The organism is Psychromonas ossibalaenae ATCC BAA-1528 (genome assembly GCF_000381745.1).
GTDB classification, from domain to species: domain Bacteria; phylum Pseudomonadota; class Gammaproteobacteria; order Enterobacterales; family Psychromonadaceae; genus Psychromonas; species Psychromonas ossibalaenae.
The window spans coordinates 1-94156 of record NZ_KB906984.1 but is presented as its reverse complement, the minus strand read 5'-3'; the positions used below and the strand labels follow the sequence as shown (position 1 = coordinate 94156).

Here is a 94156-nt window from a genome sequence, read left to right as displayed (position 1 = left end):
GAAGGATAATATCAAGTTGATTAACCAGTTGGCGCATTGAGTACTTGCGAAATAATGCCATGCCAATAACAGCCCAAACCATTTGTTCCATAGGGAGCTTACGTTTTCTTATCGTAGCCACGCCAGTTTGAGATAGTGCATCAGTAACTAACTCAGGTGCTAATAGCTCGTTAAGGCCAGTAAATTCAGTGAAGTGATTAAGTGATACCTGGGAAAGTGCTGTTGATAGTTGCATAAAAAAATCCGATGTTTTGTGAACATCGGATTTTGATCTTATTCAGTTAAAAATCAATAGATTTTTCTTAACTGATCGGCATTAGGTATTAACCGAGGTTTATTTTTTTAAGCGCCTGTTTTTACTCTATAATAATAACCCGGTTCATTTTCTTTGATGACTTCTTGGAGCGGGTGCCCCCCCAGTTTTCTAGCAAGAACCAAGCTTGCATCGTTAGCTTTTGCAATAAAAACTAGAACTTTATTAAAATCAATTTCTTTTTCGAGATCCTCGATGGCCAGTTTACATGTCTCAGTTGCTAAACCTTGCCCCCAAAAAGACTTTCTAAAAAAATAACCAAAGTCCAAAACGCCGTCAATGTGCTTAATACCGCAGAAGCCAATAAATTCATTTGTGGCTTTTAATGCGACAGGAAATCTAGATGGTTTTTCATATTCATTTTGAAACCATTCAAGTGCTTCAGTTTTGTTTAAAGCACGCCTAGGACCAATAAACTGCATCACTTCAGAATCCTGCAGCATCTCCAGTACTTTTGAACGGTCATTCTGACCTAATTTTCTAAAAATAATCCGATTCATTACTCACCTAAGCATGTAACCGCTTTACATAGGCCACACTGACGCAATTGGCCTGTTGTATATTTACAATATCACACTAATCAAAATCAATTAATTATGGATGCTTGCAATGAAATTGTGAATGAACAAGTGTGTCATCAGAAAAATATACATTTTTTTTAAAATAGTAAGGTCTAAAACCCCTTACTTTGTCGGTAGTATAGTTAAATAATGAACGATTCTTTTTAGCTTATTTCTAAGCCTGAACAGAAGTTATTTTTTGAATATTACAGGCGTAATGACTGCTCTCTATAATTGATTTATATCACGGTCAAAACAATTGAAATTTACCAACAAACAAGTCGATTTAGACGGTACGCTGATCGACAGCGCACTGGATTTAGCATTAGCCGTGAACCATATGTTAACTACGTTGGAGCGTTCGATATTCAGTGACGATATTTAGAGCCTATTTTTTAATATTGCTCTTGTCTATTTTACCTGCTTTCCAAAAGTTAAAAATGTTTGTTCTAAAATGAACGGCTCATGTCCCTGCCTAGTGTGAACAGCCACTCCGGGAAAGGTTTGGCTGTCCTAATTTTTTTCACTATTGTTTAATGGGCGGGTAGGCAAAAAAACCTACCGCACGCGAGGTGTCTCTAAAAATATCTAAATAATCCTTATCACTCATTGTTTTGTTAGGAGCATAGGTTGCGTAGGGGTTGCTGTCGTTATCTAAAGAAGCCAGTGTTAATACCTCTACGTCAAAGTCATTTACTAGTGCATGCATTTTAAAAACAGAGGCTGCTCTTGGAAGGTGAAACGGGCTTGAAATTAGTACCACAGCATCAGGCTTGTGCTCTGAAAGTAGGGGGAGGCCAAAGGTAACATTCTGTACAGTATCTGTTGATCTGTCTTCAATGATTACTCGGCTTGCATCTATACCGGCTGCAGCTAAGGTTTCACGCATAACACGAGCTTCAGTGTTGCCTTGTTTCGGAACACCTCCTGTCACCATAATTTTAGAATGAGGGTGTTTTTTAGCGAGTGCGATAACCATGTCTAATCTTGCATTCAGGATACTGTTTGCTGTTCCATCAGCGTCTAAAGCATGTCCAAATATCCAAATAACGGGTTGTTTATAACTTTTCAAATTTATTTGCTCATAGTCATCAATCACTTTTTGACTACTTATTTGATCAACGGTATTGATTAATGTTGTGACCAAATCAGCGCTGTCAACATTTACGGCTTGAAGCTTGGTTATATTGTCTGAGCTTATTTTATTCTTTTTAACGGCATGAGCGTATAAAGCCTTAAGACTGAGTGCGTCTGTATTATCACTGTCAATAGCTAGAATGGTATCGTAAGTTTCAATAGCATCCTCTGCCTTGTTGTTTACTACTTGAGCAAAAGCTAATGAAAATTTATGATTTAAATTATTAGGTTCTAATTCTGCAGCCTGTTTATATAGTTGTTCAGCAACTTGGTTTTTCAATGCTCCTGCCGAGCCATATTCGCTACTCTTAAGTTCAAGAGAATTGACCAGATCTATTCCTGAATTTGTTATAAGCAGATGATTTGGTGTGAGCTCATAGTATGAAGCTAATTGGATTAAGTTACTCGCTTCAATATGATTATCTATATTCAACTTATTACCAGAGGTTACCGCCTCTTCAGTAGTTTTACAGCCAATAAGTGAGATAGTAAGTAATAATGGGATTAATTTTTTGTTCATAAAAAAGCGTTCTCCAAATTTAAGATATAAAAATATATTTAATCAAAAATAACGCTGTAAACACACACATTTACAAGAGAAGTTTAAAAGTTGAGAGTTCACACAAATTGCTTTAGGTAAAGGATATATGTCAGTTTTATTAATTTTATTTATCAGTGTGAAAGAGAGGATAATTAAGTTTTACGTCTGATAAAAAATAATGACGGGGTTGCGTCTTGTCTTTTTTTGAATGGTAAAATCCAAGTTCAGACTCCTGTGATTGTAAATGCTGAAGAGCTTTATTTTTTACTGAACGATTAAAAGCACAATAAATATAAACGTTCTCCCAGCTATTTTAACAACCGTGATCAAAAGTTACTTTTTTGAATATTACTGGCATAATGACTGCTCTCTATAATTGATTTATATCAAGGTCAAAAAAATTGAAATTTACCAATAAACAAGTCATTTTATTCGATTTAGATGGTACGCTGATCGACAGTGCTCCAGACTTAGCATTAGCTGTAAACCATATGTTAACCACACTGGAGCGTCCGACGTTTAGTGAAGATATTATCCGCTCCTGGGTGGGTAACGGCGCACTTACTTTAGTGCAGCGCGGTTTATCCGGTCAGTCAGTGGTAGCGGAAGACCTTGAGCCGGCTTTACTTGAAAAATCCCTGCAGATTTTCTTAGATTTCTATAAAAACAATCTCTGCATTAAAACGGCTGCTTACCCGCAGGTGCGTTCAACTTTAAAGATATTAAAAGCTCATGGTTATCGTTTAGTGATTGTGACCAATAAACCTTTTGATTTTATTGAACCGATTCTTGAAGGGCTGCAGTTGACCGGGTTATTTGAAATATTATTAGGCGGCGACTGTTTAGCAAAGCGTAAACCGGATCCGCTGCCGTTATTACATGTCTGTGAAAAGCTGAATGTTACTCCAGAGCAGTGTGTAATGGTCGGTGATTCAAAAAATGATATTCTAGCTGCTAATGCAGCGTCGATGCAGAGTGTTGGTTTAACTTACGGCTATAACTACGGCGAAGATATCGGCCTGCATAACCCGGATATTGTGTTTGATAATTTTGCCGATTTGATTGCTGTATTAGGCAATACAAATGAGTATGCACTGGCAGACTAACTGCGCGTTTAATTTTATTGTCGGTCATTAGATAAAGGTCAGTATGTCAGACGTTACACAAATTAACTCAACAGCAGCAAAAATAGCCATTATCGGCGGCGGTATTGCCGGTGCTTCCGTGGCGTTATATCTAAGTGAGCTGGGCCTGGATATTACCCTGCTTGAAAAAGGGCCTAGTTTAGTAAACGGCCCGCCAATCTGTCATCTGCATGCCGGCGGTAATTTATACCGGGAAATCTCTGAACAGCAGTGTGTAACGCTGCTTGCACAGTCCATTGATCTGCTGCGTTTATACCCCTATGCTGCTGATTATCGGCCGACGGTGGTGGCAGTGCCTAAACATGATAAAGGTACGCCGCAGCAGTTATTACCGCGCTTATATAAACTGCAGAGCGAATATGAACGTTTGATTCAGCTTGATCCTTTAAATAAAGTGCTCGGTGAAAGTCAGGACTATTTTCAGCTGTTCGAGCGTGAAGAGCTTGAGTCTTTAGCATTACAAACGCCGCTTGATAAACCGCAGACCTTAGCGCAATGGATGATTCCAGTGGCTAAAAATGTAGATCTGGACAAACTGCAGTATCCGCTGGTGATGGTGCATGAATTTGGTTTAAACATGTTCCGTTTAGGTGCTTCTGCCGCACTTTCTCTTGAGGCTAATACAGCTTGTCAGGTGCTGACTAACAGCGCGGTGACTAAGATAAGTCCGACTGTATCCGGGGGCTGGTTGATTGATTATCAGCAGGCAGGTTTAAACAAGCAGGAGGAATTTGATTATTTAATCAATGCTGCTGGTTTCAGAAGTGGTTTAATTGATGATCTGTTAGGTTTCAAACGGCCGCGTCTGGTTGAATTTAAGGCTGCTTATGTCAGTAAATGGACTGATTGCGATGCTGTCTGGCCGGAAGTGGTTTTTCATGGCGAGCGGGGCACGCCACAGGGCATGGCACAGTTCACACCTTATCCGGGCGGCTATTTTCAGCTCCACGGCATGACCGAAGATATTACTTTGTTTAAGCAGGGGTTAGTGGCAAGTACCGAGCAGAGTGCGCAGCCGAAATTAGCGGAAGTCTTTTTAAATAAAATAGATAAGAACTGGACTGAGTCGGAGATCATTGAACGTACCAGCCGTGCGATTGCGCATATCAGTGCTTATATCCCTAGCTTCAGTAATGCACAAGTCGGTGCAAAACCATTGTTTGGTGCGCAGCAGATACCCGGCGGCGATCCGACATTACGTGCTGCTAATGTTTCCTTTGCCGGTGATAATTATGCGCGTTGTGAAACGGTTAAAGCTTCTTCGGTATTAACCGCGGCTGATGTTATTCTGCAGCAGCTGACAAAAACTGGGCTGGTGGATAAAGAAATAAAAGCGATACGTTCTTTTCCTAGCAGCGAACGGATCAGTGAGCAGGCTATAACATTACGCGCCGAAGCCTTAACTAAAGAGCGTGATTTTCCGCTGTCTTTTGCTCATATCAACAGCGCCAAACCTTAAGCTGTTATTTTTGCAGCGCAAATAAAAAAGGCGCCTGCTTAAAAGCAGGCGCCTTTTTAGTAAGCTTTACGGCTTAAACTGCCAGTTCTTTTTCCAGCATGCTGATAATGCCCGCTTCATCTTTGCTGTGACGCAGCTGCTCTCGGAAGCTCTCGTGAATCAGTTTACGTGCCAGACTAGAGAAGATACGCATATGCTGATCGCCTTGTTCTTTATTTAAGGTCAGCATAATAACCACATCTACATCACCAGAGTCAGACTGCCAGTCAATGGGTTTATTAAGGTGGGCAATACTGATGCTCGAGTCGCGAATATGCTCAGATTTAGTATGCGGAATTGCAAACCCGTATCCTAATGCAGTAGAGAAAACCGCTTCTCTAGCCCAGATATCTTCCTCCAGCTTATAAGTATTATCGGTGCGCCCGTGCAGTCCTAAATTGCCGACCATTGACTGAATAACTTCTTCTTTACAGGAGAAATCAGCATTTTTTAATACACACTCTGTTGATAACAGCGGTTTGCTTTCCTGACTAGCAGAAGCATTATCCAGCAGTGCCTGTACATCGTTTATGGTCGGGCACTGACAAGCCTGGTCGAAAAGAGCCTTGCAGTCACTGCTGTTAAGTTTGCTGAGCACGGCTTTAGCCGGCGCTATTTTAGGCGCACTCATACTGATTTCATCTAAACCGGCACCGATCAACAGCGGCAGTACTTTAGCATCTGCGCCAAGTTCACCGCATAAACCAACCCAGCGCCCGTACTGATGTGCTGTGCTGACTACCTGATCCAGCATACGCAGAAAAGAGGGCGCCAGACTGTTGTAAAGGTGCGCAACACTGTCATTGTCGCGGTCCACTGCCAGCAGGTACTGAGTCATATCATTTGAGCCGATACTGAAAAACTCAACTTCCTGACAGAACTGATCAATGATAAATGCCGTGGCTGGAATCTCTACCATAATGCCCAGCGGTACATCGTTATCAAATTCAAGTTCCTGTGCTGTTAGTCGGTTTTTTACTATTTCTATCTGCTCTTTAACCCAGCGGATCTCTTCAATGCTCTGGATCATCGGGATCATTATTTTCGCATTACCGTGCAGAGCTGCTCGTAGAATAGCGCTAAGCTGATCATGGAACAGGTTGATAAAGGCCGGGTAAATACGCACGGCACGGTAACCTAAGAAGGGATTTCCTTCTTGAGGAAGATTCAGATAATCAATGGGTTTATCACCACCGATATCCATGGTGCGGATGATTACTGGTTTATCATCGGCAGCTTGTAAAACCTGGCGGTACTGTTCGTACTGCTCCTCTTCTTTTGGGGCTTCGCTGCGGTCCATGAACAGCATTTCTGTGCGGAATAAACCAATACCCTGTGCACCTTTTTCAAATGCCGCCTGTGCTTCAACGGAGCAGGCAATATTAGCTGCGATTTCGATACCTTTGCCGTCACTGGTTTGCGCGGAGAGGGCTGCGTAAGCACCTTGTTTGTCGCTCAGCTGCTGGTTCAAAGTGATAGCGCGGTCAAAGTAGCAGCGTACCCCTTGATTGGCCTGTACGGCCAGTACACCGAGATTAGCATCTAGATATACTTCACTGTTTAGAGCGTCTGCACACTGAGCCGCTTCAATGCCCGATAAAGTCGGGATATTAAAGGCACGAGCCAAAATCACAGTATGTGACGTACTGCCTGCGTGAGTAAGTACTAATCCCTGCAGCAGTTCTTTATCCAGACCAAGAAACTGACTTGGTGTCAGGTCATTGGCAATAACAATCGACGGCCCAGTTAAGGTTAACTTAGTAGTGATGTTGATTTCCGGGTAAGCCGCACAGAGCAGCTGCGTGGCAACATCGCGAATATCAACAATACGCTCGCGCAGGTAAGCACTGGATGACTGCTTGAGCTGCTCACTGACTATTTCAAGGCTGGCTAGTACTGCATTTGCTGTTGACTGACTGATCAGGTGTTTTTGAATATCATCAACAAAAGTGATGTCATTAAGAATAGCCAGGTGTGCATTGATAATCTCTTTTTCAGCGCCGTCTGCATCTTGTACAGCCTGCTCAAGGCTATTACTAACCTGCTGGCGGGCATTATCAAAGCGGGCCGTTTCATCATATTGGATGTCTGTACGGAACAGATTGAGGTTGATATCTTCATTGCCGATTAAGCGGCCTTTGCCGATACCTAGTGCTAGACATTTTCCCTGAAGCAGAGTCGGCTGATGACGCAGCAGCGACTGTGGCAGTACGATAGCTTCACTGGCGCCGGGTTTATCTAAAGCCTGATCGCAGTGAGCAAATTCATTATGAATATACTGTGTAAGTTTGTTTAACGCTTGTTCGCTGTCTTGACCGTTAAAAGTCAGAATACACGGGTCATTAAGCAGGGTATCGGTGCTGACTAAGGCTAATACACTTTTAGCATTGCCTGTATTGCCGCTGCGCAGGTTAGTCAGGGTAATATCACAGTCAAACTGCTTACACACTTTTTCCAGGTGGCTGGCCGGGCGTGCGTGAATACCGTTTACAAGACTACAGTTAAATTTGAATTCATTTTTCATAGGGGTTGCCTTATTCATTTCATCAATTTCTGACACTGGGAAAAAATACTCTGGGGTTTCTTAAGTGCGTCCTGAATACTGACATTGACGCATAATTTACTTTCAAAACGTTCGCCGTATTCGACTCTGATGTCAGCCGCCATTACAACAATATCTGCCCTGTGTATGTCCTGCTCGGTAAGACGGTTTTCGATCCCCATTGCTCCCTGGGTTTCAACCTTAATAGTTATACCGAGTTTTTTAGCGGTATCACTGAGTTTATCAGCAGCCATATAAGTATGAGCGATACCTGTCGGGCAGGCGGTAATTGCGACAATTTTCATCATTATCTCCTTAAGAGAGGATTATTTTTGATGATGCCAATATAGAAGCTTGGCGGCATGTTTGGTAGAAGATAAAACAACCCTTTGCTGGACATTTGTAACACCTGAAAACAAGCGTGACCGGGATCGCATTTATAATGGCCGCTAAGCGACAGCCCATTAGGCTGTCCGGAATAGGGGGAAGTAGAGGGCAAAGGTTAGTGCGCTTTGTCACGCACCATCAACTCTCACATATTATTGGTAATGGTATACTGCGGGATGCCGTTTTCATTAAGGCTGTCAGTATTTATTCTCCAGGTGAAGATGCCGCGGGCGCCGTGTTCTCTGGCAATATTAATAAAGAGCTGTGGTTAATCCGCAGGATTATGGTCAATTTCACGGGCTGAACTGACTAGCATTTTTGATGCATCAACACCGCTGTGTGCAAACAGAATGATAAAATGGAAAGTGCCTCTGAGCTAGGGACTTTGCAATAAATGACTGCATGTTTAACAACGTATTGTACAGTTTCCCTAGATTTACCGATTCACTGCAAGGTAAGTGCCGGCTAATATCATGATGCTGCCTGCGCCTCTGTTCAGCCTCTTATGGGCGAGTGGTGTTTTAAGTATGCCGGCCATTTTGGCGGCGCCGAAGGCTATCAACATCAGGCCTGCCATTAATGCAATGGAGGTCAGTACAGCAGCCAGCACAATATCTTGAGATTGAAGCACAGTCAGGTCGATAAAAGTTGGTAAAAAGGCGATATAAAACAGGATCACCTTTGGGTTCGAGGCGGAGATTAAAAAGCCTTGAGTAAAGCCGGCTAATAAAGCGTGTTTGTTTTTGGCGGTGTTTCTACCCATGTCCTCTTTGATCTGAGGCAGCGCTTTAAACATTTTGTATCCGAGGTAAATAAGATAAGCCGCGCCTGCATATCGAATGACTAGAAATACTTCTGACCAGTTCTCTGCAATTGTTGCCAGGCCGAAACAAGCAAGAATGAGAAATGCCAGATCGCTTACGACCATTCCCAAAGCCAGCATAATGCAGCTTTTTACACCGTCAACCAGCGCGCGTGACAAAATGGTAAATACACCGGGTCCTGGTGTAATGCTGAATATGAAAATGGCAATAAAAAATGTAACAGCGCTTTCTAATGACATTTAGCTTCCCTTATTATAAAAAATCTACCTGAAGCAATATAAACGAGTTTATATTCAGCTGCTAGATTTATACTTATTTTCATTATTATGTAAACGCCACTAGACGACTGGTCTAATTTGTTTTATTGTACCTGTTATGAAAATACAAACGAACGAAACACGCCAGCATATTTTAGACATGGGTTACGAATTAATCGTAGCCAAAGGGTTTACTAGTGTTGGTTTGTCACAGCTGTTAAAGCATGCACAAGTACCTAAAGGTTCTTTCTATCATTATTTTAAATCGAAGGAGCAGTTTGGCGAGGCGCTTATTGCTGATTATTTTGACAAGTACATAGAACGGCTGAACGGCCTGTTTACAGATAAGCATTTATCTGCAAATGAGCGCCTGTTAACTTATTTCAGATACTGGATTGAATTTAATGACGGTGTATGTGGTGCTGAAAAGTGTCTGGTAGTAAAGCTGAGTGCTGAAGTATCGGATCTTTCTGAGTCGATGCGTTTAGTCTTAAATGCAGGTGCGGCTAATGTAGTTTCAGCTATTGCTCAATGCATTAACAGCGGCAGACTCGACGGCTCTATTAAGGTTAACAATGCACAGGAAACTGCTGAAATGTTATATCAGATCTGGTTAGGTGCCAGTATTTTATATAAATTAAGTAAAGATGTGTCTGGTTTGCAGATGACGCTGCAGAAAACGGAACAGATTTTACAAGGCAAGTTAGAATTTTAAGAAGATAACCATAAACCCGTACTTATTGACGTACGGGTTTTTTATTAATTACACACTAGACGACTGGTCTATTTTTCGCGTGAAAATTGAACATTCACAGAAAATTCAGTTAAATATTAATAATACTCAAAGAGGAATAATCATGACTGCTCAAACTAATCAGAATCAACGTATTGTACTGGCTTCTCGTCCTGTCGGCGCACCGCTAGATAATAATTTTCGTCTTGAAAATACAGATAAACCGGTTCCTGCAAAGGGCGAAGTCCTTCTCCGTACTATCTATCTGTCTCTTGACCCTTATATGAGAGGGCGCATGAGTGATGCCAAATCCTATGCTGATCCGGTTGCTATAGATGAAGTTATGGTCGGCGGTACGGTTTGTCAGGTTGAAGTCTCAAATAACGATGATTTCCAAGTCGGTGAATGGGTGCTGGCTTACACCGGCTGGCAGAAATACGCGCTGTCCGATGGTGAAGGGCTGCTTAAACTTGGTACAGATCCGGCCGCGCCGTCTTATGCGCTTGGCATTATGGGCATGCCTGGGTTCACAGCTTATATGGGGCTGCTGGATATTGGCGAGCCTAAACCTGGAGATACGATTGTAGTTGCCGCTGCAACGGGACCTGTCGGCGCAACCGTTGGTCAGATTGGTAAGCTTAAAGGATGCCGTGTTGTGGGGATTGCAGGCGGTGAAGAGAAGTGCCGTTATGCGAAAGAAGAGCTGGGATTTGATGAGTGTATTGACCATAAAGCAGAGGACTTTCTGCAGCAGCTGAATAATGCATGTGATAAAGGTATTGATGTTTATTATGAAAATGTAGGAGGCAAGGTATTTGATGCTGTGCTGCCCCTGCTTAATACCGGGGCCAGAGTACCTCTGTGTGGTTTGATCTCACAATACAACGCCACTTCATTGCCAGAAGGGCCGGACCGCTTGTCTATGCTGATGGGCACGCTACTGGTTAAACGTATTAAAATGCAGGGCTTTATCATTTTTGATGATTATGCAGACCGTTATAACGAGTTTGCTGCTGATATGACGGTATGGCTGCAGGAAGGCAAAGTGAAGTATAAAGAACAAATAGTAGAAGGGTTAGATAATACTGTTGAAGCGTTTAAGGGACTGCTTGAAGGTAAGAACTTCGGCAAGCTGGTTGTTAAAGTAAATCAGCCTTTATAAAAGTTGTAATAACAATAAAAACGGAAATATGATGATTAAACTACACCATTTAAATAAGTCTCGTTCCAAACGAATTATCTGGCTGCTGGAAGAGCTTAATGTAAAGTACGAAGTGGCTGCGTATCAGCGTGATCCTGCGACATTCCTTGCGCCTCCTGAGCTTAAATCAGTGCACCCGCTGGGAAAGTCGCCAATTCTTGAAGATGACGGGATGATAATAGCGGAATCGGGGGCAATAACGGAATATCTGATTGATAAATATGCTGACGGGCTGTTCGCGCCACAGCGCGGCACGAAAGAGTATGTTGAGTATTCTCAATGGATGCATTTTGCTGAAAGCTCCGCGATCCTGCCTTTATTGTTAAAAATATTTGTCGAAAAAGACGGGGCAGAAACTAACTTTTTAGCGGGTTATGCCGATATGGAAACCGCTAAAGTACTCCGATTTTTTGATGACTCCTTAGAAGGCAGGCGTTATTTAGTTGCAGATCAGCTTAGTGGCGCGGATATTATGATGTCGTTTATTGTAGAGCTGGTGAAAAATAATGGTGAATTTGACAAGTATAAAAATATTGCCGTTTATGCGCAGCAGTTAGCTTCTCATCCTGCATTTATTCAGGCAGACAGTATCGAGCTGCAGGCAGAAGCATAATCTTTTTCAACAAAACAGAGCCGTCCGTGTTCGGACGGCTGATAACAGTGCCGTTTTACTGCCGCTAAGGCAGTGAAATGGTTAACTCAGCGCCTTTTGCTCTAGACACGCAGGGGATCATGCACTGCTTTTTTTCTGACTTGGTGAGAATGCTGTCTTTATGCTCTACCTCGCCTTGGTAATCAACGCGGCATGCTCCGCAGCGGCCGGTTTCACAGCCCGAGTTAATATCAATACCGTTATCCCGCAGGGCATTAAGCATACTTTGATCCGCGGGGACGTTTATCTGCAGTCCGCTCCCTTGAATGTTTACTATAAACTCGCTCGCATCTGCCGCTAATTCTGCCGTAAAGTTTTCATAATGAACATTGTCGAGACTCCAGTGCTGAGCGGCTTCTTTGACTAAACGGGTAAAACCGGGACTGCCGCAGGTATATACATGCGTGCCTCTCTGGTGGTTATCCAGCAGAGCATTAATATCCAAAGGCTGGTCCAGGCTGTAGGTAAAAACGTTGTCCTGATATTGGGCCAGCTGAGATTGAAACGGGTAGTTTTTGGTATCATCAACACAATAATGCAGCTCAAACTGTTCATTATTAGCGGCGGCTTCTTCAATCATGACCAGAAACGGCGTGATGCCGATACCAGCGGCCGCAAAAACCTGTTTTTTAGCCCGTGTCATGGTAAATAAGTTGGCAGGCTCAGAAATTTGCAGTACATCCCGCAGCTTCAGTTGTTCGTGAATATACTTTGAACCGCCGCGGCTGTCTGGTGCTAAGCCGACAGCTACTTCATAACAGTCATTGTTAAGTGATGCACACAGAGAGTAAGCACGTGTCAGGCCGTTGCCCAGGTGCAGGCTGATATGTGCCCCGGCGGTGAAAGCAGGTAAGGGGCTTAAATCGGTGCGGCTTAGAAGCAGTCGTTTGACTTTATCGGATTCATCAATAATTTTAACGACTCGGACTTCAAGCAGGGCCGCCTCTCCATCGTTCCAGTCTTCAGCACTGTTGCTGGCAAGTCTATGTTTAAAAACATCTTTGACCTCGTCAGCTAAAGGCTCAAGTTCGGCGAGTTTTTTAGTCAGCAGTTTATTATCTGTCTCAACATAAAGGTAGTGCTGGACTTTAGCAATGGTCCATTCCGGGTTGGGACGTTCAAGCAGTTCGATGTTATCACCCTGGTTAATGATGCCTTCGCTTAATGCACGGTAAAACCAGCCTGTCTGGGCATTGTCCTGTACATGTCGTGAAATGGACGGCTGCTCAAACCGATGATTAAGCTTAAAGCAGGGCTGCCTCGGCAGACATAGCTCAAGCTTAACTTCACCTATCTGCAGGATATCACCGATACACATATTATGTTCGTTCATTCCCTCGGCAGTCAGGTTCTCACCAAAACCGCCGTTAACAAACAGGTGGCTGGAGTCGGGAAAGCGCGCTTTTAAACTGCTGTAATGTTCGGGAGCACACTGAAGGATCACTCTGTCTTCATCGATACACTCTTCATAGACATGCTCATCGCCGCTGATGCCTGAAAGGGTAACGTTAATTTGCGTGACTTGATGCTTATCAATCGCAGTATTGATTTTTTGGGGAAACATTATCTTGGCTTTGCCTGTCCTGAGTTCGCAGACACTAGATATAATCGACATAATAGTAGAACCTTGAAGTTGGAATTGTCTGCAAAGTGTAACTCGATTGAGATCAGAGGGGCTGCTTTACCGCGACATCAAATATCAAAATACAGACAAAATGTACCTCAGTTAGACGAGCATCAAAATACAGACAAAATGTATCTCAGTTAGACGAGCTGCGCTTATATTGCCGCGGCGGATAACCAAAATAGCCGTTAAAGGCATGGGTAAAAGCACTGTCAGAGCAGTAGCCGATGGCTAGAGCAATATCTGTATTGGAAAGGTTTTTATCTAATAAGCTGACGGCGTGCATCATCCTGACATGCAGACGCCAATGGTGAAAGCTGATACCGAGATCAGATTTAAACAAACGGGAAAGGGTTTTATCACTGGCGCCTGCTATCTGCCCCCACTCTTTCAATGAATACTTGATATCCGGCTGCTGCATTAACTGCCCGCAAACGATGGCAAGCCGTCTGTCTGAAGGGATCGGCACTTGCACCGGGACTTCTGCCGCAGCGGTGATTTCATGAACCAGCACTTGTGCTTTCAGAGCGTAGATGCTGGATTCATCCCAGGGTTCCCGCCAGTGCTCAACATCCAGAATCATCTGCCTTAACAGCGGTGAAACCTGTTTAATACAGAAGTACTTAGGTAAATCTGGATGAACTTGAATATCGAAATACAGACTTTGATAGTGGTGAGCTTTATTCATTACCGTAGCATGCTCTAAATCGGGCGGGATCCAGGCGGCTCTGCTTGGACTGATAACCGCCTGCTGATCAGGAAGACTTAAGTGAGTGATGCCTTCAGACAGATACAGCAGCTGTCCTACCTGATGACGATGAAAGCCGCTGCTGCCGTAGTTAGATTTTAGCGAAATGCTGTAAACAGAGTGTTTATTATCTGTCTGATGAAATCCATGCTGGCTGTGTTTATCGGTCATTTTATTGTCCTGCTGACAAGTCTCATGATAATTGATATCAGCTTATTCGTTCTCGTCACTAAAAACCAGCCGCCTTATATAAAGTGCGTTTCATATGTCTTTATTTTGATAGGAAATGTCTTGTATTCGTCTGTTTTTTGATGTTTAAGAGAGGCTTATCAATATATACCCATGTTACCTCAGCGTACGCCCCGTAGGGCAAGGCAAGCAGAACCAATCTGCGTTGTTATAAAGTCTCTATATAGAATAACTATACTTCAATTTTATGCCTAGCATCTTGGCACAGCCTGCCTTGCTGACTGTGCATCTTTAAGTATCATGGGTATAGAGGTCTGGCGGTATGATTTGTAGAAGATCGCCTGTTTTTGCTGGATATTTGTTATACCCGAAAAAGTAAGCGGACAGCTTAATACAGCTGCCCTAAGTACGGTTAAGCAGAGGTTAAGGTTTATTGTGCTTCGCCGCGTCCCATCAACTCCCACATCTTATTGGTAATGGTATACTGCGGGATGCCGTTTTCATCAAGACTGTCGGTATCTACTCTCCAGGCGAAAATGCCGCGGGCGCCGCGTTCTCTGGCGATATCAATAAAGGGCTGCGGTGAATCAGCAGGGTTTCGGTCAATTTCACTGGCTAAACCGATCAGCATTTTTGATACATCAACGCCGCTGTCTTCAAACAGGTCAATAAAATGAAAACGCTCGCCCCAGTAAGTCTGCAGGTTTACGTAATCAAAATTATCATTAACGACTTTGCCGTCCCATACTGCCAGTGAGGTATGATCCGGTGTGATGGTTAACAGGTACGGATTATCGCCTCGCTGATCTTCAATGCTTGCTTCATCCAGGCGTTTTCTTAAGGCCTCGACTAAGGCGATAAACTGCGGCAGAGTGACCGGATCTGTGGCAATTTCATAATCCATATCGAAACCGTCAAGCTGGTGGGCGCGCATCATGGTCACTACGCTGTCGGCAAATATTTCCGGATTCTGTGCGCTTTTCCAGTAATCCTGCATGCTCCAGCCTTCAGAGATCAGCAGTTTGATTTCAGGATTTTTTTCACGGGCTAATTTAACAACCTGATCGATACGCTCCTGATCGGTGAAAGGCGCTTCTTTATGCGCATTTTCATAACCTAACTCGTAAATTCCGTCACCATTTTCATCATAGGGGTGAGCAAAAGCGATATAAACAAAGTCCATTTTGTCAAAGGGCGTATCATCGCGCAGGCGATTTTCCCAGTCATCACCAAAAATACCAAAAAAGTTACCTATCAGCTGGGTATTTTCTGCTTTTTCCTGGCTAGTGAGACTGCTGCTGCAGCCGCTTAATACTGTCAGGGCAAGAACGACGGTTAATAATGTGATTGTGAACATATATTTTTTTGCTGTCTTGAACATGGAGTGCTCCTAAGTTAGTTGGCAGTTATGAGGGGGGAAATGTATGGTTCCTTATAGGGACTAGTGAAAAGCCGCCGCATATTACTGCGGCGGCGGTTTGGGGTTAAGACTGAGGAGGTGTTGCACTCATAACAAAGTGCAGCGTACCGCCGGCTTTAAATTCGCTGTGATCAAAGAACAGACCTTCGTTTAGCGGCTGACCGTTAATGCTGACCGATTTAACATATAAATTGTCCGGGCCGTTGTTTTCCGCGGTAATGGTAAACTCACCGTCTTTTACCGGTATGGCAGCTTTATCAAACAGCGGGCGGCCTATGGTGTAGGTCGTGTTGCCCGGTGTTATCTGGTAGAAACCGAGTGAACTTAATACGTACCAGGCTGACATCTGCCCGACATCTTCATTGCCGACAATGCCTTCCGGCGTGGCTAAATAAAACTCTTCAAGGATCTGATCAACATACTCCTGGGTTTTCCACGGCGTATCGGTGTAGTTATATAGATACGGCACATGCTGATCCGGTTCATTACCATGTACGTACTGGCCGATTAAGCCGGTCATATCTGCAGTACCTTCCTGCTCTTCTGCATTAAATAATCCGTCCAGGTTTTTCCTGAAGTCTTCTTCACCGCCCATCAGTGTTTTTAAACCGTCGATATCATGGGGGGCAAACCAGGTCCACTGCCAGCCGTTGCCTTCGGTATAATCACCGGTTTCATGTACCGCATTGTAAGGGTCAAAAGGTGTACGCCAGCTGCCGTCTAATAATACCGGACGCATAAAGCCGCTGACATTATGCTCGCTGTAGTCGCTCGGGTTATAGTCAAAATAACGCTCAAAACCTTTAGATCGCTGCATATAAGTATCATAAACCTGCTGATTTCCGGCGAGCTGCGCAATCTGCGCAATACACCAGTCATAGTAAGCATTTTCTAATCCGTAGGAGACGGATTCTGCGGTTTCATCTGCCGGCGCAAATCCTTCTTCGCCGATGTATTTAATATGCAGGGTCATGACTTTACCCAGCAGCTCTTGATCCCAGTGCTGGAAGTCTTCCGGGTGCCAGGTAGAGCTGGCAATACCAGCGAGCATCGCATCTTCAAAGTCCTGCTGAGTGAATTCCTGCGGATATTTAACCATTGCATCGGCCATCACAGAGACTGCCGGGTAGCCGACCATAGTGCCGGTATAATTACCGTGCAGCTCCCATTTCGGCAGCAGGCCGCCTTCTTTTTGTTTCTGAATCAGGTTCATAGCGTAATCAACGGCCCGCTGCGGTTCGGTGATGGTTTTCAGCGGATGCAGCGCACGGAAGGTATCCCACATAGAGTAAACCGTGTAGTTGGTTTTACCGTCAAAGTTCTGGTAGATATTTTTATCCATGCCCGGGTACTGACCGTCAACATCCTGATGGATCATCGGCGCTAGTTTAGTGTGGTAAAGCGCGCTGTAGAAAATAGTCTTTTCTGTTTCTGTGCCGCCTTCAATCTGGAAGCCCTCTAAGCTGTCTTTCCACTTATTTTCCGCCTGAGCACGGGCCTGATCAAAGCTTAAGGCCGCAGCTTCTGCATTAAGATTGTCTTCAGCACCTTCTGTGCTGACCGGTGACAGCGCGACTTTTATTTCGACAGGCTTATCTGAAGGTTCAAACTCAATAAAGCTGACAACATCTTTACCGTTAGCTGTGCTGCCGTCGATCTGTTCACCTTCATTGGTGATAGTGTAGGACTTGATAGGTGATGAAAATTTAGCGATAAAGAAGACCTGCTGACCATCTGCCCAGCCGCCGCTGATACGTTTACCGATAATGGTATTTTCATCCACAAAGGTAATTTCATTCTCAATACTCACCCCGCCCCAGTCTTCATTCAGGGTATGACCGAGGTCCACTTTTAGTTTCTGAGACTGTTGATCTGCATATGTGTAGCGGTGCAGACCAACACGCTGCGTTGCAGTCAGCTCAGCATCAATGCCGGAGTCATCCAGTTTAACCTGATAATAACCGGCACCGGCTGTCTCATTACTTTTCTGGAATTTTGAGGATTCATGCTCTTGATCATCGCTGTAGGGCATAAACAGAATATCGCCGAGATCACCGATACCGGTGCCGCTTAAATGAGTATGGCTGAAGCCGTATACCGTGTCGTCATCATAATGATAGCCGCTGGAAGAGTGCCAGCCGGTTAAATGGGTATCCGGGCTGAGCTGCACAAAACCTTCCGGTACAACAGCACCCGGGAAAGTATGACCATTGAATCCGGTACCGATAAAGGGATCAACATACTGCAGTACATTGAGCGGTTCGGACGGATCAGTCTCCTCAGTAGTTTCCGAGTTACAGCCTGCTAATGACGTAATAGCTGCGGTGAGTGCAATGACCAGTGTGCGTTTTTTGAACATAAGAAACCTCTAGTTTTAGTGAATCCAAACGATGTAATTTATCTGTTTAACAATGCTTCCCGGCATACCTGGCTGCGCCCCTGCAGCTTTCTTTGAGCTGTTATTATGCTTTGATACTTAATAAGAGATAGGTGAAAAATGTGCCTTTTATAGCACTTCTGTAACCAGGAAAATGTTTTGTGACTGCACTCTCAATAGCGTTGCAAATGAGACGCTTATCTCATTTTGTATGGGCGGGTAATTTAGTCCAGTAATTGCGTCAATAGTCCCATTTAAAGCATTGTGCCGCGCAGGTTAGTATTTAAGCGCAAAAAATGAACAGTATCGCAATTTCCCGTTACAGAGTGATTATCTGTATTCGGGGCGATCAGATTTTAATTTAAGGAGTGGTTATGTTTAAACGTTCTATTGTGACGCTGGCAGTGGCAGCCGTGATCGGCCTCAGCGGCTGTAATTCCGAAGACACTAATTCAGGAGAGGGCGGCGAACAGCCTGAATATTATAAAGTGCTTGATTATGTTAATCCCTTTGTCGGCACCGGCCCCGACGGACATACTTTTCCCGGCGCGGTATATCCTTCCGGTCTGGTGCAGTTAAGTCCGGATACAACCATGGAGGGCTGGGGATCGGCTTCTGGTTACTTTGATGACGGCACCACCCATGATATTCCGGTTTACGGTTTCAGTCATACTCACTTAAGCGGCACCGGCATTACCGATCTCGGTGATATATTAATTCTGCCCTATGCAGAGGAGAAAAATGCCGTTTATAACACCTTTGATAAAGACTCTGAGATCGCGTCTCCTGGTTATTATTCGATGCTGTTAAAGCGCGACAATATAAAAGCGGAACTGACCACCAGTCCGCGTGTAGGTTATCATAAATACAGTTTTGCCGATGACCAGGCTCAGTTTATTAAACTTGATTTAGCACATACACTTAATGCCAGCTGGGGTAATGATCCGGAGCCGACATTTAATGAAATTGAAATCATTGATCAATATACTGTTCGCGGCCATCGTAAGAGTAACTTATGGGCAAAAAATCAGAGTGTTTATTTCTATGTAAAATTCTCTTCTCCGATTATCGGTAGTAAAATTATTGCTGATGATATTGAGATTGAACCGTCAGAGCCGACAACTAATATAGAAGCGGCTGAAATAATTTCTCATTTTGAGTTCGCTCCTTCCGAGAAACCGCTGGAAATCCGTCTGGCTATATCACCAACCAGTGTTGAGGGCGCGCAGTTAAACCTTGAAGCTGAAGTACCTGAGTGGGGATTTGACAGCGTACAGGATAATGCAGAGAAAGCCTGGGCGGATGAGCTGAGCACAGTTGAAATTGAGGGGGGAACAGCAACCGATAAGACTAACTTCTATACTGCGCTCTATCATACTCAGATTGCACCGATGATTTTCCAGGATGTTGACGGCCAGTACCGTTCAATGGATCCGGCGCAGTCTATTAAACAGGCTGGTGAAACACCGAATTATACTATTTATTCGATGTGGGATACCTTCCGCGCTTTCCACCCGCTGCAGACGATTATTAATCCAGATAAAGCACAGGATTATATTAACGATCTTATTCGTAAGCAGCAGGACGGCGGCTTACTTCCTAAATGGGAGCTGCATGGTCATTATACCGGTACTATGGTTGGTTATCCGGCAGTATCGATTATAACCGATGCGATCACTAAAGGTTTTGATGTCGATATTAATGATGCGCTGCATGCCCTGAAAGAAACCACGGTTTATGATCTGTCGCGTTTTCCTGACTGGGATCAGGGTACATTAGGCGGGGTGCAGAATATTCAGATGCAGTCGCATATTAATGACGGTATTGTCCCCCACACCTATTGGAACTCTGCATCATACGGTATTGAGTATTCCTATTATGACTGGGCGGTGTCTGAAGTTGCTAAGATTGCAGGTGATCAGGTCACGGAACAAGAATACCTGCTGCGCTCAGAATATTATCTGAATTATTGGGATCCGCAGGAGCGTTTCTTCCGTGCGGTGAATGCCGACGGAACATTCAATCTGCCGGAAGGTGAAACTGAATTTGACCCGTACCATGTTGATGAATTTGCCTTTACCGAAGGTAATGCATGGCAGTGGAAATGGCAGATTTTCCATGACTTTGACAATTTAGAGAATCTGCTCGGCGGCCCGGATGCGTTTAAACAGGATCTGAAGGCACTCTTTGATGCGGATGAGTCGACCAGCGGTGAAGATCTGCCGGATATGACCGGGTTTATTGGTCAGTATATGCACGGCAATGAACCTTCACATCATATTGTTTATTTGTGGAATAGAACCGATGAAGCGTGGCGTACCCAGCAGTATCTGGATCAGGTGATGCGCGAGTTTTACACGCCGACACCGGACGGGCTGATAGGCAACGAAGATGTCGGACAGATGTCTGCCTGGTATGTACTGAGTGCCATGGGCTTTTATCAGGTAACACCGGGTATTCCAGAATATACCATAGGCCGCCCGCTGTTCAGCAAGGTAGAGATCAAACTGCCTGACGGGGTGTTTACCATTACTGCAAATAATAATAGTCCGGCGAATAAGTATGTTAAACAGGTAACTATTAACGGTCAGCCGTTAGGTGAAAACTGGACATTTAAACACAGTGATATTATTGCTGGCGGTGAGCTGCGTTTTGAAATGAGCGGTACAAAACCGACGCAGTAAATAGTCTTCAATGTAGAATATCGATCTTACCTAAGCGCCTGTTATCTAATGTGATAACAGGCGCTTCTTGGATCCTGTAATATAGTTTTTCGAACTACATGAGAGGCAAATCACATCATTTTTCGCTGGTTACAAATGTGCAGCTAATGCGTAATAAATTCTATATCCGCGCCTTTTTATTTCTCCCATAATCTATCCCATATTAATTACTGTCGCTGCATATACATTCGCTGCCGGCAGTAAAAATTTAAGTTTTTTAGCTGATAAAAAATAGTTATCTAAGGGGATATTATGTTTAAGAAAAGGTTTGTTCCACTGGCCATCGCAATGGCTCTGGGAATATCTGGTTGTAACTCTGATTCAAGTAGCGAAGAGGGCGGCGGCGGCGTGGTTGATACTAATGTGCTGGATTATGTTGACCCGTTTATTGGAACAGCGGCTTCCGGTCATACCTTTCCCGGTGCAGTTGTTCCTCAGGGCATGGTGCAGCTGAGCCCGGATACCACCTTAGACGGCTGGGATTCGGCCAGTGGTTATCATGACGGTAGTGATTATGAAAAAGGCACTATTATCGATAAAGATATTACTGTTTACGGCTTCAGCCATACTCATCTTAGCGGTACCGGCGTTACTGATTTAGGTGACATATTAATTCTGCCTTACACAAGTGAAGATAATGCCGAGCAGAATACCTTTGATAAAGACTCTGAGCAGGCATCTGCGGGTTATTATAAAGTTGTGTTGAATGATTCACAGATTGAAGCGCAGCTGAGTGCATCAACACGTGTTGGTTATCATAAATACAGCTTTCCGGAAGGCAGCGAAAGGAAAATAAAACTGGATATCGGCCATACTCTGAAAGCTAACGGCGGCGAGAGCATTGTTAATGATATTGAAGTGGTGGATGCTTATACGGTGCGCGGTTTCAGGGAAAGCGGCTCCTGGGTTAAGAACCATAAGATATTTTTCTATGCAAAATTCTCAGCGCCGATTGCCGAGGCTTTTACGCGTAATCAGGACGGCGAGCAGCGTCCGTTAGTGAATGGTGAAGTACAGAGCGATACTGATATTGCCGCCTATTTAGACTTCGGCTCAGAGAGCAGTGAAGCGGTTGAAATCCGTGTGGGTCTATCGCCGGTAGACTGGCAGGGAGCAGAGGCTAATCTGGCGGCAGAAGTACCTGATTTTGACCTTGCTAAGGTGAAGTCAGATGCAGAGGCCGCCTGGACAAAAGAACTGTCGGTGATTGAAGTTAAAGGCGGCAGTGATGTTGAGAAAACTAATTTCTACACCGGTCTGTATCACAGCCAGATTGCACCGATTGTGTTTGAAGATGTGGACGGCCGCTACCGTGATTTATTAGGCAATATTCACGAAGGTAACGGTTTAACCAACTACTCGATTTATTCGATGTGGGATACCTTCCGCGCCGTACATCCACTGCAGACTATTATTTATCCGCAGCGTGCGCAGGATTTTGCTAATGATCTGATCCGCAAGCAGCAGGACACAGGTATTCTGCCGAAGTGGGAAGCGCACTCAAGCTATACGGGCACCATGATAGGTTACCCGTCGGTAGCGATTATTGCCGATGCTATTGTTAAAGGCATGGATGTAGATCCGAATACGGCCCTGCTGGCTGCCGCAGAAAGCTCTACCTATCACCCTGAAGATTTCCCGCATATTCCTGACTCTACGCTGGAGTCGGTTATGCCCGGACAATACAGCCATTATGAAGAACATGAGTATATCCCTTCAACCAGCTGGAACTCAGTATCTTATGCGCTGGAGATGTCTTATTACGACTGGACTATTGCGCAGATAGCGATAGCTGCTGGTAATACAGCTGCTTATGAAAAATATATCGACCGCAGCACCTGGTCGGAAAATCACTGGGATCCCGTTGAAAAATACTTTGTACCGGTTGATGAGTCGGGAACTAAACTTGCTGAGTTTGACCCGCATACGGTAGATCATTTCTGGTATACGGAAGGTAATGCATGGCAGTGGCAGTGGACACTGATGCAGGATCTGGATCGTTTAACTGAACTAATGGGTGGAACTGAAGGTTTAAATCAGAAATTAAACGACTTGTTTGTGGCGGAGCCTAATGAAGGTGAACTGCAGGATATGACCGGTTATATCGGTCAGTATGTCCACGGTAATGAGCCGTCTCACCATGTTATTTACTTATACAACCGCACCAATGAAGCTTGGAAAGCACAGGAATTTCTGGATCAGGTTTATAAAGATTTTTACCACAACGGCCCAGACGGTCTGATTGGTAATGAAGATGTTGGTCAGATGTCTGCCTGGTACATTATGAGCGCAATGGGCTTCTATCAGATCAGTCCGGGAGACCCTACTTACACCATCGGCCGCCCAATATTTGATGAAGTCATTATTAACCTGCCTGACGGTGAGTTCAAAGTGACTGCTGAAAATAATGGTCCGAATAACCTTTACGTGAAAGAAGTAACCATTAACGGTAAAACGCTGGATAAGTTTAATACCTTTAAACACAGTGAAATTTATGCTGGTGGCGAACTGCACTTTGTGATGACTGCTGAAAGACCCAAAATATAAGTCTGCCAAAACAGGGGAGTGGTTCTCCTCTGTCTGTTTTTAAACACAGTTTCCCGCGGTATATCGGCTGCTTTATTTAGTGGTTTTATAAAGCAGCGCTGCACCGCAGGAAACTGTATCCGAACATTAAGTTACTTAAGGTTTATGGAGATAATATGTTTAAACGCTCATTAATTATCAGTTCTGCTGTTTTGTCACTCGGCCTGCTAGGTTGTAATGACGAAGCGCAAGATAGCCCGTCTGATGAAACATCGCCGTTACTGCAGTATGTAGACCCGTTTATCGGTACTGACGGTCTGGGTAATGTTATGCCTGGGCCCGTTGTGCCGGAGGGCATGATCCAGCCGAGTCCAGATGGGGTAATAGAAGATGGTACGCCGGGGCAGTATCAGTATTCCAACGATAAAGTTAGCGCATTCTCTAATACGCATATTTCCGGTGCGGGCAAAGGGGATCTTAATGATTTTGCTTTCATGCCTTACACCGGTTTTAACTCGGGTGTGGCCAGCATAGATAAAAGCTCAGAAGTTTCTGTACCCGGTTATTATTCCGCATTTTTAAAAGAAAATCAGATCACAACCGAACTGACCGCAACCAAGCGTGTGGCTTTGCATCGCTATACTTTCCCTGAAGATCAGGATAAAAAAATAAAACTGGATCTCACTCACGAGCTGGTGGGGACATGGGGTAATCATACCCTGGGTCTTACCTTCAAGATTATTGGTGACAATGCCATTGCCGGCATGCGGGTGAGTAACGAGTGGGCATATAAGCACACCGTTTATTTTTATGCTGAATTCTCCAAACCCTTCGAGTCTTACTTGATTAAAAATGAAGGGGTGCAAACCACGGAGACTGAAATCAATGACAGCCGTGATGTAGTCGCTCATCTTAATTTTGCCGCCGATGAGTCTGATTTACAGATGAAAATCTCGATTTCACCGCTCAGTATTGAAGGTGCGCAAAACAATATGGCAGCCGAAACCAATGGTTTTGAGTTTGATCTGGTGCGTGAAAAAGCCTCTCAAGCCTGGGGGGATGTTCTGGAAAAATTCCAGTTAAAAGGCGGTACTGATGCTGAGAAAACTATGTTTTATACGGCGCTTTATCACACCTACTTTGCACCTTTTGTATATCAGGACAGTGACGGTCAGTATCGCGGTATGGACGGTAAGGCTTATCAGGCTGAAGAAGGCTTCACTAATTATTCGGTTTATTCGATGTGGGATACCTTCCGGGCAGCCCATCCGCTGAAAACCATTCTTGATAAACAGCGTTCCATTGAATATGTGCATGATCTGCTTAATAAATATAAGACCGGCGGCGTACTGCCTAAGTGGGAGCTGCATTCCGATTATACCGGTGAAATGGTGGGTTACCCTGCTGTTTCGGTGATTGCCGATACCATGATTAAATACCCGAATGCCTTTACCCAGCAGGACTTTGAATTAGCGATGCAGGCTGCCGAGGTTAGTGCCAACTTTGACTTGAGTGTAACTGCTGACTGGGATCCGCTTGAGAGCACATCTACTGGTGATAGACGCTGGATAGTAATGACCCGTCACGGTGAATATCAGGAAAACCTGGGTTATGTACCCGCGGATATTAAAGATAATCCGGCGGATGTTTATGACACTGTGGTGAGTGAATCGGTTTCTTACGGTTTAGAAAATGCCTATTACGACTGGTGTATTGCTCAGATAGCCCGTCTGGCAGGTGACAGTGAACAGGAAGCGCGTTATCTGGAACGTTCAAAAGCTTATAAAAACTACTTTGACTACAATCCGGCTGAATATGCAAAATACCGTTCAACTGGTTTCATGCGTCCGAAAAACCTGGACGGCTCCTGGGTTAATAATATGTCTTCCTGTGAGGGGGATGACTGTGAAGGTGAGCCTAACGATTACTTCTGGCCTTATAAAGCGGAACACCGCGGCGAGAACTTTACTGAAGGTAATACCTGGCAGTGGAGCTGGTTTGCACCGCACGATATAGATGGCCTTAAAGAGGTCATGGGCGGTGAGCGCAGCTTCTTGAATAACCTTAATGCACTGTTTACTGCAGATGAAGATGCCGACACTAGTAATCCGCAGGATATGACCGGTTATATCGGCCAGTATGTTCATGGTAATGAACCGGATCATCATGTTATCTACCTGTATAACTACACCAGCCAGCCCTGGAAAACGCAGGAGTATATCGATCAGGTGATGGATAACTTCTACCTGCCGATACCGAACGGCTTAATCGGCAATGAAGATGTCGGGCAGATGTCTGCCTGGTACATTATGAGTGCCATGGGCTTCTATCAGGTTTCACCTGCAGATCCGGTATATACCATAGGTCGTCCGTTGTTTGATGCAATGCAGGTCGCCATTGACGGCGGGACTTTTACCATTACGGCTGAGAACAACAGCCCGGATAATATTTATGTGGAATCGGTAACTATCAACGGTAAAAAGCTTGATGCCAATAATACCTTTAACCATGACGAGATTTACCCCGGCGGGCAGCTGCATTTTATAATGAGCAGCAGTAAACCGGCACTTTAACAACACTGCGGCACTCTGATGCTGTCAGGCTGCCGCTTAACACAAAAATAGGAGTAGATATGTTTTTTAAACGTTCACTAACTGCCGCCGCGGTTGCTGTTGCTTTATCTTTTGCACTGGCCGGCTGTAATGACGATTCGACGAATATTGTCGAGCCTGAACCGAGCCTGGACCTGGTGCAGTATGTTGACCCGTTGATCGGCACCGGCGGACTGGCTAATACTTATCCCGGGGCAACAGTTCCTCACGGCATGGTGCAGTTGAGTCCGAATAACGGTACCGGCGGCTGGGATTATATCAGCGGCTACAGTTATCACGATGACCGCTTAGTCGGTTTTAGTCATACCCAGTTGTCCGGTACAGGCGCGGGGGATCTTAATGATATCCTGATCATGCCGTTTAACAGCCGTTCGGATCAAAAACGCGGTGAGCAGGAAGCTTCCTATTATAGTCATGATAAAGAACAGGCAGAAGCCGGTTTCTACAGTGTCGTACTTGATGATTACGGCATTGAAGCTGAGCTGACCACCACTAATCGTGTCGGTTTTCACCGTTACAGTTTTCCGCAGGACGGGGACTCAAAAGTGGTGCTGAATCTGGGCTACTCGCAGAACTGGGATTCACCAACGGATACGGTGATCCGAGTTGTAGATGAAACGACGCTGGAAGGTTACCGCTATTCAACGGGCTGGGCTGCTGATCAGCGCGAACATTTTGTCATTAAATTCTCCAAACCGATGACTGGGTTTGAACTCAGAGATGATCTTAATAACCAGATAGAGGGGGGCTCAGAAGTACAGAGCTCGCATACGCGCGGCTATTTCAGTTTCGATACCAGTGAGCAGGAAACAGAGGTTCTGGTGAAAGTAGCACTGTCGTCGGCAGATATTGAAGGGGCCTATAAAAACCTTGAACATGAGCTGCCCGGCTGGGATTTTGATCAGACTAGAACGGCCGCCAGTCAGGCATGGCAGGATGAGCTGCAGAAAGTACGTGTGACCAGTGATGATGAAGCTAAGAAACGAATTTTCTATACGGCGATCTACCATTCCTATTTAGGTCCGACACTGCACTCCGATGTTGACGGGCGTTATAAAGGGGCGGACCATCAGATACAGCAGGCACAGGGATTTGACCGTTACGATACCTTCTCATTATGGGATACTTATCGTGCCGTTCACCCGTTCCAGACACTGGTGGAGCCTGAGCGGGTTAATGATATGGTGAACTCCATGCTGGCGCATTATCAGGAAACCGGGCTGCTTCCTGTGTGGTCGATGAAAGGTAATGAAACCAATATGATGCTCGGTTATCACTCGGTACCGGTTATTACCGATGCCTGGTTAAAAGGCATTGACGGATTTGATCCGCAGCTGGCACTGCAGGCGATGAAGGATTCTGCTGACTCGCCGCGTGAGGAAATAGTGCTTTATCGGGAAAAGGGTTATGTACCTTATTCTGAGGAAGAGGGCGGAGACAGCTGGGCCGCTTCAAGAGCGATGGAATACTCCTATGACGACTGGGGTATTGCACAGATGGCAAAATCGCTGGGTGATCAAGCGGGTTATGAGCACTTTATCAAGCAGGCTAAAAACTGGGAAAACCAGTATGACGCAAGCCGTGCCTGGTTTGTGCCGAGACTGGAAAACGGTGAATTTATTGCCGACTTTGATCCGGAACGTTATGAAGCCGGTTTTGCGGAAAGTAACGGCTGGCAGTATTTCTGGCATGTCCAGCATGATACGGCCGGGGTGATTGATAAACTGGGGCAGGAAGCTTATATCCAGCGTTTAGATGATCTTTTTGAAACGACGCCGGATCCTGCTCAGGAGCTGCCAATATTCAGTACAGGTATGGTCGGACAGTATGTACAGGGCAATGAGCCGGATCATCATGCGCCTTATTTGTATAACTATGTCGGCCAGCCGTGGAAAACTCAGAAATGGCTGAAGGAAATTGTTGATGTCTGTTATACAGATCAGCCGGAAGGTATCTGCGGCAACGATGATTACGGGCAGATGTCGAGCTGGTATGTGTTTACCGCAATGGGTTTCTATCCGGTAAATCCTGCGGATCAGCGTTATATTATCGGCAGTCCGATTTTCCCGAAAGTAGAGCTGAATCAGCCTAACGGTAATACTTTTACCATCACTGCTGAAAACGTTTCTGAGCAGAATATTTATATTCAGTCAGTTTCTCTCAATGATATCAGCCTGGACCGTTCATGGATCAGCCATGACGAAATAACCCAGGGCGGCACACTGTCATTTGTCATGGGCGATACACCAAACCAAAGCTGGGCTTCAACGCCGGAAAACTTCCCGCCGTCATGGACAGCAGAAGGATTAGTGAAGTAATAAAAGAAGTTTTATCTAGTACCTTGACTCAAACTCTCTGAGTTAAGGTACTAGTTCCCATGCTCTGTGTGGGAACGCATAACTTGATGGTTGTTGTGCAGTTTGCCGTCTGCAAGGGGCCGTCCATAGCAGTTGCCGGACTTGTTACAAGGGGGAAACAAGCCCAGCAGTCCATGAAAATGTTAAAAACGGGTACGATAGCTTATCCAGGCGTTATTATCGGTATCCCCCGTAAAGACAATGACGTTATCTTGATCCACTTTATAACCAATTTGAAACTCCGCTGAGAAATCTCTTATCTCTTCGCCATCAAGGCCGTAACTGTATTGCGGTGCAAGCTGAAGGTAGAATTTTTCAGCAAAATCATATTTTAAATAGCTAACACTGGTTATGATTTGTGTTTCTTGAAACTGATTATTTTCCTCCCACATCTTACCAAGGGTGATCGCGCTATAGAGTTTGACCTTGTCTGAAATAGTGAAGGCTTGCATTACACCAAGCGTTGCATAATTGCTGGTTAATAGTTCATTGGATTTATCACTACCGGCATCGATAAATAGACCCGTACCGGTATTTTTATTAGGAGCAAAGAAGCGAGCACGGGAGCTTTCAAAGTTATTTTCTGCTTCAATTTTGCCCAATAGTCCCCAATCGCCTTTATGTAAGCCAAATTGAAAAGATGCACCTAGCCCTTTATTACCGGCGGTAATTTCTCCTCCCGTATAAACTGACATTGGGTCAGTCATATCTTGAGGTTTTTCAGCAAAAGCCAGCGATGGTAAAAACACTAATGAAGCTAAAGCAGTTAGCTTATTAAACATAATTTAATCCTAATAAAGTGAGGTGAGCTTTACGCCCAGCATTTAGTTTATTGTTTTGATGCAACTTCTTAAGTTGCACATACTCCTAAGCGAGTGCTTGCTTGATAAAGCGGTCTGTACAAGATGATTGCTACTTTAAAAGTAAATGCGCTAAAAATGGCTGATAGTGATTATTACGATTATCAATAGTGCTTTCTAAAGTGGCCGAGAAACCATTGACTAGTGCATTGGTGAGCTTTCCTGTATAAAAAAGAAGGTTTTTATGCGTGACTGCGATTTTAATTTGTTGTTTCTGTGGGTAAGGTTTTAGTAAATATTAATCCACGAAGGTAAAGGCCATTAGCTTGCTGAGTTAATGGCCTTTTTTGTAAACGAGTTAAGATGGTTAATGATTGGTTTCCATGATTAATGAGATTCCTAATGAGTATCTAGACTAAACGGCTAAAATAAGCTGCTGTATTAAGATTTAATACACTGCAAAAGTATTGTCTTGCAGAAATGATTAACTGCAAAATTATGTCGTACGATAAAGGAAATGAGCTTATCAGAGAGGCTCGGGGCAGAGGAACAGCAGAATATTAATAGCATCTATTAACATTTTTAATAGTGTTTTTTTCTTGGTGTTTTCTTGACCGTGTGTTTAAAAAAAACTGCTTGAAGCCGTGCTCTGTCTGGTGGTAGATAGTTGCGGGGGCATTTCCACGCAGAGGATGGAAACTAGTCAGAATGGTAAAAAGGGCGCCTTATTTATGAATAAGAGCGCCTTTATGTTTCAGCTTATTTTTTTAGAACATAATAAATGAATGCGCCTGTTAATGAACCGGTAAACCAGGCGTAATCATAGAACCAGTGCATTTCGTCTGTGACTAATGTGCTTATTGTCAGCAGTGCAGGGAGAAAAAAAGCTATCATGCCCTGATAATTAATATTGGCATAACTGCCGCCCGTTTTGTATAAGGACGGTAGATCTAACTGCTGTTTATTAATAACAAAATAATCAACAATCATGATGCCGGCAATAGGGCCGAGTAAACTGGAGTAGCCTAACAACCAGTTGGAAAATAAGGCTTCTGTACTGATGTCTGATTCTATCCAGTGCATCTTTTTCATTAGCTCCCAGCTCATGATGAGTACGCCGATAAAACCGGTTAGTAGTACTCCGCGCTTTTCACTGATCAGTTTTGGGGCCATATTCTGAAAATCGTTAGTGGGTGAAACGATATTTGAAGCACTGTTCGTTGATACCGTAGCAATAATAATTAAGATCATAGCAATGATAACTATTAGCGGATCATTTATTTTACCTATCAGGTTAATAGGATCAGATACGGCTTCGCCAACCAGCGAGACAGAAGCAGAAGTTAAAACGACGCCTAATGCAGCAAAGAAAAACATGGTTAAAGGAAGCCCGATAACCTGTCCGATGACTTGATCTTTCTGCGATTTAACAAAACGACTGAAATCAGGAATATTTAAACTTAATGTTGCCCAAAACCCAACCATAGCGGTTATTCCAGCCATAAAATAAGGAACTGGACTGTCCGTTTCAGGTCTAGCTACTTTACTTAAAAGTAATTCTTGTAAGTTGATCTGCGGTAGTGCCCAGAGCATGAGTCCTATTCCGGATGTTAACAGGATAGGTGCGGACCAGTTTTCTAATTTCTTAATTGAATTAGCGCCTTTTATTACTACGTAAAGATTAAGTGCTAAGAAAATGAAAAAACCGTAAACCTCACCAATACTTCCGAGTGATGCCCAGCTCTGAGAGACAGTAGATAGTAAAAGGTGGCAGGCAATACCGCCAAATAACGTTTGTATACCAAACCAGCCGCAGGCCACGACTGCACGAATCAAACAGGGAATATTTGAACCGTACAAACCGAAAGAAGAACGTAAAAGTACAGGAAAAGGAATCCCATATTTAGTGCCGGCAAAAGCATTGAGTGTGAGTGGAATTAAAACAATAATATTAGCGATAAGAATGGTAATTAAAGCCTCTACTACAGAAAGTCCAAAATAGGAAGTTAATACACCTCCGAGCGTGTACGTAGGTACACAAATGGCCATACCTACCCATAAAGCTGCAACATTGCCTTTATGCCAAGTTCGCTGCTTAATGCTGGTGGGAGCCAGATCTTTATTGTAAAGCGGACTGTCAGAAATGTCTTTTTGCACATTGAGCTCAATGAACTCACCACTCTGGCGAGCCGATGATGTAAACAAAGTTTTATTATCATTACACGTATCACGACGTGTAATGGGTAAACTGGTTAGCATCTTGCCTTCCTTTTCTTGTGTGGAACATTATTGTGAGTATCAGTAAGCTTAAATTTTTTCCTGATAGGGATTTTTAGGGTGATTCTTCCAGTTTAGGGAGGCTTTTCCAGTTTCAACATCCTGCATAACAATGACACCCGGCTCTGGACAGGTAATTTGACATAAATTACAGCCGACACACTCTTCATCGATGATGCTGTATTTTCTGTTATCGATATCACCACTTTTTAAAACCGCCTGATGCGAAGTATCTTCGCAGGCGGCAAAACAGCGTCCGCACTGAATACAGGCATCCTGATTAATATATGCAATGCGTTTGTAATTAATATTGAGTTCCTGCCAGGCGACGGTATTTACAACAGCAGCCCGACTAAAGTCGCTTATTGACTGATAACCTTTTTTATCCATCCAGTCACTTAGGCCGTCACATAAATCGTCAATAATTTTGAAGCCGTATAACATCGCAGCAGTACAAATTTGAACGTTACTGGCGCCTAAGGTAATGAATTCGGCCGCATCACGCCAGTTAGAAACGCCGCCTATGCCCGAGATCGGCAGACTGGAGGTTTCTGGGTTGCGAGCAATCTGCGATACCATGCTTAAGGCAATCGGTTTTACAGCAGAGCCGCAGTAACCGCCGTTAGTACTTTTTCCATCAACACTCGGCTCCGGCGACATAGTGTCGAGATTGACTGATGGAATAGAATTAATAGTATTAATCAGGCTAACTGCATCAGCGCCGCCACGCATTGCAGCAGCTGCCGGCTGACGAATATCGGTAATATTTGGTGTTAATTTTACGATGACCGGCAGTGAGCTGTACTGCTTGCACCAACGGGTAACCATTTCAATATATTCCGGTACCTGACCGACAGCTGCCCCCATACCACGCTCCGGCATGCCGTGAGGGCAGCCGAAATTAAGCTCTATACCGTCAGCGCCGGTAGCTTCAACTCGGGGTAATATATTTTTCCAGGCATTCTCTTCACAGGGCACCATTAATGAGACAATAATAACTCTGTCCGGCCAGTCTTTTTTTACTTGAGTAATTTCATCCAGATTTACCTGCAGCGGCCGGTCACTGACTAGCTCAATATTGCTGAACCCTGATACTTGTCTGTTTTGACCATAGTGAGCCACATAACGTGAAGAAACATTAACGGGAGCCGGGTCTTCTCCTAGTGTTTTCCAGACAACCCCACCCCAGCCGGCTTCAAATGCTCGAATGACATTATACGCTTTGTCTGTGGGCGGAGCAGAAGCTAGCCAGAAAGGGTTGATTGATTTAATTCCTATAAATTCACATGCTAAATTTGCCATCATTTATTCCCTGTTAATCTTGTTGTAATTGTTGATGAATCGCTAAAGCTGCCTGAGTGCCGTGATTAACTGCCTCTACTACTAAATCCTTGCCGTTAATACAGTCTCCACCGGCATAAACGCCTGTTAAACTAGTTTGATAATTATCATCTACCGCGATTCTTCCCTGTTGATTCAAGCGAGGCTGTTCCTCTTCTGCTGATAGTGATGAATTTTCAAAGTGTTGACCGACGGCTTTAAATACAACGTCGCAGGGTAGGGAAAGAATGGTATCTGTGGGCGTTAACTTACCGCTGCTGTCTATCCTGGTACGATTAAACTCGATCGCTGTAATACCTGCCTGGCTGGTGGTTACCTTTTGCGGTTGAACATTATAAATAAAACTAATATCGTTTTTATGTGCTAGCTCCTGCTCATGAGGTGAAGCGCCCATTGATTTTTTATCGCGGCGATAAGCAATAGTGACTTCTTCAGCACCTAATTTTTTACTCTGTACTGCAATATCTATGGCTGTCATCCCCCCCCCCTATAACGACAACCCTGCGTCCGACAGGCAGAGCTGCTAAATTTTTCTCCTGACGTAATGTACGAATATAAGCAACGGCATCTTCGACACCGGCCGCTGTTTCACCGGGAATATTTAATTTATTAACTGCGTTCATACCGATAGCGATAAATACAGCGTCATAAGTTTCGCGTAATTGAAGAAGTGAAATATCTTTACCTAGTGCGTGATCATACTGGATGTTTATTCCGCCAATTTTTAGAAGAAAGTTGACTTCTTTTTGCGCATAGTCATCAACCAGCTTGTACTGTGCTATTCCGTATTCATTTAGACCGCCGCTTTTAGGCGCAGCTTCAAAAATAGTGACTTGATGGCCGTTTACAGCAAGCTGATGAGCACAGGCAAGCCCGGCTGGACCGGCCCCAATAATCGCGATATGTTTATTTGTTTCTTTACTCCGCACAAAAGGATGAGGCATTAGAGGGTCTAAATTATCAACGGCATAGCGCTGCAGGCGGGCAATTTCTACCGGTGCTTCTTCATGCGTATTTCTCACACATGCCTGCTCACACAAGGTTTCTTCTGGACAGACTCGGGCACAGCTCCCGCCTAGAATATTGGCTGACAGGACTTCTTTGGTCGCGCCGTGAAGATTACCACTGTTGATTTTTCGGATAAATAACGGAATATCGATAGCTGTCGGGCAGGCATTGATACAAGGTGCATCATGGCAGAAAAGGCAGCGTTCACTAGCTGCTAAGGCTTGTTTTTCGGTGAGGATTGGGGATATATCTGTAAAATTAGTAATTATTTCTACATCAAGCAGGCGTTCTGATTTTATATCGTTTGTAAAATTCATGATTTACCCTTGTTAATAATGATAAATAAGTAGTGCTGTTAACCTTTATCTGGGCAGTTTTGCTGTTCAGCATGCTGCTGTTTATTAGCTGCCTTGTTGTTAAATGGAAGCGTATATTGCCTAGCCAAAAACTTAAGTTGTTAATAATACATGGTTTTTGTCACAAATAGACTGTGGAGGCAAATTAATGTGATTTTTCAGCCTATTTAGTGGTACCTGGGGTGGGGGGAGGTTAATATTTAATGATTCTACCGTTTTAGAAAATATTGACTTCACTGACAAGGCCGACAAACAGCCTGTCTGCTAAGCGCAATTTTTCTGTCAGTACGCTGTAGAGCAGAGCAGTAGGGTGTTGGTAACATATATTTTGCTTAATAATGTATTAATAACTGCGGTACTGGGTGGGGGTTTTTCCGGTTTTGCGTTTGAATACGCGGCAGAAATAATTGGAATCCTGATAACCGCAGCGCTGCGCGACCTCTTCAAGGCGGAAGTTATAACGCTTGAGCATGAATTTTGCCCGCTCCAGACGCACCCAGGAGATATAGTCAGCAAAGCGCATGTGACCTTCCTGGCGGAACAGGCGTGATAAGTGATTAGGTGAAATATTAAAACGCATCGCTACCGTGTTACGGTTAATATTACGGTGGAAGTTTTCCTGTACATAAATGCAGATCCCTTTAAAGATATCTTCACTGCGCCGGCTGCTTTCATCACACGGGTTTTCAATCATCTCTTTACAGTAGCTGAGCAGCGCCTGCAGCAGGTAGCGGTCTACCGGCTGTTTTTGTTTTTCATGAGCAAGAGTGCTTAATGCGGAAAGAATATGCTCGATAGCATGACCGGTACGCTGCGATACACTGTATTTGATCACATCGTAGAATCCCTCTTCATTTTCGTGTTTACTGACCAGGCTCAGGCCAAGCTGGTTTTTACCAAACAGCAGGCTGAGTACCGAACATTCATGATTCCAGCTGGGTTTATTCCAGGCGTTGGCCGGAATAAACAGCGCATTACCGCTGTCTAGAAAAATATTATCGACATTCTGTTGTTCGGTTTCCAGGAGGTTTTCGTAGCGTCCTTTAAAGACCAGCTCTAAACGGGGAAAGTTAACCTGATAACTGGACTCCGGCGGCGGCGTGCTGTCACCGGCAAACCAGATTTTATTAAAGGACTCACTATCCGTGATAGCGTTGTCCAGTAGATCAGCAAACGTATTCTTCATAATGGTTATTCTGCATTGTAGGAAGTATCAGGTTGTCTCTTGAGACCAGTTCAAGAGACTGCTAGATGCTAATATCCCTTTAGCAAAAATACGCAGCGTTTAATTTTAAAAAGTCTAACGCGGGTCCTTGTTTATATTCAGGCTGTAAAAATGGAGCAGATGAAGAAGATTTATCATCTTCATCTATTGTAGAGGCGGGGGGATTTGAATTCTAAAATACATTTCGTAATGTATCTCTGCAGCCTGTTTCCCTCAATATCACTCTATTTATCCTTTCTATTATCGCTACTTAGCGATTATTTACGACATAATTTATTCAGTAAAGTGATCCGGGTATAACAGTTTTTTTGCTGTGAATTAAAAGCGGGACAAAAAAGCTTCGTCCCGCAAGATAATTATGGCTGTATAGATTTATGCTGAAGCAAGGTGCGCTGCAATTTTATCCATAATCTGCGGTGCTTTCTTCACTGCGTCTGATACACCGATACGCACGATTTTTTTGTCTTTAAAACGCTCTTCTTTTTTAATGGCGATATCTTTAGTCAGAATAATGATATCGGCATCCTGTACTTCTGAAAGAGTGATTTCATTTTCAATGCCGATAGCACCCTGAGTTTCTATTTTTACTGTCCAGCCTTTGCTTTTAGCTGCTGTTTCTAATGCTTCTGCTGCCATATAAGTATGTGCAACGCCTGACGGGCAGGATGTAACGCCTAATATTTTCATGTTTGTAACCTTATTTTTGGATTAGTTAAAGTCTAACTCAAGAGAGTCTTGTTTTTCTTGTGTCTCAGTTTCATCGCGTTCAGCAATGGGTTTTTTCAGTATATTAACGATGATCGCAGTGGTAAGTGCACCGGCTGCGGTTGCCGCAATGTAATAAATTCGTCCGTCAACTACCGGCAGTACAATCAGCCCGCCCCATGGTGCATGGTTAGCAACATTAAACATAAAGGCGGTCACATTACCGACAATCGCACCGGCTACAATGGATGGAATTACACGCAGCGGATCTTGAGCCGCAAATGGAATCGCGCCTTCAGTAATACCGATACAGCCCATGATGCCGGCCGCTTTACCTGCTTCACGTTCTTCAGCGCTGTAACGTTTAGGTGACATTAATGTCGCCAGGAACATACCTAGAGGTGGAACACAGATAGCCACGCCCACGCCGCCCATCAGCTGTGGATTTTCAAATACTTGAGTTTGTGCAAACAATGTAGCCACTTTGTTGATCGGGCCGCCCATATCAAAGGCTGTCATACCACCTAGAATTACACCTAATACCGCTTTAGAAGCACCGGCCATACCCTGCAGCCATTCATTCATATTCGCCATGGCATAAGCAATCGGGCCGCCGATTACCCAGATAACTAATCCGGATACGATAAAGGTGCCGCCGATAGGCAGGATAAAATAGGTCGACAGTGCGCGCAGTCTGGTTGACAGTGGGATCTTTTTCAGTGTCAGTACCACGTAACCAGCAAGAAAGCCGACAATGATTGCGCCGAGGAAACCGGCGTTAACCTGGTTCGCTAAATAGGCACCGATCATACCGGGTGCTAAAGCCGGGCGGTCAGCAATCGAGTAGGCAATGTAACCGCCTAATACTGGAATAAACAGGGTAAAACCCGCGATACCCATGTCCCAGATACCAGTTAAAAATACGCCTTCAGGCTGTGCGCCTTTACCGTTGAGCATGACAGATAAAGCAAGCAGTACACCACCGGCAACAATAAACGGCAGCATATGGCTGGTACCAGTCAACAGATGTCGTTTTAATTCCGAAATTTGATTTTTCATCACAATCACTCCATTTTTACGTTTGATTTTTATCTGCATCGCGAAGACTCAGGTAAAAACTGTTTAAGATAAATATTGCTGTTTTGTTGGGAGGATTATGAAACTGAAGCAGATAGAAATATATTGGACAAATAGGGTATTAACTGGACAAATGTATCAACCGGGATTGACTGTGATACAGATCTCGTATCAACTTTGACAGGGATCACAGAGAAAATCGACAATGATTATTCTCTGTGATTTTAAGGGAAATAAAAGTATTTATTCAGCGCTCGGCGGTTAAATAATCCGGCCCCTGGCGGGAGGATTTTTCTGCTGTACTAGCTGACTGTGCTTTTAAGAAAGGTAGCAGCAGTAATCCCACCATAGCAGCGGCACAGGAAATAACGGTAAAAAATCCGTTCCAGTGATACTGCTCCATTATCAGGGCTAAAGGGTAACCCGCCAGCGCGGCGCCCATATAGGCAAATAATCCGACAAAACCTGTAGCAGCCCCGACGGAATCTTTATGAGAGCATTCGGCGGCAGCCATGCCGATTAACATCTGTGGTCCGAAGACAAAGAAACCAATCGCAAAGAAACAGGCAGCCTGCAGTACGAAACCTGTTACCGGCATTAACCACAGGGCGGCAACCGATAAAAATATACCGATCGAAAAGATCAGATTCATCGGGCCTCGATTACCGCCGAATACCTTGTCTGACCCCCATCCTGCAACCAGCGAGCCGATAAAACCGCCCGCTTCAAACAGTGACAATGCGCCGTTAGCAGTAATTAAGCTGTAATTATGCTGCTCGGTCAGATATAAATTTCCCCAGTCATTAATAGCAGTGCGGACGATGTAAACTAAGACATAACTGCATGCCAGCAGCCATATATATTTATTATTTAAGACATACTTCTTCAGAATTTGACTGCGGCTGAGCCCCAGCCCTTCGTTTTCCTGGGTTAGTTCAAGGCGGTCTTTACGCCAGTGTCCGACGGTCGGCAGCCCTAGTGTTACCGGTTTGTCGCGCAGCCGCCAGCACAGAAATACTCCTACTGTTACCGCCATAATACCGGGAATAATAAAACCGTAACGCCAGCTGTAATGCAGGGTTACAAAACCGACCAGCAGCGGAATCAATGCACCGCCGATATTGTGCGCGGTATTCCATAGTGCCCACCAGAAGCCGCGCTCGGAACGGGAATACCAGGTGGTTAGTAATTTAGAACAAGACGGCCAGCCCCAGCCCTGAAATAGCGCATTAAGTACCCATAAGGAGGTCAGCATCAGCACACTGCTGGAAAAGCCGAACAGGATATTAATAATCCCGGTCATTATCAGACCTAAGCCCATAAAAAAGCGTGGATTGGAACGGTCTGAAACAATGCCGGAAAAAAACTTCGAGAAACCGTAGGTAAGGTAAAACAGGGTGCCCATCATTCCGATATCTGCTTTATCTAAACCTAAGTCTGCGATCATTGCCGGCATCGCATAGTTAAAACTTTTACGGGTAAAATAAAACATGGCATAACCGATATACATGGTAAACATGATATGGAAACGCCAGTATTTATACAGCGCATCCACCTGTTTCGGATCATGCAGCTGCGGGCTGTGTTGTTCTGACTTTAAAAAATTGATCATTACTTAGGGTCTTCAAATATTGATAAATAGGTAATAACTGTTTTCACAGCATAGGTAAAACTACCTGTAATTCTGTACCCGGCGATTTACTCTCAGACTGAGTGGTAAGTATGAATTTTCCACCCAGAACCTGTACCCGTTCACGTATGCCGCGTAAACCAAACCCGCCTAAGGTATCTTCCTGCTTAAACCCTATGCCATTATCTTTAACCGACAGGTGCGCCTGCTGCTGAAAAGTAAGGGTGATTGTGGCTTCTGTGGCCTGTGCGTATTTAACCATATTATTTAAGGCTTCCTGACAGATTCGGTACAGAGTGACATTCGTGGCATCACTTAATTCGCGATCCGTCTGCGGCTCATTCCAGATAATGGTGGTTTTTATACCGTTTGCTTCACACTCTAACTCACGTACTAACTGCTGCACGGCTTCTTTAAGGCCAAGGTCATCCAGGGTTTTGGGGCGTAAGCGGGTGAGCAGCCCTTTGGTGGTGTCGTAAATATTAAGTGACAGGTTTTCAATGGTTGATGCACAGCGCTCACCCACCGGGGTATTTTCAACGCGTTTGAGGATACTCGCCTGAGTGCGGATAGCAGTAATATTCTGACCTATCTCATCGTGCAGCTCTCGTGCAATATCACGGCGTACAGATTCTTCTGCTTTAATCAATTCTCGGGATAAATTGTGATTTTTAGCTAATTCGTGACGCAGTTTCTGATTCAGCTCCCGCTGGCGCTGAATACCCATGCCTAATAATATACCGGTCAGGCTTTGCGCCGAAAGAGACAGCAGCAGATCGGTAATTTCCATATGGCTGACACCGTTACGCGCAGTAATCAATGCGATACTGTTAAGCAGGGTACCGAGCAGAGCGCCTTTCCAGCCGTAGCGAAAAGCCAGCAGTATAATCGGTATGGCCAGACAAAACGGCGCAAAGCGTCTCAGGTCATCGGGCAGACCGAGCTGCACAATAATATTCAGGGCAAACAGCAAAACATAAAAGATAATATGGCGGCTGCGAAGTTCTACGGGTTTAGCGACCAGATTGACGGTTAACGGCATCCAGACATTCTGGAACAGATAACTCCAGATTAAATAGCAGCTGGGTACCAGCATTAAGCCGCCGGTTACGCTGACTAAAAATACCATGCCGGCAGAATCTAACCAGAACTCCAGTATCAATGTATTAATCAAGGCTGCCGTTAATATCACCACCCCCATTACGCACAGTCTGCGCAGCTGCGAACCGTAATAATATTTCTGCGCGTACCATACAAGCGGGATGCTGCTGAGACTGGCAATAATAACGGCTATCCACTGTGGCTGCTCAAGTAAAACTGCTAATGATATCATCAGCCATAATTCAGCGCCGTATACGGCCGGCCAGTAACGTTTTTCACTATGCAGGGTAATACCAAGACGAAGCGCAAAGGGAAACAGCAGGATCGCCAGCTCCGCCTCGACAATAAAAGAGTAGGACAACACCCACAGACAGAACCAGCTGCACGATACCAGCAGCCAGCTGCATAATGATGTAATCCAGATATTAGGCACTATAGCGCTTCATTCGCAAAATGTTTTGCCAGTTCAACATTATTTTGAACGTTAAGTTTATCCATGGCATTAGCACGATGTACATGCACGGTTTTATGGCTTAATCCTAGGCGTACCGCAACGGTTTTTACATTGAGGCCGAGTGCTAACATGGTGCCGACCTCATGTTCGCGTTTAGTCAGCTGGGTAATCGGTTTTCGGCCGCTGTCGGGGGCCACTAACTGCATGGTGATATCCGGTGTTAAATAACAGCCGCCGCCGGCCACTGTACGCACTGCCTGGACCAGTTCATCGGGGCTGCAGCGTTTGGTTAAATAACCGCGCGCGCCTGATTCCAGGGCTTTTTCTACAATCGCAACCGAATCATGCACACTCAGCATAATACAGGAGATACCTTTGGGCAGATCGTCTAATAAGGACAGGCCGCTCTCATCGGGCATGGAGATATCAATAATGCATACGTCGGTATTCAGGCCGGGTAGACCGTTACGCGCTTCTGCTGCTGAACTGAATTCTCCGGCCACCTGTATATCGGTTTCCAGTGATAATAGTTGTGCAAATCCAGAGCGCACAATGATGTGATCATCAACGAGGGCAACTTTGATCATATTTAGATATCCAGACTGAGGGAAAAATGCGTAAATTACTCTTATCCCGGAGCGTAAGCAATAGCGCAGGCATAAACAAGACAGACCAAACTGATGTTAATATATTGATTATTTCGATAAGTGCTGTCAGCAGTCTTTAGCATGTTATATAAGTGAATGAATTTATTATTCAAATCACCATCAATTTGACACCAAGAGAAGAAAGACTTTAAACAGATAATAAACTCAATTATTAACTAAAATTTTGTGAAACATTGTTGTATAGGTATCACTAAGCAGCGGAGTGCATTCCAAATTAAAAAATCCCCGTTCCTAAAACTAAGAGCGGGGATTTTGTTTTATCTGCATAAGTTGTCAGGCTGTATTAAACAGATTCAGCAGCCGCTAACATTTCGCGGTGAATACGTTTTTCGCGACGGATTTTCTTCTCTTCAGCGACAGCAACAAACAGCAGCAGAGCAATACATGCAGCTGCTGAGGCGTCTAAGGCGGCAAAGGTACCTGCCCAGCCGGTCAGACCGAAGATCGGGGTGCCGTCGGCAATCATGCCTAAACCTAGTTTAGCAAAGCTGTCACCAATCAGGTAAGCAAACGTCCCTTTAACACCATCGGCGACACTGATTGCTTTTTTCGGTACAAAACCAACAGCAGCAACACCAATCAGCAGCTGCGGGCCGAATACTAGGAAACCAAGTACAAACAGTGAACCCAGGTACATATATTCATTGGTTGCAGTGCGGTAAAACTCTAGTGCAAAAATGATTAATACTAAGGAAACACAGGCAACAATCGCACGGCGGCCGTTTGCCAGGTCAGAAAGGTAACCCCACATTAATGTGCCGACCAGTGCGCCGACTTCAAACAGGGTAAAACCTGTGATGGCTGTTTCTTTTGAAAGACCAAGTTCCTGGAAAGCATAAACAGTAGACCACTGATCTATACCAATACGTACGATATACAGGAAGATATTAGCGAAACATAATAACCAGATGACTTTGTTTTTCAGAATGTACTTAACGAAGATTTCACGTTTAGTCATTTTGTTTTCTTCAGCTTCAATATCTTCAGTGCTGACTTCTTCGTCAAACAGTTCTTCTACTTTACCTAAACCGTAAGCTTCCGGTGAATCGTTACCGTAACGCAGACCGATAAAACCAACCACAATCGCAATCATCGACGGGAAGATAAACATACCGATAACGTGACCGCCGAACAGGTAGTTAGAACCGAATAATGCAACACCGGCAGCTGCTGCACCACCTACGTTATGCGACATATTCCATAAACCCAGATAAGAACCGCGCTTATTACGCGGGGTCCATTTGGTAATGGTTGAGTAACTTGACGGGCCGCCGGTACTCTGGAAGAAACCGCTCAGGGCATAGAAAGCCATCATCAGGAATAAACTGATACTTGAACCGCCCATACTCATACTGAATCCGATCATAGCGATACCGGACAAGATCAGCATAAAGGGCAGGAACTGTTTGGTATTTTTACCATCTGCGTAATAGGAAACAGCGGTTTTACCAATACCATAGGTGATCGAAAAACCCAGACCGATTAGACCTAGATCTGTCATCGACAGGCCGTAGGTAGTGATCATATCATTCTGTGCAATGTTAAAGTTCTTACGTACTAAATACATTGCCATATAACCGATAAATACAACCAGGTATGACTGCATAAATGGTTTGAACCACATTTTACGTCGCTCTTCGACGGATAGGTTGAGAGTTGGTTTTCTGACCTGATCCAACAGCTTAAACATATGAAATCCTCAATAGATTTATTCAAAAATAGGTATATGTTTACAGAGTCGATACCCGGTAAACAGGGACTGGTTATGATCAAAGCAATTTGTTCAGAGTATCGAAATAGAGGCACACTTCTCTATTACGCTGACAGATCTGCTGATCAACCAGATATGGCGCAGAGTTTAAAGGGTTAATATGATCGAGGCTTGAGAAGGCGGCTTACTGGTGCTAGGAAAAATTCCTAGTTCTAGGTTTTCTGCTTGAAAAGTGTGAGCAATGTCGCGGTTTTTTTGAAGTGAAGAAAGGGAGTTAACCGGCAGGTCAAAATAGGCTGTAAAAAAGCAGGTTCAAGTAAGTTTAAGCTGTACTTGAACCTGCAGTTAGCAGTAAGCTCTTGCAAGCGTACCGTTAGTGCTTATGCTGTATTCTTGGGCGTAGGCGGGAATAAAAACTGCCTGACCTTTATTAAAGGCAACCTCTTCACCCGAGCTGTGCAGTAATGAGACGGGAGCATCAACAGCAAACAGTATTTCAGCTGTGTCAACTTTCAGCTGCTGTTTCTGCGGTTGTTTATAAACAGAGAAGCGGAAGTCATCAACCGGTACCAGATAGTGCTCGCTGTTCTGCTCACGGACAGGCTCCAGGCACAGCTGCTCATATTTAAGCGCGTTAAAGCGGGTTTTATCGATAAGCTCAGCGACATCAATATACTTCGGCGTTAATCCTGCACGCAGTACGTTATCTGAGTTGGCCATAATCTCTAATGCCGTACCGTGAATATAAGCATGGGGGGTACCTGCATTTAAAAACATCGCCTGTCCCGGCTGCAGGGTCACAGTGTGTAAAAACAGTGGTGAAAACAGACCAATATCACCGGGGTACTGTTCTTTCAGCTGCATAATCAGCTCAAAACGGGTACTGCTCTGCTTCGCTGCGTAGTGTAGAAGGTGTTCGATAGCCTGATCTTTCTGTTTTTCCTGCAGGCTCAGTACCGAGGAGAAAAATCGTGCCAGCCCCTGTTCAGAGAAGTCTGCTTTAAAACTGTTAAGCGCTTCGTTTAAGGCGTTGATACCTAGAGAGTTAAAATCATCAGCAATGGTTTGTAAATCTCTAAAACCGTTCATCGCCTGGTACTCGGTTAACGCAAAAACCAGCTCTGGTTTATGATTGGCATCGCGATAATTACGGTTCGAGGCATCCTGAGCAATCCCGGATTTTTCTTCTAAGGCAAAACCTGTTTCCGCCTGCTGTTTATTCGGGTGAACCTGTACAGACAAAGCCTTTTCTGCCGCCAGAACTTTAAACAGAAAGGGCATTGCTTTAACCGCAGCGCAGCGGCCGAGAACAGCATCGGTATTTGAAGCGATAAAATCAGACAGTAGAATTTCATGATTCTCGTTGAAAATTTTTGAACAGCCGTTAGGGTGATCACCCATCCACATTTCCGCTTGAGGCTCCTGCTGAGGATTTGCTGTGTCAAAAAGTGCTGTCATTGAGTCAGTGCTTCCCCAGGCGTAGTTTTGAATTGTATTATTCATTAGAAAGAAGTTTGGTTGCGGGTTGTTCATTATGTTCACGGCCTTTAAGAGTGTTGATTCAGATAGTTGATCAGGGAGCTTTTAATTTTTAAAAGCAGGCAAATTCATCGAATATGGTAAAATTTAAAATCTTATATTACAACTAAGCTTGAACAGCGAGACTGAAGTCTTTATAAAAAATGCTTAGTTTTTGATGGTTTATGTATAAAAGAGCTGCTGCTTATTAATATTGCTATAAAACCGAGAGCTGAAGCTGTGAAACAGGAGAGTAGTATTTCATAGACTTCAGTCCCGATTTATAACTCAGGAAAACAGCGTACCCGGGTACGCTGTTTGTTAAGGTTTAAGCTGCTGCTGATCTTAACTTAAGACCATTTCAGGTGTCGCTTTAGCCTGACGGTACTTCTTTAAGGTGATTACTATAACCGCAGTTGCCAGCGCGCCGGCTGCCATACAAAGCAGCGCTAAGACAGGTTTGTTCATTACACCAAGCAGCGCAACAATCGGACCGCCGTGAGCAACACTGTTAGTAATGCCGAATGAAAATGCCATTACTGCCGCCAGCATGCTGCCGAGGATATTGGCCGGAATAACGGATAATGGATCTTGAGCTGCAAATGGAATCGCACCTTCGGATATTCCCACTAACCCCATTGCACCCGATGCTTTACCTGTTTCCAGTTCTGCGTCAGTGAATACACCTATTTTACGTCCGATCAGCGTTGCTAATCCCATGCCTAGCGGTGCAACCGGAATTGCACAGGCCATTGCGCCCATAAACTGCGTCTGACCGTTGGCAATCATGCCCACCGAGAAAAGGAAAGCCACTTTGTTAAACGGGCCGCCCATATCAAAACCAGCCATGCCGCCGAGAACGATACCCAGCAGAATAACATTACCCGTACTGAGGTTGATCAGCACCTGGTTTAACCATTCCATTAAATCTGCGATCGGCGCACCGATCACAAAAATAAACAGTGAAGAGATAAACAGTGTACCTAAGATCGGTGCAATCATAATCGGTACTAAGGGCAGTATCATTTTGTGATAACGTCGAGTGGCAATCCAGCGCACAAAGTAACCGACTAGTAAGCCCGCAAGAATAGCGCCGAGAAAACCAGTTGATCCCGGAGCATCATAGAAAGAGCCGTTATTAGCAATCCAGCCGCCGATGAAACCGGGAACCAGAGCAGGGCGGTCGCCAATTGCAAATGCAATATAACCGGCCAGAACAGGAATCATCAGAGTAAATGCGATAACACCGACATCTAAGACGGACTGCCATAAGCTGCCTTCAGGAATAGCCATGCCGGCATCTGTCGGCTCACCGCCGAGTGCCAGAGAAATGGCGATCAAAATACCGCCGGTTACCACAAACGGGATCATGTGCGAGACGCCGTTCATCAGGTAGGTATATAGCTCAGAACGGCCACTGGATACCTGGCTGCTGTTTGCGCTTTTATCTGCAGCTGAATCTGCCTGATAAGGTTCGGCATCGAGTACCTGGGTAATTAATTTCTGCGCATTTTTAATGGGCTCTTTAACACTGGTTTTAATCAGCTTTTTACCTGCAAAACGGGCCATATCAACCTGTTTGTCACAGCTGATGATAACCGCATCAGCTCGTCTTATCTCTTCATCACTCGGGCTGTTTTTTACTCCGATTGAACCGTTGGTTTCCACTTTCATCTCATAACCCATTGCTGCGCCTGCATTTTCCAGCGCTTCCGCTGCTAGATAGGTATGAGCAATGCCCGCTGGACAGCCGGTAACACCAATAATGAAACCTTTACTTTGTCCTTCGGCGGCCACCGCTGCTTGTTTTTTAGCAAGCAGCAGCGAAAGTGCTTCCTGGGAGCTTTCTGCCTGCATTATTTTATCAATAAAACCATCTTCAATCAGTTTTGATGATAACGAAGCCAGTACATCAATATGATGATCACCACCGTTAAGCGGCGAAGCGATCATAAAAAATAGTTTCGACAGTTCGCCGTCTTCTGCGCCGTAATCAATGCCTGCGCGGCTGACACCGATTGCAACCGCCGGGCTGCTGACGGCCGCACTTTTTGCATGAGGCAGTGCCACACCTTCATCAAATCCGGTGTTACCGAGTTCCTCTCGTGCTTTAACATCAGCGATGAACTGTTCACGCTGATCGACTTTGCCGTTTTTGACCAGCATATCAGCCAGTTCTTCGAACACCTGCTCCTTGCTGGATGCTTTTAAGTTTAAGCAGATAAGGCTTTCATTAATGAGTGTATTAATCATAGCGGTTCCTTGGGTTATGCCTGTTGAAGAAATATATATTTATACCCAAACGACTTGAAGATGCTGATTCAGAGTCTAGCTCGGAGGTCAGAACAAGGCACAATATGTAGAGAATGGTGATCCCTTTTCAAATATTGTAACGCCGTGCTGGCTTTCGAACTAGGCTCCCGCAGGGCAAGGCGAGAGGCAACCATCTTCATCGTTATAAAACCTCGATATAGAATGCTAAACCTTCAGTTTTATGCCTTGAATCTAGTTACCTCTCGTCTTGCTGATTTCTGCATCTTCAAGTAGCTTGGGTATATAGTATCGGAGAAGTAAGCTGTTTTTAGTAGTGGAGCCAGTAAGCATTTGCTGGATTATTGTAACGCCAATATAATAGTGTGATCTTCGTTGTGTTTTCATTAACTCATTGATTTTGTTTGTGTTTGTGTTTTATCTGATTGATTTTAAAGGTTTTGTTTTGCCGGTTTGTGACTGTCAGTGAAACGGCGAATAAACATTCGTGGGTTATTAAAAGAATTTAGTTGGACTGGTGTTGTCTTTAAAGTGCAAAAAACGTCCATGTTGAATAGTTACTGTGAACTAGGTCACAGTGCTCCCCGGGCGCCTTAGGCTAAGATGCAGTGAAATTTATTCAGCAGGTAAAAGTTGTGAATGCCGACTCCATTATTTTCACGGATCTGTTAGAAAGTGTTATCAGCGAAAAGGAAAGTATCCAGAACATCTGGTTTGCAACGGATAAACACGATCCGCCGCCGTTCAGTTATCAGGTGAATTTCCCCCGTCTGGAGATCGTGATTTCCGGTATGTACCGTAATCAGTTAGATGATCCGGAAACCGGTATTACTGAGGTCGATTTATGTGTGGGAGATGCGCTTTTTATTCCTCCCAACAGCTGGAATAAACCGGACTGGGATACGACCTGCTCGGTGTTAAGTCTGCTTTTTGGTAAACGTCAGCTGGGTTTTAGTTTAGTCAGTAAAAACAAGGGCGATACACAGTTTTATGATGTACAGAAATTCAGTATTACGGCCCGGACCGGGCATGCAATAGACGGGATCTTATCTGCTTTGAACAGCCTGGCGGGAGAACCGGTTAAACATCCCATGGACAATCATCTGTTACTGTCACTGCTGACCTACAGTAGAAGCATGGCTTTTGCCTCTGCTGCCAATATTAAAAGTAGAAGTGAGGATACTTACCAGAGCATCTGTATCTATATTCAGGAAAATTTTCATCGTGCAATCAGCCGCGACAGTATAGCAGCACGTTTTAATATGTCTGCTAATCACCTTTCCCGCTTGTTTCGTAAACAGGGGCATATGCGTTTAAGTGATTATATTATATGGGTACGTCTGGAGCGTGCAAAATTTATGCTTAGTAAATATCCTTTCCGTCTGCATGAAGTGGCGGTTCGCTGTGGTTTTCAGGATGTAAACTATTTCTGCCGGGTATTTAAAACCCGCACAGGAAAAACGCCGAGTGAATACCGTTTAAGTTTGAAATAGCTTTTAGCTTGTTAGCAGGAGCTGTTGTTTTAATGAAATTTTAGGAAAATAAAATGAAAAATATAGTAGCGGTAACAGCTTGTCCTACGGGCATTGCGCATACCTACATGGCTGCCGATCTGCTCAGAAAAGGCGCACAGAAACTCGGTATCCATATTCGCGTGGAAACGCAGGGGGCAATGGGAATAGAGAATCAGTTAAGCCCGCAGGATATTGCTCAGGCGGATCTGGTACTGATTGTTTCTGATATCGAGATTGAGCATACGGCGCGCTTTCACGGAATACCCATCAGCACAGCCAGTATTGAGTCTGCGCTTACCGACGCTGATCAAGTATTACAAGACTGCCTGCAGTTATGCTGATCCGGCGTGCGGCTTTTTATCTCGGTATTAACGGGCTGGAAAGCTGGCAGGCGGAAAAACTGCGCAAACTGTGCGGCTATTTTCATGCGTCAGTATCTTTATTTAATGTCTCACAATGCTGCCGTGTACCGCTTGAAAACAGTCTTAAAGTGATGGCGGCAGGTAATAAACCGGATGATTTCTGCTTGTTATTTATCGAGGGAATGGATGCTGAATTAGCGCACTTAGTGCTGCTGGATTATATTAGTGAACATTTTAAAATATTTCAGTCGGATCAAGATTTTAATTTTGTGCGCAGTTCTGGACTTGAATGCCACTTTCATATTTTAAGTGCATCTGATTTAAAGTCGCTGCAAAGGTTAGATAAGTCTGAACTGTTGAATCAAATTGCGGCATCTATTCAAACGCCTGCCGACAGCCACACCCTTTGTTCTCTTTTTCTGAACAGAGAAAAGCATGCTGCTACCGTGATGGGCCCGCAGGTTGCGCTGCCGCATATTATGACGGAACTCGTGACTGTTCCCTCGATTATATTAACCTCGCTACCTGAGCCGCTGGACTGGCATTCACCACGAGGACCGGTGCGCTGTATTATTGCAGCTGCACTGCCTAAACCTGCCTCTATTGAGATGATCCGGGCTTTTACTAATCTGTCTAAAAAACTGGTGGATGAAAATATCTGCCGCCTGCTTGCCGATGCGCCTGTTCAGCTGCAGGCCGCTATGTTAGCGGCTATGTTAGCACAACAGGCTAAATGTTAATTTTATGCGCTTTCCGTACATTTCCATACAGCAGAAAATATTCAGCAGAGTAATCTAACAGGTATAAATCAGAGTAAAATTAAGGGACTAACATGATAAAGAATAAATCTTCCTGGATACTGACCGCTGCTTTATCCGGCCTGTGCTTGTCGGCACCAGCGGTTACGGCGAACCCGGTGGCCTGGGATCAGCAGGAACAGGTCTGGCTTAGTCAGCAGTCAGCGCATTTTACTATTAGTTTTTTAGACGGCCATCAGCTTAATGCAGCCAGAGCATTAGATATTGCCGAACGTGTGCACAGTGAGCTGCTGCCGTTTTTTGAAAAGGCGCCTGTGGATCGCACTGAAATCGTACTGGTTGATGATTATGATTTTTCCAACGGCTGGGCGACACCGATGCCGTTTGCGCAGATCCGGCTGATTATGAGTCCGCCAGAAGATGTCAATGATCTGGAAGCCAATGATGAATGGATGCATATGCTCATTCGCCATGAGTATGTCCATATTATGCATATGGAACTGTCCGGCGGCGCGGTCAGCGCACTGCGTAATGTATTCGGGCGCAATATGTTTTTATTTCCGCATGCATTGACACCTTCCCTGCTGCTCGAAGGGCTGGCTGTTTATCTGGAAACCAATAAAGAGTTAGGTTACGGCCGTCTGCAGGGATCTAATTATGCGATGAAGATGCGTATGCAGGTATCCGGTGAACAATTAAAAGATCTGCAGCAGGTTGCTGTCGCATCTCGGGAGTGGCCGCTCGGCTCTCCTTATCTTTATGGCGCTTATTTTATTGAGTATCTTGCCGATACTTACGGCGAAGATAAGCTGCAGCTATTTTTACAGAATTACAGCCGCAAACTATTACCCTACTTTTTACTTAACAAATCCGCTAAGCAGGTTTTTGGTAAAGACTTTTTAGTATTATGGTCCGACTATCAGAGTTATTTAAACAAGCGTTTTGCGGAGCAGATTAACAGTCTTGAGCAGCAGGCTGTCGTCGGTAATGATTTACAGAAAAACGTGTTTCTGCAGGTAACGGCTGCCGGTAGTAACGGCCTGCTGGTTAACCGTAATAACGGTGAAGACCGGCCTGATATTGCTGTGCTTAATCTAAAAGAAGACAAAACATCAGACTGGCAGACAATAGTTAACAGTAAGGGGGTTACCTCTATCTCCTCTTATCCAAACGGGGGCCTGGCCGCTTCTAGACAGATAAGTTATGCAGATGGACGTGTATTAAATGATCTGTTTGTCTATCAGAATGGAAACTGGAAGCGTTTAACGCAGCGTCAGCGTTTTCGTAAGGTCGCCTGGATGCCAGGCGGTAAACAGCTAGCTGCTAGTCGTAAAGTTGACGGCTTAAGCGAGCTGTGGATGATCGATGCGCAGTCCGGTGAGAAACAAACACAACTGTGGCGGGGCGAAGAGGGCTTGGTACTGGGCGCATTTTCTGTTTCGCCGGACGGCTATTATCTGGCTGCCGCTGTTAAACGCCCGAATCAGGGCTGGAACCTGGAACGTTTGACACTGAATCGCGCGGATAAGAATTATCTGCACTGGCAGGCTTTGACCGACAGTAAAGCGGTGGAAAACAGTCCGGTCTTTTTACCCGACGGACGTATTGCTTTTAGTGCAGATTATGACGGTGTTTATAATATTTATCTGCTGGAGCCGCAAAGCAGCACCGTCACACAATGGACACGCGAAACAGGCGGTGCTTTTGCGCCTCAGTGGCAGCCCGGTTTAGGCCTGGTTTATCAGGCATACAGCACAGACGGGTATGTTTTACGTCATATTGAACAGCCTCAGTCGTTATCTGTTTCTGCTGTGGACAGTTATCAGGGCCGTTATGATTATCCGGATGCGGTGCTTGAAAAGAGCGAAAAATCAGAGCCTCAATCCTATAGCCCCTGGTCAACATTACGTCCGCGTACCTGGCTGCCTATTTTGTCGTTTGATGATATGAGCAGCAGAGCCGGGATCATTTTTAACGGTTCAGATGCGCTGGGACGGCATAATTATCAGGCGGCGGCAGACTGGGATTTTAAAAACTCTCTTGCTGCTTATAACCTGAACTATCAGTACGATAACCGCTGGTTAGTGAGCGCGCAGCGCTCCCATAGTTTTACCGGCTTCTCGGAAAACGGCCGGAAAGAGTATCGTGTAACCCGGGACGATATCGTTACTGTGCAGCGGCGTAATATTTTTACTGCGCTGGAAGATAATCTTAGGCTGCACGCTGGTATGGTCCTGGATAAAGAGAGTCTGGTAGAGGAGCCCAACTTCAGCAGTATTGGTCAGTATCGAGCCGCTGATGAGGCCTTAGCGGGTCTGGCACTGACCTTTGATAATCGTGAAGGTTACTTAAATGTTCCCGGTACCGGCTGGGGGAATTATGCGGATCTTGTTGTGGAAAGTAATGAGTTGTTCAGCGGCGATTACAGCGGTCAGAAATATCAGGCGCAGTGGCTGGGAACTTTAGATTTACCCGGCAGAACGACTTTGACAGCACGCTTAGGTTTCGGTTATGCCGACAGCGGTGCGAAGGCATTCAAACTGGGCGGTTATAAAACGGCTGAAGAAGCTCTTTTGTTCGGACGTGACAGCCAGGCTTTAAGAGGTTATGACGAGTCTGTGCAGCAGGGAGATCGTTATGTAGTACAGCGTCTGGAAGTGAACAGCTGGCTGGGACGTGTTGAGCGCAACTGGTCGTTGTTTCCTGTTGGTTTAGGTGATATTTCCGGAAAACTTTTTGTTGATTCTGGTGCCGCCTGGCATGACGGGCAGGATGTCAAACAGCTTACCGGTATCGGCGGCGAGTTAACAGCAGAGCTGAAGCTGGGTTATAACATAACACTGCCAGTTACCGTCGGCCTTGCTAAAGGACTTGATGACAAATACGGAAAATATCAGGGTTATATGCAGCTGCAGGTGGGTTTTTAGAGATCCGTTTGTTCTGCCGTTTTTTTAACTAAAATTTATAAGGAAATGTTTGTGTTTAAATTTATCGCTGTTGTAGTTTTAATTTTTTCATCTGCTGTTCAAGCTGCTGAGATGGATGCTTTATCCGTGGACCGTGCCGCTGCTGACAATATCCATCTATCTTTTGCAAACGACCAGAATATTTATCCTAAAGAGGGGGATTTTGAAATAAACAATTACGTGCTTATGAGTAATGAACAGGGAGAGCGCTGGGCTGTTATTACGCTAACGAATTTATCATCGGGAAGCCGTACACTGGTGCATAATCACTTGATGGCTCTATTTGCCAACGGTGATCGTGGTACCCCTGTACCTTACCAGCAGCACTTTGCCGGCAATGAAACACAGTCAATTACGGTTTCGTTCGGTGTGAGCAAGTTTCCAATTTTATCTGTTTATACAAGTAAAAATGAATAAAGCTGTTAATCGTTGAATGTAACACAGGCCAGAAACTGTAGGGGTTACAATTTCCGGCCTGTGGATAATATTAAAAACCGTGCTGACCAATCATTGGACTAGTCTGGCTGCTGCTGAATAAGCTGGCATGTAAGCGTAAAGCATGGTTGTCGGTCAGGCTGGAAATATAATCTGCGATAACCCGCTTTTCTCGAGAGACATCACCATTTTGTGCCAGCCAAAGCAGCTTAGCCTGCTCGGGTAAAAAACGCAGCGGGCCGGCATTAAATGCTTCAAACAGCTCCATCACAATCAGCTGACCGCGATATTCGAGCACTTGTAAATCCGGGCTTTTAATGACGTAATTTAGAACAAACCCTTTCAGAGTTTCGAGTACTTTAAACATTGCCGGCGTAAGATAAGCGTTATAGGCGAGAAGCGAATCGCTGAAATCCTCATTCACTTTTTTAATTTCAATGGAGGTGATTAAAGCGTTAACTAATGCGCCGATCGCATCTTTGCGTTTAAAGTGCTGCAGTGAAAAGAGATTATTAGTGAGCTCGGTTAACTGATCGACCAGGCAGAAACCGCTAATTTCAGCAAGCTGCGTGGCGACTTTTTCCTGCCATAGAGTTTTGCTGACAATGCCCATGGCAATGGCGTCTTCTAGATCGTGTACGCCGTAGGCGATATCATCGGCTATTTCCATAATTGAACAGTCGATTGATTTATAGCGAGATTTTTTATGTAATTTCAGGTTGTTATCCTGAGGCCGCATTCTGCCGAATAATTTTCGATCATTTTCCGACAGGGGGCTGAGCACATTTTCTAACAGCGTTTTATCATGATCATAAATCCCTTTTCCCGGCATCCACTCTTCTGTTTTCAGCTCGCGAAAATTACGGCTGGTATCCTGCGGATAAGGTGCGCTGATTTCGCTTAGATAAACCGGGTACTTTACTATGCCCAGCAGGCTGCGCCGGGTCAGGTTCATACCGTTAAATTCAGTGTAGGGTTCAAGCTGGGTTAATATGCGGAATGTCTGCCCGTTACCCTCAAAACCACCGTGATTTATCATCATATAATTCAGTGCAGTTTCACCACCGTGTCCGAAGGGCGGGTGACCTATATCGTGACTTAAACAGATCGTTTCAATAAGGTTATTACCGGGCAGCAGAGCGCTAAACTGCGGCTGCACCAGCTGCAGATGCGCAATGATCCCGGCCCCAATCTGCGCCACTTCTAATGAGTGGGTAAGGCGCGTACGGTAAAAATCGCTTAAACCGTTATTGTGAATCTGCGTTTTTGACTGTAAACGGCGGAAGGCGGCTGAGTGTAATACTCGGGCTTTATCGCGCTGAAAAGGAGAACGCTGATCCAGACGGCGCGTTTTTCCCGGCTCTTCGGCTAAACGCAGCAGCCATTGCTTGGAAATTGTCAGTGTTTTTTCTGAATTCATATTTATACCCGTTATCATTCAAAATTCATTTATCAGGAGCACGCTCGGACACCAGTGCAAGGTGCAACATGAGTGAATGGTGTTCCCTTTACGATTGTTGTTACGCAGAGCTGGTTTTCGAGCGTGCTCCCCAAAGGGCAAGTAGAGAGGCAAGCATCTTCGTTGTTATGAAGTATTGATTTAACCCGTTAGATCTTCAACTTCATGCCTAGAATCTACCTACCTCTCTACTTGCTGATTTTTGCATTTCGATTGGTAACGGGTATGTGCCCTGCTTATTTTCTTTTTAAAAAAGTGTAGCGCGTTTATCGGGCAATAAGTAGTTCAAATAAGGGAGGATATTCTCATTTTGGAGTTAATAAACAGATGCATTTTTCTTTAACCTGATCATGAGGGTAAAAAGCAGAGCAAGTCCCTATGCTATGCACTTGATAGGAGAAGTTGTTACTGCACGATTTCACCGCTTTCTATGACAGTTTTACGCACTTTGTCGGCAAACTGCAGTGCTTCACTACGGATCGCATCTTCATCAACAGTTAACATCTTTCGATGGTGCATCAGCACTTTTCCGTCAACAATCGTGTGCTTAACATTTGCAGCGTATGCTGAGTACACTAAAGCGGAATAAGGATTATAAACGGGTACCATATTCGGTGCTTTTGTATCGATAATAATGATATCGGCTAGTTTTCCAACTTCCAGCGATCCAATTTTGTCTTCCATATGCAGTGCACGGGCAGAGCCTATGGTTGCCATTTCAATCACATCAACCGGCGGCATAGCTGCGCGGTCCTGATTCACCAGTTTATGGACTTTGGCGACCTGATTAAATTCATCAATGGTGCTTAATGTATTGCCTGACATCGGGCCGTCCGTTCCGAGACCGATACGCAGTCCCTGTTCCTGCATCTTGATTATTGGTGCCACGCCTTTTGCCGATTTGATATTAGCACTCATATTATGAGCAATGCCCACATCATATTTTTTAAGCAGTGCAATATCGTTATCATCAGCATTGATCACGTGGGCTGCGATGAGATTGGGGGTTAATGCGCCGATTTCCGCCATATAAGCGATAGGGGATTTACCACCGCTGCGTTCTGCGATAACCTGGTTTTCACGCTCTGATTCGGCAAGGTGGATCATAACAGGCACATCATGCTGCAGTGACAGCTTAGTAATCTTCTGCAGTGTTTCAGTGCTGTTGGTATAGGTCGCATGTGGTGCAAACGCCGGCGTAATACGCGGATGATCTTTATATTCATTGATAAAATTAAGAGCATAATCAATACCCTGCTGCGCATTCTCCGCATCGGCAACCGGGAATTTGATCACTGATTCGCCTAATACGGCGCGCATACCTATTTTGTCTACGGTTTTGGCTACTTCATCTTCAAAGTAATACATATCAGCGTAGGTTGTTACTCCGCCTTTAAGCATCTCAACGTTACCCAGCTGTGCGCCGATACGTACCATATCTCGGGAGACCAGTTTTTTTTCTAATGGAAAAATATAACGGTGCAGACGGTCTGGAACATCGTCAGCCAGGGAGCGGAATACAGTCATGGAAGCATGTGTGTGGGTATTTATTAAGCCGGGCATCACGATGTCGCCATCGGCGTCTATGATTGTTTCTGCCTGGTAATTTTTAATATCTTCACCGTTGGTTACGGCGATAATCTTATTACCTTTGACTGCTACTAAACCTTGTTGAAAAATCGTTTTATCTTCATTCATGGTCAGTACCGCTGCATTTTTTATCAGCAGATCCACTTTTTCAAGAGCGTTCGATGCTGTACTGAACAATGAGGATGCGCAAAGGAATATAGCAAGGTGCGTTTTTTTAAGCATAAATAATTACTCGTTAAGGAAAGTGTTATAAGCGAATTTAGCGTCTGTCATTATCCAGCAAATCAGTCGTTACAAGTACTAAAAACTAACCGTAATTAAAAATTTAAAATGTCTATGATAACTTTGTTATGTTAGCAAAATCAACATGATACGTTAAGGTTCACATTTATTTGCGAAACAGACATGAATTAAATTAATTTTTTGTTAGGATGCGCCTTAACGACTATGTCTTATATAAAAATAATAATCGAAGGATTAGATGTAATGACCAAAAATTTCACAAAAGGTGCGGCTGCTGCTGCCGTGCTGGCTGCTTTAATCGGCTGCAGTACTAATGATACAAGTAACACCCGCGCGGAATCATTTACGTTAACGATTGCGCATATGAATGACACTCATTCAAATTTTGACCCGGTAAAGTCCAGTTTTACAACGGGTAGTGACGGACAGCTTATTTATAATGAGTTCGGCGGTTATCCGCGACTGCTTCAGGCATCTAACGATATCATTGAAGCCGCTGAACAGGCAGATAAACCTCTGCTGCTGCTGCATGGCGGCGATGCATGGCAGGGAACAGTTTATTTCAGCTTAAATAAAGGGGCGGCTAACGCGGATCTGCTTTCTAAAATGCATATAGATGCGATGGCTATGGGTAATCATGAATTTGATCTCTCCACAACGGAACTGGCTGCGTTTATAGATGAGGTGAATTTTCCTGTGCTTGCCGCCAATATCGATGCAGGTGCTGACGCGCAGTTAAGTGACTCTGACAATCTTAAAGCTTATCAGCTTTTTGCTTTTAGCGACGGCGTGAATAAGCGTCTTATTAATGACCCTTCAGAAGCTGCCGGCGGCGAAGTGGTTGTTGCGGTTATCGGTATTGCCCTGGAAGATATGGCCAGTATGTCTGAAGGTGTAGGGGATGTTAAATTTGCCGGTGAAATTGCTTCTACGCAGCAGACGGTTGATCAGTTAACGGCTGCTGGTGTTAATAAAATAGTGCTGCTGACCCATATCGGTACTGAACGCGATATCCTGCTTGCACAGGGAACCACAGGTGTCGATGTTATTGTCGGCGGGCACTCGCATACACTGCTGGGAGATTTTACCGAGTTAGGCTTTGGGGATAACGGCGGCTATGCGCAGCTGATCACCCAGAAAGACGGTTTAGGTAAAACCTGTATTGTCCAGGCGGGCCAGTATGCACAGGCAATCGGTGTGGCTGAGGTTGAGTTTGATGCAGACGGTGATCTGGCTTCCTGCAGTGGTAGCAACACTCTGTTATCTAACGATCAATTTTATAATAAAGAAAAACGTGATCAGCAGGATCTGCTTGTCGGCGGCGACAAAAATCAAGTTGTAGACTACATCAGCAGTGAACCTAAAATTGCTATTGTTGACCAGGAACCAGGGCTGCGGGCTCATATCGACAGCACCTATAAACCAGCTTATGATGCGGCTTTTGGTGATGTTATCGCTAAAGTAAACCAGACTATTAACCAGGAACGCCGTCCTGGTGATAAAGGCACCGATAAACACGGCTCAGATACTGCGCCGATTATTGCGCAGTCTTTTCTTCACTGGGCTAATCAGGATGCCGTTAAAGCGGTAACCGGTAAAAACGTGCAGATCGCTTTTATGCCTGCCGGCGGAGTGCGCACCGGTATCAGTGCGGGTGAAATGAAAGAGGGCAACGTAACATTCGAAATGCTGCCTTTTAATACCTACCTGTCGGTGCTGACTTTAACGGGTAAAGAGATTAAAGCTGTACTTGAAAGCACCATTACGCAGACGCTTAAAAGAGACGCACATGCAGGCAAATTCCCTTATGTCGGCGGAATGCGTTATACCTTTACTGAAACGGCTAGAGAAACAGCCGGTTATATCAGTTCACTTGAAGTAAACAGCGGTACGGAAAGTGCCCCGGTTTGGGAAAAAATTCAGGATAGAGCAGAATACGGTGTGGTGCTGGGTAATTATAACGCTAACGGTCGTGACGGCTGGGATGTGATTGCACAAGCGCAGGAAAAGCAGACTGATCGTACTGATGTGGTAGTGGAAAACGGCACTTATGTTGGTTATAAAGTAAATAAACTTAACTTTAACGCGGCTAGAGGCAATTATTCTCCGCAATATCAGACAGTTTCTGCTGTTAACTGTAAAGCTTCCGGCGTGAGCTGTAATACCGATGCGCAGGCATTTATCAGTTATGCTAAAAGCAAAGGAGTCATTGCACCTATCGATTACGAAACAACAACAATGCACTATGCTAAGTAAGCACTATCGCTAATTTAACCGATATTAAAGGCATGCCTTATTTAAGGTGTGCCTTTATTGTTTATATATAGAAGCATTATCTGTCTTTCACCAGTAAAAATTTTAACTCTATAATTCATTTTTGCACCTGAAAAATAACTTAATATTTATCATTTACTTATCCCCTGAGCTGAGTTGAATAACAGTATTTGTAAAATAAATGTTAAAATCTATAAAGATTTGAACTCCGTTCTTTGAAAATTTTCTATTTGCCAATACTCTCTTGTCGAAGCATAAAAACAAGCTTCTCACTTTATCAATAAAATAATAGGAGTTTATTTATGCCGGCTGCAGATATGAAAGCGACAGCCGCAAAGGAATGCACGACCAAACAATCAGGATTGTTTAACCGCTTTTTGACCACCGTTGAGTGGCTTGGGAATCTACTTCCCCACCCGATAGCACTGTTTGCTATTTTCTGTTTAACTATTTTAATTTCATCCGGGATCGCAGGCTATTTTGATATGTCTGTTATTGATCCGCGACCAGAAGGCGCTTCCGGGCGTGCTGCTGATGGTGTCATTCGCGTGGTCAGCCTGCTGAACGCTGAAGGCCTGCAGCGTATTGTTACCAGTCTGGTCACCAACTTTACTGGATTTGCTCCCCTAGGGACTGTACTGGTTGCACTGCTGGGGGTCGGTATCGCAGAGCGCTCCGGTCTTATTTCCGCAGCAATGCGCGGTATTGTAATGGGCGCGTCAAAACGTACGGTTACTTTTGCTGTTGTTTTTGCCGGTATCATTTCTAATACCGCCTCTGAGTTAGGTTATGTTGTGCTTGTCCCTATGGCAGCGCTGATATTTCATTCTCTGGGACGTCATCCTTTAGCCGGGCTTGCGGCCGCTTTTGCGGGGGTTTCCGGCGGCTATAGTGCTAACTTGTTAATCGGTACCGTTGATCCGCTGCTTTCAGGCATAACTGAAGCTGCCTCTCAAATTATCGAACCGAGCTACTCAGTTGGTCCGGAAGCAAACTGGTACTTTATGTTTATCAGTACCTTCCTGATCACGATTCTTGGTGCCCTGGTAACCGAAAAAATTGTTGAGCCTAAACTGGGTAAATACAATTCAGATGAAGCAGAAGAAGATCTGAGTCAGGCTGAAAATATGGGCGCACTGACAGCGATTGAGAAAAAAGGCCTTAAAATAGCGGGGGTAGTACTGCTAGTTATTGCTGTTTTGTTAGCCTGGACTATTGTACCTGAGTCGGGAATTCTGCGTCATCCAGAAACCGGGGCGGTTGCCGGATCTCCTTTCTTTGGCGGTGTAGTTGCCTTTATCTTTATTTGTTTTGCTATTCCCGGTTATTTTTACGGCAAAACAACGGGCTCAATTAAAAGTTACCGTGACATGATCGATGCAATGTCGCATTCCATGAGCACCATGGGAATGTATATTGTATTAGTTTTCTTTGCTGCACAGTTTGTTGCGTTTTTCAGCTGGACTAATTTTGGTGCTGTTATAGCCGTTACCGGTGCTGAATTCCTGCAGTCAATTAATTTAACGGGCCCGTTGTTGTTCGTTATGTTTATTATGATGTGTGGTTTTATCAACTTAATGATAGGTAGTGCTTCCGCACAATGGGCCGTTACCGCGCCTATTTTTGTACCTATGTTAATGCTGGTGGGGTATGCGCCGGAGACCATTCAGGCGGCTTATCGTATTGGTGATTCGGTCACCAATATTATTACACCTATGATGAGTTATTTCGGTTTAATCCTGGCTGTTGCGACTAGATATAAGAAAGATCTAGGTATAGGTACCCTGATTTCAACTATGCTGCCTTATTCTATTATCTTTACTATAGGCTGGACGCTGCTGTTTTTCGTCTGGGTATTTGTATTAGGTCTGCCGGTCGGACCTGGCTCTGCAACCTATTACACTCCATAAGGCTAATTAACAGTAAAGCAGCTGATAACAATTGATGTGAAAGGGAGCTGTATAAGCTCCCTTTTTTACTCTAATCAGAAAAACCGTCATGTACAAAATGGTGCTTAGCCTGATAAAAATTACTTTCATCGCATTCAAGAAATGCCAGTGCGAATGCATAACCCTCTTTTTTGAACTTGGGTATCTTTGCTAATTCATATTCATTCATAATGATATTCATCGCTTCCTGAACCCATTCAGTTTCACCCGGACCGATTTCAACCTCTGGAGGATCATAATAAGTGACCATCCAGTCCTGAAGCTGTTCTGCGGATATTTTTCCTGCATTCCAGGCGTTAAGCTCGGTAAGCAGTTGTGCTTTTGTTACAAATGGACGGCTCATCAAAGCGCTCCCTATGAAGATTTTATTAAGCGCTAGAGTAGCTTAATTTAGCTAAAAATGTTTAACCAATATCAACTCCCTGCCGGTCATAAAGGATAAAGGAGCTTGATGCTCCTTTGTTTTGTTAGAAATAAAAACTCTTCATAATGGAGTTACTCCATTAACGTCGCTTTTGAAGCTATTGCCTGGGGTAATTCAATATTGTATTTCTGCAGTTGAGTTTTACTGAACAACAGTTTACCTTTTTCACCAATTCTTACTTTAATTTGGCCGGGCTGTGTACCGCTAATGATCTGTGTCGCCATTTCTGCGGCCAGCAGCCCTTGAGTTTTACCGAAAAGTGTTAAACCGCCAATTGCTTTTTCTGGACCTACCGAAAAATCCCAAAATGCAAAAGGGGGAACGGGAGTATTCTCGGATGTCCATTGTAAGACTTTATCGGCTGCAATATGATCATTATTTTTATCAACAATGGTGTGGTATAAACCGATAAACACGGCATCATAACCTTTCTCTTTAGCGGACTTAACAGTTTCCTGCCAGACCTCCCAGGAGCCGATTAATTTCATATGCGCTTCGATGCCGCTGAGTTTTATTTTATCCTTACCCTTAAGTATTTCATCAAAGGTGACTTTGGATGTTGTACCGGAATCAAACAGCACCAGCACTTTTTTCAGATCAACTATCTTTTTCATCTCAATAATGGATCTTTTCAGCAGCGGTCTTTCCAGTACACCTGTGATATTAGTCGCGGAGCCGACCTTATAGGCTCTAGGGTTGTTATTTATACCTAAAAATACAACTGGCGTATCAACAGCAGAAAACTTAGTTCCAAGATATTTTAGTGCGTTATCATCTCCAAGAAAGACGATAGAAGGTTTTGTGTGCAGATAAAAATCCCAGGCTTTCTGTGCGCTGTTGTCGAACTCTGATTTTGCTGTTCTTTTGGTATCCATCTGAAAAGTAAAAAACTGGTAGTCGCCTTTCAAACCTTCTTTGATACCTTCAATATAACTGCTGTCCCAGGGATATTCACTGTGGTAGCTTTCAATAATCAGCACTGATTTACTCTGTGCAGATGCTGCGCTGCTAAGCATAAAAAAAGTGCATAGTGTCAGTAATATTGAGTTAATAAAAATTTTCATATGACCTCCTAAATAACGGCCGATATAAGTGTTGGTCAAAACCGTCCGCAAGTGTATTTTTCAGCTTAGTAAACGGATTGCCTATGTCAAATTGAGTGCTTTCAGCCTTAAAATCCGATTTTGCAGCGTGTTTGAGCCGGGTCTGTTTCTGGATAAAGGCACTGTTGTCACCTATCTTGTTAATAACTGTCCGATTAGTTAAGTATTTCTCCATTCACTGCCCGCAGGAATTTATTCCTTTTATTCATTACCAAAGCGATGCGCTATCGGGAGAGTTTATGACTGTATTGAATGATTTTTTTTCACCTCTGTGGCAGCAGTATAGTGCTATCAGTCCACAGGCTTCAGCTATTCAGCGCTTATTTGCTGAAGAGGGCGAGCCGTTAGTTAACGACCATATCGCATTTAGAACCTTCGCAGACAGCCCAATATCTATTGATTATTTAGAAAAAGAAATTTTTGCATTAGGGTATCGACACCTCGATAGCTATCATTTTGCGAAGAAAAAGCTCGATGCCCGCTGTTATATACACCCTCAGTCTGCAACTAAGATATTTATCAGTGAACTGCTGCGCAGTGAATTGTCAGTCGGGGCACAGAATATTATTAATAAGCTGCTGGAGCAGATAACCACGGAAGCTTGTATAGATCTACATGCCGGACGAATCTGGCAGTTACCAGATTATGCTGATTATCTAACACTGCTTGAAGAATCAGAATATGCTGCCTGGCTGTCAGTATGGGGACTGCGGGCAAATCATTTTACGCTGTTTGTAAATCATTTTAAGAAATACCGGCAGCTTTCACAGGTGGTGGATTTATTACAACAACAGGGTTATCAGCTCAACAGTGCCGGTGGTGTGATCAAAGGCAGTGCAGATGATTTGTTAATTCAAGCGTCAACGATGGCTGATCTGTGTGAGGTTGAGTTTGAGGATGCTGGAAAGCAGCGCATAACAACTTGTTATTATGAATTTGCACAGCGTTTTAAACAGGCGGACGGGCAGCTGTTTCAAGGTTTTGTACCCGGCAGTGCGGATAAAATTTTCGAGTCAACAAATATTGGAGGCTCTAATGATTAAACGTATTGTAGTACTGGGACTAGGACGGATCGGCAGCAGCATTGCCGGGATATTAGCCGCAGATAAAAATTATCAAGTATTAGGGGCTGATATTAACCCGGCCGCCGTGCAGGAGCATGGCGATTTTTTCCCCTGCCGTCTGATTACTAATCATGATTATTCTTCGCTGCTCAAGGATCAGGATGCGGTGATATCAGCGCTGAGTTTTAATGATAATCCCTATGTTGCGCAGGCCGCCCTGGAAAGCGGCTGCAGTTATTTTGATCTCACTGAAGATGTGCGCTGCACTGAGGCAATAAAAACCATTGCCCGTCAGGCGGTGAAAGGTCAGGTCTTTATGCCTCAGTGCGGTTTGGCTCCCGGTTTTATCGGTATTCTTGCCTACAGTTTTGCCCAAAAATTCGAACAACTGGACAGCTTAAAACTACGGGTCGGTGCACTGCCTGAATTTCCCTCTAATCAGATGATGTACAACTTGACCTGGAATACGGAAGGGCTGGTGAATGAATATGCCAATCCCTGCGAAGCAATAAAAAACAACAAAATCACCCTGATCGAACCTCTTGAAGGACGTGAAGAGTTTTCTGTTTCTGGTGTGACCTATGAAGCTTTTAATACTTCCGGCGGCCTGGCTAATTTATGTCAGACACTTGACGGAAAAGTACGTGAACTGACCTATAAAACGATTCGTTATCCCGGACACTGCAGCTTAATGCGTTTTCTTTTTAATGATTTACGCTTAGGTGAAGAAGGGGACCGAAGGCGGATGCTGATGGATATTCTAGAAAGTTCAGTGGCCACTACCAGCCAGGATTTAGTCTTGATTTCGGTGGTAGCAACAGGGTATGCCGGGCAGAAACTGCAGCAGCGGAGCCGTACATTTCTACTTCATCATACTATCGATCAAAGTGCGATTCAGATAGCCACAGCCACTGCCGCCGTAACAACAGTCGATTTAATGCTGCACAGTAAAGTGCTGCGGACAGGTTTTGTTGAACAGGAAGTATTAGATATTGAATCCTTTTTAAATAATGAGTTTGCCAAATCCTATCGTGAAGCTGAATTAGGTATTTGTAATCCAATATAAACGAGGTGGTTATTATGCAGGATATTCCTTTTGAGTCGGTTCTTCCCGGCCTTTATGATAAAAATAATCACTATGGCTGTGCTTATATTGGAGAAACTCGTTTCGCCGGCAGCGGGGCTGTTGAAGTGGTTTCCCCCAACGATGGTTTAGTGTTTGCTTGTATTGAAACTGCAGCTCAGAAACAGATCAATATTGTGGTGGAAAGTGCCCGCCAGGCATACCAGCAGTGGTCGAGCGTACCTGCGCCGAAACGAGGTGAATTAGTACGTTTGTTTGCCGGGCAGCTGCGGAAGTTCAAGGAGCCTCTGGCGCGCATTATTACTTTAGAAGCGGGTAAACCTCTACAGGAAAGTCTTGGCGAAGTGCAGGAACTGATTGATGTTTGTGATTTCGCAGTGGGTTTATCCAGACAGCTTTATGGCTTAACCATAGCAACAGAAAGGGTTAATCACCGTATGATGGAACAGTGGCACCCGATAGGGCCGGTGCTGGTGATCACTGCGTTTAATTTCCCGATGGCGGTTTGGGGCTGGAACGCCGCACTGGCATTAGTCTGTGGTAATAGTTTAATCTGGAAACCATCGAGTCAGTGTCCGTTAAGTGCTTTAGCCTGTCACGCTCTGCTGCTGGCGGCGATTGATGAATTCGGCGGTAATCGTGCGCTTAGCAGTGTTGTATTCGGCGGAAAACCACAGGTGGAAATGCTGGTCGACAACAAGAATATTGCTTTAGTCTCTGCCACGGGATCCTGCGCAATGGGGCGGGCAGTAGGAACCAGAGTGGCTGCCAGAATGGGGCGTTCGCTGCTGGAACTCGGCGGCAACAATGCGATGATTCTCTGCCCCAGTGCTGACTTAGAGCTGGCAGTCAGGGCGATCACTTTTTCTGCTTTAGGTACCAGCGGACAGCGCTGCACTACACTGAGACGACTTTTTGTTGAACAGACGATTAAGGAAAATATAATAACTAAACTGCAGGCGGTTTACGCCACGGTTAAAATAGGCGATCCCTTTGACCAGCAGAATTTAATGGGGCCGGTGATTAATCAGCAGGCCGTCGATGTAATGCTGGCGAGCATTAAGGCGGCTGTCGCACAAGGGGGGAAACTGCTGGCGGGAGGTCAGGTTGTCACTGATAAAAAAGGTTTTTATATTACTCCTGCTATTATTGAAATAGATGCGCAGGCGGAGATTGTACAGAAGGAAACTTTTGCGCCTTTATTATACATTCATAGCTATCACTGTTTAGAACAGGCAGTAAAAGAGCAGAACAGCGTCGATCAAGGTTTATCATCAGCGATTTTTACCCGGGATATCAGCGAAGCCGAGCTGTTTTTAAGTGCTAAAGGTTCGGACTGCGGCATTGCTAATGTCAATATAGGTACTTCCGGTGCGGAGATAGGAGGCGCTTTCGGCGGAGAAAAAGACACCGGCGGCGGCCGGGAAAGCGGCTCTGATGCCTGGAAAAATTACATGCGCCGCTGCACGAATACTATTAATTACGGTAGTGAACTGCCTCTGGCGCAGGGCATTAGTTTTGAATTACCTGAAAATATTTAGTCTTGTTCATACGTGCAGCATATGACGACTGCACGTATAAATAAAAACATGAGCGGTTAATCAGCCCAAGTATCTCTGCTCGAGGTGTTTTTTAAAGTGGGCTGCATTCAATGCTTCACCGCTTGCCTGTTTAACTAATTCACTGGTTGTTAATGAACTTGCTTTGCTCCAGATGTTATTCTGCAGCCAGTTGAAAATCGGGCCTAACGACTTAGTGGAAATACATGCGGCTACATCCACCTCTTTGTGCATTGATGCCATAAATTGTGCCGCATACATCGCGCCTAATGTATAACTTGGAAAATAACCGAATGAACCATCAGTCCAGTGAATATCCTGCATACAGCCGTCTTTATAATTACCTGCTGTAGAAATCCCTAAATACTGCTGCATTTTAACATCCCATAATTCCGGGATATCCTGACAGCCGATTTTTCCGTTCATTAAGTCGCGTTCAATTTCATAACGTAAAATAACATGCGCGGGATAGGTGATTTCATCGGCATCAACGCGAATCAGGCCCGGTGCCACACGGGTATAAATTTTCTGCAGATTGGCGGGGTCAAATACCGCCGGATTATTATTAGGAAAATGCTTTAATGCCAGTGGTACCAGCTGGTTAATAAATTCACTGCTGCGTCCTAACTGCATTTCAAAAAACAGGCTTTGTGACTCATGGATCCCCATGGAACGCGCCTGACCAACGGGCAGACCTTTTAATGAATCGGGCAGTCCCTGTTCGTAACGGGCATGGCCGGTTTCATGGACAATGCCCATTAGTGACTGTACAAAATCAGCTTCATCATAACGAGTGGTAATACGTACATCCTGACTTACCCCGCCGCAGAACGGGTGTGAACTGATATCTAAACGTCCGTGATTAAAATCAAAATCAAGCAGTTTCATAACATCTAAACCCAGCCACTTCTGCTGCTCAGCTGCATATACTTCAGTGGGTTTCAGAAAGGTTTCCGATGCTTGTTTCTGCTGCACCTGCTGAGTTAACTGCGGCAGCCAGCTTTTTAAGTTATCGAAAATATCATCAAGCTGCTGACATGAAACTCCGGGTTCATAGAGATCCAGCATGGCATCATAGGGTGTTTTATCGGAAGCATCGGCTCTGATCTGTGCTTCTTGTTGAGATAAATTTACCACCTCTTTAAAGTTTTGTGCAAAACCCTGCCAGTCATTAGCGCCGCGCTGCGTGCGCCAGGCGTGTTCGCATTTAGAACCGGCTAATGACTGCGCCTGTACTAAGTCATCGGGCAGCACAGTTGACTGCTGCCACTGACTTTTCATTTCCCGCAGACTTGCCGATTCAATCTGGTTGAGAGTTTCTGATGCCGCCTTATCAAACAGCTCGCCAAGATGCGGAGCGGTTGCTAACTGATGGATATGCAGGGACAGTTCAGCCATTGCGTCAGATCGTGATTCATTACCGCCTGCAGGCATCATCACCGCCTGATCGCAAGTGTATGGTAAGATATGCCTAATTGATTTGTGAGGTTCTATGAATACATACGGTTATATCAGGGTTTCCACTGAGGAACAGAAAAAGAGCGAGAAAACGGGCGTTCAACGACAACTTAAATTCATTAATGAATGTGCTAAGTCGCTTGGCTGCGATAATCCGATAATCATCGATGATACGGGTATGAGTGCCCACGCGAGTTCGTCAAAAAAGAAAACCAACATAACGCATGGCAAATTACGAAAGTTTCTAGATGATGTAGCGAAAGGTAAGCACGACGGCGACGTTTTCATTGTCGAAGATATGGACAGACTTTCTAGAGATAACGACGCGGGTACACTTGCATTAATTCAAATGCGCCAAGGTGGTGTGACTGTACATACAAAAGACGGTGTTCAGGGTAAAGAGTTGGTTAGCTCCTTACTAACGACTGTCAAACTTGCACTAGCTCAACAAGAGTCAGACGCGAAATCACATAAAATCAAAGGCGCATATCGTGAGAAGATTAGACGCGCTAAGGCAGGTGAGAAAACACCGTTTAACCAAATTCCACATTATTACTATTGGGATAGTGTAAAGAAAGACTATTTCTATCATGATTATTACAAACAGGCCGTTAATAGAGCGGTTGATTTGTACTTAGATGGTCATGGGTATGGGTACATAGCTAAAGTCTTACAGGAAGAAGGCTACAAAGGTTCTACTAGAAAGTCGTCAGAGTGGTTAGGTTCTCACGTATCGACGTTGTTGCATCATAAGAGCTTACACGGTGATTTTCATATCAACGGCGAAACTATCGTGAATATGTTCCCTAAAATGATGTCGGATGAAAAGTATACAAAATTGAAACTTGCTTTATCACAGCGCGAGAAGTTCGGCAGAGGTGGTCAAAAGTTCGGTCAAACATTGATAACCGCGTTAGGTGGGATTACTCGTTGTGGTGATTGTCATGGCGCAGTTGTAAAGAACAGAGATAGATTCGGCAGGTATGTATTGAAATGTCCTGTATGTAGCAGGGGAGCAAGTAAAGAGGGGCGCAAAGCGTCAGCACTATTACATTTCATAGAGGAAAAGGCTTTCTCTGTATTAGCGTTCGATTTTAAACCACATATGAATAAAACCGACTCTGATGTAGACAATAGAATCAATAGTGTGTTGGTTGATATCAAGGCTAAAGAGAGTTCAATACAAACTTATTTCGATATGATGGAAAACGACCCAAGTCTGGCTGCAATGGTAAGTGAGCGTGTTGGTAAGTTGAATAATGAAATCAATAGCTTAAAAAGGGGCTTGAGCAAGTTAGAGCTTGAGAAAAGCGCGGAAGATATCGACGACGATGTTTATATGAAACTCATTGAGCTAGAAGCCGATATCTTTGATAAGAAATGCCAAGAATCAATTGCATTAGCTCGAACGTACATTTCAAAGCTAGTGAGCAGAATAGAGGTGTTTTTTAATGGTCATGCAGACTATAAAAACACAGTTACGGTGACGGTTGAATTGAAAGATAATACTACTTTTGAAATAGAGATTTGTAGGAAGAAGAAAGATGCTGTTTCATTGATTGTTCGAAATGAAATGTTAAACAACGGTATGGTCAAATTGATGTAGTGCTTGTTGTTAAAACCAACAAACGGCAAGGGCGATATCATCCTTTTTACTGCTTATTGGCTATGTACCTCTGTAGGCGAGGTTGCAGGTCAGATATTTGAAATATCTCTGCGACTGGCACGTCTAAGATTAAAGATAGCTGAACAATCTCGATGTCTCTCACAGGTTTAACGCCTGTTTCTATTTTTGCGATAGTCTGATGACTCATATCCCAGCCCCTCAATTGGAATTGAGTGGCAAGATTTACTTGTGTTAACCCTTGCGCCTTTCTTAACTCTTTGATGCGAGTTCCTACTAAATTCTTGCTCATATCACGATTATTACTATTCGATTTGTTGAGCAATAGGCTAAGCATTATATTGGCTTGAATGTTTCGGATTTCCGAAACTTTGTTATTTTTGAGGAAGACGAATGAAAATTAAGTTGTTACTAACTGCGGGTCTTGTAATTAGTTCTAGCCTTGCCTTTGCTGAGCGAGTTGTTGTCAATGAGGAAGTTGACGATTTCTACGGGAAAGTTTGTAGTATAAGTATTGAATACCCGCATTCGGCTGATGAATGGTCATCTGTCATGCATGTGATGTGGTTTGATGAGATGAAAGAAATGACTATAGGTGTTGAGATGGGAGTTGAGTCAGACCAAGTGTTTACCAATATGGAGTTATGGTCTGTCTCCCATAGAGGTGAAAAGGATATGTTCACTGATATGAATGCTCAATATGAACCAGATGGTGGGACTCATTTTTATTCAGTCGAGTTCCCTAATAACGGTTACTTTGCAGTCAAGGCTTTAACTGCGTTAATGGATTCTGGTTCTATTACATTACGCTCAAGTGTATTCGAACAAGATTTTAAATATGACGCTATTAGTCAGGACGCTAGCAAAGAGTTCTTATCGTGCGTTGGTAGTGATTTTAGGTCATGGATTGCGAAGCAAGGGGTGTAAACAGTGAAAAATTTAGTTCCATTTGCGTTTGTTACTCTTCTTTCTGGCTGTCAATCAATGGGTTTGATGCCCGAAAATATGGGGCCACCGAGCGATATTATTGACCTTGATAATCGCAACATATACCGCACTGTTGAGCATCGCGATGCTGAAAGCATGACTCATATTGATAGTATTAGCGCCTTCCTCTCCGAGACTAAGTACATACAACCTCAGAACTTTACTAGTGGTCTTCGCTATGATACACGCTACGTGTCGGGCTCAGATGTAAATACTGATACTTTAATGGGGCAGGTCAGCTTGGAAACTTTAGGTAGCACTTGTACTGTCGGTTCTTTTGGAACTTTAAATGGAGAGACGCAGGTTAATTATAAAATAGCCATACCACCTACAGTTTTTGACCCCAATTTTCATAAAATATCTATAAGCCTTGCATTAGCTGAGTCATTAACTCCAACTACGAAGCCTTTAACAAAGTGTCATTATAACCGTGATGCAGTACAACAATTCATTAAGGATAAGTGGTTGCCGATAGCAACTCCAATATCGGAGCGAAAACGTATTGAATATGCAAAATTCAAGGCAAAGGAAGACGCTCGAATTGCTGAGGAGCAGAAAGAGCGCGCCGCTCTAATCGCAAAACAAGAGAAAGAACGCAAACAAAACGCTCATATTACGAAAATGAAAAGGAATGGCGAGTTTCTTGGAATGGTTCAGTTCTGTTCTAAAGAGGGCTATATCAATCGACGTGACATACCAAAGGTTCGCAAGTCGCTAGAGGCTGATTATAGAAAAGAGTTCAAGCAACCTTATGAAGACAAGTACGTAAATCAAGGTATTGAAGATGGGATTGTCAAGATAACGGCAGTAGCAATGTCATCTCATGCTCTAAAATACGATACATGCACAGAAACTAGGTATGCAGTCGGGCTAATGAAGCTTTAAGACTAAATCAAATACCAAGAGGGGCGAACTTTAACAGTTCGCCTTTTTTATAGGTTTACAAGGACTAGCGTCGCTAGTGGACTTTTGTTTGCCAAAGTTTCCCAGTCCTCACCATCTTGTACACCGTTAACGTCACTGAAATCGGGCGAACACGTAATAGCGTAGCGAGAAATTAGAGCGGGTACAGGTTGTAGGTTCTCACTGTCGGTAGCAATCAGATATGTGCCTGCGTTGTCAGTCTCAACATATGGTGAATAATGGATTGGCGCGACTGTATCTAAACCATCAAAATCAAGTTTAGAACCTACTAGCATGTACTCACCGATAGCCTTACCATCAGTTACAAGCTTTAGGTTCGTACCATCAATCATATCGTTATTGCCGACTTGACCACTTGCTCGAATCGCAGATGCAACTTTAGGCGACGCTAGAACGAAACTAGCCGGAAATGTGGTATTGCGTTGGATATCAGCACCTAGCTCTAATGCACGTGCAATTAATGAGCGGCCTTGTTGATATAGCTCGCCATTGCTCAAATCGATAGGTGTGCCTTTTTTAGCAACGGTTATCGTTTTCATGATGATATCGCTGTTTACCTCGTCTGAAATCGATGTGGCAAGCAAGTCCTCAACCGCGCTAGAACCATCTAGACCGTTACTTTGCATATCATGAAGTAATTCCCACGTAGTAGGCGATTTGACGCGACGTGATTTGATATGAGATTGCCATCTATCCATTATAAATCGTGAGCTTTGAACGTCGCTTGTATCGTCATCATCCGCGTCAGTCACTAGACGTAAGTCGCCAAGCAAAACCTTTTCTAGTAGTTCTGATTCGGTAAGCCCTAAGTAATCACCATCTACTACGACACCAAACACATAATCATATTCTGAAAAGTGCGAACCTACTGTCATGCTGTCTGAGCCGACTGGCAAACCGTGGTCTTTAAATGGGTACTTACCTGTACCAGTTCTATGGCCTGCTTGAATCTCGCGACTTTCACCGTCTTTTGAAACCATCTCATAACGAACGCCGTAGACGGTAGCGCGTGGTTGTGATGTTGGTTGAACTGAACAGATATCAGTAAAAATCTTGTCGTTGATTTTTCGAGTCAATCCAACTAGAGCGGGGCGACCGTTTTCAATGTTGGCCGATGTGTTGGATTCAGCTAAAAGTTGTTTAATCATTTGTAACTCCTGTTTTGCATGTATTTATGCAAAACAGGCTGTTCGGCAGAGCGTCTTGAGGCTTACTTTGATGTGTTGGTATGGGGGTGCGATTAGACCGCTTAGAATGCGTTTGGCTGGTGGCTAGATACAAAAAAACCGCTAGTAAATAGCGGTTTTTCATTAGCCTTTCAGCTTTTCAATTTGAGCTTTCAATGCTTCGATTTCTGATTCAAATACATTAACAGTGTTTTTTAGGTCTTTGATTGTCGCGCATTCTTTTTCGTCGCGCATTCTTAATTCAGCTTGTAAGTTTTTAATAGTCATTTTCAATTCACCATTTTCAATTTCAGTTTCTAGATGCTTGACTCTTTCAGGCATTAGTTTCTCGTTCATAATATCTTTGGTTTTATTTTCGGTCGCCTCAATGATTCTATCGTCACGGCTCTTCTTATCATATGTAGTGGCAGGAATTAGCTTACTGGAAAATAGGTTTTTGATGTTAAATGAGACTGCGCGTTTCGGTGTGTATATTTTGGTTCTGTTATTTTTGAATAACTGTACAACAAATAACTCAGGCGCATATTTACCAGATGGACAAACTTCAACAATAACAAATATATGGTGTGTATCAAATTCAGCATGACCGTAATAACAATTTTGAATGGTTGGTAGTTTTCGTGAAATCTGCTTATAAAAGCCGTTATGACTATCACGTGTTATGCCTTGTGATACCAAATACTTATTGAATGGGATTGCTTGTCCTCGGTCATTCACTGACTTAGTCGCATGGTTCAAGTATATGTTGAATTTAGTATCAGTTTCGATAGTGACTGCGGCAGCGTTTGATTTGTTTAGTGGTGCGTAATGGTTTTCCGCAAGGTTCAAAAACATGAATACCTTTGCTTCTTTTAAATCTTTTTTCATTTTAAGTCCGTTTAATTACTCAGAAACTGCAATTTCTGACAAGAGACTTTAGAGGAATATTCAGCTTGCAGGCTATACGAATATTCGACAACGGATTTGGAATGAAAATTCCTCTAAAGTCTCTCGATATGTTTATTATAATGCATGGCCAGTTAGTGGTAAACAAACTGGCTTTTATGTTTTTCTAACATATTTAGTATCGAGAAAAGTGACAAGAATCAGAAGTGATTAGGGACGAATTATCAAGAAAAAGGACAAAAAAAGGGACGTTTCAAAATGGACAAAAAGCTTGAATCCCTTATAGGCCGTGGGTTTTAAGCGTTTTTCGAGAAATTGCACCCTCCATAAACATGTATCGGTATCCGAATTATTAGTTCGCGTTGCTCACCTACGTTAAAACTTCATATTGATTTAAATAAACACTGCGCCGAGGGACGAGGCAGAGGGTAGCGATGGAATGAGGCCTCAGGCCGAATGACTGAGTGAACCGACTAATCACATACCAACGTACTGGTTTGTGGTATTTCAGAATTCAAATATAAAGTTTCTTATAGTAAGGACTTTAAGTTTGAAAACGTATTAAACGTAATCTGATGGAGTTTTACTGATTAATCACGTTGAACGTAACTAGTCACGCAGTGGCGTGAATGTCCAAATCTCGCTTTGCTCGATTCGTCCAAACAATTTATATTTCAAACTCCATTCAATGAGATTAAACACTGCGTCGGTGCAGCCGACAGAGCAAGACTAAGCGACGCCGTCGCGTGTCGATGCGATAAAACCTCATACCAACGTACTGGTTTGTGGTATTTCAGAATTCAAATATAAAGTTTCTTATAGTAAGGACTTTAAGTTTGAAAACGTAGTATGCCGAAAGTTTTTTAAACCAACACGTTAGAATACGTTTATAGGCTCGTTCCTCGCGAACGGCAAAGCCGTCAATCTTCATGTGAATTTTAACGTGGTCGAACATACTAGCCGCGTAGAGCGCAAGTCAAATCAATTCTAACCAGTGTTCTAGCCAATTCTAACCAACGTATCAAATCAAGCCTAAACGTCGTTAGACAGCGGCCTACGCATAAATAAAAGTGTTCGAATGAACAAATGCTAGTACTAGGGGCGTAACTACCCTGGCTGTTACGAGAAATTGACAAAAGGGCTAGGTAAGCCAGAAAAGGCATCGCACGGAGGCGATGCATTTTTTAAGAGCTTTAAGTCATAGCATTGGTGGCAGTATAGCTTTTGGCGTTAATGGTTTTGCCAGTCACAAAAGTCCATCGACTGCCACGCTCCCAGTTATTATACGGCTCTTTTTTGTAATACCTTTCATCGCGTAAATTTCGAAAGTGAGGGCGCACAAATGCCTCATTGTTAAACTCTGTATCATTAAAGCCGAACCTAAAGCTTTTGCCGCCTTGCTTGGGTTTATCGTACTTTGTAGGGAGTGGGTGGCCGTCCTCCATGCTGATTGCACCAGTTGAATATAGAATACAAAATTTTACGGCAAGGTCGTGCGTTCTAGTTGGCGTATTATTGGTGTCACCTTGCTCAGTTGTTGGCGTAAGTAGCTTATCAATGGTGTGCTTCTTTGTGACAAAGGTGTGCTTTCCATTTTGGGTGGCGTCGGTTGTCGTGACAAAGATTGCTTCGTGCTCCTTTGATTCGTCAATATCAGATGTCTCCCCCCCTAGAAACCTAATATAGCTGGAGCGAGATACTGTAAAAATACAAGCTCCCAACCCTGAGGATTTAGGGAAGCGAATCTTAAATGTCTTGAATGGGAGTCTAACTTTTGAGTTGGGAATATTGTCAAAGCTAGATTTTTCCAAGAGTGTTAATACATTCTCAGATATGAAAATATTATTTCTATCCTCACTGTATCGACCTGCACAAAAGAGGCCGGAAGCGATAGTTCTGTTCTTTTTTGTTAATCCGAGCTTATCGAGAAGTGAGGCATTGTAGCCCATGTCGCACATTTCACCGATTGACATTTGAAGTCTTCTAAAAGATTTCAGGAGACTGGAATCTACGTCGGAATAAAATTCATCAACGGATTTTTTTTTAATTCTTGCCATAGCTTTTAACTCTGTATTGCTAAGTGATAGCTTCTTTGTGGTGTCGTCTAAGCTTGTAGTTTTGCCAGTTTGTGCGGTCTTTTCTCGATAGCGTGAGGTTGAGCTAGCATGCCATTGGGGTCTTGAGTGAAGTGAGATTCAAGCTCGTCAGAGTTTAAGTAAGGTTTTTCAGCTGGGTGTGGGTAGATGTATATTGAGCTTTCTTTGTTTCTATTGGCTGATTTGTTGCCTTTTCCTAATGTCTTTAAGTACCTTTTAAATTGCTGGCATTTTAAGTGAGTACCTAGCTTGCTCTCAATGCACCAGATTATTTGGTTTTGGAGGGGGCACTCAAATCGATAGTAACGCTTCTGGTTTCTCTTTCTTGTCTCAGCACTAAAGCTTTTCTTTATAAGCTCGAATTGCTCGTCGGTTATCCACTCGAAAATGTCGTTTTTCGCGTCTTTGTTGGTGATTTTCGAGTAAAACTCTTTAGCAAGTTCTTCGTGCTCTCTTACCTTTGGGTTGTTCATGTTATTCCTCATTAAAAGTGGAATTATGCCTGACGGACTGTGTCTTGCTTGAGTCTAAGTTTGTATTTGTGAGGTTGGGCGCACTTGGTGCATGTGGAGATGATGTTTTTCTCGATTGTTTATGCGTTTCTCATTTCGCTATGATTTGAGTGTAGGCCAGTCGTAGTGGGTTTCTTGCTATGGCGTCACTATGACAATTGATTTTGAGGCACTTAAAACATAGTATATTATTCATAGTACTTAAAACATAGTGAGTGAGACAATGATTAGAGCATACCTAAGAGCGTCAACCGATAAGCAAGATGCGTTACGTGCAAAGCAAGAAATTCGAGAGTTTGTTAATAGCTTTAGCGAAAAGGTTGCAGGTTACTATGTTGAGAATATTAGCGGGACAAAACTTGAGCGCCCTGAGTTATCAAGACTCATAGAAGATAGCGAAAAAGGCGACATTCTATTAGTTGAAAAACTAGATAGATTGACGCGCTTGCCATACGAGAGTTGGAAAACACTACAAAGACAACTTGAAGAACGTGGCATTCAGATTGTTGTTATAGATAATCAAATTACACATAAAGCGTTTTCAAATGATGTTCAAGATAGCTTTATAACAAAGGCGCTTACCGCGTTCATGTTGGACTTGGCCGCAGGTATGGCGCGCGATGACTACGAGACTAGGGCTAAGCGTCAGAAGCAAGGTATTGAGAGGGCTAAAGCGAGTGGTAAGTATAAAGGTCGAAAGAAAGATGAAGCAAAGCGCGAAAAAGTCAGGGAGCTACTAAAACTAGGGCAAACTTATACATTTATCCAAGACACTGTGGGCTGTAGTCCTTACCTAGTTCAACAAGTTAGTCGAGAGCTAAAATCAGGCGCATAAATAGTTATGTAGCTTTGATGGTCTTTCGTCAAAACCATCGTGCTCACCTCTAGTTTTACATCATTTGTGAAATCTTCATTATCAGTTTGGGCGTCCCCGCTTTAGGTCGCCTTTCGGGGCATTTTCGATTATTCGAGACTGCCCTTTTTTCATATCCAAAACCCCGCCAACCATAAAAACACATTTGCCAGTCAATTCATCCTTTCGCCCGAAACACTGAATATTCAGACCACTAAATAGAAGTATCAGAGTTGATTGACATCGCTCTCACTGGTTCGCGGTAATCCAGTTCTTATAGAAAAACCGCTTTTTAAAATTAAATTTATATCGACGGTCTGATTCCCGTCGGTGTTGAGGAAGAAAAATGACAAAGTCAAAGAAGCAGTTAAACCGAGAATATTATGAAAAGCACCACAAGAAGATTATCCAAAATGCGGCGGAGCGTAGTCGCAAAGCAAAGGCAAGCAAGACGTTTGGCACATTACTTAACGAACTCGCAGATAGTCGTATCAAGCTAGAGGCGGTATTGCTACGAGATGTATTAACCAATCTTGATAAGAAGCTTGAGCCTGACCATATCGCGATGTTGTGGAAGCAGTACAAACAAGAGCATAAACACGCGGGATTCGTAACAATCTCAAATGTTGATGAGCATAAGCAACCGTTCATTGATTGGATGGAGGCTAGATAATGGCTGCATTACGAGAGCTACAGAAAGTGGCAAAGCTTTGGAAAACAACACTGCATTTTAATGAGGAACAAGGTTTGCATTTCATTGCTAAAGACGACCATTTTTTCATTGAAATCGGTAATAACACCCTTATCTGGTCGAAAGGCGACGGGCTTCACTTAAAGGTGAGCGCTAGAGATTTTTATAGTGCTGCCAAGCAGTTTCGTGAAGAAGTTGAAACTACATCGAAGCCTACAGCGGGTGCTAATGAGTTATTTAATCAATTAAGAGGGTGATACATGCTGAACCATTTCGCAGAGCAAAACGAAGAAGCAAGAAAGAGTGTTGATGATTTTATTATGCCACCCGAGCTTGAAAAAGCTTGTAAAACGTTTGTTCAAGCATGTATCGACTATCGGGTAACCAAATCAAAGAACGGTAAGGGCGACTCGCCTGATTTCATTAATTCTCTAGTGAACGACAAGCTAGTGACACTAACCAACCTAACGGGGCTATCGAACAAAGTCACTACTACATTGGCGCGTGAGGTCGTTATCTCACATTTTGATGAGTTAGCAGAGCAGCAAGCCAAGCAAATGAACGAATACGAAAGAGGGAACTTTTAAATGAAAGTATTAAAAATTGGTGACTTTTCGCCGTCACACACTGATGTTGTGTTTGAAAATAAAGAAGCGGCCTTACAGCGTAACATGTTGAAAACTATAGGACGTTTTGATGAGGATAGCGGTTCAATCGCATTCATCGATGATAAGCAAATCGGCTCAAAATACGCCAGTTTATATCGGTCAGGCTTTGGTCTCCATATCGAAAAAATCAATAACGCGCTATACGTCGCGAGTGTCGATGATGTTCTGGCAATGAATGAGCACAAGCTTGATTTCGAAAGTATGAGCGCATTGAACGAGGGCGTCGAGTCAGTCGAATATCTCAATGAATCGGGGTTCACAGCCCATATCGAAGAATCAGAAACAGATAGTTTTACTGGCCTGTGGTTTGGTCACAAATCGCTAGTTGATAATGATGGCGATGAAACTGCATTTAGTGTGGGTCAAGTTACTGCCGACGGTAAGTTCACACTAAGACCAGATATCGCAAATCTTATTTCATCTGATTTTGAAATCAAAGTTGATGGTGATGGAGAATGGGAAATCGTAAACAAGACACTTACTGCCCGAGAAGTGGTGAATATTATCAAGTTCTTACGTCAGTCTGATATCAATGAAAGTGTACAGGTTGATGCATTGGCAGAGGTTCAAGGACTTTTGAGTAAATTAGGTCTAGAGCTACGTCACGGCAATCTTGATGAGGTTGAAGCAGTTAAGGTCGAGCTAAACGACATTCTAGATTCATATGAGCAAGCACAGCCACCAGCCAAAGGTGTTGATGCAGTCAGAAAAGAAATCAAAAGCATGCTAAAGCCGAAAGATATCGTTGCTGAATCTCTTTCATGGCTAAACAAAAACGGATTATAAGAATGATTATTAAAAATACTACGACAAACAATGCATGGGTATTGCCTGAGAAATTCCAACTACCGAAAGGTCGTTATGTTGATATGAAATTCGTCGAGACTTTGCCGAAAGAATGGCAAGAAGCAATCAAAGCGGATATCGAATCAAATGACGCTAAACCACATATGAATGAAGCTCTAGGCATGCGTCACACGTTTATTGTTGAAAAGCAGAGTGTGTATACGAAACACGCTAGAACGCTAGTATCTCGCTACAAATACGCCAAGAAAGGCCGTAAGGGGGAGTGATGCTTGATTCAGAAAAGGCACGTGAGTTACAAAAACTATCAGCAAAGGCTAGAACCGAAAATGCGTTAGCTCGTCGAGCTTTGAATGATGCGTTGACCAAAAAGCCTGAGCTTATCGCGAAGCTGATTGGCGCAAACTCTGAGCAGTTAGCTAGTACAAAACTGGGCGGTGAGTGGTTGCTAAATTCAGCCCAAGAAATCCTTGTTCAATCCATTCTCGAACAGCAAAAGCAATCTCATAAACTTGAGCTTGAACAACTAAAAGCCGACTTAAAAAGCACTGATGTGTTAGAAATCAAAAGTCACCCAGATTTGAATAACAGCAAGTGCGTTTGGCAATTTGATGACTTGATAACAACGTATGTAATGAGTAATACAAGCAGTAGAGAGCTACTGACCTTGTTCTCTCAGAATAAGAGTGATGAGCCACCGATTGATGAGCAAAACCGCTTACTATCAATCTGGCGAGCTTTTAACGGGGGTCGTAATGGGTGAAAAACCAGAATCTAGTATCCCGTTAGTACTAGAAAAAGACGTATATCAAATTGATATCGGCGAACAGGTTGAGCAAGACCAAGAAATTGTTTTCATTGGCACTTTTAACGACATGCTCAAAAAATATGGTAGTGCAGAGCAAAGCAAGGAGCGGAAGAAATGGAAGTCTTAATTTTAGTATGTTGCCTTATCAATCCTGTGCCTGATACGTCTAATGGCAACATATCAAATAGTATTATCGTGAATAGTTTCAATGACACTGAATTTAAAGTAAAGCCGATTTGTTATGTGGTTGAAGATGAAAAGCAGTGTGATAGTGAAAAGAGTAAGCCGACCCAATGAGGTCGGCTTTTTGTTAGATTTTTGAAATATCGATGTCCCTGTACTCTAATGCAAAGCAGTTATCTTCTGGAATGAAAGCTTCACGCAGAGTAACTTTTGGTTCGTGAGATTCTCTATTGGCATTAAGCGTGTTGACTATGTTGGCAATAAGCTTTCTTTTGTTGCTTGGGAATTTGCAGCCTAGTGTGATACTACGAATTTGAGCGTTGATTTTTTCTCTATCGTTGTTCGGGTAGTCATAACTGTAAAACCCTACGGTTTCTCGTTGGTAGGAAAATATTCTAACTTCATCTTCATATTCCCATTCTTTGTTTTTAGTTAGGAGGTACTGGTTAAACACATACAAGTCTTTTTCTTTATTTCTCTTGAAGTGGTCTGCGTAATCAATTCTGTTCACTCCAACACCGCTAGGAAACTCCCCGCCAAACCAGTATTCAACCATGACGCCCTGATGTTCTTGTGCGTAATGAGACCACATCAACATAGAGTTCTGATTGTAAGATAGCGAACAAACTCTATAGTTAATTGGGTCGACTAAGTTATCAGAATCAAACTTACTAAGAGCAGGTAGCTCTATAGGGTCATTTAGCTGCTGCTTAGATGCAAGATAGAGGTATTGATTTGTAAGTGCGTCAATAGTGTTAACGTTTAAAGGGGAGTATTTGAATAGCTTGCTTTTTCGAGCCGTAAATATGCCCCATTTGAATCGATTGGTTAGCTCTATGTTATATCGGTCACGTAATCTATCGAATTCATCTTTTGGTATTTCTACGTCAGGTAACCTTTTGGCGCAGGTGACGTAATTACTGATGATGGTATCGTTATAGTCTTTAGATGACGTCATTAAATCTAGGGCAAGCTTGTAGTACTTAAAGGCGGCTCTGAATTCTTTTTTAAAATCATGACAGACAGCAATGCAGTTATACGATGCCATTGTAGGTGTACTGTGCTTATGAAATTCATCAATGTTATCTATTACAAAGTCAAATTCATTGCAGTTTATACCTAAACCAAATAGACGAAGAAAGTCATCGTTATTCATGTCACCTTGAGACAGCTTGGCTTTCATTTCTTTTAATTGCTGTTGGTGGTGAGCTTTATTCCACTTGGTTTTGAGTGCTTGTAATTCACTGGTTAGCGACTCGTACAAGTAGTGCCTCATTGCTTCGGATGTTTCAATGGCATCAACAGCATTCTTATAAAGAGCCATAGAATCAATTGCTATATCAAAGTCTTTTTGCTCCGAATGGCGTTGATTGAGTTTATCAATATTATGTCTACATTTAACGGCTTGATATAACACCTTAGATTCGTCTCTTAGCGTATCAGCTCTGTTGTTAACGAATTCTAAAACTAGACTGTTTGGGGCTTGTTTTAAGTACGACAGTGCTAATAAGTAATATAAGCGTGGTGACTCATCGTGCCAGAAAAGTGCTTTATCATCGGGCGCTTCCTCATAGTAGGTTACTATGTCTGCGTATTCATTTGCTCGAAAGGCTTTCTGTATTAGCACTGCAAGTGTGGGATTGGACTTCCCTTTTTTAGCTTCCTCCTTGTGTGCTTGGTAAACGCTTACATGGTCATCACCTAAAAGCTCATGAACATTTGAGTAATATACCTTTGATAGGGCAAATTCTTTGCTGATTAACCCTTTTTCAAAGTAGGGTTTTAAGATGTCAATGGTCACGTTATCTAACGTTTCCATCAAAGCCAAACAGCCCTCGACATCATCAAGATAAAAATGAACATAAACAAGTGTCTCATCCCTGCATGTGATTCGTTCATCCTGTATGAATGACTTTATTGTTAGTAAGTTTTTGTTTGAAAGCTTCGAAAACTCATTTCGATAGTAGCTCGTTAGGTGGTAAATCTTTCTGCCTAGATATTCAAACTTGCCATTATCGTAATCACTTTTTAATGAGAAAATGCATGATTCAGCGTCGCCAGCTGTCTCGAATAGACCCCAGTGCGCGTCTCCATTGTTTGGGTTTAGTTGTATGGCACGTCTATAGAAACTAGCGGCAATGCGATATTCATCAATATAACTGAAAATTTTCTTTGCTGTGTTGCCTAGATAGTAGTACGCAGATGATTCGTCACCGTGTCGTGAAATGGCTTCAGCCAAAACATCATCTAAGCTTTCTTGCTTTAGGTAATGGATGAAATAATAAAACCCTAGATACCATTCATTATCATGAGAGCGCCAACAGTCATCTAGGAAAGCTAGGTTCGAGAATTCTTGGTTTTTAATCCAATTGATTATCTTTTCGTCTTCAATGTTGCTCATGTCATCCATTCTTTAAATTGCTTTGCTGATAACGAGATTATGAGGGCGGCTTAAAGCAAAGTCACTGAATTTAAATTGGTTTTATAAGTGCGGTTCTGAGTTGTTAAAGTGGTGGTGGTTCTGTGAATGTTGAGGTAGCGGATAGCGTTCTGGTTAGCGTTCTGGTTAGCGATAACTTAGGCATATGTTAGTCGTTACTTGCTCCCAGCTGCTGACTGCAGACAGATGACTGAAATTAGAAATTTTTTTGTAATGTTCGGAAAGTTTTTTGTAATGGCTCATGATGAATCCTGTGCGAAGAAGGTGATATATCAACATATCCTAACAGATAATTAATTCAGAGCGTTATCAAAGAGAAAACCGTTGATTACGAGGCGCTCTTTGTGACTGATTTCTACTGCCGCTTTGTCCCTGTACAAGACCTTTGACGGTCCATTTTTGAGATCTCAATCTATAAATGGCATGAAACTCTTGTAATTTAAAAGTTTTAGTTGCAAAGTCCTTGCCCAGATAGAACGTTTAGTTTCTATTCAGAGCCACTTATTAACAAGGTTATATTTATGCAGCAACAACTCCTTACAGCGCTCGAACGCTTACCTGAACCTCTGCAGAGTCATGTTTTTCCGATTATCAGTCGTGACAATTTTAGCGGTGTGATTAAAGCGGAAGAGGTTGAATTATTACAGCAGAACTCGGCACTTGAAATGTCTGAATTACTGTTGAGCTTATTACCCCTGGCCGCCGTTTATTCAGTTGCCCCTATCTCTGACTTTAATGTCGGTGCGATTGCACGCGGTACTTCCGGTAATTTATATTTTGGTGCCAATTACGAATTTACTAATCAGGCTTTATTTAACAGTATACACGCTGAACAAGCGGCTATTAATAATGTCGTCAGTCATCAGGAGTCGGGCATTGTTGATGTTACGGTTACGGCAAGTCCCTGCGGTCACTGCCGTCAGTTTATGAATGAATTAAACTGTGCGGATAAGTTAACGGTAAATTTAGCCGCTAGCGGTAATAAGCTATTATCTACATTATTACCAGATTCATTTGGTCCTGTCGATCTTGGTATTACCTCGCCGCTGCTGGCGGCAGAACCGGTATCTATGAAGCTGCTGCAGGGTGAAAATACTGAGTTAGCGCAGGCTGCATTAGATGCGGCAAACAGCAGCTATGCCCCTTATAGTTTTTGTCATGCAGGCATTGCTCTGCAGACTAAGAGCGGTGTTATCATTCGCGGACGTTACATTGAAAATGCGGCCTTTAATCCGTCATTATCACCACTGCAGTCGGCCTTGATTAATTTGAACTTAGCCGGTTTTTCGCTGAGTGATATCAGTAATGTGATTCTGGTAGAAAAAGCCGATACGAAAATGAGCCATGCTCAGGCAACGCAGACTCTGCTTGCTGATATCAGCATTGACAGCTATCAATTATTGTCTGCACAATAAGAATAAAAAATAAGATAAGCACATAAAATATGTGCTTATCTTCTTACATTAATGAATACCTCTTCTGTTTGATCTTTTATTACCTTCCATTTTTAGTACTCGGTCATCTATTTTATTTTGTTATTATCAGTATTCGATTAAGGTATCCTTATACTTGGATTTTTATACCTATTGCCCTGTTATCGGGCTGTGATTGTAAAAGAGGTAGATTTGGTTAATAAAAACAAAAGATTTAAGCGCTCTTATTACTGGTTTTTACTACTGATTCCGGCTGTTATCGGGCTGGTTGTTGTGGTTAACCTGGACAGTACAATCCGCTCTACCTTCGCCGGTAAAAAGTGGTCGGTGCCTTCGACTGTTTATGCGCGTCCGTTAGAAATATATCAGGGGGCGCAGTTAAGCAAAGGTGATTTAAAAAAGGAATTAGAGCTGCTGGGCTACCATTTTGTATCACGGCTTAACAAACCCGGACAGGCTGTATTCAGCGCTAAGCAAGTTAAAATATACACTCCCGGTTTTCAGTTTAGTGACGAGCTTGAACCTGCCCGTAAGATAAAATTAACCCTGAAAAATGGTGTTATTGCAGATCTTAGCAGTGATGACGGAGCTGCGCTGCTGCGCCTGGAACCCGTCGCAGTCGGTGGTATTTACCCGGCTCATAATGAAGACCGTCTGCTGGTGCAGCTGTCTGAAGTTCCTGTTTCTCTGCAGAAAATGCTGGTGGCCGTTGAAGATAGTGGTTTTTATGATCACTATGGTATTTCACTGCGCGGTATTATCCGTGCTGCCGCCGCCAATATTAAAAAAGGCGGTATTTCTCAAGGAGCCTCGACACTGACCCAGCAGCTGATAAAAAATTATTACCTCAGTTCAGAGCAGACATTGTCGCGCAAGGCGCAGGAAGCATTAATGGCGCTGCTTCTGGAAATGCATTTTAGTAAAGATGATATTTTAGAAGGTTATATTAATGAAATTTACCTTGGTCAGGACGGGCCGCGCGCTATACACGGCTTTGGCTTAGCCAGTCAGTATTATTTTCGACGTCCTTTAACTGAGCTGTCGCTTGATCAGCAGGCTCTGCTGGTCGCTTTAGTACGCGGAGCGAGTTATTACAATCCCTGGCGTAATCCTGAACGCGCCTTAAAGCGTCGTAATTTAGTACTGGATATCGCGGTACGAGAAAACAGTCTGGATAGTGCTTTAGCTGAGCAGGCAAAAAAACAGCCTCTGGGCATCGGTGAACGCAGCACTGCCGGCAGTAAACGTTATCCGGCTTATCTGGATCTGGTACGGCGTCAGCTGCAGCGGGATTATAAAGTTGAAGATCTTAATTCCAGCGGCCTGTCAATTTTTACTCACTTTGATCCTCTAGTACAGGAAAGTGCGCAGACCAGCCTGGAAAAAGCGGCTGCTAAACAGGAGTCTGAGGGGCGCAGCGCTGAACTTGAAGGTGCCGTGGTTATTACGCGCCCGAATACCGGAGCAGTGATAGCAGTTGTCGGTGGGCGGGATGGTAGTTACGCCGGTTTCAACCGGGCGCTGGATGCATCTCGTCAGGTAGGCTCTTTAATAAAACCTGCCGTTTATCTGACGGCGCTTGAACAGCCCGAGGTGTATAATCTCGCTACTGTGCTCAGTGATGATCCGTTTACCCTGACAGAGGAGAACGGCAGGCAGTGGTCACCGAAGAATTACGATAAAAAGAGTCATGGTGATGTGCTGTTATATAAGGCATTTGCTAACTCTTACAATCAGTCTACAGCACGCCTGGGTAATACAATCGGGCTGGATAAGATCGCAGATACGCTGCATCGCCTGGGCGCCGAGCCGTTAGACAGAATTTTGCCGTCGCTTACTTTAGGGGCTGTGGATATGGCGCCTATTGAGGTTGCACAAATCTATCAGACTCTCTCCGCTGATGGTTTTTATACGCCTTTAATGGCTATTAATTCTGTTATGGAGCCGGGAGGTAAGGTATTAACCCGCTATCCGCTTCAGGTCGAGCAGCGTTTTGATGCTGATTCAATTTATATGTTACGTTATGCCATGCAGGCGGTGACTCATGAAGGTACTGCTAAGGCGCTGCAGTGGCTGCTCCCGGAGTTTGCTGTGGCAGGTAAGACTGGTACAACGAATGATCTGCGTGACAGTTGGTTTGCCGGTTTTTCCGGTGATATGATGGCGGTTGTCTGGTTAGGGCGTGACGATAATAAGAATACCGGATTAACCGGCTCCAGTGGTGCGCTGCGGATCTGGGCTGATATTTTTGCGCAGCGTTCGGATCTGTCTGTGCAGAATTTACCGCCGCAGGATATCAGCATAAGCTGGGTTGACCAGGATAGCGGCCTGGGCAGTCAGGAGTCCTGTGATAATGCGCTTCCATTGCCTTTTATTAACGGCTTTCAGCCTGAACAGGAAATCCGCTGCAGCCGCGGAGTGGATAAGATTATCGACTGGTTCAGCGACTTAATACAATAGATAAGAGAAAAATTTTGAGTTTACTGAAAAAAACAAGCCTGCTGTGCTTACCTTGGTTTTTAGCCGCCTGCTCAACACTGCCGCAGCAGCAGGATAAACAGGCACCGGCAAAAACTCAGGCGCCGAAATCCGTTGTTAAACCTCAACCAGCACCGGTCGACAGTGCCGCTGAAGCGCCGGCAGCAGTGATTTCTTTATTGGATAGGGCAGATCGCCAGGAAGATAACCAGGAGCATGCCGCCGCAATTGCTTCTCTGGAGCGGGCAATTCGTATTGCACCGCGTTATCCGGAAAGTTATTACCGCCTGGCCGAACTGCACTATAAACAGGGCAGTGATAATTTAGCGCGAACGTTTGCGCAGAAATCCATTAGCCTGGGGGCTGAAGGTATGCTTCGCAGGCAGGCAGAAGCGCTGCTGGAACGAATCTTGTTTTAAACCAGCTCCCTTCTTTCCATGTGAAGTTGTTAACATCCTGAACGATAAAATGATACCTTGCAGGTGGTTACAAGCCGCCTGGTTATATCTGCATCTAAAAGCCCGTCATCATTATTACGGGCAGTTTTCTACTCTGTAGATAAAGAGGATGTCGTCCCGTGCGCACTCTATATTTTATTCTCTCAATATCTTTGGCTGTTTTTTTATATTTACACTATTTTTTAATAAACAAGTTATTTTATAAAGCTTCTAATCTTCTGCTTTCTATGACTCCGCTGGACACAGGTATAATGGAGATTAGGTTTATTTGCATACCTATTTAGAATGAAAAGTGTAAAGGAAATACAATGAAAGCAGTAAATAGACTAGGTGTTTCTGCATTTTTCGCGCTGACTCTCTTCCCGGCACTGCTGCAGGCCTCCACTTTAAAAGATAAACAAATTAGGCATTCGTTACATTGGGGATATTCAGGCTCAGCAGGTCCTGAGCACTGGGGCACTCTTGCGAATAAATTTGTTCTTTGCGGCAGTGGTATGCGCCAGTCTCCTGTTGATATTGAATATGACTATTCAGTTGAATTATATCCGCTGCTTTTTGAATATCAGCCGGTTCCTTTAAAGGTTGTGAATAACGGGCATACCCTGCAGGTCAATTATGACAGCCCAGTACAGCAAAAGACGGTCAGTATTGGCGGAAAGTCTTTTCCAGTTAAATCAAGACCCGTTTATAACAGTAAACTGATGCTGGGCGATGTGCCTTATAAACTGCTGCAGTTCCATTTTCATACTCCCAGTGAGCATGCTGTTACGGGGGAGCGTTACGCCATGGAGGTTCATCTGGTGCATCAGAGTGATGATGGAAACTTAGCCGTGGTAGGCGTACTGCTGAAACGCGGAGCGAAAAATCAGCTGCTGCAGAAAGTCCTCGATAATGTTTCCGGCACAATCAATAAGGTTAATGTAACCGGCATTATGGTTAACTCTGCCGATCTGCTGCCTGATAAGCGTCAGTACTTTCATTACAGCGGCTCATTGACCACACCTCCCTGCAGTGAAAACGTCAACTGGCTGGTAATGAAGGATGCAATGGAAGTATCGGGTCAGCAGGTGAGTCGTTTTACGCAGCTGATCGGTGCTAACGCCCGCCCTTTACAAGAAATATTGTGGCGCTCTATGCTGTTGTCTGAATAAAAAGTTTTGAAAAGGAAATCATCATGAATAATCTTTCGTTAAAAACTAAATTAATGGGCAGTGCCGCCATACTGATTGCTCTGCTTATATTCAGTGCCGGATACGCTATATATTCGATGAATAAAATCGGCCGGGAGCTGGCTGCCGTTGCCGAGCAGGATATCCCGCTAACAGAAAAAATCACCGCGGTCACCACTCATCAGCTGGAGCAGTCGATCCAGTTTGAGCGGGCTCTGTATTACGGCATTCTTTTACTAGACGAGGATGATGCTGTCGGACATTTTCAGGAGGCTGTTAAACGTTTTGACCAAGGCACGGAAAAGATTGATGAAGAGATTATGGCCGCAGAATTAATGGCTAAAGATGCGATGAAAGGAGCATCGGGTGAGGCGTTGAAAGAGTTCCAGTCAGTAGAGCTGGCACTAAAAAATATTGAAAGCGAGCATGAAGATTTTGTTGAGCATGCTCACAGCGTATTTATTATGCTGAGCAAAGGGGATTTACACAAAGCAGAAAAAATGGCTGAACAGGTACATCATGAGGAAGAGCAGCTTAATAGTGAACTGGAAGAACTCCTGACTGAAATAAGCAGGTTTACCGAAGCTAGCGCCAAACACGCTGAAGATTATGAACACACTGCCATTTTCATGCTTATTATTATCGCAGCTGTCAGTGTTGTTTTTGGTATTGTAGTTAGCTGGTTTACCACTCGAACCATAATTAACGGGATTCGGGCGGCGATTGTCACTGCATCAGGCGATCTTACCCAGACCATTGAAGTAAAAAGTTCAGATGAGATAGGTGAGCTACTTACAGCAATGAACGGCATGCGCGAAAAGCTTCTCAATTTGTTCTCGGAAATTTCAGAAATGACAGCCCAGTTGTCGGCGGCTGCGGAGGAGGTCTCTGTCGTCGCAGGTCAAACTAGCAGGATAGTTGAAGTGCAGCGCGGCGAGACAGATCAGGTGGCCACCGCCATGAATGAATTTACTGCAACCAGCCGGGATGTTGCATCAAATATAGCGGTCACAGCCAGCTCCGCAGCCCATGCAAATGAACAGACCAATGACGGGACAATCGTTGTGCAGCAGACGATAGAAGAGATCGATCAATTAGCCCTGCAGCTGGAAACATCGGCACAAGCTATCTCCGATGTAGAGCAGCAAAGCGGTGCGATTACTTCAATGCTGGATGTTATTAAGGGGATCGCGGAACAAACGAACCTGTTGGCTTTAAATGCTGCTATTGAGGCCGCTCGAGCCGGAGAGCAGGGCCGCGGTTTTGCCGTCGTTGCTGATGAAGTGCGCACGCTTGCCAGCCGCACCCAGCAGTCAACCACAGAGATCAATGAGATCATCGATAAGCTTCAAAACGGCTCTCAACAGGCGGTAGTCGTAATGGATAAGAGCCGTGAGCAGTCAAAATCTGCGGTAGATTATGCCAGTCGTTCAGGTGAAGCATTAACTGTGATTGCAGCTGCGATGGATGAGATAAATCAGATGAGTACTCAGATTGCCAGTGCTTCAGAAGAGCAGAGCGCCGTATCTGAAGAGGTTAATCAAAATATCATTAATATTCTCAGTACTTCTGAGGAGTTAGCTTCAGGTGCTAAGCAGACAGCTCAGTCCAGTCAGGAGCTGGCGGAGATCAGTATCCGTCTGCAGAATCAGGTAAATCAGTTCCAGAAATAAAGCATAATGCGGACTGCAGTAAAGCAGTTAATAATTAAAACAAAAACAAACGAAACGATCTATAACGAGGTTACAAGAAAGCCTTTACTGTTCTTGTAACCTGGCGCTTATTTCTGCGCATAACTTTCAAAACCGACACATTCAATGTCGTTATCAGACAACCACTGTATAAGTTCTGGTGACGTTAATATTTCAAATTCCTCTGCTCTTTTATCACAGTAACTTGAAACTGCCGCCAGCTGCTTATCCTGAGCACGGGCAGGGTGGCACATTAACTCCAGCGTACCGCTGCCGATCTTTCTTTTATATTCAAGCAGCAGCTCCTGCAGTTTTTTGAAATCGACTCCGTCATCATAAAAACCCATATCGAATGCCTGAGGTGTTTGTACATTTAAACCCGTTTGACCCGCTGAGACAGTATCCACACGGCGTGATGGTAAACCGAGATCATTTGCAAATCGAATATAGGTTTCTTTAAGTGCAGGAAATGTTGCGGCAAAGTGATGGCTGTCAAGATGATTAATTTTAATACCGCTGTTTACAGCTTTATTATACTGCGCCTGCAGCTCCTGATATATTTGCTCGGTACTGAGTGATTTTTTCTCTCTTAATATCTGCGTAGATAAAAAGCAGCCTTGTTGATCGACTAAATCCGATACCTGCTCTGCAGGTAAAACTGGTTTGCCGCTGCTTATCGTTATATGCAGGCCCACTTCTGGTATGAGCCCCTGCTTTATTAGTGAAACTGCGTGATCTGTTGCCTGTTGATTAATCATTAATGTTGTTGATTTAACGACACCGGCTGCAAAACAGTCAACAATGGCATTATTCACCTTTTCTGTTAAACCCAAGTCGTCGGCATTCATAATTAGTTTCATTTAAAATTCTCAATTAGTGAGATAAGCATTAGTTTTAGTAAAAACTGCGCTATATGCTCGGCTGTGTAACTTAAGCTGCTTCTGATAACGTTTTTTAATAGACTGTGTTTTCATAAATGTTGCTGCTATCGATTAACTGAGTTTATTTAAAGCTATTTTAAAAGCGCTCACAAACGAATAAACTCTAGTAACGGATTAATATTGTTAATAGGTTCTGTATGAATAGCAAACAAAATTTACTGGCTAATATGCATACCTTTAGCATTGCAGCACGCTGTTTAAGTTTTACCTTAGCCGCCGAGCAGTTACACCTGACTCAAAGTGCAGTAAGTCACCGTATAAAAAAGCTTGAACAGGAGCTTGGTTTTAAAGTGTTTATCCGTTTAACCCGGCGTTTAGCATTAACTCCGGAAGGAGAGCGATTATTAACCATGTTTAATCACTCCTTTGATCTGTTATTTTCTGAGCTTGATGATATTCGCAGCAGGGAACTCAGCGGCGAGTTATATATCGGCACATCTCCTTATTTTGCTTCTGCCTGGTTAATTCCCCGGCTGGCTGAATTTCAGGCTTTGTACCCAAACCTTAATATCAAATTACAAGCAAGTGAAAAGCGGGTCGACTTTCAGTTTGAACCTATCGACTTAGCTATTTATTACAGCAAAGGTGATTATCCTGAATGTTTTTCACAACGTCTGTTTTCTGGTATTCGTTTACCTGTCTGTAGTAAGCAGTACGCTGAAAAATTCAAGCTAGAGCAGGGGCTGCAGAACCTAAAAGAGGTTAACTTTATTCATAGTGCGAGTGATTCGGCTTGGAAGTACTGGTTAACTAAAATGGAGTTAGATAAGCTCGGCATAGAGATAAACTGTATGCAGCGGCGTTCACTGTTCAGTCATAATGATTTATCCATTGAGGCTGCCCGTTTTTCAATGGGGGTGGCAATGGGAAGGTTAGAGTTTGTGCGGGATCAAGTAGACTCAGGCGAGTTAGTTGCTCCTTTTGCTGCGGTTGATTCCGGTAAAGGTTATGATTTAGTCTGCCCGCAGGGATTACAAAACCGCGCAAAATTTCAAGCATTCTCAAAATGGATTTTTAGTCAGATAGATAAAAACCAAAGGATCTAGCCTGAAAGGCTGGCCTTTTATCGGGGCGCGCGTTTAGACTCCAAGTATTTTTATTAGCCTCCTGAAAAGGTTAAAACCATCGACTTTAGCCGGTCAGCTTTAGCTATAATATCTGAACAGGTATTAAGTTAGGAGATGCTGATGTTACCGAAGAAATGATTAAAGAGCATTTAGTCCATTACTTTGAGCCTAAAGCTGATGATAATTTTAGGACCGAGAGCTAAAGCAAGGGGTCTTTAGCAGATGGTTGTTGAGTTATATCAAAATGTGCCCACTTAAAAGTTAACCTACTTCAAATTATTTGTAGAAAAACAGATATTCCATCACTCATATTCTCTATACGCAAAAATATTGTTTTTTGATGCTAAGCTCTTTTTGTTGACTAATTTTTCATTGTTGCTGATTTCTACTGGATAACAGGCTTCAATGTCACTGATATTAATATAAGCATAATAAAAAAGATTAGAGCCGTATTTATAGATATGTATGCAGCCGTTTCGGTTTTCTTTGATAATTAAGCCATCATTGCTAATTCGAGGCCTGATAAAAAACTCAAATGGAACAGGATGTCCACTATGAGCAAACATTTATTTAATATCACCGCAGCTGTAATGTTATTAATTGGATCATATGGCGTGCAGACACAAGCTTTTTCCTATGATACTGAGTTCATTTCTGCCTCTAAAGGTAGAGTTTCAGCAGATAGATTTTCTTTGTCTACTGATTCAACTGTTAGTGAACTGGTTATTATTGATGCTGCAGTACCCGATAAGCTGATGTTTTATCAGCAAAATAAGCCTGGTACGAAAATTGTTGAAATTCAAAGCAATGAAGACGGTTTGACACAGTTAGTTAATATTCTAAAAAATCATCAAAATCTAGATGTACTGCATTTAGTTTCTCATGCCAGTGACGGTGTGATTTATCTGGGACAAACGCAGGTCACATTTGAACGCTTACTGAAGCAGGCTGATACTTTGATTACCCTTGACGACGCGATGAAGGATGGAGCTGATGTATTGCTTTATGGTTGTAATCTAGGATCAGGAAAAGCGGGTGAAGATTTAATAGAACTTATTGCAGATCAAGCGCACGTTAATGTTGCTGCGTCAAATGATTTAACGGGGGCTTTTTTATTAGGGGGAAATTGGGAGCTAGAAGTTTCGACAGGAAAAATTAACTCGGCTAGGCTTTGGTCTAAAGAATTAGAAAACCAGTACTCACATGTGCTGGCTACCCCCGTGTTTAACACTCCGCCAGATATTTTGAATATTTCACCTGGCGGGGGAACGCTAACTGTAGAGTTAAATATGGAAGGGGGAGCTAGTTATGTAGTATTACCTGACGGTGCAAGTGCTCCGACCAATGTTCAAGTGCAAAGTGGTACAGATGGAAGTGGAAATGCAGCAATAGCCGCGTACTCAACAAGTGACAGTAATCCTGCCAATACCGCTTTTAGCACGGTCATAAATGGGTTAAGTACCGAGACAACTTATGATGTTTATGTGATAGGGTATGATAAAGATGAAGCGGATAAATCGGGGGTGAATGATACGCTTCCTGTCAAAATAGACTTAACCACCGCTGCTTTAGGAGCCACTCCAGATGGCGCTCAAACATTTACAGGTATAGCAATAATTAATAATATTGGCCAAACCAACGATGGTTATTTTAATTTAACAAGATTGGATGGCTCTGGCACTGACAAGGCGCTTGAAGCAGATCAATATGGTGCTTATATTGACGATATAGTCCCCGCTCCATCATCATTCACTTCTTCAATTAAAGTTAATATGACCGTTCCTGGAAGTTTTCAAATAACCGATATGGAATTAGGTGAGTATAAATCAGATTCTTCTGCAGCATCGAATAACTTTATCAATATACAAGTAATAGGCTATAAAGACGGCGTTTCAGTTGCTCAGTCAGCGTTGTACACCCCTCCATTAGATACTTATCTTACCGATTACACAGCGATAAGTTGGGCTGATTTTTCAGGTGTGGATGTTGATGAATTTGAAGTTTTTTATACTATGAGCATAGGAGATAAACAAAATGAATTTAATTTGATTGGCTTCTCTATCATGAGCATGAGCACTGTTGTCAATGCACTCCCTACCATCACTATAAATAATACCAGCTTCGCTTATACCGAAAATTCCACAACGACTCAGATTGATTCGGCAGCTGCTCTCTCCGACGCAGACGGGGATAGCGACTGGGATAACGGTACGCTGGTGGTGCAGATTACCGGCAATAATGAAGCGGGTGATGAACTATCTATTCAAGACAATATTATTGGTAATATTAACAGCAGTGGAACAAATATACGGGATAGTGCAACGGTTATAGGCACTCTGAGTGCTAGTGAAGGTACAGTAACTAACGGAACTGCACTGACTATCACTTTCAATAGCAGTGCAACTAATGTTTTGGTACAACAGGTTTTACAGGCGATCAGTTACCGCAGTACATCAGATGACCCCGGAACATCTGACCGTACGGTGACCTTTACAGCTACTGATACAAACTCTGCATCAGCCAATGATACCCGAACAATCGTCTTTACCGCACTTAATGATCAACCAACACTTTCAGCTGCAGATGAGAAGCCGACTTTCACTGAAGGCGGCACCGCCGTAAGTGTATTCAGCAGTGCCGCCGCTTCCACTGTTGAATCGGGACAAACGCTGACAGCTTTAATCCTGACAGTGACCAATGTGAACGACGGATCGAATGAAATATTACTCATTGACGGCACTGCTGTGACGCTTACTCATGGCACTTCGGGTACCACAGCTACCAATAGTGCTTCTTATTCGGTGAGTGTTTCAGGTACCACTGCCACGGTAACATTAAACAGTATGACAGTATCGACAGCCGAACTGCAAACCCTTGTCGATGGCGTCTCTTATCAAAATAACAGTCAAAACCCTAATACATCTAACCGTATTATTACTATTACTTCATTAACCGACAGCGGCAGCAGTACGGGATCAAACGACAATATCAACAATACACTTGCAGTGTCTTCAACAGTCAGTGTTGATGCAGTTAATGATGCGCCTACTGATATAGCGTTGTCTGCTTCGAGTATTAATCAAGGCCTAACGGCATTAGGCGCTGATATCGGCACTTTAAGTGCCGTTGATCTAGATGATAACAGTTTTGATTATTTTTTAGCCGGTAATGGTACTGCTGATTATGGGGCTTGTGGTGTCGGCAATGATGCCGATAATGCCAGTTTTCAGATTAATACGGCAATACTCGAAACTGCCGGTGTACTTACCGCCGGCAGTTATAAAGTCTGCGTGCATGTCAAAGATGCTGACTTTAGTTTTGAAAAAACGATGACTATCACGGTTACTGATAATGTTGCGCCGACTATTAGTGCAGTGAGTATTGCTAACAGTGCACATAAAGTCGGGGACACGGTTACGGCCACCATCACGGTCAGTACCGATAGCGATGATTATACTACAGGCAGCGGCGGCATTAGCGGCACAATAAATGGTTATGCGCTGGGTA

The 94156-nt window shown here is 43.8% G+C and carries 75 protein-coding genes and 1 pseudogene; 40 read left to right on the top strand and 36 right to left on the bottom strand.

Going from position 1 to position 94156, the window contains the following annotated elements:
* Both G327_RS0110670 and G327_RS0110665 read right to left on the bottom strand, forming a co-directional pair.
* A partial coding sequence (locus tag G327_RS0110670; protein WP_019614766.1) for a transposase domain-containing protein occupies positions 1-235 on the bottom strand: 235 nt, incomplete at its 3' end.
* 107 nt (positions 236-342) lie between these two features.
* The gene (locus tag G327_RS0110665; RefSeq protein ID WP_019614765.1) at positions 343-813 is read right to left on the bottom strand and encodes a GNAT family N-acetyltransferase; all 471 of its coding nucleotides are present in this window, start codon (positions 811-813) and stop codon (positions 343-345) included.
* Positions 814-1132: 319 nt separating this feature from the next.
* On the opposite strand from G327_RS0110665, the gene G327_RS27545 reads away from it, so the two are divergent.
* Positions 1133-1258, top strand: coding sequence for a hypothetical protein (locus tag G327_RS27545; RefSeq protein WP_281167230.1), 126 nt, complete (start codon positions 1133-1135; stop codon positions 1256-1258).
* A 141-nt stretch (positions 1259-1399) separates the two neighbouring features.
* On the opposite strand, the gene G327_RS0110660 is transcribed toward G327_RS27545, so the two are convergent.
* The gene (locus G327_RS0110660) at positions 1400-2530 is read right to left on the bottom strand and encodes a YdcF family protein (protein ID WP_019614764.1); all 1131 of its coding nucleotides are present in this window, start codon (positions 2528-2530) and stop codon (positions 1400-1402) included.
* 422 nt (positions 2531-2952) lie between these two features.
* On the opposite strand from G327_RS0110660, the gene G327_RS0110655 reads away from it, so the two are divergent.
* The gene (locus G327_RS0110655) at positions 2953-3657 is read left to right on the top strand and encodes a phosphoglycolate phosphatase (RefSeq protein WP_019614763.1); all 705 of its coding nucleotides are present in this window, start codon (positions 2953-2955) and stop codon (positions 3655-3657) included.
* Between the two features lie 43 nt (positions 3658-3700).
* Positions 3701-5155 (top strand): FAD-dependent oxidoreductase, encoded by a 1455-nt coding sequence (locus G327_RS0110650; RefSeq protein ID WP_019614762.1) that lies wholly within the window; start codon positions 3701-3703, stop codon positions 5153-5155.
* A 73-nt stretch (positions 5156-5228) separates the two neighbouring features.
* Here the strand turns inward: G327_RS0110650 and ptsP are convergent, their stop codons facing one another.
* The 3 genes from ptsP to G327_RS0110630 form a co-directional block, all read right to left on the bottom strand.
* On the bottom strand, positions 5229-7718 hold the full coding sequence (gene ptsP / locus G327_RS0110645; RefSeq protein WP_019614761.1) for a phosphoenolpyruvate--protein phosphotransferase: 2490 nt from the start codon (positions 7716-7718) through the stop codon (positions 5229-5231).
* 14 nt (positions 7719-7732) lie between these two features.
* A complete protein-coding gene (locus G327_RS0110640; protein ID WP_019614760.1) occupies positions 7733-8041 on the bottom strand; it encodes a PTS fructose transporter subunit IIB in 309 nt (102 codons plus the stop codon).
* A 518-nt stretch (positions 8042-8559) separates the two neighbouring features.
* Entirely contained in the window at positions 8560-9186 is a 627-nt protein-coding gene (locus G327_RS0110630; RefSeq protein ID WP_019614758.1) for a LysE family translocator, read from the bottom strand.
* A gap of 136 nt (positions 9187-9322) precedes the next feature.
* On the opposite strand from G327_RS0110630, the gene G327_RS0110625 reads away from it, so the two are divergent.
* The 3 genes from G327_RS0110625 to G327_RS0110615 all read left to right on the top strand — a co-directional run bounded on the left by G327_RS0110625 (position 9323) and on the right by G327_RS0110615 (position 11751).
* On the top strand, positions 9323-9919 hold the full coding sequence (locus tag G327_RS0110625; RefSeq protein ID WP_026339307.1) for a TetR/AcrR family transcriptional regulator: 597 nt from the start codon (positions 9323-9325) through the stop codon (positions 9917-9919).
* Positions 9920-10061: 142 nt separating this feature from the next.
* Positions 10062-11099, top strand: coding sequence for an NADP-dependent oxidoreductase (locus G327_RS0110620; protein ID WP_019614756.1), 1038 nt, complete (start codon positions 10062-10064; stop codon positions 11097-11099).
* A 31-nt stretch (positions 11100-11130) separates the two neighbouring features.
* On the top strand, positions 11131-11751 hold the full coding sequence (locus G327_RS0110615) for a glutathione S-transferase family protein (protein WP_019614755.1): 621 nt from the start codon (positions 11131-11133) through the stop codon (positions 11749-11751).
* Positions 11752-11815: 64 nt separating this feature from the next.
* Here the strand turns inward: G327_RS0110615 and G327_RS0110610 are convergent, their stop codons facing one another.
* The 4 genes from G327_RS0110610 to G327_RS0110595 all read right to left on the bottom strand — a co-directional run bounded on the left by G327_RS0110610 (position 11816) and on the right by G327_RS0110595 (position 18130).
* Complete coding sequence (locus G327_RS0110610; protein ID WP_019614754.1) at positions 11816-13354, bottom strand: MOSC domain-containing protein; 1539 nt, start codon at positions 13352-13354, stop codon at positions 11816-11818.
* A 196-nt stretch (positions 13355-13550) separates the two neighbouring features.
* Positions 13551-14333, bottom strand: coding sequence for an AraC family transcriptional regulator (locus tag G327_RS0110605; protein WP_019614753.1), 783 nt, complete (start codon positions 14331-14333; stop codon positions 13551-13553).
* 448 nt (positions 14334-14781) lie between these two features.
* Complete coding sequence (locus G327_RS0110600; protein WP_019614752.1) at positions 14782-15732, bottom strand: glycosyl hydrolase family 18 protein; 951 nt, start codon at positions 15730-15732, stop codon at positions 14782-14784.
* 103 nt (positions 15733-15835) lie between these two features.
* A complete protein-coding gene (locus tag G327_RS0110595) occupies positions 15836-18130 on the bottom strand; it encodes a GH92 family glycosyl hydrolase (protein WP_019614751.1) in 2295 nt (764 codons plus the stop codon).
* 392 nt (positions 18131-18522) lie between these two features.
* Between G327_RS0110595 and G327_RS0110590 the strand changes: the two genes are divergently transcribed.
* From G327_RS0110590 to G327_RS0110575, 4 genes are all read left to right on the top strand, one after another.
* Complete coding sequence (locus tag G327_RS0110590) at positions 18523-20832, top strand: GH92 family glycosyl hydrolase (RefSeq protein WP_019614750.1); 2310 nt, start codon at positions 18523-18525, stop codon at positions 20830-20832.
* A gap of 291 nt (positions 20833-21123) precedes the next feature.
* Positions 21124-23418, top strand: a complete 2295-nt coding sequence (locus tag G327_RS0110585) for a GH92 family glycosyl hydrolase (protein WP_019614749.1) — start codon at positions 21124-21126, stop codon at positions 23416-23418.
* 155 nt (positions 23419-23573) lie between these two features.
* On the top strand, positions 23574-25970 hold the full coding sequence (locus tag G327_RS0110580) for a GH92 family glycosyl hydrolase (protein ID WP_019614748.1): 2397 nt from the start codon (positions 23574-23576) through the stop codon (positions 25968-25970).
* Between the two features lie 59 nt (positions 25971-26029).
* Positions 26030-28327, top strand: a complete 2298-nt coding sequence (locus G327_RS0110575) for a GH92 family glycosyl hydrolase (RefSeq protein ID WP_019614747.1) — start codon at positions 26030-26032, stop codon at positions 28325-28327.
* 182 nt (positions 28328-28509) lie between these two features.
* Here the strand turns inward: G327_RS0110575 and G327_RS0110570 are convergent, their stop codons facing one another.
* From G327_RS0110570 to G327_RS0110505, 14 genes are all read right to left on the bottom strand, one after another.
* The gene (locus G327_RS0110570; RefSeq protein WP_019614746.1) at positions 28510-29148 is read right to left on the bottom strand and encodes a hypothetical protein; all 639 of its coding nucleotides are present in this window, start codon (positions 29146-29148) and stop codon (positions 28510-28512) included.
* 777 nt (positions 29149-29925) lie between these two features.
* Positions 29926-31425, bottom strand: a complete 1500-nt coding sequence (locus G327_RS0110565) for an NCS1 family nucleobase:cation symporter-1 (protein ID WP_019614745.1) — start codon at positions 31423-31425, stop codon at positions 29926-29928.
* 48 nt (positions 31426-31473) lie between these two features.
* Complete coding sequence (gene preA, locus G327_RS0110560; protein WP_019614744.1) at positions 31474-32745, bottom strand: NAD-dependent dihydropyrimidine dehydrogenase subunit PreA; 1272 nt, start codon at positions 32743-32745, stop codon at positions 31474-31476.
* 13 nt (positions 32746-32758) lie between these two features.
* Positions 32759-33262, bottom strand: coding sequence for an FAD-dependent oxidoreductase (locus tag G327_RS27155; RefSeq protein ID WP_019614743.1), 504 nt, complete (start codon positions 33260-33262; stop codon positions 32759-32761).
* Positions 33231-34109, bottom strand: a complete 879-nt coding sequence (locus G327_RS25650; RefSeq protein ID WP_211217221.1) for an FAD-dependent oxidoreductase — start codon at positions 34107-34109, stop codon at positions 33231-33233. The genes G327_RS27155 and G327_RS25650 overlap by 32 nt, the downstream gene beginning before the upstream one ends.
* 382 nt (positions 34110-34491) lie before the next feature.
* On the bottom strand, positions 34492-35334 hold the full coding sequence (locus G327_RS0110550) for a helix-turn-helix transcriptional regulator (protein ID WP_019614742.1): 843 nt from the start codon (positions 35332-35334) through the stop codon (positions 34492-34494).
* A 411-nt stretch (positions 35335-35745) separates the two neighbouring features.
* Positions 35746-36060: a PTS fructose-like transporter subunit IIB gene (locus G327_RS0110545; protein ID WP_019614741.1), complete on the bottom strand. Its 315-nt coding sequence runs from the start codon at positions 36058-36060 to the stop codon at positions 35746-35748.
* Between the two features lie 21 nt (positions 36061-36081).
* Positions 36082-37137: a PTS fructose transporter subunit EIIC gene (locus tag G327_RS0110540; RefSeq protein WP_019614740.1), complete on the bottom strand. Its 1056-nt coding sequence runs from the start codon at positions 37135-37137 to the stop codon at positions 36082-36084.
* 265 nt (positions 37138-37402) lie between these two features.
* A complete protein-coding gene (uhpC, locus tag G327_RS0110535) occupies positions 37403-38767 on the bottom strand; it encodes an MFS transporter (RefSeq protein WP_019614739.1) in 1365 nt (454 codons plus the stop codon).
* 43 nt (positions 38768-38810) lie between these two features.
* Positions 38811-40319: a signal transduction histidine-protein kinase/phosphatase UhpB gene (gene uhpB / locus G327_RS0110530; protein WP_019614738.1), complete on the bottom strand. Its 1509-nt coding sequence runs from the start codon at positions 40317-40319 to the stop codon at positions 38811-38813.
* A complete protein-coding gene (gene uhpA, locus G327_RS0110525; RefSeq protein WP_019614737.1) occupies positions 40319-40927 on the bottom strand; it encodes a response regulator transcription factor UhpA in 609 nt (202 codons plus the stop codon). The genes uhpB and uhpA overlap by 1 nt, the downstream gene beginning before the upstream one ends.
* Before the next feature lie 364 nt (positions 40928-41291).
* Entirely contained in the window at positions 41292-42698 is a 1407-nt protein-coding gene (gene uhpT, locus G327_RS0110520; protein WP_019614736.1) for a hexose-6-phosphate:phosphate antiporter, read from the bottom strand.
* 366 nt (positions 42699-43064) lie between these two features.
* Positions 43065-44252, bottom strand: a complete 1188-nt coding sequence (manA, locus tag G327_RS0110510) for a mannose-6-phosphate isomerase, class I (protein ID WP_033298171.1) — start codon at positions 44250-44252, stop codon at positions 43065-43067.
* A gap of 330 nt (positions 44253-44582) precedes the next feature.
* Positions 44583-46490, bottom strand: a complete 1908-nt coding sequence (locus G327_RS0110505; protein ID WP_019614733.1) for a PTS fructose transporter subunit IIABC — start codon at positions 46488-46490, stop codon at positions 44583-44585.
* Positions 46491-47116: 626 nt separating this feature from the next.
* Here G327_RS0110505 and G327_RS0110500 point away from each other — a divergent pair.
* From G327_RS0110500 to G327_RS0110480, 5 genes are all read left to right on the top strand, one after another.
* Positions 47117-48001: a helix-turn-helix transcriptional regulator gene (locus tag G327_RS0110500; RefSeq protein ID WP_019614732.1), complete on the top strand. Its 885-nt coding sequence runs from the start codon at positions 47117-47119 to the stop codon at positions 47999-48001.
* A gap of 53 nt (positions 48002-48054) precedes the next feature.
* On the top strand, positions 48055-48363 hold the full coding sequence (locus G327_RS0110495; RefSeq protein ID WP_019614731.1) for a PTS fructose transporter subunit IIB: 309 nt from the start codon (positions 48055-48057) through the stop codon (positions 48361-48363).
* Complete coding sequence (locus tag G327_RS0110490; RefSeq protein WP_019614730.1) at positions 48357-49124, top strand: PTS sugar transporter subunit IIA; 768 nt, start codon at positions 48357-48359, stop codon at positions 49122-49124. Before G327_RS0110495 ends, G327_RS0110490 begins: the two co-directional genes overlap by 7 nt.
* 92 nt (positions 49125-49216) lie before the next feature.
* Positions 49217-52069, top strand: coding sequence for a PD40 domain-containing protein (locus tag G327_RS0110485; protein ID WP_019614729.1), 2853 nt, complete (start codon positions 49217-49219; stop codon positions 52067-52069).
* A 45-nt stretch (positions 52070-52114) separates the two neighbouring features.
* The gene (locus G327_RS0110480; RefSeq protein WP_083938488.1) at positions 52115-52525 is read left to right on the top strand and encodes a hypothetical protein; all 411 of its coding nucleotides are present in this window, start codon (positions 52115-52117) and stop codon (positions 52523-52525) included.
* Between the two features lie 70 nt (positions 52526-52595).
* On the opposite strand, the gene G327_RS24450 is transcribed toward G327_RS0110480, so the two are convergent.
* Both G327_RS24450 and G327_RS0110470 read right to left on the bottom strand, forming a co-directional pair.
* Positions 52596-53963, bottom strand: coding sequence for an anti-phage deoxyguanosine triphosphatase (locus G327_RS24450; protein WP_033298169.1), 1368 nt, complete (start codon positions 53961-53963; stop codon positions 52596-52598).
* 444 nt (positions 53964-54407) lie between these two features.
* Positions 54408-55814, bottom strand: coding sequence for an amidohydrolase (locus G327_RS0110470; RefSeq protein WP_019614726.1), 1407 nt, complete (start codon positions 55812-55814; stop codon positions 54408-54410).
* A gap of 264 nt (positions 55815-56078) precedes the next feature.
* Here G327_RS0110470 and G327_RS0110465 point away from each other — a divergent pair, with 264 nt between their 5' ends.
* Positions 56079-58091 (top strand): bifunctional metallophosphatase/5'-nucleotidase, encoded by a 2013-nt coding sequence (locus G327_RS0110465; RefSeq protein ID WP_019614725.1) that lies wholly within the window; start codon positions 56079-56081, stop codon positions 58089-58091.
* Between the two features lie 320 nt (positions 58092-58411).
* Positions 58412-60019, top strand: coding sequence for an AbgT family transporter (locus G327_RS0110460; protein ID WP_019614724.1), 1608 nt, complete (start codon positions 58412-58414; stop codon positions 60017-60019).
* A 70-nt stretch (positions 60020-60089) separates the two neighbouring features.
* Here the strand turns inward: G327_RS0110460 and G327_RS0110455 are convergent, their stop codons facing one another.
* Both G327_RS0110455 and G327_RS24445 read right to left on the bottom strand, forming a co-directional pair.
* Positions 60090-60401 carry a hypothetical protein gene (locus G327_RS0110455; protein ID WP_019614723.1) on the bottom strand — a complete coding sequence of 104 codons (312 nt, stop codon included), beginning with the start codon at positions 60399-60401 and terminating at the stop codon, positions 60090-60092.
* A gap of 152 nt (positions 60402-60553) precedes the next feature.
* Entirely contained in the window at positions 60554-61546 is a 993-nt protein-coding gene (locus G327_RS24445; RefSeq protein WP_019614722.1) for an ABC transporter substrate-binding protein, read from the bottom strand.
* A gap of 278 nt (positions 61547-61824) precedes the next feature.
* Between G327_RS24445 and G327_RS0110445 the strand changes: the two genes are divergently transcribed.
* From G327_RS0110445 to amaB, 3 genes are read left to right on the top strand one after another with little or no spacing between them, the layout of a single operon-like run.
* Positions 61825-62628, top strand: coding sequence for a DUF1338 domain-containing protein (locus G327_RS0110445; RefSeq protein WP_019614720.1), 804 nt, complete (start codon positions 61825-61827; stop codon positions 62626-62628).
* Positions 62621-63715: a saccharopine dehydrogenase family protein gene (locus G327_RS0110440; RefSeq protein ID WP_019614719.1), complete on the top strand. Its 1095-nt coding sequence runs from the start codon at positions 62621-62623 to the stop codon at positions 63713-63715. Before G327_RS0110445 ends, G327_RS0110440 begins: the two co-directional genes overlap by 8 nt.
* Positions 63716-63729: 14 nt before the next feature.
* A complete protein-coding gene (gene amaB, locus G327_RS0110435; protein WP_019614718.1) occupies positions 63730-65274 on the top strand; it encodes an L-piperidine-6-carboxylate dehydrogenase in 1545 nt (514 codons plus the stop codon).
* Between the two features lie 60 nt (positions 65275-65334).
* Here the strand turns inward: amaB and G327_RS0110430 are convergent, their stop codons facing one another.
* Positions 65335-66768, bottom strand: a complete 1434-nt coding sequence (locus tag G327_RS0110430) for a carboxypeptidase M32 (protein ID WP_169337234.1) — start codon at positions 66766-66768, stop codon at positions 65335-65337.
* Between the two features lie 16 nt (positions 66769-66784).
* On the opposite strand from G327_RS0110430, the gene G327_RS0110425 reads away from it, so the two are divergent.
* Complete coding sequence (locus G327_RS0110425; protein WP_019614716.1) at positions 66785-68356, top strand: recombinase family protein; 1572 nt, start codon at positions 66785-66787, stop codon at positions 68354-68356.
* Between the two features lie 46 nt (positions 68357-68402).
* Here G327_RS0110425 and G327_RS27660 read toward each other — a convergent pair whose 3' ends face one another.
* Positions 68403-68666, bottom strand: a complete 264-nt coding sequence (locus tag G327_RS27660; protein ID WP_033298177.1) for a helix-turn-helix domain-containing protein — start codon at positions 68664-68666, stop codon at positions 68403-68405.
* Positions 68667-68767: 101 nt separating this feature from the next.
* On the opposite strand from G327_RS27660, the gene G327_RS0110415 reads away from it, so the two are divergent.
* Positions 68768-69301 (top strand): hypothetical protein, encoded by a 534-nt coding sequence (locus G327_RS0110415; protein ID WP_019614714.1) that lies wholly within the window; start codon positions 68768-68770, stop codon positions 69299-69301.
* 3 nt (positions 69302-69304) lie between these two features.
* The gene (locus G327_RS0110410) at positions 69305-70246 is read left to right on the top strand and encodes a hypothetical protein (protein WP_019614713.1); all 942 of its coding nucleotides are present in this window, start codon (positions 69305-69307) and stop codon (positions 70244-70246) included.
* A 47-nt stretch (positions 70247-70293) separates the two neighbouring features.
* On the opposite strand, the gene G327_RS0110405 is transcribed toward G327_RS0110410, so the two are convergent.
* The 4 genes from G327_RS0110405 to G327_RS0110390 all read right to left on the bottom strand — a co-directional run bounded on the left by G327_RS0110405 (position 70294) and on the right by G327_RS0110390 (position 74926).
* Positions 70294-71433, bottom strand: coding sequence for a capsule biosynthesis protein CapA (locus tag G327_RS0110405; protein ID WP_019614712.1), 1140 nt, complete (start codon positions 71431-71433; stop codon positions 70294-70296).
* Positions 71434-71595: 162 nt separating this feature from the next.
* The gene (locus tag G327_RS0110400; protein ID WP_019614711.1) at positions 71596-72339 is read right to left on the bottom strand and encodes a hypothetical protein; all 744 of its coding nucleotides are present in this window, start codon (positions 72337-72339) and stop codon (positions 71596-71598) included.
* Positions 72340-73550: 1211 nt separating this feature from the next.
* Complete coding sequence (locus tag G327_RS0110395) at positions 73551-74414, bottom strand: hypothetical protein (protein ID WP_019614709.1); 864 nt, start codon at positions 74412-74414, stop codon at positions 73551-73553.
* A gap of 47 nt (positions 74415-74461) precedes the next feature.
* Positions 74462-74926, bottom strand: coding sequence for a hypothetical protein (locus G327_RS0110390; RefSeq protein ID WP_019614708.1), 465 nt, complete (start codon positions 74924-74926; stop codon positions 74462-74464).
* Between the two features lie 262 nt (positions 74927-75188).
* On the opposite strand from G327_RS0110390, the gene G327_RS0110385 reads away from it, so the two are divergent.
* The 9 genes from G327_RS0110385 to G327_RS0110345 all read left to right on the top strand — a co-directional run bounded on the left by G327_RS0110385 (position 75189) and on the right by G327_RS0110345 (position 79086).
* Positions 75189-75800: a recombinase family protein gene (locus G327_RS0110385; RefSeq protein WP_019614707.1), complete on the top strand. Its 612-nt coding sequence runs from the start codon at positions 75189-75191 to the stop codon at positions 75798-75800.
* 364 nt (positions 75801-76164) lie between these two features.
* Positions 76165-76491: a hypothetical protein gene (locus tag G327_RS0110380; protein ID WP_019614706.1), complete on the top strand. Its 327-nt coding sequence runs from the start codon at positions 76165-76167 to the stop codon at positions 76489-76491.
* A complete protein-coding gene (locus G327_RS0110375; RefSeq protein ID WP_019614705.1) occupies positions 76491-76766 on the top strand; it encodes a hypothetical protein in 276 nt (91 codons plus the stop codon). Before G327_RS0110380 ends, G327_RS0110375 begins: the two co-directional genes overlap by 1 nt.
* Positions 76767-76769: 3 nt before the next feature.
* Complete coding sequence (locus tag G327_RS0110370) at positions 76770-77096, top strand: hypothetical protein (protein WP_019614704.1); 327 nt, start codon at positions 76770-76772, stop codon at positions 77094-77096.
* Positions 77097-77963 (top strand): hypothetical protein, encoded by an 867-nt coding sequence (locus tag G327_RS0110365; RefSeq protein ID WP_019614703.1) that lies wholly within the window; start codon positions 77097-77099, stop codon positions 77961-77963. It begins immediately after the preceding gene.
* Between the two features lie 2 nt (positions 77964-77965).
* Positions 77966-78250 (top strand): hypothetical protein, encoded by a 285-nt coding sequence (locus tag G327_RS0110360; protein ID WP_019614702.1) that lies wholly within the window; start codon positions 77966-77968, stop codon positions 78248-78250.
* A complete protein-coding gene (locus G327_RS0110355) occupies positions 78250-78744 on the top strand; it encodes a hypothetical protein (protein WP_019614701.1) in 495 nt (164 codons plus the stop codon). Before G327_RS0110360 ends, G327_RS0110355 begins: the two co-directional genes overlap by 1 nt.
* A complete protein-coding gene (locus G327_RS0110350; RefSeq protein ID WP_019614700.1) occupies positions 78737-78916 on the top strand; it encodes a hypothetical protein in 180 nt (59 codons plus the stop codon). The genes G327_RS0110355 and G327_RS0110350 overlap by 8 nt, the downstream gene beginning before the upstream one ends.
* Positions 78904-79086 carry a hypothetical protein gene (locus tag G327_RS0110345; protein ID WP_019614699.1) on the top strand — a complete coding sequence of 61 codons (183 nt, stop codon included), beginning with the start codon at positions 78904-78906 and terminating at the stop codon, positions 79084-79086. Before G327_RS0110350 ends, G327_RS0110345 begins: the two co-directional genes overlap by 13 nt.
* 13 nt (positions 79087-79099) lie before the next feature.
* On the opposite strand, the gene G327_RS0110340 is transcribed toward G327_RS0110345, so the two are convergent.
* Entirely contained in the window at positions 79100-81373 is a 2274-nt protein-coding gene (locus G327_RS0110340; RefSeq protein WP_026339301.1) for a DUF2971 domain-containing protein, read from the bottom strand.
* A 560-nt stretch (positions 81374-81933) separates the two neighbouring features.
* On the opposite strand from G327_RS0110340, the gene cdd reads away from it, so the two are divergent.
* From cdd to G327_RS0110315, 5 genes are all read left to right on the top strand, one after another.
* Complete coding sequence (gene cdd / locus G327_RS0110335; protein WP_019614697.1) at positions 81934-82827, top strand: cytidine deaminase; 894 nt, start codon at positions 81934-81936, stop codon at positions 82825-82827.
* A gap of 210 nt (positions 82828-83037) precedes the next feature.
* Positions 83038-85305 carry a penicillin-binding protein 1B gene (gene mrcB, locus G327_RS0110330; protein ID WP_019614696.1) on the top strand — a complete coding sequence of 756 codons (2268 nt, stop codon included), beginning with the start codon at positions 83038-83040 and terminating at the stop codon, positions 85303-85305.
* A gap of 14 nt (positions 85306-85319) precedes the next feature.
* Entirely contained in the window at positions 85320-85742 is a 423-nt protein-coding gene (locus G327_RS0110325) for a tetratricopeptide repeat protein (protein ID WP_019614695.1), read from the top strand.
* A gap of 347 nt (positions 85743-86089) precedes the next feature.
* Complete coding sequence (locus G327_RS0110320) at positions 86090-86932, top strand: carbonic anhydrase (RefSeq protein WP_019614694.1); 843 nt, start codon at positions 86090-86092, stop codon at positions 86930-86932.
* 23 nt (positions 86933-86955) lie between these two features.
* A complete protein-coding gene (locus G327_RS0110315) occupies positions 86956-88623 on the top strand; it encodes a methyl-accepting chemotaxis protein (RefSeq protein ID WP_019614693.1) in 1668 nt (555 codons plus the stop codon).
* A 107-nt stretch (positions 88624-88730) separates the two neighbouring features.
* Here G327_RS0110315 and G327_RS0110310 read toward each other — a convergent pair whose 3' ends face one another.
* Positions 88731-89501 carry a carbohydrate deacetylase gene (locus G327_RS0110310; RefSeq protein ID WP_026339298.1) on the bottom strand — a complete coding sequence of 257 codons (771 nt, stop codon included), beginning with the start codon at positions 89499-89501 and terminating at the stop codon, positions 88731-88733.
* Positions 89502-89719: 218 nt separating this feature from the next.
* Between G327_RS0110310 and G327_RS0110300 the strand changes: the two genes are divergently transcribed.
* The 3 genes and pseudogenes from G327_RS0110300 to G327_RS24435 all read left to right on the top strand — a co-directional run.
* Positions 89720-90628, top strand: a complete 909-nt coding sequence (locus G327_RS0110300; RefSeq protein ID WP_019614690.1) for a LysR substrate-binding domain-containing protein — start codon at positions 89720-89722, stop codon at positions 90626-90628.
* Between the two features lie 143 nt (positions 90629-90771).
* Positions 90772-90852 (top strand): annotated as a pseudogene (locus tag G327_RS26840) (IS200/IS605 family transposase); the annotation flags it as partial.
* Between the two features lie 351 nt (positions 90853-91203).
* The coding region (locus tag G327_RS24435; RefSeq protein WP_019614689.1) for a DUF4347 domain-containing protein at positions 91204-94156 on the top strand (2953 nt) is incomplete at its 3' end.

Excerpts from the sequence above, each read along its gene's own strand:
- G327_RS0110350 (WP_019614700.1), top strand. The coding sequence starts at position 78,737 with ATGGGTGAAAAACCAGAATCTAGTATCCCGTTAGTACTAGAAAAAGAC.
- G327_RS0110445 (WP_019614720.1), top strand. The coding sequence starts at position 61,825 with ATGACTGTATTGAATGATTTTTTTTCACCTCTGTGGCAGCAGTATAGT.
- G327_RS0110650 (WP_019614762.1), top strand. The coding sequence starts at position 3,701 with ATGTCAGACGTTACACAAATTAACTCAACAGCAGCAAAAATAGCCATT.
- G327_RS0110370 (WP_019614704.1), top strand. The coding sequence starts at position 76,770 with ATGCTGAACCATTTCGCAGAGCAAAACGAAGAAGCAAGAAAGAGTGTT.
- G327_RS25650 (WP_211217221.1), bottom strand. The coding sequence starts at position 34,109 with ATGAATTTTACAAACGATATAAAATCAGAACGCCTGCTTGATGTAGAA.
- ptsP (WP_019614761.1), bottom strand. The coding sequence starts at position 7,718 with ATGAAAAATGAATTCAAATTTAACTGTAGTCTTGTAAACGGTATTCAC.
- G327_RS0110495 (WP_019614731.1), top strand. The coding sequence starts at position 48,055 with ATGAAAAATATAGTAGCGGTAACAGCTTGTCCTACGGGCATTGCGCAT.
- G327_RS0110315 (WP_019614693.1), top strand. The coding sequence starts at position 86,956 with ATGAATAATCTTTCGTTAAAAACTAAATTAATGGGCAGTGCCGCCATA.
- G327_RS27155 (WP_019614743.1), bottom strand. The coding sequence starts at position 33,262 with ATGACAGCCATAGATATTGCAGTACAGAGTAAAAAATTAGGTGCTGAA.
- cdd (WP_019614697.1), top strand. The coding sequence starts at position 81,934 with ATGCAGCAACAACTCCTTACAGCGCTCGAACGCTTACCTGAACCTCTG.
- G327_RS0110360 (WP_019614702.1), top strand. The coding sequence starts at position 77,966 with ATGATTATTAAAAATACTACGACAAACAATGCATGGGTATTGCCTGAG.
- G327_RS0110425 (WP_019614716.1), top strand. The coding sequence starts at position 66,785 with ATGAATACATACGGTTATATCAGGGTTTCCACTGAGGAACAGAAAAAG.
- G327_RS0110310 (WP_026339298.1), bottom strand. The coding sequence starts at position 89,501 with ATGAAACTAATTATGAATGCCGACGACTTGGGTTTAACAGAAAAGGTG.
- amaB (WP_019614718.1), top strand. The coding sequence starts at position 63,730 with ATGCAGGATATTCCTTTTGAGTCGGTTCTTCCCGGCCTTTATGATAAA.
- G327_RS0110400 (WP_019614711.1), bottom strand. The coding sequence starts at position 72,339 with ATGAAAAAAGATTTAAAAGAAGCAAAGGTATTCATGTTTTTGAACCTT.
- G327_RS0110625 (WP_026339307.1), top strand. The coding sequence starts at position 9,323 with ATGAAAATACAAACGAACGAAACACGCCAGCATATTTTAGACATGGGT.
- G327_RS0110540 (WP_019614740.1), bottom strand. The coding sequence starts at position 37,137 with ATGAAAAATCAAATTTCGGAATTAAAACGACATCTGTTGACTGGTACC.
- G327_RS0110365 (WP_019614703.1), top strand. The coding sequence starts at position 77,097 with ATGAAAGTATTAAAAATTGGTGACTTTTCGCCGTCACACACTGATGTT.
- G327_RS24450 (WP_033298169.1), bottom strand. The coding sequence starts at position 53,963 with ATGAATTCAGAAAAAACACTGACAATTTCCAAGCAATGGCTGCTGCGT.
- G327_RS0110385 (WP_019614707.1), top strand. The coding sequence starts at position 75,189 with ATGATTAGAGCATACCTAAGAGCGTCAACCGATAAGCAAGATGCGTTA.
- G327_RS0110490 (WP_019614730.1), top strand. The coding sequence starts at position 48,357 with ATGCTGATCCGGCGTGCGGCTTTTTATCTCGGTATTAACGGGCTGGAA.
- G327_RS0110505 (WP_019614733.1), bottom strand. The coding sequence starts at position 46,490 with ATGATTAATACACTCATTAATGAAAGCCTTATCTGCTTAAACTTAAAA.
- G327_RS0110440 (WP_019614719.1), top strand. The coding sequence starts at position 62,621 with ATGATTAAACGTATTGTAGTACTGGGACTAGGACGGATCGGCAGCAGC.
- G327_RS0110595 (WP_019614751.1), bottom strand. The coding sequence starts at position 18,130 with ATGTTCAAAAAACGCACACTGGTCATTGCACTCACCGCAGCTATTACG.
- G327_RS0110405 (WP_019614712.1), bottom strand. The coding sequence starts at position 71,433 with ATGATTAAACAACTTTTAGCTGAATCCAACACATCGGCCAACATTGAA.
- G327_RS0110570 (WP_019614746.1), bottom strand. The coding sequence starts at position 29,148 with ATGTTTAATAAGCTAACTGCTTTAGCTTCATTAGTGTTTTTACCATCG.
- G327_RS0110415 (WP_019614714.1), top strand. The coding sequence starts at position 68,768 with ATGAAAATTAAGTTGTTACTAACTGCGGGTCTTGTAATTAGTTCTAGC.
- G327_RS0110355 (WP_019614701.1), top strand. The coding sequence starts at position 78,250 with ATGCTTGATTCAGAAAAGGCACGTGAGTTACAAAAACTATCAGCAAAG.
- G327_RS27660 (WP_033298177.1), bottom strand. The coding sequence starts at position 68,666 with ATGAGCAAGAATTTAGTAGGAACTCGCATCAAAGAGTTAAGAAAGGCG.
- G327_RS24445 (WP_019614722.1), bottom strand. The coding sequence starts at position 61,546 with ATGAAAATTTTTATTAACTCAATATTACTGACACTATGCACTTTTTTT.
- G327_RS0110395 (WP_019614709.1), bottom strand. The coding sequence starts at position 74,414 with ATGGCAAGAATTAAAAAAAAATCCGTTGATGAATTTTATTCCGACGTA.
- G327_RS0110640 (WP_019614760.1), bottom strand. The coding sequence starts at position 8,041 with ATGAAAATTGTCGCAATTACCGCCTGCCCGACAGGTATCGCTCATACT.
- manA (WP_033298171.1), bottom strand. The coding sequence starts at position 44,252 with ATGAACAACCCGCAACCAAACTTCTTTCTAATGAATAATACAATTCAA.
- G327_RS0110390 (WP_019614708.1), bottom strand. The coding sequence starts at position 74,926 with ATGAACAACCCAAAGGTAAGAGAGCACGAAGAACTTGCTAAAGAGTTT.
- G327_RS0110380 (WP_019614706.1), top strand. The coding sequence starts at position 76,165 with ATGACAAAGTCAAAGAAGCAGTTAAACCGAGAATATTATGAAAAGCAC.
- G327_RS0110585 (WP_019614749.1), top strand. The coding sequence starts at position 21,124 with ATGTTTAAGAAAAGGTTTGTTCCACTGGCCATCGCAATGGCTCTGGGA.
- G327_RS0110615 (WP_019614755.1), top strand. The coding sequence starts at position 11,131 with ATGATTAAACTACACCATTTAAATAAGTCTCGTTCCAAACGAATTATC.
- G327_RS0110375 (WP_019614705.1), top strand. The coding sequence starts at position 76,491 with ATGGCTGCATTACGAGAGCTACAGAAAGTGGCAAAGCTTTGGAAAACA.
- G327_RS0110565 (WP_019614745.1), bottom strand. The coding sequence starts at position 31,425 with ATGCTAACCAGTTTACCCATTACACGTCGTGATACGTGTAATGATAAT.
- G327_RS0110485 (WP_019614729.1), top strand. The coding sequence starts at position 49,217 with ATGATAAAGAATAAATCTTCCTGGATACTGACCGCTGCTTTATCCGGC.
- G327_RS0110590 (WP_019614750.1), top strand. The coding sequence starts at position 18,523 with ATGTTTAAACGTTCTATTGTGACGCTGGCAGTGGCAGCCGTGATCGGC.
- G327_RS0110465 (WP_019614725.1), top strand. The coding sequence starts at position 56,079 with ATGACCAAAAATTTCACAAAAGGTGCGGCTGCTGCTGCCGTGCTGGCT.
- G327_RS0110455 (WP_019614723.1), bottom strand. The coding sequence starts at position 60,401 with ATGAGCCGTCCATTTGTAACAAAAGCACAACTGCTTACCGAGCTTAAC.
- G327_RS0110470 (WP_019614726.1), bottom strand. The coding sequence starts at position 55,814 with ATGCTTAAAAAAACGCACCTTGCTATATTCCTTTGCGCATCCTCATTG.
- G327_RS0110340 (WP_026339301.1), bottom strand. The coding sequence starts at position 81,373 with ATGAGCAACATTGAAGACGAAAAGATAATCAATTGGATTAAAAACCAA.
- G327_RS0110665 (WP_019614765.1), bottom strand. The coding sequence starts at position 813 with ATGAATCGGATTATTTTTAGAAAATTAGGTCAGAATGACCGTTCAAAA.
- G327_RS0110605 (WP_019614753.1), bottom strand. The coding sequence starts at position 14,333 with ATGACCGATAAACACAGCCAGCATGGATTTCATCAGACAGATAATAAA.
- G327_RS0110575 (WP_019614747.1), top strand. The coding sequence starts at position 26,030 with ATGTTTTTTAAACGTTCACTAACTGCCGCCGCGGTTGCTGTTGCTTTA.
- uhpT (WP_019614736.1), bottom strand. The coding sequence starts at position 42,698 with ATGTTTAAGCTGTTGGATCAGGTCAGAAAACCAACTCTCAACCTATCC.
- G327_RS0110345 (WP_019614699.1), top strand. The coding sequence starts at position 78,904 with ATGGAAGTCTTAATTTTAGTATGTTGCCTTATCAATCCTGTGCCTGAT.
- G327_RS0110630 (WP_019614758.1), bottom strand. The coding sequence starts at position 9,186 with ATGTCATTAGAAAGCGCTGTTACATTTTTTATTGCCATTTTCATATTC.
- G327_RS0110600 (WP_019614752.1), bottom strand. The coding sequence starts at position 15,732 with ATGTTCAAGACAGCAAAAAAATATATGTTCACAATCACATTATTAACC.
- G327_RS0110580 (WP_019614748.1), top strand. The coding sequence starts at position 23,574 with ATGTTTAAACGCTCATTAATTATCAGTTCTGCTGTTTTGTCACTCGGC.
- uhpC (WP_019614739.1), bottom strand. The coding sequence starts at position 38,767 with ATGATCAATTTTTTAAAGTCAGAACAACACAGCCCGCAGCTGCATGAT.
- G327_RS0110550 (WP_019614742.1), bottom strand. The coding sequence starts at position 35,334 with ATGAAGAATACGTTTGCTGATCTACTGGACAACGCTATCACGGATAGT.
- G327_RS0110610 (WP_019614754.1), bottom strand. The coding sequence starts at position 13,354 with ATGTTTCCCCAAAAAATCAATACTGCGATTGATAAGCATCAAGTCACG.
- G327_RS0110545 (WP_019614741.1), bottom strand. The coding sequence starts at position 36,060 with ATGAAAATATTAGGCGTTACATCCTGCCCGTCAGGCGTTGCACATACT.
- G327_RS0110300 (WP_019614690.1), top strand. The coding sequence starts at position 89,720 with ATGAATAGCAAACAAAATTTACTGGCTAATATGCATACCTTTAGCATT.
- G327_RS0110480 (WP_083938488.1), top strand. The coding sequence starts at position 52,115 with ATGTTTGTGTTTAAATTTATCGCTGTTGTAGTTTTAATTTTTTCATCT.
- G327_RS0110660 (WP_019614764.1), bottom strand. The coding sequence starts at position 2,530 with ATGAACAAAAAATTAATCCCATTATTACTTACTATCTCACTTATTGGC.
- G327_RS0110320 (WP_019614694.1), top strand. The coding sequence starts at position 86,090 with ATGAAAGCAGTAAATAGACTAGGTGTTTCTGCATTTTTCGCGCTGACT.
- G327_RS0110460 (WP_019614724.1), top strand. The coding sequence starts at position 58,412 with ATGCCGGCTGCAGATATGAAAGCGACAGCCGCAAAGGAATGCACGACC.
- preA (WP_019614744.1), bottom strand. The coding sequence starts at position 32,745 with ATGGCAAATTTAGCATGTGAATTTATAGGAATTAAATCAATCAACCCT.
- uhpA (WP_019614737.1), bottom strand. The coding sequence starts at position 40,927 with ATGATCAAAGTTGCCCTCGTTGATGATCACATCATTGTGCGCTCTGGA.
- G327_RS0110620 (WP_019614756.1), top strand. The coding sequence starts at position 10,062 with ATGACTGCTCAAACTAATCAGAATCAACGTATTGTACTGGCTTCTCGT.